The sequence below is a fragment of the Solemya velum gill symbiont genome (genome assembly GCF_002020255.1).
GTDB lineage: Bacteria > Pseudomonadota > Gammaproteobacteria > Chromatiales > Chromatiaceae.
The window spans coordinates 1-93,843 of sequence record NZ_MPQG01000010.1 but is presented as its reverse complement, the minus strand read 5'-3'; the positions used below and the strand labels follow the sequence as shown (position 1 = coordinate 93,843).

93 protein-coding genes and 1 tRNA gene are annotated in these 93,843 nt (G+C 49.8%); 49 read left to right on the top strand and 45 right to left on the bottom strand.

Features of this window, described 5'->3' with window-relative positions; all coding sequences use genetic code 11:
- Nucleotides 1-213 precede the first annotated feature (213 nt).
- Both BOW06_RS08400 and ispB read right to left on the bottom strand, forming a co-directional pair.
- Nucleotides 214-290, bottom strand: a tRNA-Pro gene (locus tag BOW06_RS08400).
- Between the two features lie 5 nt (nucleotides 291-295).
- Nucleotides 296-1,258: an octaprenyl diphosphate synthase gene (gene ispB / locus BOW06_RS08395; protein ID WP_043117918.1), complete on the bottom strand. Its 963-nt coding sequence runs from the start codon at nucleotides 1,256-1,258 to the stop codon at nucleotides 296-298.
- Nucleotides 1,259-1,425: 167 nt separating this feature from the next.
- On the opposite strand from ispB, the gene BOW06_RS08390 reads away from it, so the two are divergent.
- The 3 genes from BOW06_RS08390 to BOW06_RS08380 are packed head-to-tail and all read left to right on the top strand — an operon-like array spanning nucleotide 1,426 to nucleotide 3,589.
- A complete protein-coding gene (locus BOW06_RS08390) occupies nucleotides 1,426-2,826 on the top strand; it encodes a sodium-dependent transporter (protein WP_043117916.1) in 1,401 nt (466 codons plus the stop codon).
- Nucleotides 2,827-3,261 (top strand): type II toxin-antitoxin system RatA family toxin, encoded by a 435-nt coding sequence (locus tag BOW06_RS08385; RefSeq protein WP_043117390.1) that lies wholly within the window; start codon nucleotides 2,827-2,829, stop codon nucleotides 3,259-3,261.
- Nucleotides 3,251-3,589: an RnfH family protein gene (locus tag BOW06_RS08380; protein ID WP_043117388.1), complete on the top strand. Its 339-nt coding sequence runs from the start codon at nucleotides 3,251-3,253 to the stop codon at nucleotides 3,587-3,589. Before BOW06_RS08385 ends, BOW06_RS08380 begins: the two co-directional genes overlap by 11 nt.
- Here the strand turns inward: BOW06_RS08380 and BOW06_RS08375 are convergent, their stop codons facing one another.
- Nucleotides 3,590-4,075: an outer membrane protein assembly factor BamE gene (locus BOW06_RS08375; RefSeq protein ID WP_078454636.1), complete on the bottom strand. Its 486-nt coding sequence runs from the start codon at nucleotides 4,073-4,075 to the stop codon at nucleotides 3,590-3,592.
- Nucleotides 4,076-4,165: 90 nt separating this feature from the next.
- On the opposite strand from BOW06_RS08375, the gene fur reads away from it, so the two are divergent.
- On the top strand, nucleotides 4,166-4,588 hold the full coding sequence (gene fur, locus BOW06_RS08370; RefSeq protein ID WP_043117385.1) for a ferric iron uptake transcriptional regulator: 423 nt from the start codon (nucleotides 4,166-4,168) through the stop codon (nucleotides 4,586-4,588).
- Here the strand turns inward: fur and recN are convergent.
- Together recN and BOW06_RS08360 are read right to left on the bottom strand one after the other, a co-directional pair.
- A complete protein-coding gene (recN, locus tag BOW06_RS08365) occupies nucleotides 4,576-6,249 on the bottom strand; it encodes a DNA repair protein RecN (protein WP_043117384.1) in 1,674 nt (557 codons plus the stop codon). The two genes, fur and recN, sit on opposite strands and share 13 nt — an antisense overlap.
- Before the next feature lie 15 nt (nucleotides 6,250-6,264).
- On the bottom strand, nucleotides 6,265-7,146 hold the full coding sequence (locus BOW06_RS08360) for an NAD(+) kinase (RefSeq protein ID WP_043117382.1): 882 nt from the start codon (nucleotides 7,144-7,146) through the stop codon (nucleotides 6,265-6,267).
- Between the two features lie 189 nt (nucleotides 7,147-7,335).
- Here BOW06_RS08360 and BOW06_RS08355 point away from each other — a divergent pair, with 189 nt between their 5' ends.
- The gene (locus BOW06_RS08355) at nucleotides 7,336-8,520 is read left to right on the top strand and encodes an O-succinylhomoserine sulfhydrylase (RefSeq protein ID WP_043117381.1); all 1,185 of its coding nucleotides are present in this window, start codon (nucleotides 7,336-7,338) and stop codon (nucleotides 8,518-8,520) included.
- A gap of 152 nt (nucleotides 8,521-8,672) precedes the next feature.
- On the opposite strand, the gene aroG is transcribed toward BOW06_RS08355, so the two are convergent.
- A complete protein-coding gene (aroG, locus tag BOW06_RS08350) occupies nucleotides 8,673-9,731 on the bottom strand; it encodes a 3-deoxy-7-phosphoheptulonate synthase AroG (RefSeq protein ID WP_078454635.1) in 1,059 nt (352 codons plus the stop codon).
- Nucleotides 9,732-9,922: 191 nt separating this feature from the next.
- On the opposite strand from aroG, the gene BOW06_RS08345 reads away from it, so the two are divergent.
- The 10 genes from BOW06_RS08345 (at nucleotide 9,923) to BOW06_RS08300 (ending at nucleotide 18,978) form a co-directional block, all read left to right on the top strand.
- Nucleotides 9,923-10,663 carry a Crp/Fnr family transcriptional regulator gene (locus BOW06_RS08345; protein WP_052132212.1) on the top strand — a complete coding sequence of 247 codons (741 nt, stop codon included), beginning with the start codon at nucleotides 9,923-9,925 and terminating at the stop codon, nucleotides 10,661-10,663.
- 134 nt (nucleotides 10,664-10,797) lie between these two features.
- Nucleotides 10,798-11,994 carry an NnrS family protein gene (locus tag BOW06_RS08340; RefSeq protein ID WP_179115411.1) on the top strand — a complete coding sequence of 399 codons (1,197 nt, stop codon included), beginning with the start codon at nucleotides 10,798-10,800 and terminating at the stop codon, nucleotides 11,992-11,994.
- Between the two features lie 104 nt (nucleotides 11,995-12,098).
- Nucleotides 12,099-12,530: a c-type cytochrome gene (locus BOW06_RS08335; protein WP_043117378.1), complete on the top strand. Its 432-nt coding sequence runs from the start codon at nucleotides 12,099-12,101 to the stop codon at nucleotides 12,528-12,530.
- Between the two features lie 17 nt (nucleotides 12,531-12,547).
- Entirely contained in the window at nucleotides 12,548-13,948 is a 1,401-nt protein-coding gene (locus BOW06_RS08330) for a cbb3-type cytochrome c oxidase subunit I (RefSeq protein ID WP_043117376.1), read from the top strand.
- Nucleotides 13,949-14,076: 128 nt separating this feature from the next.
- Nucleotides 14,077-14,670, top strand: a complete 594-nt coding sequence (locus BOW06_RS08325; RefSeq protein ID WP_043117375.1) for a cytochrome c oxidase subunit 3 family protein — start codon at nucleotides 14,077-14,079, stop codon at nucleotides 14,668-14,670.
- Complete coding sequence (locus BOW06_RS08320; RefSeq protein WP_144077458.1) at nucleotides 14,631-14,954, top strand: cytochrome C oxidase subunit IV family protein; 324 nt, start codon at nucleotides 14,631-14,633, stop codon at nucleotides 14,952-14,954. The genes BOW06_RS08325 and BOW06_RS08320 overlap by 40 nt, the downstream gene beginning before the upstream one ends.
- Before the next feature lie 3 nt (nucleotides 14,955-14,957).
- Nucleotides 14,958-15,770 (top strand): CbbQ/NirQ/NorQ/GpvN family protein, encoded by an 813-nt coding sequence (locus tag BOW06_RS08315; protein ID WP_078454633.1) that lies wholly within the window; start codon nucleotides 14,958-14,960, stop codon nucleotides 15,768-15,770.
- Entirely contained in the window at nucleotides 15,751-16,173 is a 423-nt protein-coding gene (locus tag BOW06_RS08310; protein WP_043117373.1) for a magnetosome magnetite crystal formation protein family, read from the top strand. The genes BOW06_RS08315 and BOW06_RS08310 overlap by 20 nt, the downstream gene beginning before the upstream one ends.
- Entirely contained in the window at nucleotides 16,170-17,144 is a 975-nt protein-coding gene (locus BOW06_RS08305) for a 4Fe-4S binding protein (protein WP_078454632.1), read from the top strand. The genes BOW06_RS08310 and BOW06_RS08305 overlap by 4 nt, the downstream gene beginning before the upstream one ends.
- The gene (locus tag BOW06_RS08300; protein WP_306292326.1) at nucleotides 17,107-18,978 is read left to right on the top strand and encodes a nitric oxide reductase activation protein NorD; all 1,872 of its coding nucleotides are present in this window, start codon (nucleotides 17,107-17,109) and stop codon (nucleotides 18,976-18,978) included. The genes BOW06_RS08305 and BOW06_RS08300 overlap by 38 nt, the downstream gene beginning before the upstream one ends.
- Here BOW06_RS08300 and BOW06_RS13255 read toward each other — a convergent pair whose 3' ends face one another.
- On the bottom strand, nucleotides 18,979-19,101 hold the full coding sequence (locus BOW06_RS13255) for a hypothetical protein (protein ID WP_256858098.1): 123 nt from the start codon (nucleotides 19,099-19,101) through the stop codon (nucleotides 18,979-18,981).
- A gap of 196 nt (nucleotides 19,102-19,297) precedes the next feature.
- Here BOW06_RS13255 and BOW06_RS08295 point away from each other — a divergent pair, with 196 nt between their 5' ends.
- Nucleotides 19,298-21,934 carry a cation-translocating P-type ATPase gene (locus tag BOW06_RS08295; RefSeq protein WP_078454631.1) on the top strand — a complete coding sequence of 879 codons (2,637 nt, stop codon included), beginning with the start codon at nucleotides 19,298-19,300 and terminating at the stop codon, nucleotides 21,932-21,934.
- A gap of 21 nt (nucleotides 21,935-21,955) precedes the next feature.
- On the opposite strand, the gene BOW06_RS08290 is transcribed toward BOW06_RS08295, so the two are convergent.
- The 11 genes from BOW06_RS08290 to aroQ all read right to left on the bottom strand — a co-directional run bounded on the left by BOW06_RS08290 (nucleotide 21,956) and on the right by aroQ (nucleotide 30,511).
- Entirely contained in the window at nucleotides 21,956-22,189 is a 234-nt protein-coding gene (locus BOW06_RS08290; protein ID WP_043117370.1) for a FeoC-like transcriptional regulator, read from the bottom strand.
- Nucleotides 22,186-24,528: a Fe(2+) transporter permease subunit FeoB gene (feoB, locus tag BOW06_RS08285; RefSeq protein ID WP_052132208.1), complete on the bottom strand. Its 2,343-nt coding sequence runs from the start codon at nucleotides 24,526-24,528 to the stop codon at nucleotides 22,186-22,188. Before feoB ends, BOW06_RS08290 begins: the two co-directional genes overlap by 4 nt.
- A complete protein-coding gene (locus BOW06_RS08280; RefSeq protein WP_043117368.1) occupies nucleotides 24,528-24,758 on the bottom strand; it encodes a FeoA family protein in 231 nt (76 codons plus the stop codon). Before BOW06_RS08280 ends, feoB begins: the two co-directional genes overlap by 1 nt.
- A gap of 117 nt (nucleotides 24,759-24,875) precedes the next feature.
- Nucleotides 24,876-25,460 (bottom strand): carboxymuconolactone decarboxylase family protein, encoded by a 585-nt coding sequence (locus tag BOW06_RS08275; RefSeq protein WP_052132207.1) that lies wholly within the window; start codon nucleotides 25,458-25,460, stop codon nucleotides 24,876-24,878.
- 108 nt (nucleotides 25,461-25,568) lie between these two features.
- The gene (locus BOW06_RS08270; protein ID WP_043117366.1) at nucleotides 25,569-25,853 is read right to left on the bottom strand and encodes a hypothetical protein; all 285 of its coding nucleotides are present in this window, start codon (nucleotides 25,851-25,853) and stop codon (nucleotides 25,569-25,571) included.
- Nucleotides 25,854-25,915: 62 nt separating this feature from the next.
- A complete protein-coding gene (locus BOW06_RS08265) occupies nucleotides 25,916-26,695 on the bottom strand; it encodes a mechanosensitive ion channel family protein (RefSeq protein ID WP_052132270.1) in 780 nt (259 codons plus the stop codon).
- A 173-nt stretch (nucleotides 26,696-26,868) separates the two neighbouring features.
- Nucleotides 26,869-27,213 carry a helix-turn-helix domain-containing protein gene (locus BOW06_RS08260; RefSeq protein WP_043117364.1) on the bottom strand — a complete coding sequence of 115 codons (345 nt, stop codon included), beginning with the start codon at nucleotides 27,211-27,213 and terminating at the stop codon, nucleotides 26,869-26,871.
- Nucleotides 27,214-27,325: 112 nt separating this feature from the next.
- Nucleotides 27,326-28,213, bottom strand: a complete 888-nt coding sequence (gene prmA, locus BOW06_RS08255; RefSeq protein ID WP_078453105.1) for a 50S ribosomal protein L11 methyltransferase — start codon at nucleotides 28,211-28,213, stop codon at nucleotides 27,326-27,328.
- 24 nt (nucleotides 28,214-28,237) lie between these two features.
- Nucleotides 28,238-29,578 (bottom strand): acetyl-CoA carboxylase biotin carboxylase subunit, encoded by a 1,341-nt coding sequence (gene accC / locus BOW06_RS08250; RefSeq protein WP_043117361.1) that lies wholly within the window; start codon nucleotides 29,576-29,578, stop codon nucleotides 28,238-28,240.
- Between the two features lie 12 nt (nucleotides 29,579-29,590).
- Complete coding sequence (accB, locus tag BOW06_RS08245; protein ID WP_043117360.1) at nucleotides 29,591-30,046, bottom strand: acetyl-CoA carboxylase biotin carboxyl carrier protein; 456 nt, start codon at nucleotides 30,044-30,046, stop codon at nucleotides 29,591-29,593.
- 24 nt (nucleotides 30,047-30,070) lie between these two features.
- Nucleotides 30,071-30,511, bottom strand: coding sequence for a type II 3-dehydroquinate dehydratase (aroQ, locus tag BOW06_RS08240; RefSeq protein WP_043117358.1), 441 nt, complete (start codon nucleotides 30,509-30,511; stop codon nucleotides 30,071-30,073).
- 335 nt (nucleotides 30,512-30,846) lie between these two features.
- On the opposite strand from aroQ, the gene BOW06_RS08235 reads away from it, so the two are divergent.
- On the top strand, nucleotides 30,847-31,152 hold the full coding sequence (locus BOW06_RS08235; RefSeq protein WP_043117357.1) for a hypothetical protein: 306 nt from the start codon (nucleotides 30,847-30,849) through the stop codon (nucleotides 31,150-31,152).
- 93 nt (nucleotides 31,153-31,245) lie between these two features.
- Here the strand turns inward: BOW06_RS08235 and fabA are convergent, their stop codons facing one another.
- Nucleotides 31,246-31,761 (bottom strand): 3-hydroxyacyl-[acyl-carrier-protein] dehydratase FabA, encoded by a 516-nt coding sequence (gene fabA / locus BOW06_RS08230; RefSeq protein WP_043117356.1) that lies wholly within the window; start codon nucleotides 31,759-31,761, stop codon nucleotides 31,246-31,248.
- Nucleotides 31,762-31,784: 23 nt separating this feature from the next.
- On the bottom strand, nucleotides 31,785-33,503 hold the full coding sequence (locus tag BOW06_RS08225; protein WP_043117354.1) for a proline--tRNA ligase: 1,719 nt from the start codon (nucleotides 33,501-33,503) through the stop codon (nucleotides 31,785-31,787).
- Nucleotides 33,504-33,626: 123 nt separating this feature from the next.
- Between BOW06_RS08225 and BOW06_RS08220 the strand changes: the two genes are divergently transcribed.
- The 4 genes from BOW06_RS08220 (at nucleotide 33,627) to BOW06_RS08205 (ending at nucleotide 38,705) form a co-directional block, all read left to right on the top strand.
- Nucleotides 33,627-34,112: an asparaginase domain-containing protein gene (locus tag BOW06_RS08220; RefSeq protein ID WP_043117353.1), complete on the top strand. Its 486-nt coding sequence runs from the start codon at nucleotides 33,627-33,629 to the stop codon at nucleotides 34,110-34,112.
- 168 nt (nucleotides 34,113-34,280) lie between these two features.
- On the top strand, nucleotides 34,281-35,846 hold the full coding sequence (locus BOW06_RS08215) for an inorganic phosphate transporter (protein ID WP_043117351.1): 1,566 nt from the start codon (nucleotides 34,281-34,283) through the stop codon (nucleotides 35,844-35,846).
- Complete coding sequence (locus tag BOW06_RS08210; protein WP_162181102.1) at nucleotides 35,843-36,880, top strand: substrate-binding domain-containing protein; 1,038 nt, start codon at nucleotides 35,843-35,845, stop codon at nucleotides 36,878-36,880. The genes BOW06_RS08215 and BOW06_RS08210 overlap by 4 nt, the downstream gene beginning before the upstream one ends.
- Nucleotides 36,831-38,705 carry a Na/Pi cotransporter family protein gene (locus tag BOW06_RS08205; RefSeq protein ID WP_143555824.1) on the top strand — a complete coding sequence of 625 codons (1,875 nt, stop codon included), beginning with the start codon at nucleotides 36,831-36,833 and terminating at the stop codon, nucleotides 38,703-38,705. The genes BOW06_RS08210 and BOW06_RS08205 overlap by 50 nt, the downstream gene beginning before the upstream one ends.
- A gap of 103 nt (nucleotides 38,706-38,808) precedes the next feature.
- Here BOW06_RS08205 and BOW06_RS08200 read toward each other — a convergent pair whose 3' ends face one another.
- The 4 genes from BOW06_RS08200 to BOW06_RS08185 form a co-directional block, all read right to left on the bottom strand.
- The gene (locus BOW06_RS08200; protein WP_043117350.1) at nucleotides 38,809-39,504 is read right to left on the bottom strand and encodes a TSCPD domain-containing protein; all 696 of its coding nucleotides are present in this window, start codon (nucleotides 39,502-39,504) and stop codon (nucleotides 38,809-38,811) included.
- 11 nt (nucleotides 39,505-39,515) lie between these two features.
- Entirely contained in the window at nucleotides 39,516-41,681 is a 2,166-nt protein-coding gene (locus tag BOW06_RS08195; protein ID WP_043117348.1) for an adenosylcobalamin-dependent ribonucleoside-diphosphate reductase, read from the bottom strand.
- A gap of 352 nt (nucleotides 41,682-42,033) precedes the next feature.
- Nucleotides 42,034-42,627, bottom strand: a complete 594-nt coding sequence (locus BOW06_RS08190; RefSeq protein WP_052132204.1) for a CBS domain-containing protein — start codon at nucleotides 42,625-42,627, stop codon at nucleotides 42,034-42,036.
- Nucleotides 42,628-42,831: 204 nt separating this feature from the next.
- On the bottom strand, nucleotides 42,832-43,389 hold the full coding sequence (locus BOW06_RS08185) for a hypothetical protein (RefSeq protein ID WP_052132203.1): 558 nt from the start codon (nucleotides 43,387-43,389) through the stop codon (nucleotides 42,832-42,834).
- Between the two features lie 489 nt (nucleotides 43,390-43,878).
- Between BOW06_RS08185 and BOW06_RS08180 the strand changes: the two genes are divergently transcribed.
- On the top strand, nucleotides 43,879-45,207 hold the full coding sequence (locus tag BOW06_RS08180) for a cytochrome-c peroxidase (protein ID WP_043117347.1): 1,329 nt from the start codon (nucleotides 43,879-43,881) through the stop codon (nucleotides 45,205-45,207).
- 126 nt (nucleotides 45,208-45,333) lie between these two features.
- Here the strand turns inward: BOW06_RS08180 and BOW06_RS08175 are convergent, their stop codons facing one another.
- Nucleotides 45,334-47,307 carry a putative bifunctional diguanylate cyclase/phosphodiesterase gene (locus BOW06_RS08175; protein ID WP_078455140.1) on the bottom strand — a complete coding sequence of 658 codons (1,974 nt, stop codon included), beginning with the start codon at nucleotides 47,305-47,307 and terminating at the stop codon, nucleotides 45,334-45,336.
- Between the two features lie 214 nt (nucleotides 47,308-47,521).
- Nucleotides 47,522-48,190 (bottom strand): c-type cytochrome, encoded by a 669-nt coding sequence (locus tag BOW06_RS08170; RefSeq protein ID WP_043117346.1) that lies wholly within the window; start codon nucleotides 48,188-48,190, stop codon nucleotides 47,522-47,524.
- Nucleotides 48,191-48,379: 189 nt separating this feature from the next.
- Here BOW06_RS08170 and BOW06_RS08165 point away from each other — a divergent pair, with 189 nt between their 5' ends.
- Nucleotides 48,380-49,042 carry a c-type cytochrome gene (locus BOW06_RS08165; RefSeq protein ID WP_043117344.1) on the top strand — a complete coding sequence of 221 codons (663 nt, stop codon included), beginning with the start codon at nucleotides 48,380-48,382 and terminating at the stop codon, nucleotides 49,040-49,042.
- A gap of 127 nt (nucleotides 49,043-49,169) precedes the next feature.
- Nucleotides 49,170-49,661: a DUF302 domain-containing protein gene (locus tag BOW06_RS08160; RefSeq protein ID WP_052132201.1), complete on the top strand. Its 492-nt coding sequence runs from the start codon at nucleotides 49,170-49,172 to the stop codon at nucleotides 49,659-49,661.
- Between the two features lie 79 nt (nucleotides 49,662-49,740).
- On the opposite strand, the gene BOW06_RS08155 is transcribed toward BOW06_RS08160, so the two are convergent.
- Together BOW06_RS08155 and BOW06_RS08150 are read right to left on the bottom strand one after the other, a co-directional pair.
- Nucleotides 49,741-50,259: a tetratricopeptide repeat protein gene (locus BOW06_RS08155; RefSeq protein WP_078453101.1), complete on the bottom strand. Its 519-nt coding sequence runs from the start codon at nucleotides 50,257-50,259 to the stop codon at nucleotides 49,741-49,743.
- A gap of 81 nt (nucleotides 50,260-50,340) precedes the next feature.
- A complete protein-coding gene (locus BOW06_RS08150) occupies nucleotides 50,341-51,735 on the bottom strand; it encodes a multiheme c-type cytochrome (protein WP_078454629.1) in 1,395 nt (464 codons plus the stop codon).
- A gap of 375 nt (nucleotides 51,736-52,110) precedes the next feature.
- On the opposite strand from BOW06_RS08150, the gene BOW06_RS13090 reads away from it, so the two are divergent.
- The 7 genes from BOW06_RS13090 to BOW06_RS08120 all read left to right on the top strand — a co-directional run bounded on the left by BOW06_RS13090 (nucleotide 52,111) and on the right by BOW06_RS08120 (nucleotide 59,746).
- Nucleotides 52,111-52,263 carry a hypothetical protein gene (locus BOW06_RS13090; protein WP_155276160.1) on the top strand — a complete coding sequence of 51 codons (153 nt, stop codon included), beginning with the start codon at nucleotides 52,111-52,113 and terminating at the stop codon, nucleotides 52,261-52,263.
- Between the two features lie 10 nt (nucleotides 52,264-52,273).
- Entirely contained in the window at nucleotides 52,274-52,792 is a 519-nt protein-coding gene (locus tag BOW06_RS08145) for a cupredoxin domain-containing protein (protein WP_043117341.1), read from the top strand.
- The gene (locus BOW06_RS08140; RefSeq protein WP_078454628.1) at nucleotides 52,792-54,405 is read left to right on the top strand and encodes a b(o/a)3-type cytochrome-c oxidase subunit 1; all 1,614 of its coding nucleotides are present in this window, start codon (nucleotides 52,792-52,794) and stop codon (nucleotides 54,403-54,405) included. The genes BOW06_RS08145 and BOW06_RS08140 overlap by 1 nt, the downstream gene beginning before the upstream one ends.
- Nucleotides 54,406-54,515: 110 nt before the next feature.
- Nucleotides 54,516-55,070, top strand: coding sequence for a c-type cytochrome (locus tag BOW06_RS08135; RefSeq protein WP_162181101.1), 555 nt, complete (start codon nucleotides 54,516-54,518; stop codon nucleotides 55,068-55,070).
- A 77-nt stretch (nucleotides 55,071-55,147) separates the two neighbouring features.
- Nucleotides 55,148-57,622 carry a heavy metal translocating P-type ATPase gene (locus BOW06_RS08130; protein ID WP_078454627.1) on the top strand — a complete coding sequence of 825 codons (2,475 nt, stop codon included), beginning with the start codon at nucleotides 55,148-55,150 and terminating at the stop codon, nucleotides 57,620-57,622.
- Nucleotides 57,623-57,872: 250 nt separating this feature from the next.
- On the top strand, nucleotides 57,873-58,451 hold the full coding sequence (locus BOW06_RS08125) for a c-type cytochrome (RefSeq protein WP_078453096.1): 579 nt from the start codon (nucleotides 57,873-57,875) through the stop codon (nucleotides 58,449-58,451).
- A 14-nt stretch (nucleotides 58,452-58,465) separates the two neighbouring features.
- Nucleotides 58,466-59,746: an NAD(P)/FAD-dependent oxidoreductase gene (locus BOW06_RS08120; RefSeq protein WP_043117338.1), complete on the top strand. Its 1,281-nt coding sequence runs from the start codon at nucleotides 58,466-58,468 to the stop codon at nucleotides 59,744-59,746.
- 68 nt (nucleotides 59,747-59,814) lie between these two features.
- Here the strand turns inward: BOW06_RS08120 and BOW06_RS08115 are convergent, their stop codons facing one another.
- Nucleotides 59,815-60,264: a hypothetical protein gene (locus tag BOW06_RS08115; protein WP_043117336.1), complete on the bottom strand. Its 450-nt coding sequence runs from the start codon at nucleotides 60,262-60,264 to the stop codon at nucleotides 59,815-59,817.
- A gap of 195 nt (nucleotides 60,265-60,459) precedes the next feature.
- Here BOW06_RS08115 and BOW06_RS08110 point away from each other — a divergent pair, with 195 nt between their 5' ends.
- The 4 genes from BOW06_RS08110 (at nucleotide 60,460) to BOW06_RS08095 (ending at nucleotide 63,489) form a co-directional block, all read left to right on the top strand.
- Nucleotides 60,460-61,227 carry an alpha/beta fold hydrolase gene (locus BOW06_RS08110; protein WP_078454626.1) on the top strand — a complete coding sequence of 256 codons (768 nt, stop codon included), beginning with the start codon at nucleotides 60,460-60,462 and terminating at the stop codon, nucleotides 61,225-61,227.
- A 64-nt stretch (nucleotides 61,228-61,291) separates the two neighbouring features.
- Nucleotides 61,292-61,906, top strand: coding sequence for a LysE family translocator (locus BOW06_RS08105; RefSeq protein WP_078454625.1), 615 nt, complete (start codon nucleotides 61,292-61,294; stop codon nucleotides 61,904-61,906).
- Nucleotides 61,907-62,519: 613 nt separating this feature from the next.
- On the top strand, nucleotides 62,520-63,044 hold the full coding sequence (locus BOW06_RS08100) for a DUF411 domain-containing protein (RefSeq protein ID WP_305953070.1): 525 nt from the start codon (nucleotides 62,520-62,522) through the stop codon (nucleotides 63,042-63,044).
- A 16-nt stretch (nucleotides 63,045-63,060) separates the two neighbouring features.
- The gene (locus BOW06_RS08095) at nucleotides 63,061-63,489 is read left to right on the top strand and encodes a c-type cytochrome (protein ID WP_230209675.1); all 429 of its coding nucleotides are present in this window, start codon (nucleotides 63,061-63,063) and stop codon (nucleotides 63,487-63,489) included.
- Between the two features lie 21 nt (nucleotides 63,490-63,510).
- On the opposite strand, the gene BOW06_RS08090 is transcribed toward BOW06_RS08095, so the two are convergent.
- The 5 genes from BOW06_RS08090 to BOW06_RS08070 all read right to left on the bottom strand — a co-directional run bounded on the left by BOW06_RS08090 (nucleotide 63,511) and on the right by BOW06_RS08070 (nucleotide 68,304).
- The gene (locus tag BOW06_RS08090; RefSeq protein WP_078455018.1) at nucleotides 63,511-63,888 is read right to left on the bottom strand and encodes a hypothetical protein; all 378 of its coding nucleotides are present in this window, start codon (nucleotides 63,886-63,888) and stop codon (nucleotides 63,511-63,513) included.
- A gap of 225 nt (nucleotides 63,889-64,113) precedes the next feature.
- Nucleotides 64,114-64,542 carry an SRPBCC family protein gene (locus tag BOW06_RS08085; RefSeq protein WP_043117330.1) on the bottom strand — a complete coding sequence of 143 codons (429 nt, stop codon included), beginning with the start codon at nucleotides 64,540-64,542 and terminating at the stop codon, nucleotides 64,114-64,116.
- Between the two features lie 123 nt (nucleotides 64,543-64,665).
- A complete protein-coding gene (locus tag BOW06_RS08080; RefSeq protein ID WP_043117328.1) occupies nucleotides 64,666-65,289 on the bottom strand; it encodes a DUF502 domain-containing protein in 624 nt (207 codons plus the stop codon).
- A 60-nt stretch (nucleotides 65,290-65,349) separates the two neighbouring features.
- The gene (locus BOW06_RS08075; RefSeq protein WP_230209674.1) at nucleotides 65,350-66,774 is read right to left on the bottom strand and encodes a cation:proton antiporter; all 1,425 of its coding nucleotides are present in this window, start codon (nucleotides 66,772-66,774) and stop codon (nucleotides 65,350-65,352) included.
- Nucleotides 66,775-66,882: 108 nt separating this feature from the next.
- Nucleotides 66,883-68,304, bottom strand: a complete 1,422-nt coding sequence (locus BOW06_RS08070; protein WP_179115148.1) for an aminotransferase-like domain-containing protein — start codon at nucleotides 68,302-68,304, stop codon at nucleotides 66,883-66,885.
- A gap of 120 nt (nucleotides 68,305-68,424) precedes the next feature.
- On the opposite strand from BOW06_RS08070, the gene BOW06_RS08065 reads away from it, so the two are divergent.
- Entirely contained in the window at nucleotides 68,425-68,658 is a 234-nt protein-coding gene (locus BOW06_RS08065; protein WP_043117325.1) for a DUF1127 domain-containing protein, read from the top strand.
- A gap of 78 nt (nucleotides 68,659-68,736) precedes the next feature.
- Here BOW06_RS08065 and BOW06_RS08060 read toward each other — a convergent pair whose 3' ends face one another.
- Nucleotides 68,737-69,933, bottom strand: coding sequence for a YbfB/YjiJ family MFS transporter (locus BOW06_RS08060; RefSeq protein WP_078453089.1), 1,197 nt, complete (start codon nucleotides 69,931-69,933; stop codon nucleotides 68,737-68,739).
- A 219-nt stretch (nucleotides 69,934-70,152) separates the two neighbouring features.
- On the opposite strand from BOW06_RS08060, the gene BOW06_RS08055 reads away from it, so the two are divergent.
- From BOW06_RS08055 to fcl, 3 genes are all read left to right on the top strand, one after another.
- Nucleotides 70,153-70,674, top strand: a complete 522-nt coding sequence (locus BOW06_RS08055; RefSeq protein WP_144077457.1) for a DUF937 domain-containing protein — start codon at nucleotides 70,153-70,155, stop codon at nucleotides 70,672-70,674.
- Nucleotides 70,675-70,769: 95 nt separating this feature from the next.
- Nucleotides 70,770-71,846, top strand: coding sequence for a GDP-mannose 4,6-dehydratase (gmd, locus tag BOW06_RS08050; protein ID WP_078454623.1), 1,077 nt, complete (start codon nucleotides 70,770-70,772; stop codon nucleotides 71,844-71,846).
- 59 nt (nucleotides 71,847-71,905) lie between these two features.
- Nucleotides 71,906-72,880: a GDP-L-fucose synthase gene (gene fcl / locus BOW06_RS08045; RefSeq protein WP_078453086.1), complete on the top strand. Its 975-nt coding sequence runs from the start codon at nucleotides 71,906-71,908 to the stop codon at nucleotides 72,878-72,880.
- 308 nt (nucleotides 72,881-73,188) lie between these two features.
- Here fcl and BOW06_RS08040 read toward each other — a convergent pair whose 3' ends face one another.
- Nucleotides 73,189-74,670 carry a sulfotransferase domain-containing protein gene (locus tag BOW06_RS08040; RefSeq protein WP_078453085.1) on the bottom strand — a complete coding sequence of 494 codons (1,482 nt, stop codon included), beginning with the start codon at nucleotides 74,668-74,670 and terminating at the stop codon, nucleotides 73,189-73,191.
- Nucleotides 74,671-74,903: 233 nt separating this feature from the next.
- A complete protein-coding gene (gene ppdK / locus BOW06_RS08035) occupies nucleotides 74,904-77,681 on the bottom strand; it encodes a pyruvate, phosphate dikinase (protein ID WP_043117320.1) in 2,778 nt (925 codons plus the stop codon).
- A gap of 253 nt (nucleotides 77,682-77,934) precedes the next feature.
- Here ppdK and BOW06_RS08030 point away from each other — a divergent pair, with 253 nt between their 5' ends.
- The 4 genes from BOW06_RS08030 to BOW06_RS08015 are packed head-to-tail and all read left to right on the top strand — an operon-like array spanning nucleotide 77,935 to nucleotide 81,815.
- On the top strand, nucleotides 77,935-78,993 hold the full coding sequence (locus BOW06_RS08030; protein WP_078453084.1) for an ornithine cyclodeaminase family protein: 1,059 nt from the start codon (nucleotides 77,935-77,937) through the stop codon (nucleotides 78,991-78,993).
- Nucleotides 78,994-79,037: 44 nt separating this feature from the next.
- Complete coding sequence (locus BOW06_RS08025) at nucleotides 79,038-79,325, top strand: (2Fe-2S)-binding protein (protein ID WP_043117317.1); 288 nt, start codon at nucleotides 79,038-79,040, stop codon at nucleotides 79,323-79,325.
- A complete protein-coding gene (locus tag BOW06_RS08020; protein WP_043117314.1) occupies nucleotides 79,322-80,716 on the top strand; it encodes an FAD/NAD(P)-dependent oxidoreductase in 1,395 nt (464 codons plus the stop codon). The genes BOW06_RS08025 and BOW06_RS08020 overlap by 4 nt, the downstream gene beginning before the upstream one ends.
- Nucleotides 80,706-81,815, top strand: a complete 1,110-nt coding sequence (locus BOW06_RS08015) for an NAD(P)/FAD-dependent oxidoreductase (RefSeq protein WP_078453083.1) — start codon at nucleotides 80,706-80,708, stop codon at nucleotides 81,813-81,815. The genes BOW06_RS08020 and BOW06_RS08015 overlap by 11 nt, the downstream gene beginning before the upstream one ends.
- A 24-nt stretch (nucleotides 81,816-81,839) precedes the next feature.
- Here BOW06_RS08015 and BOW06_RS08010 read toward each other — a convergent pair whose 3' ends face one another.
- From BOW06_RS08010 to BOW06_RS07980, 7 genes are all read right to left on the bottom strand, one after another.
- Nucleotides 81,840-82,196: a RidA family protein gene (locus BOW06_RS08010; protein ID WP_078454622.1), complete on the bottom strand. Its 357-nt coding sequence runs from the start codon at nucleotides 82,194-82,196 to the stop codon at nucleotides 81,840-81,842.
- A gap of 11 nt (nucleotides 82,197-82,207) precedes the next feature.
- Nucleotides 82,208-83,422: a glycosyltransferase family 4 protein gene (locus tag BOW06_RS08005; protein WP_078453082.1), complete on the bottom strand. Its 1,215-nt coding sequence runs from the start codon at nucleotides 83,420-83,422 to the stop codon at nucleotides 82,208-82,210.
- 31 nt (nucleotides 83,423-83,453) lie between these two features.
- Entirely contained in the window at nucleotides 83,454-84,194 is a 741-nt protein-coding gene (locus BOW06_RS08000) for a PIG-L family deacetylase (RefSeq protein WP_078453081.1), read from the bottom strand.
- 18 nt (nucleotides 84,195-84,212) lie between these two features.
- Nucleotides 84,213-85,205 carry a GNAT family N-acetyltransferase gene (locus BOW06_RS07995; protein WP_043117308.1) on the bottom strand — a complete coding sequence of 331 codons (993 nt, stop codon included), beginning with the start codon at nucleotides 85,203-85,205 and terminating at the stop codon, nucleotides 84,213-84,215.
- Nucleotides 85,205-86,137, bottom strand: a complete 933-nt coding sequence (locus BOW06_RS07990; protein ID WP_043117306.1) for an HD domain-containing protein — start codon at nucleotides 86,135-86,137, stop codon at nucleotides 85,205-85,207. The genes BOW06_RS07995 and BOW06_RS07990 overlap by 1 nt, the downstream gene beginning before the upstream one ends.
- 129 nt (nucleotides 86,138-86,266) lie before the next feature.
- Nucleotides 86,267-87,496: an MORN repeat-containing protein gene (locus tag BOW06_RS07985; RefSeq protein ID WP_078456008.1), complete on the bottom strand. Its 1,230-nt coding sequence runs from the start codon at nucleotides 87,494-87,496 to the stop codon at nucleotides 86,267-86,269.
- Nucleotides 87,497-87,546: 50 nt separating this feature from the next.
- Nucleotides 87,547-88,338: an ion transporter gene (locus BOW06_RS07980; RefSeq protein WP_078453079.1), complete on the bottom strand. Its 792-nt coding sequence runs from the start codon at nucleotides 88,336-88,338 to the stop codon at nucleotides 87,547-87,549.
- A gap of 288 nt (nucleotides 88,339-88,626) precedes the next feature.
- On the opposite strand from BOW06_RS07980, the gene BOW06_RS07975 reads away from it, so the two are divergent.
- The 3 genes from BOW06_RS07975 (at nucleotide 88,627) to BOW06_RS07965 (ending at nucleotide 92,433) form a co-directional block, all read left to right on the top strand.
- On the top strand, nucleotides 88,627-89,700 hold the full coding sequence (locus BOW06_RS07975; protein WP_043117304.1) for a TauD/TfdA family dioxygenase: 1,074 nt from the start codon (nucleotides 88,627-88,629) through the stop codon (nucleotides 89,698-89,700).
- A gap of 18 nt (nucleotides 89,701-89,718) precedes the next feature.
- Nucleotides 89,719-91,305: a class I adenylate-forming enzyme family protein gene (locus BOW06_RS07970; protein ID WP_078453078.1), complete on the top strand. Its 1,587-nt coding sequence runs from the start codon at nucleotides 89,719-89,721 to the stop codon at nucleotides 91,303-91,305.
- 240 nt (nucleotides 91,306-91,545) lie between these two features.
- Nucleotides 91,546-92,433 (top strand): DMT family transporter, encoded by an 888-nt coding sequence (locus tag BOW06_RS07965; RefSeq protein WP_078454620.1) that lies wholly within the window; start codon nucleotides 91,546-91,548, stop codon nucleotides 92,431-92,433.
- Nucleotides 92,434-92,499: 66 nt separating this feature from the next.
- Here BOW06_RS07965 and BOW06_RS07960 read toward each other — a convergent pair whose 3' ends face one another.
- On the bottom strand, nucleotides 92,500-92,682 hold the full coding sequence (locus BOW06_RS07960) for a YgaP family membrane protein (RefSeq protein WP_043117301.1): 183 nt from the start codon (nucleotides 92,680-92,682) through the stop codon (nucleotides 92,500-92,502).
- Nucleotides 92,683-92,851: 169 nt separating this feature from the next.
- Here BOW06_RS07960 and BOW06_RS13250 point away from each other — a divergent pair, with 169 nt between their 5' ends.
- The 3 genes from BOW06_RS13250 (at nucleotide 92,852) to BOW06_RS07950 (ending at nucleotide 93,778) form a co-directional block, all read left to right on the top strand.
- Nucleotides 92,852-93,103, top strand: coding sequence for an SAM-dependent methyltransferase (locus BOW06_RS13250; protein WP_230208745.1), 252 nt, complete (start codon nucleotides 92,852-92,854; stop codon nucleotides 93,101-93,103).
- Nucleotides 93,104-93,142: 39 nt separating this feature from the next.
- Nucleotides 93,143-93,247: a TrmO family methyltransferase domain-containing protein gene (locus BOW06_RS13245; RefSeq protein WP_230208744.1), complete on the top strand. Its 105-nt coding sequence runs from the start codon at nucleotides 93,143-93,145 to the stop codon at nucleotides 93,245-93,247.
- A gap of 174 nt (nucleotides 93,248-93,421) precedes the next feature.
- Nucleotides 93,422-93,778 carry a metal-dependent hydrolase gene (locus tag BOW06_RS07950; protein ID WP_043117299.1) on the top strand — a complete coding sequence of 119 codons (357 nt, stop codon included), beginning with the start codon at nucleotides 93,422-93,424 and terminating at the stop codon, nucleotides 93,776-93,778.
- Nucleotides 93,779-93,843 lie beyond the last annotated feature (65 nt).

The following is a 93,843-nucleotide window of genomic DNA, read 5'->3' as shown; positions in this document are numbered from 1 at the left end:
TGCTCCTCTAACTTTGGTCGGTGAGAGAAGCTACCTATGCTACCGCAGCTTGCCCTCTAACCAACTCTGTTGAGTTGCACTTGGAAATTGAATTCACGTTCTAAATCAATACATAACTAAAGGGTTATGCCTATCATTCATGTATCCGTCATGTATCCGTATATGAAAAAACCGCCTCCCCCGATGGGTGAGGGAGCCGGTTTTTTTCATTTTTGGTCGGGGTGAGAGGATTTGAACCTCCGACCGCTCCGTCCCGAACGGAGTACTCTACCAAGCTGAGCTACACCCCGAAATGTTAGAAAGCCCGTGCGACCGCAAAATCAGCGAGATCCGACAGTGCATCACGGTATTCAGATGCAGGTAATGCCCCTAATGCCTGTTTGGCTTTTTCTGCATGCTCTTTTGCACGGTTGGTTGTGTATTCGATGGCATCGCTTTGATTGATTGCTGCCATGACGCGCTCGATTTTATCACGCCCGCCCTCTTCGATGGCAGAGCGGATCAGGTTTCTGGATTTTGGATTTCCGCTCTCCATGGCACGAAGCAGTGGCAGGGTTGGCTTACCTTCTTCGAGGTCGTCACCGATATTTTTGCCGATATCCTGGCCGCTATAGTCGAGAGCGTCATCGATAATCTGGAAGGCGATACCAAGTTGCATGCCGTAGTTGGCAAGGGCCGATTCGATATTTGAGTCGCTCTGCGTAATCACCGCTGCAAGCCTGGTGCCGGCCTCGAACAGGGTGGCAGTTTTTCGGACGATGACGTCGATATACTGCTCTTCGCTAATATCCGGATCGTTACAGTTAAGCAGTTGCAGCACCTCGCCCTCGGCAATCTGGTTGGTTGCATGCGAGAGGACATCCATAACCCGCATCTCCCCGACGGAGACCATCATCTCGAATGCGCGCGAGTAGAGAAAGTCGCCTACCAGCACACTTGCCGGGTTGCCCCATACATGATTGGCTGTATCACGGTCACGACGCTGATCCGAGCTATCGACAACATCATCGTGCAGCAGGGTTGCGGTATGGATAAATTCAATGATGGCAGCGATGTCGAGATGCTTGGCGCCCTCGTAACCAACGGCCTTTGCTGCCAGAAGCACAAGTAACGGACGCAGGCGTTTGCCACCGCTATTGACGATGTACTGACCGATCTGGTTGATCAGGGTGACGTCTGAGTAGAGCTGCAAAAGAATCAGGTCATCTACCAGGTGGAGGTCACGGCTAACGAGGGTACGGGCTGTTTCTACTGTCATACTGCGCTGTTTTTTCGACTGGAAGGGCAATCCTATGGAAGCCTGACTCCTTGGTCAAGACAAAGATGTGTCTCGTTCAATTTTCAGGATTTGAGAGACTTGGCCAGATGGGGGACAATAGCCTTTTATTTGTACTATAGAATTTGGCTGCCGAGCGGGAGAATCTGATGAGTGAGTCAACCTCAATCCATGGACAATGGTCCTCGCGACTGGTGTTTGTACTGGCGGCGACCGGTTCGGCTGTCGGATTGGGAAATATCTGGAAATTTCCCTATATCACTGGCGAATATGGCGGCGGAGCATTCGTACTCGTCTACCTGGGTTGTATTCTCCTGGTTGGCCTGCCGGTCATGATTGCCGAGATTCTTCTCGGTCGTCGTGGGCGTCAGAGCCCGATCAACACCATGCGTATGCTTGCCTCTGCCCAGGGAGTCTCTCCCGCGTGGTCATGGCTTGGCTGGGCCGGTGTGATTACCGGTTTTCTGATTCTCTCTTTCTATAGCGTCATAGCCGGTTGGGCAATCTCCTATGCCTGGGAGACTTTTTCAGGGACTTTTTCGGGAGCCAGCGCCGAGGAGGTTGGCGATGTCTTTGGCACACTGGTCTCTTCACCCGGGCAACTGCTTTTCTATCACACCCTGTTTATGCTGCTGACCATGTATGTGGTTGGGCGCGGAGTCAAGCAGGGGCTTGAGAAAGCTGTCACTATCCTGATGCCCATACTTGCGATTCTGCTTGCCATCATGGTTGGCTATGCCCTTGCGCAGGGTGCTGCCGCTGAGGGTCTCAGGTTTTTGTTCCAGCCTGATTTCAATGCTGTTTTCCAAAAATGTACTGAAGAGTCCGGTACGCAGGTTTGCACCTTTACCCGTGAACCTCTGCTTGTTGCGCTTGGTCATGCTTTTTTCACCCTCAGCCTGGGTATGGGAGCGATCATGGTTTACGGTTCTTACATGCCGTCCAATGTTTCGATAACACGTGCAGCATTGATGGTTGTGGCTGCAGATACTGTCATTGCACTGTTCGCGGGTATGGCAATTTTCCCACTGGTATTCGCCAACGGTCTTGAACCTGGTTCCGGCCCGGGCCTGATATTCCAGACACTGCCGATTGCCTTCGGTCAGATGCCAGGTGGGTTGCTCATCGGAGGACTGTTTTTTGTGCTGCTGGTGTTCGCCGCCTGGACTTCATCGATTTCACTAATCGAGCCTGCGGCCGCCTACCTGGTGGAAAACAAGGGAATGTCACGCCCATTGGCAGCATCCACAGTTGGTGGAATTTGCTGGGTACTGGGTATAGGCACAGTACTCTCTTTCAATCTGTGGTCTGACTACAAATTGTTCGACAGGACTTTCTTTGATCTTCTCGATTACCTGACCGCCAATATCCTGTTGCCACTGGGTGGATTGTTTATCGCAATCTTTGTCGGTTGGATCAGCAAGCGCCACCTGTCAGAATCAGAGTTGTCATTATCACCCGGACTATTTAAGGCATGGTGGTTTGTTCTCCGCTTTCTCGCACCGCTGGGGATTTTCGTTATCTTTCTCAATGCCATCGGAGTTGTATAGGTGGCAGTGGTAGAGAAAAGCGCCCTGGTACAGCACTCGGCGGGTGAGATGTACCGCCTGGTAAATGATGTGGAGCAATACCAGAATTTCCTGCCATGGTGCAAATCGTCACGCCTGGTATCGCTTGAAGGCGATACAATGATTGGTGAATTGGTTGTAGCAAAGTCGGGTGTCACGCAGAGTTTCAGTACCCGCAATACCCTCACTGAAAACAGACGGGTTGAACTGCAGCTTGACAAAGGGCCATTCAAAAGGCTCACAGGTCAGTGGGAATTCACGCCACTGCGTGAGGATGCCTGCAAGGTGTCATTAAGACTTGAGTTTGAATTCAGCGGCCGACTCATGAACGCAGCTTTTGGAGCTGTATTTTCGCAAATTGCCAATACCATGGTGGATTCTTTCTGCAAAAGGGCTGACGAGATTTATGCAAACTGAACAGATACATGTAGAAGTCGCCTATGCATTGCCACAGCGACAGTTGATTCTCGATTTTGATGCTGATGCCGGGATTACCGTGAAACAGGCGATTGTCGATTCGGGGATTCTCGCTGAATTTCCCGAGATTGATATTGAAACGGTTAAGGTCGGTGTTTTCGGCAAGCTGGCGAAGATGGATGCCGTGCTCAATAATGGAGACAGGGTCGAAATTTATCGCCCACTGATCGCTGATCCCAAAGAGGCTCGCAAGAAACGTGCGGCCGAGGGCAAGAAACTCACAAACCGGGCCAAGAGTGCCCCGGCTGGTGCTAAAAAAGAGGCCTGATTATTCGCTTCTGGCTTCGTCGGCGATGCCGATTTTTTTCAGGGTGCGCTTGAAGATGCCTTCACCCCGGTAATCGGGTACTGTTACGACAACACGCTTCGCTTCCTGCTCACTGCGCTCGTCTGCCTCGTAATCGCCTTCGACGCGGTCGACGAGATCATCGGTGAAGTAAATCGACAGGGTTTTCAGAACAGGTTCCTCGCCTGGAACATCAATTGAGTAGATATAATCCCAGCGCTCCTGGTGGAATACATCAACCAGTGAAGGTGAGCCTAGCGAGATACGTACTTCATCCTTGGACATGCCAGGTGATAGCTCCTCCAGCGCGTCTTCCGTCAGAATATTGCCTTGCTGGATTGTCGCCTTGTGGACAAGTGCCCAATTGGAGATGGAATCGGGTACTATAGAGGTGATTTTTTCAGTGGTACTGCAGCCCGAGGCGAGCAGACCGGTGAAAATGGCTGATAGTGTTAGAATCTTGTTCATTGGTGATACTTGCAATTAGCGTGTCCGGGACAGAATCAGGCCATACTATAACCTAAAAAAGCGATTATTTGACAGCAGTGACGGAAAATAATGGACGATCAGAACATTCGTGATGCAGGACTCAAGGTCACCACGCCGAGAGTCAAAATCCTTGAAATCCTCGAAAGCAGTGATTTGCGCCATATGAGCGCAGAAGATGTCTACAAGGCACTGCTGGAGCGGGAAGAGGAGATTGGCCTGGCCACAATCTACCGGGTATTGACCCAGTTTGAGGGTGCGGGACTGGTTCAGCGCCACAATTTTGAAGGTGGGCAGGCTGTTTTCGAACTGGACCACGGTGGCCATCACGACCATATCGTGTGTATGGATTGCGGTCATGTCGAGGAGTTTGTCGATGAGGGGATCGAGCAGGCACAACACCGGGTGGCTGAAGAAAAAGGTTTTGAATTGTCAGATCATTCCCTGATTCTCTACGCAAGATGCACCAAAAAAGAGTGCATTCATCGCAGCTGATTGCCCCGGCTGACCATCTCGGCCGCATGATCAAGGGTTCGCTCGGTCATCTCCACACCACCTAGCATGCGTGCAATCTCCTGCACTCGCTGCTCTTCATCCAGCGCAACGACAGTTGAGCTTGTGCCACTTTTGCTGCTCTCTTTTTCGACTCGCAGGTGTTGATGTGCCTGTGATGCCACCTGTGGCAGATGGGTAACGCACAGAATCTGTCGCTTTGATGCGATTTGCCGCAACAGCTGACCGACCACCTCGGCGGTTGCGCCGCCAATGCCGACATCCACTTCATCAAATATCAGCGTTTCAATTTTACCGATGCCAGCGGTGACAACCTGGATGGCAAGGCTGATGCGTGACAGTTCGCCGCCAGAGGCAACCTTAGATATCGGTTGAGGTGCCATGCCGGGATTTGCCGAGACCAGGAATTCGACTGTCTCCTGACCGTATCTTAGTGGCTCTTCGCTCTTGGCCGGATGCAGTGCCACCTGGAACTCACCATGCGGCATTGATAATTGCTGAATCTGTTCTGTCACATCCTGCTGCAGTTTTTTTGCAGCCTTTTGGCGTGATTTAGCAAGTTTTTGTGCAGCTGATTTCCATGTTTGTTCTGCCTTGTCAAGTTGCTGCTGCAGGGCCTCGAGTGTCTCGTCGGCATTTTCGAGGCTGGCAAGTTGTGTTTTCAGACCCTCTTGCAGGCCAGCCAGTTGGTCAGGATCGCATTGGTATTTTTTTGCCAGCGAATGATAGTTTCCGAGACGCTCATCAACCTCTGCAAGCAGCTGGGGGTCAAGCTCCACCGTGCCGGCATAGCCTTGCAGTCCGCTCGACGCCTCCTGGATCTCGATCAATGCGGATTTGATCATCGCATGGCTTTCGGCAAGCGACGGGTCGAGTTCAACCAGTTCCCCGAGTCGGTTGTCGGCATTTTGCAGTCGCTCCTCAGCCCCGGAACCGGCATAGAGCTGCTGCGTGATCTCATCAGCAGTCCTGATGAGTGTTTGTGCATTGGCGAGGCGTTTCTGCTGCTGTTCAAGTTCGTGCCATTCACCGTCAATGGGGGAGAGGCCATCGAGCTCCTGCAACTGAAACTGCAGCAGTCGCAGTTGATCACGATGTTCATTCTGCTGGTCGCTCAGTTCCTGCAGCTTATCTTTTGTTGTCAGCCACTCCTGCCAGGCAGACTCAACTGCCTTGCAGAGTTTGTCATGCGCAGCAAATCCGTCGAGCAGCTGGCGCTGATGTTGCCTGGATCCGAGTGACTGGTGTGCGTGCTGGCCATGGATATCGATAAGACGGCTGCCAAAATCATCGAGCAGGGCAAGTGTTACCATCGAACCATTGATGTAGGCCTTGGAGCGTCCGTTGCTGTTGAGTACGCGCCTGATGATGCATTCACCTTCATCAGTCGGGATCTCCTGCTGTTCGAGCCAGGTTGCCATTTCCACATCCGGCAGGGTGAATTGGGCTGTAATTTCAGCGCGTTCGCACTGGCTGCGAATCAGAGAACTGTCGGCCTTGTCACCGAGCACCAGTCCGAGTGCATCGACCAGAATCGATTTACCGGCACCGGTTTCACCGGTGAGGGTCGTCATGCCGTTGCTGAAATCAATTTCCAGTGACTCGATCGTCACGAAGTTGTGAATCTGGAGCGCAGTCAGCATCCTGTAGGTTTCCGGTCAGGTACGATTATGGCCCCAGCCGAGTTTCTCGCGCAGGATCTGGAAATGATCATGACCACTCGGATGGATGAGGCGTACAGGATGGCTTGCACGGCTGATTGCCAGGACCTGGTTTTCTCTAATGCTCAGGTGTGTCTGCCCGTCACAGGTGATGCAGACATGCTCGCTGGGCGTGCGACCACAACTGCGGATCTCGATCAGGCTGGTGTCAGCTACCACGATCGGCCGGTTACTCAGTGTATGCGGGAATATAGGCACCAGTAGAATGGCGCCCATAGATGGCATGATGAGTGGGCCACCACCTGACAGGGCATAGGCGGTTGAGCCTGTCGGCGTCGATATGATAATGCCGTCGGATCGTTGGGTCTCAACAAAATTATTGTCGATGCGAAGTTCAAACTCGATAATGCGCGCGGTGTTCCACTTGTGGAAAACGACATCATTGAGCGCCTGTGCCGAGTCGAGGACTGTACCATCCTGGTCACGAATTTCTGCCTGCAGTAGAAAACGCAGGTCTTCCTCGTAACTGCCGGCAAGTATTCTGTCGAGACTGTCGAGCATCTCCTGCGGGGAGATATCGGCAAGAAAACCGAGACGCCCGCGGTTAATACCAACTATAGGTACATCGTAGGGTGCCAGGGTACGGCTGCTGTGCAGCAGGGTGCCATCGCCACCAACCACGATGACAAGGTTGGCAGTTTCTGCAAGCTGGTTGAGTGGCATCTGCCTGCTTTCCGGCAGGAATTCGGCCATTCTCTCGTCGACGAGCAACTCGATGCCGGCTGCCTGCAGGTGGGCATGCAGCGGCTGCAGCAATTCACCGAGGGTCGGGTCGCCTCTTTTGCCGGTAATGCCAATGCAGGGGAAGATGCTGCTCAAGTGATCGCGCCTGTTCGTCTATATTAATAGTGAAAATTAACATGTGTGGCATTATTGCGCTACACTTGGATTTCCGATTGATGGCGCCGATTTGTCTCAGATTGCGGGCGCTTGATAAATTCAGCTAAAACGAGGGTTATGCTTTTTTTTGAGTAAACCCTTGTTGTACAGATTGAGGGTTATTAGAAAATGCATGATGAACATGAGTGGGATGTATCAACTATAGCAATCCGAACCGGCCACCAGCGCACGGCGGAGAGTGAACACTCGGAACCAATCTACCCGACTTCCAGCTTTGTATTCGACACGGCTGCCGAAGCCGCAGCGCGCTTTTCAGGCGACATGCCAGGTAATGTCTATTCACGCTTTACCAATCCCACCGTAAAAACATTTGAAGCGCGTCTTGCAGCGATGGAAGGCGGAGACTCCTGTGTGGCCACGGCTTCCGGCATGGCCGCGATTCTCGCCACCTGTATGGGCCTGCTGGAGCAGGGCGATCACATCGTCAGTTCACGTGCAATCTTCGGCTCGACGGTCATGCTGTTCAACAAGTACCTGTCACGCTTCGGTATTACGACCAGCTACGCAGAACTTTCTGATCTCGATTCATGGAAGGATGCGATTACCCCCGAGACACGCATGCTGTTTCTCGAGACGCCTTCCAATCCGTTAACCGAGGTGGGCGACATCGAGGCGCTGGCGCAGCTTGCGCACGATAACGATGCAATCCTGGTTGTCGATAACTGCTTCTGTACCCCGGTTGTACAACAGCCGCTGAAACTGGGTGCGGATATCGTGGTGCACTCTGCTACCAAGTATATCGACGGGCAGGGACGTTGTGTTGGCGGCGCTGTTGTTGGTGACAGTAAACGTGTTGGTGAAGAGGTGTTTGGTGTTCTGCGCACAGGTGGTCCGGCCATGAGTCCGTTCAATGCCTGGGTCTTCCTGAAGGGCCTCGAAACCCTTGAATTGCGTATGCAGCGCCACTGTGACAATGCCGCCAGTCTGGCAACCTGGCTCGAGCAACAGGATGCAGTTGAAGAGGTCTATTTTCCGGGACTTGAATCACACCGCCAGTTTGCGTTGATTCAGAAGCAGCAGCGTATGCCCGGCGGTATCGTCTCTTTCATTCTCAAGGGGGGCAGGGAGAAGGCGTGGCAACTGATTGACTCAGTCACCCTGATGTCGATTACAGCCAACCTCGGGGATACCAAGAGCACCATAACCCACCCGGCAACGACAACCCATGCGCGCCTGACTCCGGAGGAGAAGGAAGCGGCTGGTATTGCTGAGGGCCTGGTGCGTATTTCGGTTGGACTGGAAAACGTGGATGATCTGCTTGCCGACCTGGAGCGTGCTTTTTCGGGGCTCTGATCCAGACAGCGTTTTCGTCATCTCTGGCCACAATTATCGTCACCCCGGGTTTGACCCGGGATCCATCAGGAACAGCACACAAAAAAATGCCGGCTCAAGGCCGGCATGACAATTTTTTTGGGGTGAGTGTGCGCTATTGCACACTCATTACATCAAACATTGCGACGTTCCCGCACAGCCTCGGCAAGTGTATATAGCAGCGGCTTGGTATCATCCCATGCGAGACATGCATCCGTGATGCTCTGCCCGTAAATCAATTCAACATCCGGCTTGTGATCTTGTCTGCCACCGACAAGATGGCTCTCGATCATTGCGCCGATTATCCGCTTGTCACCACGAGAAACCTGCCCGGCCACATCGTTGCCGACATCAACCTGGCGCTCATGCTGTTTCTTGCTGTTGGCGTGGCTGAAATCAACCATCAGGTTAGGCGTGAGACCCGCTTTCTCGAGATCCTGTGCTGCTTCCTCGATACTCTCGGCATCATAGTTTGGACGAGAGCCGCCGCGCAGGATGACGTGGCAATCTTCGTTGCCGCTGGTCGAGAAGATCGCTGAATGTCCCTCTTTGGTGAGTGACATGAAGCTGTGCGGATTACTTGCAGAACGGATTGCATCAATGGCGATCTGCAGGCGGCCATCTGTACCGTTTTTGAAACCGACAGGGCAGGAGAGTCCTGAAGCGAGTTCACGATGTCCCTGGCTTTCAGTGGTTCTCGCACCGATAGCGCCCCATGCGATGAGGTCGGCGATGTACTGCGGGCTGATCAGGTCAAGAAATTCGGTCGCAGTCGGCATGCCCATATTGTTCAGGTTGAGCAGCAGTTCGCGTGCTACATGCAGACCCTTGTTGATATGGAAGGAGTCATCAAGAAAAGGATCATTGATCAGACCTTTCCAGCCAACTGTTGTACGCGGTTTTTCAAAGTAGACGCGCATGATGATCAGCAGGTCATCCTTGAGCTCCTCTTGCAATGGAGCCAGCTTTTCAGCGTACTCGAGGGCCGCCTTGGTGTCATGCACCGAGCATGGGCCAACAATGATAACCATGCGGTCATCCTTGTGAGCAAGAATATTGTGAATTGCCTGGCGTGTTTCGAACACGGTTCTGGAGGCCTCTTCACTAATCGGGAAAGCCGCGCGCACTTTTTCAGGTGCAGCAACTTCCTTGATTTTGACGATGCGCAGATCGTCAGTAGCGTAACTTGTCATGTAACTTCTGCCCGGTGGTAATATCAGCTTTATCGCGGTGCATTATACAAAAAAACGGGCGCCCGTATTCTTCTTGTCGCATGTAAGAGCAAGAAAAATAGTTGTTTTGCATAGAAATTGCCGGATTGAGTGGGCCCACCTGTCGGCTTTGCTACTATAATGCTTTCATTGAATGGGGCATGGATTGATACATGACGATAGAAGCTGAGCTAAGGAATGGGCATCTGTTTGCCCAACTGGATGAAGAACAACTTGCGAGAGTGAGTCAGCATGCAGTCAGGAAAACTCTGGATACGGGAGAGTTCCTGTTTGACCAGGGAGATAATGCCGATCGTTTCTACTATGTTGTCAGTGGCCAGATCAAACTCTTCAGGGCTACGCCTACAGGCAGTGAGAAAATCATCGAGGTGATCACTCCGGGCAGTACATTTGCGGAAGCCTTGATGTTTCTTGAGCGGCCCCTGTTTCCTGTCGGTGCACAGGCGCTGACACCTGCCGAGGTCATCAGCATTAATTCAGTCAATTTTGCTGCGATGCTGAAGGAGTCGGTTGATACCTGTTTTCTGTTGCTGGGTGACATGAGCCAGCGCTTGCGTGGCCTGTTGCGTGAAATCGATGAACTCAGCCAGTACAGCGCCATCAGTCGTGTTGCCGCCTACCTGCTGCAGTCGGCTCCGCAGAAGAGTGACACTTTTGAATTGCCCGTACCGAAGCAGGTGCTGGCTTCGCGCTTGTCGGTCAAGCCTGAAACCCTTTCGCGCATCATGAAGCAACTGGTTCAAAATGAAATAATCCAGGTCAAGGGTAGCAAAATTGAAATTATTGACCGCAGCAACCTGAAAAAAACAGCTGATGCCTGTGCGGTTCAGCAGGATCAGTTGCAGGCGACCTTTCACTACCCGCACGATCCCCGCATTAGCGAATCTGAGTAGGCGCGAAAATCCGGCTTGATCAATATCAAGCACAATCCGGTGAATGTGTGTTCTTGTATAGAGCATTGCGGAACCGCTCAGCCCGGTTTTGTATAAAGCCGGAAATGCCGCTTTTCACGGTAATGGAAAACAATATGCTACAAATTGATGAGAGAAAGCCGGTGCCGCAATTCGCACTTTTTGAGCTCGGCTTCAGGCCTTTTTTTACCCTGGCAGGCCTGTATGGTGTTATTGCCATGTTGCTGTGGATGCTGCTCTTTCTTTTTGCTGCACAGATTCCGACGGCAACGCTGGTGCCAATGGACTGGCATGCTCACGAGATGATCTTTGGTTATGCAATGGCCGTGGTGGCAGGGTTTCTGCTCACAGCTGTGAGCAACTGGACGGGTGTTCCAACCTGGAAAGGCTGGAGACTGGCACTGCTTGTCTCCTTGTGGGTAGTCGCAAGAGTTGCGTTGCTGCTTCCAATAGAGAATGCCTTGCTGCTTGCAGCAGTGGCTGACCTGCTTTTCGGAATCGGACTGATTGTTGGTGTCAGCCTGCCGGTGCTACGTGTGAAAATGTGGAAACAGGCAGGCATCCTGGTGAAGCTGGTGTTGATGTTTGTCGCCAACCTGCTTTTTTACGCAGGTGCGTTGGGTTACATGGAGTTGAGCACCCATATCGGTCTCTATCTCGGCATTTATATGATTCTGGCGCTGCTCTTCATGATGATGCGCCGGGTGCTGCCCTTTTTTATCGAGCGGGGTGCAGGGGATGGTTTCAAGCCACGCAACAGGAAATGGCTCGATATCAGCAGTATTGTTCTTTTTGCACTGTGGGTGCTTGCCGATCTGTTTATGAACTCCAGGGAGTTGCTCGCCGGGTTTTCGCTTCTGCTGTTCGTTCTGCACCTGGTGCGCCTGCGTGACTGGCATACACCTGCTATCTGGAAGGCTCCGCTGTTGTGGTCTCTTTATACTGCATATATCGCCCTGGCTATCGCCTTTCTGCTCAAGGCCCTCTCTGCATGGTCATTGTTATCACCTTCGCTCGCCCTGCATGCTTTTGCTGTCGGTGGAATTGGCGTGATGACTCTCGGCATGATGTCGCGTGTGACTCTCGGTTATACCGGCAGGGATATATTCACACCGCCCAGGGGAGTGGTGATCGTTTTCATTCTGTTGCTGCTAGGTTTTCTGTTTCGTGTCGTGATGCCAATTGTCGCAGCGCGGGATTACATGCTGTGGATCGGCGTGTCACAAGTTCTGTGGATGGCCTCTTTCGCTGGCTTCTCCATCATCTATCTACCTCAACTGGTGCGTGCGCGTATTGATGGCCGTCCGGGCTGATGACATCAGAGTGATCAATTCCTCTTCTTGACACTTGTCAAGGATGCCCCTTCTGTGAGGCATACACTTGCAGACAGTATTCTTGATATCTGAAGGGGGTATCTATGTCACAGAGTTTCACAAAGGCGATGGCCCGTAATATTTTTTACGGGGGGAGCCTGTTTTTTATCCTGGTGTTCCTGGGGTTGTCTTACGATACCAACTCGGCATTGCCGGAGCGGGACAATCGCGGTGCAATCACTGAAACAGTCGCACATGGCAAACGCCTGTGGGAAGAGAACAACTGCATCGGTTGCCACACGCTGCTGGGAGAGGGTGCCTACTTTGCCCCTGAGCTTGGCAACGTCTACAAAAGGCTTGGCGGAAAGGCGGGCATTATCGGTTTTATCAAGAGCCGACCTGCAGAGGGTATTCCCGGCCGTCGCAGCATGCCCCAGTTTAATTTCAGCGATGAAGAACTCGATGCACTTGCAGAGTTCCTGAAGTATTCGTCAGAAATTAACACGGCTGGCTGGCCACCGAATATCCAAGGCTGAGGAGAGGAGACAGACTAATGAATTATCAATCCCAATCCGTAGCAAAACTATATTTTATTGCTGCTATCGGCCTTTTTGTCGGACAGATTCTGTTCGGAGTAATCCTGGGCCTTCAATATGTCATAGGTGATTTTCTGTTTCCGGAAATCCCGTTTAATGTGGCACGCATGGTGCACACTAACCTGCTGATCGTATGGCTGTTGTTCGGTTTCATGGGTGCAGCCTATTTTCTTGTGCCGGAAGAGGCAGAACGTGAGCTTCACAGTCCGTTGCTTGCCAAGGTGATGTTCTGGATATTCCTGGTTGCAGGCGCACTGACGATCCTCGGTTACCTTCTGGTTCCCTATGCAGGTCTGGCACAAATGACTGGTAACGATCTGTTACCGACCATGGGCCGAGAGTTTCTCGAGCAGCCGACTATCACCAAGATAGGCATCGTCATAGTGGCGCTGGCATTTCTTTACAACATCGGTATGACAATCCTCAAGGGACGCAAGACTGCGATCAGCCTTGTTCTTCTGATTGGATTGTTGGGTCTGGCTTTGTTGTTCCTGTTCGCTTTCTACAATCCTGACAACCTGGTTAAGGACAAGTTCTACTGGTGGTGGGTTGTTCATCTGTGGGTAGAGGGTGTATGGGAGCTGATTCTCGGATCGATTCTCGCTTTCGTACTGATCAAAACAACCGGTGTCGATCGCGAAGTGATCGAGAAGTGGCTCTACGTCATTATCGCCATGACCTTGATCACAGGCATTATCGGTACAGGTCACCACTATTACTGGATAGGTACACCTGAGTATTGGCAGTGGTGGGGTTCAATCTTCTCCGCGATGGAACCGATACCTTTCTTCATGATGACTGTATTTGCATTCAACATGGTGAATCGTCGTCGGCGAAATCACCCCAACAAGGCTGCCTTGCTGTGGGCACTTGGCACAGCTGTAATGGCTTTCCTTGGCGCAGGTGTATGGGGATTTCTTCACACCCTCGCACCAGTCAACTACTATACGCACGGTTCGCAAATCACCGCAGCGCATGGTCACATGGCCTTCTATGGCGCCTATGTCATGATCGTACTGGCAATGATCAGCTACGCGATGCCACTCATGCGTGGTCGCAAGGTGGCAGGCAGCAATCGTTCGCAGACCGTGGAGATGTGGTCGTTCTGGTTGATGACTGTCTCAATGGTGTTTATCACACTGTTCCTGACAGCAGCGGGCGTTCTGCAAACTTACCTGCAACGCTATTCGGATGAACCGCTTCCGTTCATGGTGGTTCAGGACAAGATCGAGATCTTCTACTGGCTACGTGAAGTTGCCGGTGTAGTCTTCCTGATCGGTCTGATCCTCTACGTCATCAGTTTCTTTGTCGGCAACTCCGATCCGGAAGCGGGGGGCGGTGTGGAAGAGTCCGCGTAGTTATATGCGCTGAACGGCATCCCCGCAAATGCGGGGATGCTTTTTTATGTCGATGCAGGCGAATGTGCGGCTTTTTCTTGTGACTGCTTCTCCCCGGCGAATACGCCACTACTCGATTCAAGAATAGTATGAATACACAGGCTGCAATCAATGGCATTCAGTCACATCATAAATATCCGCCGGGTGACCTGGCTATCTGGATATTTATTCTTGCCGAGTTGCTTGTCTTTGCGGTTTTCTTTGCCGCGTACGCATTTGCGCGTATGAACAATGTTGAGCTCTTCAATCAATACCAGCTCACGCTGGATCGAAATTCAGCGTTGATCAATACTGTTGCACTACTGACTTCAAGTTACTTTGTGGTGCAGGGCGTTATGCGTATCCGTGAGGGAGATAACCGTGCTTGTGCCGCATGGATATGGGCAGCAGTCGGGATGGGCATGCTCTTCATTGTCGTCAAGATGGCTGAATTCTCCCACCATTTTTCACAAGGTGTTTCGCTCAGCACAAACAGCTTCTACATGTTCTACCTGTCACTGACATTTTTTCATTTCATGCACGTCTTGATGGGCATGATTATTCTTGCCGTGGTCGCATGGAAGGCACGCCAGGGACTCTACAGCAGGGATGAACACACAGGTGTAGAGACTGGTGCCAGTTACTGGCACATGGTCGACCTGGTATGGCTGATTCTTTTCCCGCTGGTCTACGTGATGCGATGAAAGAGTCTGTGTCAACAAACCTCCTCACGAGTCGCAGCGCACTGCTTGTCTACCTTGTTCTCGTTACACTGACGGTGTTGACATGGTTGATAGGAATGAGTGGGGTAGAAGCCCTGTGGGTTTCACTACTGGTGTTCGCGATGGTGCTCTTCAAGGTGCATCTGATCGGTGACTATTTCATGCAACTGAAGCAAGTCAGGGGTATCTGGGGCCTGGTGATTGTTATCTGGCTCTCAATTACTGCTATTCTCGTGTCAGCAGCTTATATTTTCTCGGCAAGTTAAATAATGAATACAAACGATAGAAATCTATACACACAGGATGAAGTGCCGTGGTACAGGCCCCAGGGTGATGAGCTCTCCCTGTTTGAACATGCATGGAATCACAATCTTCCGGTAATGATCAAGGGACCGACCGGTTGTGGCAAGACGCGCTTTGTACAGCATATGGCGGCTAAACTCGGGCGTCCGCTCTATACGGTTGCCTGTCATGACGATCTGACTGCTGCAGACCTGGTTGGGCGCCACCTGATTGGTGAGCAGGGAACCTACTGGTGTGACGGACCACTGACCCGCGCAGTGCGCGAGGGCGCTATCTGTTACCTTGATGAGGTTGTCGAGGCACGCAAGGATACAACCGTGGTTCTGCATCCTCTTACTGATGACAGGCGTATTCTTCCGATTGAGCGTACCGGTGAGACTTTGAAAGCACCGCCCGGGTTCATGCTTGTGGTCTCCTATAACCCGGGTTATCAGAATCTTCTCAAGGGCATGAAGCCCTCAACGCGGCAGCGTTTCATAGCCATGAGCTTTGATTTTCCCGAGCCTGAACTGGAAGCCGAGATTCTTATCGGTGAGGCCGGTATTGATGCCGAGCTGGCTGAGCGGCTTGTGAAGCTTGCAATTGCACTGCGCGCACTGAAGGATCATGATCTCGAGGAGGGGGCATCAACGCGTCTGCTGGTTTACGCTGCAACCCTGATACGCGGCGGTTATGATATTCGCGAAGCCTGTCGGGCAGCGCTGGTAGAACCACTGACAGACGATACAGATACGATCGAGGCATTGATGGAGGTTGTGCATGCAACCATCGGAGATTAATTCAGATACGGATGTACCTGGTTTTTCTCTCGCAGTTGCTGCAGAGGGGCTCTATCTCCTCAACCTGCTGCTACTGCCCGGTGCTGCCTTTCTGATTCTCCTGCTGCTCTATTTTCTCAAGGTCGACAAAGCGCCTCCACTGGCTGCAGCACACCTGTCACAGACAATGAATGCATCCCTGTGGGCCGGTGTGCTTCTGATTCTTGTCGTTGGCCTGATTCTTCTGCTGGGTGGCTTTGACGGCCCCTGGACGTGGGTCGTGCTGATTACCTATTTTACTATCTGTCATGCAAGCCTGGTGATACTGGGTATTCTTGGCCTTGCCCAGGCAATGGCAGGGCGTTGCTGGCGTTATCCGCTGGTTGGCAAAACATTGCCTGACGGTTGCCACGCATTGAGATGAGCATACCTCGCACTTCACTTCAGCAAAAACGCGCCTGGTTTCAGATGGGTTTCTTTATTCTCTTCGTGATAGCACCTCCGCTTGACCTGTTCAGACTTGATCTCAATCTTGGGCATTTCATCCTTTTCGGTTTTCACTGGACCCTGGGAATTGATGCATTTATTGCCGGTGAGGCAAGCAGCCTCGATGCTGCGATTAACCTGATTATCAGGGGCTTCTTCCCGATCTTGCTGATTGGCGGCTTGCTGATCTGGTCAGCGTGGCGCTGGGGGCGACTCTACTGCGGTTGGTTGTGTCCGCACTTTTCGGTTGTTGAAGTGATCAATCGTTTAATGTTGCGTGCCAGCGGAAAGCCCAGCATCTGGGAACGTAAAACCCTGCCTGAGAAACAGCCAGATGGGAGCAAACTGAAACCGAATCCCGTTTACTGGATTCCGACTGCTGTTGCAATTATCGGTTTTGCATTCCTGTGGGCGCTGACCTTGCTCACCTACCTGCTTCCACCGGGAGAAATCTATTCCAATCTTTTTACTGGTAACCTGACTCGAAACCAGTCGATTTTTCTGGGTGTCGGCACGCTCCTTCTGTCGATTGAATTTGGTTTTGCCCGTCATCTCTTTTGTCGTTTTGGTTGTGCAGTGGGTCTGTTTCAGAGCCTTGCCTGGATGGCGAATGACAAGGCGATGGTGGTCGGTTTTGATATACAGCGCGCAACTGACTGTAACAGCTGTAACAACGCCTGCGACAATGCATGCCCCATGCGGCTACGCCCGAGAACACTGAAACGGAAGATGTTTACCTGCACCGAGTGTGGCGAATGTATTTCTGCCTGTACAAAGGTTGAGGACAGAGATCATAAACAGAGCTTGTTGCGATGGGTGGAAGGAGAGGATGCCAAAGTGGTCGTAACAGGCCGCAGTTCCGATTCTCAACGTGAAGGGCAGGCAGGCAAGCCTGCAGGTCGACGCTAACATGGAAGAGCAGGTAGGAGCTTTCTGGCACCGTTTTATCACCCGCATGGCTGATGATCATTTTCCGGACGCCGCAGTTTGCCTGGACGAGGTGCGAGAGACAGTTGGCATCCTGTTTCGTGCGCTTGGCGGAGACGGTGGTTTACGGATAGAAGCCGTTGACGCTACTGCGATCAGCATGCGCAGAAAGCTGTTGCAGCGCATTGCAGGGTCGCATAACAAGGTCGAGCTTGCATGGCGAGATGAGCGTTCATTACGCCTGCCTTTATCACTTGACTGGTTCCCGCACAGGAGCCTCAATCGTGACCTCTACCTGTGGCTGTCGGCGCTTGCCGTGAGCGATCATCCGCATCGACAGGAGTGGTACGTACACAACCAGGAGTTAACCCGAAATACACTGCAACAGTTTCCCGGTATGCGGGCTCGATACAAGAGGCTGGTCGAGGCACACCTTGAGCAGAGGCCTACGCGCGGTAGATTGAATCATGCCGAGGCAGAAGCCGAGCAGCTGTTACGCCAGGCGTTAACCAATCCCGGCTCGGTCACCCGGTTGCCCGATATTAATCGTGATCCATACCCGATTCCCCTTTGGTTGCATCCGGCGCCACCTGGAACACAGCTGCAGCCAGAAGATGATGTCGATGAGAATAATAACGATCACGGTGGAGTAAGCCATACGCCGGAAAATGCGAAACGTAAACAGGCGCAACGCGTTGACTCACCGGAAAGTGATCGCGGTCTCATCACTGTCCGCATGGAGAACATCTTTACCTGGGGTGAGTTTGTCAATGTAGACCGTGGCCAGGAGGATGACGAAGATCTCGGGCGTGCCGAGGCGATTGCAGATGACCTCGACAAACTGGCCGTGGCACGTAACCGCAGGAGTTCGGCGGCATCGCTTAAATTTGATCTGGATCTGCCGTCTGAGGCGGATGATGATCTTGTTCTTGATGAGGGACTTTTATTACCTGAATGGGACTGGAAACGTCAGGAACTTTTGCCTGATGCCTGCAGGATTATTCATCTTGTTGCCGATGCCCCGGGCTCATTGGAACTACCACAGCACCTGGTCAAGACTGCCAGACGTCTGCGTCACCAGTTTCAGACACTGGCACCTTCACGTGTATGGCACAGGGCGCAGGCAGATGGACAGGAGATCGATCTTGATGCCTATTTGCGTTTTGCCGCGGACAGGGAGTCCGGACATGGTGACACGGCACATGGACTTTATCGTGAACTGCGCAGTGGTGGCCGCGACCTTGCCTGTTTTCTTCTCGCTGACCTGTCGCTGTCTACCGATACCTGGATCAATGATCAGCATCGTGTTATCGATGTCATCAGGGACGCTTTATTCCTGTTTGCAGAGTCACTTGCGGCAACCGGGGACCGTTTCGGAATCTATGGCTTCTCCTCGCGCAAACGAAACCCGGTTCGTTTGCACCAATTGAAGGAGTTCGACGAAAAATACAGCGGTGAGATCAGGGGGCGTATCGGGATGATCAAGCCGGGATACTATACTCGCCTGGGTGCAGGTATTCGTTATGCAACCCGGCAGTTGGAAAACCAGCCGGCCAACCGTCGCCTGCTGTTGATTCTTACCGACGGAAAACCCAATGACATCGACAAGTACGAGGGCAGGCATGGCATTGAAGATACACGCCATGCTGTACAGGCAGCGAGAAAGCTTGGTATGCAGCCTTTCTGCGTGACCATTGATACCAAGGGTAGTGAGTATCTACCGCATCTTTTTGGCAGCAACAATTTCGTTGTCATACATGACCCGGGTGAATTGCCGAACAGGCTGCCACTGCTCTATGCACGTTTGACAGCCTGATCAAGTAAGGTTGCCAATATTGCCATGGCTGTTACCTATAGCTATCAGTTTAATGGAAACAGCTACACCAATGACCAACTGCTTATTCCGGGTGGAGATCTTGAGCATCATCTGCTCAGACATAAGAATCGACTCCACAGTGTGAGGGAGAGTAACACCCCCGTCACCGTGATAGTCAATATGGAAGATCCATTAAGCTCGGTTCTGATATTTTCCTATTCAGATCTTATCCGCTGATCCAGTCCCTATTAGCAGGATTATAGGAGAGCTGGTATTTAAGTTAAGATGGAGTCTCTGTTAGCACATGGCTGCAGCCTGAATGGACACGACTCCACAGAACGCGTTATTTCATACATTATCAGCCGAGCAAGTTGCATCACTCCTCGAGGTGGACCTGCGTGACGGTCTTTCTGATCAGCAGGTAGCCCAACGGTCGGCGATTTACGGCGCCAATGAGCTTCGCGAGAAACGCCGCACCACCCTTGCAGAGAAGTTTATTGCTCAGTTCAAGGATGCGATGATCCTGATCCTGCTGGCTGCCGCAGTGATTGCTGGTGCCATTGGTGAAATCAGTGACACTGTTGTTATTCTCATCATTGTCATACTCAATGCAACCATAGGTTTGATTCAGGAGTATCGCGCCGAAAGAGCAGTGGATGCCCTAAAACGAATGACTGAGCCGGAAGCGCGTATACGCCGGGGTGGTCATCTGCAGTCAATCCCCTCCACACAACTTGTTCCGGGAGACGTCGTTTCCATAGAGGCTGGTAATGTCGTGACTGCCGATCTGCGCCTTTTCGAGGTGGCAGATTGTGAACTTGATGAGGCCGCGCTGACCGGAGAATCTTTCACGGTTACAAAGCAGGAAGAGCAGTTGGATGATGCAGAGCTGCCTGTCGGTGACCGCAGTAATATGGCTTTCAAAGGCACCAATGTGACACGCGGAAGAGCACTGGGAGTAGTCGTCGCGACAGGTCACCAGACGGAACTTGGCAAGATAGCTGATCTGCTGAAAACCTCGGGTACAGTGCTGACCCCGCTGCAGCATCGGCTCGAACGATTTGGCGGTAAACTCGCCGTTGCTATCCTAATTATCGCAGCAGTGGTTTTTTTTGCCGGACTTGCGCGCGGTGAGGAAGTGATGCTGATGCTGCTCACGGCAATCAGTCTTGCTGTTGCCGCGATACCCGAAGCTCTGCCTGCGGTAGTCACCATTTCACTGGCCATGGGTGCCCAGAAGATGGGTAAACACAACGCCCTGATGCGTCGTTTGCCGACAGTAGAGTCGCTCGGTTCTGTTACCTACATCTGCTCAGACAAGACAGGCACACTCACCAGCAATCGTATGCGTGTTGAGCGTATCGATGCAGACGGGACAAGTATTAACAGTCTCAGCGAGATCGATATCGGCTCTGAGCCGTGGCAATGGCTTGGAAGGTTGCTCGCGCTCAGCACCGACGTGACTCTTGATGAACACGACGAGCCGCTTGGTGATCCAACAGACGTCGCTCTTTACCTTGGTGCTCTTGATGGTGGCATCAGGAAGCATGATATAGAGACGGATTTCCCACGTATCGCCGAACTGGCATTCGATACCAGCCGTCGAGCGATGACCACCCTGCACACTATCGGCGATGAAGTGGTGGCCTTCACAAAGGGTGCACCTGAAGCAGTCATTCCATGCTGTACGAAACAACTTCACTCTACTGGTGACGAGGCGATTGATCAGCAGGAGATTCTGCAACAGGCCGAGGAGATGGCAACCGAGGGATACAGGGTGCTGGCACTGGCGATGCGCAGGTTTCCTCATCTGCCGGATTGTATTACGCAAGAGTGTATCGAGACCGAGCTTGTTCTCTTGGGTCTTGTTGGTCTGATTGATCCACCGCGTACGGAAGTGCCTGCGGCTATCAGCGCGTGTAAAACAGCAGGTATCAAGCCGGTAATGATCACAGGTGATCATCCGGCAACTGCCAGTGCAATTGCACGCCGCCTCGACATCGCCAGTGATATCGAAGTGATGAAAGGATCAGATATTGCTGCACTGTCAGAGGAGGAGTTTGCTGACAGGGTTGAGGAGATATCCGTCTATGCAAGAGTATCTCCGGAGCAGAAAATAGCCATCGTCAAGGCGTTGCAGAAACATGGTGAGTTTGTCGCCATGACCGGTGATGGCGTCAATGATGCACCGGCGTTGAAACGTGCAACCATAGGTATTGGCATGGGTAAGAAGGGTACCGATGTTGCTCGTGAAGCGAGTGACATGGTGCTGTTGGATGACAACTTCGCCACCATTGTTCATGCTGTCAGTGAAGGTCGCCGTATCTTTGATAATATTCGCAAGTTCATCAAGTACACCATGACGAGTAACGCCGGTGAGGTCTGGGTACTATTCCTTGCGCCATTCATCGGTCTGCCGTTGCCGCTTCTGCCAGTGCAGATTCTCTGGATCAACCTGGTGACGGATGGTCTGCCCGGACTCGCACTCTCAGCCGAGCACAGGGAAAAGGGCATTATGAGCAGGCCGCCACGCAGGCCGGAGGAGACGATCTTCTCTCATGGTATGTGGCAGCATGTCGTGTGGGTAGGGTTGTTTATTGCCGCCTTGTCGCTGGGTGCACAAGCCTGGGCTTTTCATGGTGGTTCAGACAACTGGCAGACAATCGTCTTTACCGTGCTGACTTTTTCACAACTTATGCATGTGCTGGCGATTCGTTCCGAGCAGGAATCACTGTTTTCTATCGGGCTTTTTTCAAATCCTGCACTGATAGGTGCAATTTTGCTGACGGTCTCGCTACAGATGATGATTATCTATGTTCCATTTTTCAATGAGATATTTCATACTAGCCCGCTGTCTGCGCATGATTTGCTTCTGTGTATGTTGTTACCGTTGGTGGTGTTCGTGGCTGTCGAGATGGAAAAATATGCTGTACGCCAGGGATGGATATACAACTAATTGATGGTTTCGCTGTAGAGCTCAAATAGCTTTCTGCCCATTCCAGGTATAAATCTCGGTTGTCGCTGCATCGCAGGAGTTGCAACTGCTTCCGCAGGCGCTGGTGAGCATCTCTTTTCTGATCTTTCCTTTTTTGATCCAGAGATCCAGCATAGGGCGCACAGATTCGGGATCGCTGTCGAAATGCAAGGCGATATCCCCGAGTGTGACACGGCCACGCTCTTTTACATATTCACGTACCTCGGAGAGGATCATCCGCTGCTACCATCCACAACTGCAGCAGACGCAGGTACTTTTCTGCCCCAGTAACGCAGCCCGATGATCAGCAGTAAAAACAGCATCCACATCAGAGAGAGTGTGATGATGGAGAGCTGGGGGTGGTCTGCATAAGTAGCCAGTTGATAGTAACTGCTGGCAGTCAGGTAAGCGACAGAGGTTGTCCAGAATGCGACAAAGGCTGCCCATTTACGACCGGCTTCACGCTTGATAGCACCGATAGTTGCGACGCATGGGAAGTAGAGCAGAATAAACAGCAGGTAGGCGAATGCACCGGCCTGCCCGTCAAAACGCTGATTCATTGCACCAAATACACTCTCCCTGACACCCTGGCTGGCAGCTGCCTCACCGTGATCATCGAGATTACCAATATCGAGCCCCAGCGGATCTGCTACCGAAGCAGCAAGACCGGCAAGATTGTCCGGAACAGTTGCGGCTGCATCGTTGACTGATTGCCAAAAATCAAATTCGGTTTCAGGCATGCCCTTTTGGCCAATTTGCGTGTAGAGCGTGTCGAGTGTGCCGACGACGACTTCCTTGGCAAGGACACCTGAGAGGATGCCGACAATGGCAGGCCAGTTGTCATCCTGGATGCCCATTGGTGCAAACAGGGGTGTGATTTGCTTGCTCGCTTCACTGAGCACAGACTCTTCACTGTTTTCGTTACCGAAGCTGCCGTCAGTACCGATCGAGTTGAGCAGGTTCAGCGCCAACACCATGACGATGATGACCTGGCCTGCTTCCCTGATAAACAGGCTCACACGATCCCATGCACGCAGCAGAACACCTTTCATTGACGGCATGTGATAGGAGGGTAACTCCATCATAAAGCCGCTGCTTTCACCTGGCAGCAGGGTCTTTTTCATCAACAAGCCGGTAAGAATCGCAACCGCGATTCCGGCAATATAGAGTAGGAAAACGATATCCTGACCTGAATGTGGAAAGAATGCCGCCGCAAAGAGTGCATAGACAGGCAGGCGTGCACCGCAAGACATGAAAGGATTCATGAGAATGGTCAACTTGCGTTCACGTTCGTGTTCAAGTGTACGGGTTGCCATGATCGCAGGCACGTTGCATCCAAAACCGACAATCAGGGGTACAAATGCCTTGCCGGGTAATCCGATTGCACGCATGGCGCGATCCATGACAAAAGCGGCACGTGACATGTAACCGGAATCTTCAAGTAGTGACAGGAACAGGTAGAGCGAGGCGATGATCGGAATAAATGTTGAAACAATCTGGATGCCACCACCGATTCCGTCAGCCAGCGCGACGCGCAGCCATGCAGGGCTACCGAGTGATGTCAGCAGTTCGCCAAGTCCGTCAACAAAGATTGCACCTGCAATGCCGTCAAAAAAGTCGATAAAAGCACCACCAAAATTGATGGTGAAGAGAAACATCAGGTACATGATGACCAGGAACAGTGGAATGCCGCTCCACTTTCCGAGTACGAACTGATCGATACGGTCACTCATGGTGCGCGTGATGCGTGAGCGATGTTTGAGGACACTGCGAGCGAGGGTATGCGCATGTCCAAAGCGACTGTCAGCAATCAGGACATCTGCATCCTCGTCGTTACGCACCAGGATTTGCTGTTGCAGGTGAGTCGCTTGCTCTCGGGTCGCATCGCTGACACTGGCGGTTGCATGGGCGTCATTTTCAAGTAGCTTGATTGCCAGCCAGCGCCTGTTAGCTGCGTGTTCGTGTTCGATCATCCCGGAGAGTTCGCTGGCAGCGGACTCAATGGTTTCATCAAAGGCAAGTGAGTAACCGCCTGTTACCTTGTTGTCCACAACATCCAGCATGCGCGCCTTGAGTTCACTGATCCCTTCACCACTGGTGGCGACGATCGGAACCACAGGGCAACCGAGTTCCCGACTCAGCATGGTGATGTCGATATCGATACCGCGTTTGCGCGCAATATCCATCATATTGAGAGAGACGATTAGCGGAACACCCATCTCCAGCAACTGCACAGTCATATAGAGATTGCGTTCCAGGTTTGAGGCATCGATGACATTAACGATGAGATCGGCATCCCGTGACAACAGGTAGTCGCGCGTTACCTGTTCATCCAGTGAGTTGGCATCGAGTGAGTAGATACCTGGCAGATCGATAGCGGTGACCTGGCGGTCATCTATCTGGAAGTGTCCCTCTTTGCGATCAACGGTGACACCCGGCCAGTTGCCGGTTTTCTGGCGAATCCCGGTAAAGCTGTTGAACAGGGCTGACTTGCCGCAATTGGGATTACCCGCGATTGCGATGCGCAGATTGCCTTTAATACTCTCTGACGCCTTGCCGGTGTCGTGGCAAGGCATTAGTCGAGGAGCTCAACAGAGAGCTTGCTGGCTATACCGCTTCCAAGTGCCACGCGATTCTGTTCACGGGCAACGACAACGCCGTGGTCGCGATGGTTGATGACTTCGAATTCACTGCCCAGGCTGATGCCGAGCGCCAACAGGCGCCGGGTAAGCTGGCGACCACCCTGAATAGCATTCAGCCTGACCTTGTGGCCGACCGGAATACTGTTGAGCGGTTGTGACGTCATCAGGTGTTATCACGCAGTAAATAGGAATGATTCCTATTTTAGTATCTTCTAATGCTTTGTCAACCAATTTGTGCTCTTCCTGGCAGAGCACGGGTGACGATGAGAAGTGAAATTCGGTCAGGCAAACAGCTTCTCGACCTTGTCGACGATGCGGTTCTTGGATGCAGCTGCTTTCATGAAAATGACCACCGCCTCAAGTTCGCCCACCATTGCACGCGGGTTGATTTCCCTCGATTCACAACTGTTGACGACCTGGGTGCCGCAAAAGTCTATGAGGAATTCGTCATCTCGTGCAATACCGATGGCCAACGCAATCAGGTAGGGGAGATCCGGATCATTACTCTGGAAGGAGATCAGTTTGGCGAAACGCTGCCATGCCTTGATCCAGTAGTTCTTCTCCGAACTACCGATAACCCGGGTGTCGATCCTCAGGAAAAGAATCATCGAGTTGATGTGTTGGCAGATGGTATCCTTGCTGACCTTATCGATTTTACACAGGGCAGCAAGGTGGTGATCGATACAGTGGTCACACTGGTAATAGAGAGCCAGTCCCAGTGCGACATACTCTTTCTGCTTCGGAGTCAGGTATGTCTCCCACTTCTCTTCACCATCTGTGCCCTGGAATACCATCATGTGCATCAGGTTCATGACGTCCGAGATGTGGCGGGGAAAGGTATTGTCCTTAAAGATTTGACTGCTCATCTTTCTCTGTTCCGGGGTGGGGAAATTAAATACGCTATCAGCGTGGAGTACCTTATTATACTTGGGTTGTCTTGCATTTGTGTTAAGCCACTGCAAGAGGGAGTATGTTTAATGGAGTTTCTTGCGTTGCCTGATGATTCTGACGAAGGGGTAGAACATTGACAGCAGCAGGATCAGCATGGCGATGCTGATCATTTCCTTGTTAAACAGAAGGATGACGACAGCAAACGCAATCACCATAGAGAGTGTTGAATCGAGAATGGCTGCATGTATCAGCTGTTTGCGGACACTCTCGGCCTCTTCTCCAGTGATGAACAGAAAGAGTACAGGCAGCAGGTAGTGCAGGGGCGCATAGAAAGCAGCGATGATAATCCAGGTGATAATGTCGTTCATGAATCACACAAGTTACCGGCCTGGTCTTCGGTATGAAAACCAGGCTCGAACTTCTTATCTCTTCAAGCGGCATTAAGCGTGTGCATATGGACTTCCTGCTGCGGGAAGGGGATGCTGATACCGGCTTCATCAAATTTCAGTTTGACGTTCTCTTGCAGATCCCAGTAGACACCCCAGTAGTCTTCTTTTTTCGTCCATGGACGGACAATAAAGTTGACGCTACTGTCGGCCAGTTCCGAAACGGCAACTACAGGTGCGGGATCTTTCAGTATGCGCTCATCACTGGCGAGGATCTCCTCGAGCAGGCTCTTGGCCTTCCTGATGTCATCCTGGTAACCGATGCCAAACACCATGTCGACACGACGCGTTGGCTTTGCTGAGAAATTGGTAATGGTGCCGCTGGTGATGGATGAGTTGGGCACAATGACAAGCTTGTTGTCGGGCGTCTTGAGGTGGGTCGTAAAGATACTCACTTCCTCGACAGTTCCCGATGTGCCCGCAATTTCAACAAAGTCACCAACCTTGAAAGTGCGGAACATGATGATCATCACACCCGAAGCGAAATTTGATAGTGAATCCTTGAGTGCAAGACCAATGGCCAGGCCAGCGGCTGCGAAGATGGCTGCAATCGAAGTGGTTTCAACGCCGAGCTGCGTCAGGGCAGCAATGATGACAAAGGCGAGCAGTAGCCAGTGCACGATATTGCCAAGAAATTTGACCAGAGTTTGTTCGACTCCGCGGCTTGTCATGGTTTTCTTTATCAGCGTGGATATCCGTGTTACCAGCCACTTACCGATAATGTAGATGGCGAGAGCAGACAGGATGGAGATGCCATACTCCATGATTGTGTTGGTGATCAGGGTGGGGTCAATCTGGCCGAGCCACTGTAGTATTTTTTCCACGGATAGTTACCTCTTTCTCTGGAATTCTCAGGGAATAACAAGATACTGCCACAAGGGCGCTCAGGTCAATTGTGTAATGTGGGTAGAGGGAAATCTTGCCGTGGATTACAGACTCAGGCCTGTTGTGCTTTTTTCATGCAATTGCCAAGCCTGCCGAAGTAGTCATTAGCACGCTCAGTCGGACGAATAAAACGTGTACGACGATCTTTTTCGTCCATATTAAGCGATATCATCTCTTTCTGGCGCAGTGACTTGATGCGACGGAAAACCGTGCTCTCCGAGATGCCTGGTAGCATCTTCATTGCCTCGAGTACGGTGATTTCGCGTCCTTTGTGCCATGCGATAGCAAAGATGTTCAGGACACGCTCTTCGACAGCATCAAGAGCGGGAAAATCTGATGTCTCTTTAACCGCTTGTGCCAACTGAAGAAATTTCAGATATGACTGCTTTCTGTCCATACCTTAAATATAGTCTATTTTTTATTGATAATTCGCAATTTTGATAAAAGAGGGGTGTGGGGCAGTGCGCACATGCTTTGCAAGTGGGGTTAATTAAGAAATAGTTTATTAATCAACGCTTTGTGCCAGTGATTAATACCCAGTCATCCAGATTTTGTGTCGCTTCCAGGCGAAAGTAGGGATCAAAAGCAGCGCGTACATCCTCTGCCTGGTCGGCAAGTATGCCGGAGAGTGCAATACGGCCACCCTGACGAGGTAGTGATGCCAATTGTGTGGAGAGGTCAATCAGGACGCTGGCAAGTATATTTGCCATGACGATATCGGCTGACTTTTGGGGAGGGGTATCGCTGTTTTGCAGCACAAGGCGGTCAAGCACACCGTTCTCTTCTGCATTCTGTTCACTCGCAATCAGCGCCTGGGGGTCGTGATCGATACCAGTTGCCTGGCGTGCCCCGAGCAGCAATGCGGCGATTGCCAGTATTCCCGAACCGCAGCCGAAATCGATAACATCCTTGCCTGGTAGATCCGCCTGGTCTAGCCATTCGAGACACAGGGCAGTCGTCGGGTGCGTGCCTGTACCGAATGCGAGACCCGGATCAAGTGTCATTACGACGGGATCAGTTGCTTCATCCGGAAGCTGCAGCCCGCGTGGGACTACCCACAGGCGTTCGCCAAATCGCATTGGTTTGAAGTCATCAAGCCAGGCGCGTTCCCACTCCTGCTCTTCGAGAACCTCGATTACTGGTGTCGCATTGATGTTGAGTTGATCGAGAGCGGTTTCGAGTGCGCTACGTAACTGTTGCCGGTCAGTTTCGCTTTCAAACAGTGCTGTTACGACTGTCTCACTCCAGATGCGCTCTTCACCGGGAGCCGGTTCGAGTTGCGGTTCGTCACCGGCATCCGTGAGTGTGATGGAGATGGCACCGATTGTTTCCAGCAGCAGCTCAACTGCTTGAGCTGCTGCCTTTTCAACCGGAATGTGGACCTGGACCCAGGGCATTTTCTGTGACTTGCCCGGTGACCGTCAGAGTCCGAGTTTCTTTTCAAGATAGTGAATGTTGGCTCCGCCTTCTTTGAAAGCTGAGTCACGCATAATATCCCGCTGCAGTGGGATATTGGTCTTGATGCCATCGATGACCATCTCGGCGAGTGCCGTATGCATACGAGCAATGGCAGACTGTCGGTCTTCACCATGAGTAATGAGCTTGCCGATCATTGAATCATAGTAGGGTGGAACCTTGTAACCATTGTAGATATGCGTATCGACACGTACACCTGGGCCGCCTGGAACATGCAGCTGGGTAATAGTGCCAGGGCTGGGCATGAAAGTCTTGGCATCCTCGGCGTTGATGCGGCACTCGACCGCATGACCACGCATTTTGATCTGCTTCTGTTTATACGACAGCTTCTCGCCGCTTGCGATCAGCAGCTGTTCCTTGACGATATCCACACCGGTTACCATTTCGGTTACCGGATGCTCGACCTGTACACGGGTATTCATCTCGATGAAGTAGAATTCGTCGTTCTCGAACAGAAATTCGAATGTACCGGCACCACGATATCCAATGGTCTGGCAGGCCTCAGCGCAGCGTTCACCAATCTCTTTGCGTTGTTTGTCCGTAATGCCAGGTGCAGGCGCTTCCTCGACAACTTTTTGATGTCTGCGCTGCATTGAACAGTCGCGCTCACCGAGGTGAATGGCGTTGCCGTGTGTATCTGAGAGTACCTGGAACTCGACATGGCGGGGATTCTCGAGGAACTTCTCCATGTAGACGGTATCGTTGCCAAAGGCCGTGTGTGCCTCGGTCTTGGTCAGAGAAATGGAGTTGAGCAGTGAGCCCTCGGAGTGAACCACACGCATTCCGCGACCACCACCACCGCCAGCAGCCTTGATGATGACCGGATAACCGATTTCACGCGCCATCTTGATGGTACGCTCGTCGTCCTTAGTCAGTGGGCCGTCGGAACCGGGAACGCAGGGAACGCCGGCCTCCTTCATCGCCTCGATGGCAGTGATCTTGTCACCCATCATGCGGATGGTGTCAGATTTTGGACCAATGAATACGAAGCCCGAGTCTTCAACCCTTTCTGCAAAGTCAGCATTCTCGGAGAGAAAACCGTAGCCGGGATGGATGGCAACAGCATCTGTTACTTCAGCAGCACTGATGATATTTGGAATCTGCAGGTAGCTGTCGGTGGATGAGGCCGGTCCTATACAGACGGACTCATCGGCGAGGCGTACATGCTTGAGATCGCGGTCGGCTTCAGAATGTACGGCAACCGTCTTGATGCCCAGTTCACGACAGGCGCGCTGGATGCGAAGGGCGATCTCGCCGCGGTTTGCGATAAGAACCTTTTCAATCATGGGATATTGGCCTTATTCGATGATAAACAGCGGTTCGTTGTATTCAACCGGCTGACCATTGTCGACAAGTACCTTTTTAACAACGCCAGTCTTGTCGGATTCAATCTGGTTGAGGATTTTCATCGCCTCAATGATACACAGGGTATCGCCGGCCGAGACGCTCTGGCCCTCTTCAACAAAAGCAGCTGCTGTCGGTGATGATGAGCGGTAAAAAGTGCCAACCATTGGCGACTTGATGATGTGGCCTGCTGGCTCTTCAGCTGCCGCAGCAGGAGCTTCTGCCGGTGCTGCAGGTGCAGCAGCGGGCATCGCCTGGGGCATGGCTGCCATTACCTGCTGTGGCATGGGTGCCGGTATCGAGCTGGACCTGCTGATGCGAACCGATTCTTCACCTTCATGAATCTCGATCTCTGCAACGTCCGACTCCTCGAGCAGTTCGATTAATTTTTTTACTTTGCGAATATCCATTATGACTCTCGGAAAACTTTAAATTCAGGGGTTAATGCGTTTTTGTGCTGCAGCCAGTGCTAACTCGTAGCCCTGGCTGCCAAGCCCGGTAATGACACCGACAGCAATATCTGAAAGATAGGATTGCTGGCGGAATGCCTCGCGGCTGTGCACGTTGGAAAGATGTATCTCGATGAAAGGGATGTCTACCCCAAGCAACGCGTCACGCAAGGCGATACTGGTATGCGTGAATGCGCCGGGGTTGATAATAATGAAATCAGTACTGTCTTCACGCGCTTCATGCACACGTTGCAGTAACTCGACCTCGGAATTTGACTGCAAGAAATCGACCTGGTCGGCTGATTCTCTGGCAAGATCCGTCAGGCGCTTTTCAATATCTGCCAGTGTTTCAGAGCCATATATGTCGGGCTCGCGCTTTCCCAGCAGATTGAGATTTGGGCCATTTAGAACCAGGATTTTTGCCATATTTTTTGTTCCTGACAGCTTCCATCGGGGTATAATCAGATTTAAGCAAGTGTCGCTAATTAGAGGCTAAATGTCCAGTTAATTCGCTCAAAATCGCTTATATTGGTCTTATCTACGTATTTTCCCTAATGTGCAGTGTATTTGTAAATTAAAGGTATGAAAAATAGGGTTATTTCCTCTATTTTTGCCTGTTGTCAGGCAAATTTGCAGATACGTCTCAGGCAGAGTTGGCATCCTGCTGAATTCGTGTTAATTTTCACCAGACCATAAGAAGAGGCCGGTATCCCAATTGGCCAGTTAGAAATAGAAAAACACACATCGAGGAGTGGAGAATTATGCTCAAGACTATTGCAAGCGCTTTAGTAATTTCCGTTGCCCTGTCAGGGGCTGCATTTGCAGCAGACAAGGCTGCAGCTGATGCTGCGATTGCTGAAGCCCAGGCTGCCTATGACAAGGCTAACAAGAAAGGTATTGCATGGCGCGATACAGCCAAGATGATCAAAAAGGCCAAGGCGGCTGTTGAGAAGGGTGATTTTGATAAGGCCGTGAAAACTGCTGGCAAGGCAAAATTCGAAGGCGAGATGGCCTACGAGCAAGGCATGCAGCAGATGACAGCGGGTAACTGGAGTTACCTCGACTGATCTGATCAGTCTCGCTAGTTAATAAAAAAAGCCCGCAGATGCGGGCTTTCTTATTGTGTGCAATTTGTCCGATCCGGCAGGTGCCGGCTTGGTTCAAAAGTTCTCGGTCGATGTGAAGAGGCCCACGCGCAGGTTCTTTGCAGTGTATATCTCTCGCCCATCAACTTCCATCGAGCCATCTGCAATACCAAGTACAAGCTTCTGCGCGAGAACACGCCTGACATTGATACGGTAGGTGACTTTCTTGGCAGTTGGCAGAACCTGGCCGGTAAATTTCACTTCACCGACACCAAGCGCACGTCCGCGACCCGGGTGTCCACTCCAGCCGAGGAAGAATCCCACCAGCTGCCACATGGCATCCAGTCCGAGGCAGCCGGGCATAACCGGATCGCTCGGGAAGTGACAGGCAAAGAACCACTGTTCAGGGTCAACATCAAGTTCGGCAATGATTTCTCCTTTACCATAGGTGCCGCCGGAGTCACTGATCTTGACGATACGATCCATCATCAGCATATTGCCGACTGGCAGGCGCGCGTTGCCATCACCAAAAAGTTCGCCGTAACCACATTTCAGCAGTTCTTCTTTTTCATAGCTGGAAGCTTGTTTCATCAGTGTTCCTTGGTTGTTCAGTTTCAGTTATTGAGTTTCTGTTGCAGGAAAGAAACGAGTTCATCGCGAGGAATCATCTCGTTATCGCTTTCACGGCGGTCACGGTATTCAATCATGCCTTCCTTGAGTGAGCGTTCGCCGATGACGATGCGATGCGGTATTCCGATCAGTTCCATATCTGCAAACATGACGCCGGGGCGCATGTCACGGTCATCGAACAATACCTCGATTCCGGCATCAGTCAACTGTGTGTAGAGTTGTTCGGCAGCCTCGCGAACCATCTCCGATTTTTTCAGATTCATTGGTACTATCGCCAGCTGGAAAGGTGCGATAGCAGTTGGCCAGGTGATGCCCTTGTCATCGTGGTGCTGTTCAATTGCTGCACCGACTACGCGTGTCACACCAATACCATAACAGCCCATGGTCATGGTTGCGGCCTTGCCGTTTTCATCCAGCACCTGTGCCTTGAGTGCCTCAGAGTACTTGGTGCCGAGTTGGAAGATATGTCCAACTTCGATACCGCGTGCGATTGTCAGAGTGCCTTCGCCATCAGGGCTTGGATCGCCCTCCACAACATTACGTATATCGGCAACCTGTGGCAGTGGCATGTCTCTTTCCCAATTGATGCCGAAATAGTGTTTGCCATCCTGGTTGGCGCCGGCGCTGAAATCGCTGCAGTGAGCAACGCTACGGTCAACGACACAGGGGATTGGTAGGTTCAACGGGCCAAGTGAGCCGGTGCCTGCACCGATAGCATTTCGAATCTGTTCTTCAGTTGCAAAACAGAGAGGAGAGGCGATGCCGGGCAGCTTTTCTGCCTTGATCTCGTTGAGACTGTGATCGCCACGCACGATCAGTGCGACCAGGTCTGCTTCATTCTCTTCGGATGCTTCAACGATGAGGGTCTTGACGGTGCGCTCAATCGGCTGGTCAAACTGCTCGACAAGTTCGTCAATAGTTTTTGCGTCCGGCGTGTCAACCAGGCGCAGTTCTTCGCTTGCCGCAGCAGTTGCATCTGTTACCGGAATTGCCTCAGCCAGCTCCACGTTTGCCGCATAACTACTTTTTGTCGAGAAGGCGATGGCATCCTCACCTGAATCCGCCAGCACGTGGAATTCATGCGATGCACTACCGCCAATTGAACCTGTATCTGCATGCACTGGCCGGAATTCGAGGCCACAGCGGCTGAAGATATTGCTGTAGGCCTGGTACATGTCATCGTAGGTTTTCTGCAGCGACTCCTGATCGAGATGGAAGGAGTAGGAGTCTTTCATGATGAATTCGCGAGAGCGCATTACACCGAAACGTGGCCGGGTCTCATCACGGAACTTGGTCTGTACCTGGTAGTAATTGACCGGAAGCTGCCGATAGCTGCGCAGTTCATTGCGCGCAATATCGGTAATGATCTCCTCGTGTGTCGGTCCGAAACAGAACTCGCGGTTGTGGCGGTCGTGAAAACGCAGCAGTTCGGGGCCGTACTGTTCCCAACGCCCTGATTCCTGCCACAGCTCTGCAGGCTGTACTGCGGGCATCATCAGTTCGAGCGCGCCTGATTTATTCATCTCGTCGCGTACGATAGCCTCGACTTTGCGCAAAACACGCAGTCCCAGCGGCAGCCAGCTGTAGAGACCGGCGGCAAGTTTACGGATCATACCTGCGCGCAGCATCAGCTGATGGCTTGGAATCTCCGCATCGGACGGTGTTTCCTTGACAGTATTGAGAGGAAATTGTGATGTGCGCATGGAATTTATCGTTGGCGAAAAGAATCTATTTTATCGGTATGTGGCCGGTAGCGGAAGGGCTCTCTCGACTTACAGTGCGGTTCTTCCTATTATTGGCCTGTGAATTGAAAGGAAAAACTGCAGATGCGCATACTTTTGACCGGCGGGACTATCGATAAGGTCTATCTCGAAGCTGATGGTAAACTCTGGTTCAAGGATTCGATTATCGAGGAAATGCTGAAGCAGGGGCGGTGTACGGCAGAAACCACCGTCGAGATCCTGATGCAGAAAGACAGTCTCGATTTTACTGATGCAGACCGCCAAGTGGTTTCAGACGCCTGTCGCCGGGCACAAGAAGAGCAGCTGATCATAACTCACGGCACCGACACCATGACCCGGACCGCAGCGGATCTTGCTTCCCTGGAGCTGGCAAAGACCATTGTTCTGACCGGTTCAATGATTCCTCATCGCGTGGGCAGTTCGGATGCACTTTTTAACCTCGGTTGTGCCGTTGCTGCTGTGCAATTACTGCCTTACGGCGTTTACATTGCTATCAATGGCGAGGTGTTTGAATGGGACAAGGTAGAAAAGAATCGTAAGCTTGGTCGTTTTGAGCGAACAGGGGCATAAAGAGGGAGTCACTGCAAGATTTTCGGACCCTGTTTTTCTACTCCAAGAGGCCATTCCGTAGATGCCTGCCTGATTTGATGATAACCATGATTTATGTGACAGAATTGTGACGGATTTGTTAAAATTATAATGTTCGCAATCCAAATTTCACCCCCTTAAGGATCGACCATGGAATTACAGAATTTATCTCAAATTGAGAAGGCGACCCGTTTCGGGCGTCCGGAGCTTTTCAGGTTGGGTGTTGCCCTTCTTTTTATCGTCGGAATCATGCTGTTTTCAGGCTTCAGCCTGCAAGGTCTGGATGGCGGATACATGCTTGTTGCTGCAGCCATGATTGGTGGCTACATGGCGATGAATATCGGTGCCAATGATGTTGCCAATAATGTCGGGCCTGCAGTTGGTTCAAAGGCGCTGACACTTGCCGGTGCGATACTCATCGCGGCCATCTTTGAAGCTTCCGGTGCATTGATTGCAGGCGGTGACGTGGTCAGTACGATCAAGAAAGGGATCATTGATCCAGCCATGATTGCAGACAGTGATACCTTCATCTGGCTGATGATGGCGGCACTTCTGGCAGGTGCAATATGGCTGAATATTGCTACGGCACTCGGTGCACCAGTATCGACGACACACTCCATCGTTGGTGGTGTACTCGGAGCCGGAATTGCTGCCGGTGGGCTTGGTATTGCCGACTGGGGAAAGATGGGACAGATTGCAGCCAGTTGGGTGATTTCACCGGTTCTTGGCGGCATGATCGCAGCCAGCTTTCTCTACCTGATCAAGCGCAGCATCACCTACCAGGAGGATATGATTACTGCTGGGAAACGAATGGTACCACTACTCGTCAGTGTAATGGCATGGGCCTTCTCTACTTACCTGGTACTCAAGGGGCTGAAAAAACTCTGGAAAGTCGATTTTCCTATGGCTCTGCTGATTGGACTCGCTGTTGCAGTTGTTATTTTCCTCATCATCAGACCGATGATCGCAAAAGCGGCAAACAAGATGGCGAATGAGAAAGGGAGCATCAATCGTCTCTTTACCGTACCGCTGATTTTTGCAGCAGCACTGCTCAGCTTTGCGCATGGTGCGAATGACGTGGCTAATGCTGTTGGCCCTCTAGCTGCTATTAATGATGCAATCCTGCATGGCGGAATCGCCAAGAAGGCGGAGATTCCAATTTGGGTCATGATGGTTGGTGCAATTGGTATCGCGATCGGCCTTGCTCTCTATGGTCCCAAGCTGATCAAGACTGTCGGTAGCGAGATAACTGAGCTCGACCAGATGCGCGCCTTCTGTATCGCCATGGCCGCTGCAATAACTGTCATTATCGCCTCCCAGTTGGGTTTGCCTGTTTCATCAACGCATATCGCGGTTGGTGCAGTTTTCGGAGTTGGATTTCTGCGAGAGTTCCTCAAGCATACCTATTTGAAAATGGTCGAAGAGATCAAGGATCATCATCACGGCAGGGACGAAGCCGAGGTCGAGGCCTTCCTGTTGAGATTCCAGAAGGCAACGATCAGAAGAAAAGCCGAGATGCTGCAGCAGTTGAAAGAGCATTCAGCATCTGCTGATCTGAGCAAGAAGGAGCGCAAGGGACTAAAGAAAGTTTACAAAACCGAGCTTGTCAAACGTTCTGCATTGATGAAGATTGTTGCAGCATGGGTGATTACCGTGCCTGTATCAGGCATTCTCGCAGCCATGCTCTTCTTCATGATCAGGGGCCTGATGTTGTGATAAAACCCTGGCAACTACTGACAGGATTACTTCTTTCTGCGGGCATCATGGGGTCAACGCCTGCTGTACAGCAGCGTGACTACATCATGATTGTCGGTTCTTCGACAGCATTTCCGATTGTCTCTGCGGTAGTGGAACGATTCGTACGCAAGACAGGTGCACGCTCACCCGTTGTTGAGGCGATGGGGACCGGTGGTGGTTTCCGTTTTTTCTGTGATGGTGCCGGTCTGGAAACGCCTGATATTGCGATGGCGTCAAGAAAGCTGAATGAAGAAGAGCTCAAGCAGTGCGAGAGTAATGGGATAGATGATCCCGTACAGGTAAAAATCGGCTATGACGGTATTGTGTTCGTGAGCACAAATGATGCAGAGACTTTCGATTTTTCTTCAAGGGATCTCTACCTCGCCCTGGCGAGGGAGATACCTGATCCTTCCGGCAGAGCCGAACTGGTCAGTAATCCTTACAGTAACTGGAACGAAATCAGCGAATCACTGCCCGCAATGCCCATCAAGATACTCGGCCCACCTCTCAGTTCCGGAACGCGTGACATCCTGGTTGAGAAACTGATGGAGCAGGCCTGTGCCGATCACGCCATGCTGCGTGACATGAGAGGAAAGGATTCAGAGGCATACAATGAACACTGTTACACCTTCAGGGAAGATGGCGCCTATATCAATGCGGGCGAGAATGATGCGCGAATCGTACGCAAGTTGTCTCATGATCCGGGTGCAATCGGCATCCTCGGGTACAACTTTCTGGAGCGTAATGGCGATCTCCTGAATGCGGCATCGATCGACTCGATTGCCCCTGAATTCGAAATGATCGAGAACAGCAGTTATCCCCTGTCGAGACCGCTCTATCTCTATATCAAGAGAGAACACTATCCACTCGTAAACGGGCTCAGCGAGTTCCTGTCTGAATTCACTTCCGATGCAGCATGGGGTGATGAAGGTTACCTGGTTGATAAGGGCTTGATTCCACTCAGTGCAGAAGAGAGTTCAAGATGGAGGGAGAGAGCTCTTCCAGGCATATAACCGGGCGGGAGACTACACACTTCAATTTATGCAAGAGACCAGCACAAGCGTAGAATTCGGGGTAATGATTGTCGGCCTGGCCGGTGGCCTGGCGCTGTTTCTCTATGGCATGCGCAAAATGACCGAGGCGCTCAAGCTGGTTGCAGGCGATCGTGTCAAAAACATCCTCTCAAAGCTGACTACCAACCGGGTTACAGGTGCCCTGGCAGGTGCGGGTGTCACCGCAATTATCCAGTCATCATCAATTACTACAGTCCTGGTGGTCGGTTTTATTACCGCAGGTGTAATGAATTTTACCCAGTCGATGGGAATCATTCTTGGAGCCAATGTCGGCACCACGATCACGGCGCAGATTATCGCTTTTAAAATCACCAAATCAGCCATGCTGCTGATTGCGATCGGTTTTTTTACCGAGGTGCTGGCAACCAATCAGCGTGTCAGGCAGATCGGCATCATGCTGATGGGATTGGGTATGCTCTTTTTCGGTATGGAGCTGATGAGCCAGGCAACCAACCCGTTGAGGTCCCTGGAACCCTTCATGGATCTTATGCGAGGAATGGAAAATCCGTTGTTGGGTATCCTCATGGGAGCGGCTTTTACAGCCTTGATACAGAGCTCCTCGGCGACCACTGGTATCGTGATCATCATGGCAAGTCAGGGTTTTGTGACACTCGAGGCCGGGATTGCGCTGGTGATGGGTTCAAATATTGGTACCTGTGTGACAGCCTATATCTCTGCAATAGGCAAACCTCGAGAGGCGATGCAGGCAGCAGTCGCCCATATTCTGTTTAACGTACTGGGAGTTTTGTTGTTCATTGCCTTTATCCCCTGGTTGGCGGAAGTGGTGAGATATGTTTCGCCCGTGTCGTTAGGCCTTGATGGAGTCGACCGTCTTGCAGCAGATACGCCACGCCAGATTGCCAATGCACATACTGTATTCAATGTACTCAATCTTCTGATCTTTCTTGGCTTTACCAATACCCTGTCTGCCATCGTGCTGCGTATTGTTCCGTCAAAACCGGTGATCGAGGAAAAGATTATTGAGCCGAAATATATCGACGACTACTACCTTGACCAGCCTGCGCTGGCGCTTGATCGTGTGCGTCTTGAGATCACCCGCATGGGTAAACATGCGCTCTCCATGCTGAGGGACAGTATGCCGATCCTGACCGTTGGTACACGTGAACGAATTCACTCGCTTCAACAGCGCGACGAGGAGATCGATATTCTGCACAGTGCGATCATTGTCTATCTGCACGATCTTTCATCGGGCGATCTCGTAGATCCGTTGCCGCAACGTCTCTACCAGTATGTCACCCTGGCAAATCACATTGAAAATATTGCTGATACAGTAGAGAAGGGAATTGTCTCTGACAGCTACAAGCGACTTGATTACAAACTGGTGTTCAGCGAGGGCACGGAAGAGTTGATCAAGGCGATCTATAAAGAGACTTATCTGGTCGGCCAAGCTGCACTGGAGGCGATAGGGAATAATGATCGTGACAAGGCGCAGGAGATACTTGATTCGAAGGCGCATTTTGCTGGGCTTGTAGAGCGTGCCCGTTCGCATCTATATAGCCGTCTTACACAGGAATCACCGGAACACCTTGTTGTTTACAAAATTGAATCCAATGCGATTGAACACTACCGTCATATCCACAAGCTGTTCATGCGCGTGTGCGAGATGATTATTTTGCAGTCGGAGCCGGAGAGTGATCAAGAATTGCAGCAGGAAGTGCCTCAGGAAGGGCATGATGAAGAGCCGCAGGAAGCACAGGAGCAGCCTGAACAGCAGGAACAGAACAGCAAAGAGCGTTCTGAATAACTGCCGGTAGTCTCACGGCCGTTAGGGCCTGATCACTCGGCAGCTCATCCGGATCAATACAAAAATGTTTTTCCTGCAGTGATGCGCAATCTTGTGCTTCAGATTACCCGCATTTTGACTCACCGCAGTTCAGGCACGTGAGGCAGTTGTCCATATTAATGACTGCCTTGGTGTGACACTTTTTGCACAGTTGCGCACTGTCAGGAAAAGATTGATCCTGACCGGTATTCTCTTCAACGGCTCTATCTTGTTCAAACTCTGCACGTTTCTCATCAAGAATTTTCTGTTGATGTTCATCCGGCTTGTCAGGTTTGAGCATGCCGATCATCTGCAGGTGGTCGCAAACGACCTCACCTATTTCCGCAACCAGTGAGGACATGTACTTGCCACCCTTTTTAAAGTAGCCGCCGTTGGGATCAAACACGGAACGTAACTCTTCAACCAGAAAGGTAACGTCGCCACCCTTGCGGAAGACAGCCGACATGATCAGGGTCAGTGCGACAATCCACTGGTAGTGATCCATGTTCTTGGAGTTGATGAAAATCTCGAAGGGGCGACGCATCTCATGCTCGGTACCCTCGTTGAGAACGATGTCGTTGATTGTTACGTAGAGTGCGTGATCCGAGAGAGGGGTTTTTATCTTGTAGGTAGAGCCAAACAGCATGCCCGGGCGAGCAACCTTCTCGTGCATCTGTATGACATTGCTTTCCGGCTTCTCTTTGACAGCGACTGTTTCCGCTGGTACTTCGTCAGCTTCAACTTCGTATGCGGTGATTTTTGAATCAATTTTGATGGTCATCTTGCCTGCCTCTAGAGCTTGCCGTAGTAGCCCTCTTTAAGGGCATCAAAAAGGTTGGCAGCCGTATGGATTTCTCCATCATATTCAATCTCTTCATTACCTTTTGCGGTAATTTTCGTACCGTCATCGAGAGTGAATGTGTAGCTGGTGTTTTCAAGGTCCTGTTCCTTGACCAGAACGCCCTGGAAGGCTTCCGGATTAAAGCGGAACGTTGTGCAGCCCTTGAGTCCCTTTTCGTAGGCGTAGAGGTAGATATCCTTGAACTCCTCGTAGTCATACTCCGTGGGAACGTTAATGGTTTTCGAGATGGATGAATCGATCCACTCCTGGGCAGCAGCCTGAACTTCGACATGCTGCCTGGGGCTGATTTCGTCTGCACTGACGAAGTAATCGGGAAGCTGCTGTTTCGGATCTTTGCTGCCCGGTATCGCATCCGGGTTCACATGTTCACGGTAAGCCAGCAGTTCATAACTCAGGACGTCGACCTTCTCCTTGCTCTTTTTCCCTTCACGAATGATATTGCGTGAATAGTGATGGGCAAAACTGGGCTCGATGCCATTACTGGCATTGTTGGCAAGTGACAAAGAGATGGTGCCAGTCGGTGCAATTGAGCTGTGGTGTGTGAAGCGACAGCCGTGTTTGCTGATCTCATCAACCAGTTGCGGCTCGACCTCGGCCAGTTTCTGCATATAGCGGCTGTAACGGGCATGCAGCACCTTGCCGCTGATTTCATCACCGGCCTTCCAGTGGTCACGGCGCATCTCGGGCCTTTCGGTCAGCATCTTCTCGGTCACCTGGAAGGTCTCATCCATAATGGGCGCGGCACCCTTCTCCTTTGCCAGGTCGATACCTGCACGCCAGCCAGTGACCGCCAGTTCACGCGTGACGCGGCGGGTAAACTCGAGCGAGTCACTATCGCCATATTTCATTTGCAGCATGGTCATGGCAGAGCCAAGTCCCAGGTAACCCATGCCATGGCGGCGCTTGTTCCTGATTTCGTCGCCCTGCTTGTCGAGCGGCAGGCCATTGATCTCGACAACATTGTCGAGCATACGGGTAAACACGGAAACGACTTCCCTGAATTTCTCCCAGTCAAAGAAGGCCTCATTGGTGAAAGGATTCTCTACAAAACGCGTCAGGTTAACTGAACCGAGCAGGCATGCGCCATGAGGGGGAAGGGGTTGTTCACCACATGGATTGGTTGCACGCACGGTCTCACAAAACCAATTGTTGTTCATCTCATTGACCTTGTCGATGAGAATGAAGCCGGGCTCTGCATAGTCGTAGGTGCTCGACATGATAACGTCCCAAAGTCGACGAGCACGGATAGTCCTGCTGATCTTGCATGCCACCAGGCCGCTTTCGTTGCTGATATATCCCTCGCTGGTTGGCCATTCGCGCCACACCACCTGGCTGGTGTCTTGCAGATCAATTTTGTCTGATGAGACCTCTTCCCGGGTCAGCGGGAATGCCAGTTCCCAATCTTCATTGCGCATTACGGCCTGCATAAATTCGCTGGTAATCAGCAGTGACAGGTTGAATTGTCGCAGGCGTCCATCCTCGCGCTTGGCACGGATGAAATCCATCACGTCGGGGTGACCGATATCGAAGGTCGCCATCTGTGCGCCGCGTCTGCCACCGGCGGAAGAGACTGTGAAACACATCTTGTCGTAGATATCCATAAACGACAGTGGGCCCGAGGTACGTGCACCGGCGCCGCTGACGTAGGCGCCACGTGGTCGCAGGGTTGAGAATTCGTAGCCGATACCGCAGCCTGCTTTCAGCGTCAGGCCTGCATCATGCACCTTGTCGAGGATGTCGCCCATTGAGTCGCCGATAGTGTCTGAGACGGTGCAATTGATCGTCGAAGTTGAGGGGCGATGTGCAGCTGAACCGGCATTAGAGATAATACGACCAGCCGGGATAGCACCATTTTTAAGTGCCCAGAGAAATTTTTCAGTATATTCGGCGTGTTTCTCACTATCAGTCTCAATCTCCGCCAGGGCAGATGCCACGCGACGGAATGTGGCGTCGATATCCGCGTCTACCGGTGTTCCATCTTTCTGCTTGAGGCGGTACTTGGAGTTCCAGATATCTGCCGATGCATCCTGCATTGCGATTTCTGCAGGGACTTCTGTGGTAGTCAACTCTTCGGATTTGAGATTGAGGTTTTTCATTCTGACTCAGGCTTCCAGGTGGTCAATTAACCAGCCAACTGCTTATCGACGCAATGGTCTGGTATGAAACAAGAAATTTACCAAGCTCTACATGTTGCGTGAAGAAATAATTATAAATACAACATGTTGTGTTTGTTAGTTATAAATGTGGTTCAAGATGCAGTGTTTGTCAAGCCTTGATTGGAAGGCCTCATTTATCAATCACTTGTGTAGCCGTAATGTGGGAGTGGAGGTGTAATGTTGGTAGCGATTTGGAGCAAATCGATGTGTTCGGGGGGGGGCACCAGGCGGTATGTACCTAGTGAATTTCCCCCGAAATCTGGGGCTGTTTTCTTATGGTCCAGGGGATGGGTTAGCTGCGACCACTCTGCAGGTTGGCAATATTGCCGCCAGCAACATCGGAGGTATCGATTTCGATGCCCGTCTGGCGAGCGATTGAGGTCGTGGAGAGGACGCCGCGAATCACCTGGCGGCCATTCTCATCGGTTTCAGAAACGAGTGCGTGCTGACGTCCCATGCGTTTCAGGGTGGCAATGATATCTCCAACCGAGGCGCCGCGTACGTCTTCCATGCTGAGGACCTCGACCTTGAACTGAGGTGTCATGAGATCACGAACCATGATCTCGTCGCGATTTCCTCCGGCGTTGGAGAGGTGGTTCATGACACGTTCACCCTCGACATCCCTGCTGGTGATGATACCCATAATATGGTGATGCTGGTTGACAACGAACAGCAGGCGAACATTACTGGCGATCATGCGTTCTGTCGCTTCCTTGAGGAGTGCGCACGGGTTGACTGTCTGTGCCGAGGCCTTCGTCAGGTCTGTCATGACATCTGTTGCGGGATCGGACAGGGAGATGTTGTCACGAAGTGAATAGACAGGCTTCAGATAGGTGGTTTCGCTATCGAGGAGCTGTTTCTCCAGGACTCTGTTTGTAGTGTTCATAACTGCTCCTCCTTGTGATCACCATGAATCCAGGTGGTCATTGTTATAAATCATGCAGTTTCCTGCTTTGATAATGCTGACAAGATACTGCGTGATGCAGGCTGAGGTCAATCATAAAACCATGGTATTTCCCCAGATATAAACTGTCGTGGGGCAGGTATAAAATGTAATGGGGGGCAGGGCACCATCAGGTGCCGCCGCGAGTTATTTTTCTGTCAGTGTTTCCAGGTCTTCTCCGCCAATTGCCCTGTGGCAGGCAATACACCCTGCAGAAGCATTTTTTCCAATACGTCCTGCGAGTAATGTGCCTTTGGGATTATTGTCGAGGTTGCCTGCAGCTGTGTATTTGGCCCAGAACCAGTCGAGGTTGTCGCTATCGTAGCCTGCCTCACGTTTAACCATGACTGTCACAGCTTTCAGGTTTGAGACGGGGTCACTGTATATCGATTTGACGGAGATATTCGCACCGCCGTGATTACGTTTTACGATGACGCGGGATGCTTTTCCATCTACCACTATCTCTTTGTCCAGGACTTGCTGAATTGCACCATGCGGCTGATTTCCAGCAAATGGGAAGACATTGATGGCATCTCTGCCGACGAGTTGGTTCTCTTCCAGTGAATCCCACAGTTTCTCCGCATAAGAGACATCGTCCGGGCCACCGAAAAAAGCAGGTGCAGTCTCTTGTGCCACCGACGATTGACCAAGCATCAGAATGGATGCTGCCAACAGGGAGTGGTTCCAATTGATTATATTATTCATCTTTTCATCCTCTATCTGGTCTTCTTGCCAAAGAGGAGACACTGATAGAGAGGTTTGGCGTTCATAAAAACAATTGATAATCTTGATGCAGACTAAAGAGAGATTGTCCATATTGATTGGGTAGCTGGACCGTATCGGCAGGCGAAATAGCACTGGCGAAACAAATTTATAGGCGCATATATAATTTATAAAATACAGTATGTTGCGTGACCATTATTGAATTTTCTTGAGAAAGTATTGAGCTTGCTTTATTCTTGATTGGGCATTGTGAATTGGTCTGTAATTCTTTTCACAAGGTTCAGCCTGTTCGAAAGCTGGGTTCGCAAAGCCACCGGCCTAACAGGTGCCTGTATGGTGCCAGAATGCGTTCAACGCCCTGTTAACATGCTTGCAAATAAAATAAAAATTATAGAACTATCGAGTTGTAGATAACTGTTTGTAACGGGTTGCATCAAACGGTTACCAAGTAATAATACAAAGGGGAACACAATGAAAAAACTGGCCTTTTTGGCTCTCGCGCTGCCGCTTACGGCGACAGCTGTTGAATTTGTCGACAACAGTACGCCAGACATAGCAAAAGTTGAACTTGGAAAACTGCTTTTCCATGACAAAATCCTGAGTGGAAATAAGAACATATCCTGCGCAACCTGCCACCATGCCTTGGCTGATACAGGCGATGGTCTGTCACTGCCAATTGGTGAAGGTGGTGTAGGTCTTGGTGTGACTAGGGATACTGGTACAGGTGCTGACGCAGTTCATGAGCGCGTACCACGTAATGCGCCACCAGTCTTCATGCTCGGCAGTACCGAGGTCACACGCATCTTCCATGATGGTCGTATAGAGGGTGATCCAACCTATCCAAGTGGGTTTAAGTCCCCTGCAGGTGGTGACTTGCCAAATAATCTCGAAAATATTGTTGCTGTCCAGGCGATGTTCCCTGTCACAAGTAGTGCGGAGATGGCTGGACAATCAGGTGAGAATCCTGTTGCTGATGCAACTAGCGTTGGTAACCTGGCAGGCCCCGGAGGAGTTTGGGAACTGTTGGCAGATCGTCTCCGGGCAATTCCTGAATATGAGGCTCGTTTCAACGCTGTGTTTGGTATTAGTGCAGCTGACATCACCTATGCGCATGCTGCAAATGCGATTGCTGCATTTGAAATTGACGCATGGCGAGCTGATAATAGCCCGTGGGATGCCTACAAGGCGGGTAACTACCAGGCATTCAGTAAGGATGAGCAGAAAGGTAAAAAGCTCTTCTTCGGCAAGGCGGGTTGTTCAGAATGTCATAGCGGCGAAATCTTCTCTGATATGGAGTTCCATGCTATTGCAATGCCACAGATTGGTCCCGGAAAGGGCCATGGGATAGGTGATATTGATGGTAATGGTGTTGGCCGTGAGGATTTCGGTCGTGGTGGTGAAACAGGTGTACAGAATGATATGTACGCCTTCCGTACGCCAATCCTGCGTAATGTTGCACTGACGGCACCATATGGGCATGCAGGTGCTTACGACACACTGGAAGAAGTGGTCAGACATCATCTTGATCCTGTTGCTTCTCTGTGGGCTTATGACTGTCACAGCCAGCCGGTCATGCCTTCAAGAGCTGACCTTGATGCTATTGACTGTGTTGTCATGGATAGTTCGGAATTGGTGCAGAAAATTGCAGATGCGGCTAGTGATTATGAGCCTGTATCACTGAGTGACAAGCAGGTTGACCAGCTAGTTGCTTTCCTGCACACACTGACTGACAAGGGCAACATTGACTTGCGCAGCGACGTGCCTCGTTCAGTGCCAAGTGGTTTGACATTGGCTGAGTAAGCACAACAGCACCTGTCCCAGACTACTTGCCTGGTACAGGTTGTTCACAGCAATACTACAATTAAAAAAGCCAGGGATTGCCCTGGCTTTTTTGTGAATCGCTGTTTTTCATCTCTTTTGGCTGGATTAATTGGGTGTATTCATGTTCCAGGAAGGCTCTGAACGCATCAGCTTCTGATACTCATTTGCCGGTATCGGCCTGCTGAACAGGAAGCCTTGCAGCAGGTCACACCCCATGTCGGTCAGAAGCTCTTTCTGTTTCTCTGTTTCAACTCCCTCGGCGACGACCTTGAATCCAAGTTCCTGTGCAAGCTGCATGATCATCTGCACAATCGCCTTGTCACGGTTGGCTTCATCCATGTTGCTGACAAATGCCCGGTCAATCTTGATTGCATCGATAGGGAGCTGTTTCAGGTAGGAGAGCGAAGAGTAACCTGTGCCAAAGTCATCGATGGTCAATGTAACACCTATCGATTTCAGTGCCAGCATACTCATGACGAGTTGATCAGGGTGCGCGGTGGATGCCTCCTCGGTGATCTCCAGCTCAAGCATTTCTGCTGGCACATTATATTTTTCAAGAGCGTATTGGACATGCTCTGAAAAGTTGCTCAATTGGAAGTGCTGTGCGGAGATATTGACTGCTACAGGTATCGTCATGCCTTCATCCAGCCACTCCCTGATCTGCTTGCAGGCGTGATTCATGACCCATTCGCCCACGGGGACGATCAAGCCGCATGCTTCAGCGACAGGGATAAACACCCCGGGGGAGACCATCTCATCATCGTGATGCCACCGAAGCAGTGCTTCTGCGCAATGAATCTTGCCTGTTGCCACCTCGATTTTTGGCTGGAAATAGAGCTCAAGTTCCACGTTGTTTTCAAGAGAGTGTCGCAGGCCCGCCTCGGTAGAGAGCCACATTTCAGTCTCGGTATTCATGCGTGGTTGATAACAGACGACGTCATTGCCTCCTGACTGGAGTGCTTCACGTAAGGCCGTGTCTGCTTTTCTCAGCAGGCCGCTGACTGTATTGTCGTCATCAGGGCAGCAGGAGATACCGATGCTGCATGTGACATTTAGCTGATGGACTCCGAATAACATCGGTGTCGTGGCGATATCCAGAAGTGCATACGCCAGGTTATTTGCCTTGCCTGTTTGCTGGTTCTCATCAAGCAGGAGAAGCCAGACACCGGGGGCGAACTCGTAGAGAGAGTCATCCGGAGCACCTTCCTTTTCCAGTTTCTCCTCTAACCATGTTGTCACAGATACCGCGAGCTGGTCTGCCATCAGGTGGCCAAAGGTGCTCGTGATCAATGCCAGACGATCGAGTCCGATAAGGAGTATGGTTTTTTTACTATTACCATCCTTGAGCAGATCGTCATAAAGCTTCTCTTCCAGGTTTCTGCGATTGGGGAGTCCGGTGAGGTGATCATGATAGGCACGCCAGTAGATCTCATCCTGGTCCCTGAAGCGCGCATACAGCATGATCATGAAAAAGGTTGCAATCGCAATTACGACAAGACTGAAGGTGATAGCTAATTGATTCAACCGGCTTAGATCATCCAGCGTGGTAGTCGCGCCCTCACCAGCCATGTTACGAATATTTCTGCTCCACTCGGATAGTATCCGATCGGACTTTTGTGCACTTTCCTGGGCGTTGGCGAGGTGAACGCGTAATTGGTCCCAGTCACGTTCGGCACCAAGGGATATCTCTGCGTGGAAAGCATCCTGGTGTGATTGAAATTCCCCTGAAGCGGATATTAATGCTTTGGCCTCAAAATCAGGAAAACCAAGAGACTCCAGTTCCTGCAGGTTGGTATGGAAGCCATCCTCAAGCTGGGTGTTGCCTGTTATGGCCGATGGTTCAAGCGTTGCGTAATAGGTGTAGAGATTAATCAGGCGAGCATTCATTTCGTGCCTGATGTCATCAGTTGCACGCAGTTTGGGGATTTGAGTTTCGATCAGTTTTGAAGCATTGCTGGAGACTCTCGTGGTAGAGTCGTGCCCCATTTTGATAACGAATGCAGCAATCAGAACGATGGCTACGACAGGTAGAAACATTCGTAACGAAAAGACTTTTGATCGTGAAGATCTGTGCGGCATTAAATGTCGCCTCCTGATAATACTGTATCCAGTTTACTCAATTAGTGATTCCCATGCTATCTCTGTCACCCGATATTTATTCCTGTTTTGTGTTTGGTTCGTGGAGTAATTGATTGATGAGCCAGTAGAATAATGTATTTCTGTATTAATGCTTGGGTATCCGGAAATTCCGGGAATGGCTGGCAGATTGAAAAATGTGGCATTCAGATAGGTGTCAGTCATCAGCGATTGAGAGGTAGGCAAAGATATCCCTGATATCCTCACGTGAAAATTCGGCCAGCAGTTCACTGTCGGGTTCATCTTCATCGTGAATCAGGGTTCCGTCCAGGTATTTATCAACCTGTCTCCACAGGTAGTTGGTGTATTGACCGGCAAGCATGGGAACATTATCTTTTGGTTTGCCGACACCCTCCTTGCCATGGCAGGAACGGCACTCCTTTTTGTAAAGCACCTTGCCTTTTTCGATATCTCCTTCTGCACGGGCAATCTGCATAAGTCTCTTGGTTTGAAGCAGGCGCTGGTAAGCATCGAAGTCGGGAGCGGTTTCATCAACAGGTGGCAGTTTTGTCGGTAATACGATCTTGCTCAGATAAACAGAGATATCCTCTATATCCGAGTCTGGCAGCTCGCGCTTGTCGACATGCTCGACCATGGGCATATTCGGTCGAGAGCGATCCTGGAAGCGTTTTAGCTGTTTATACGTGTAACCGGCAGGCTGCCCGGCTATTCGTGGGTATTCGCCATTTTTCCCACCCTGGCCATATTCTCCATGACATGCTGCGCAGACTTCATTGATCTCTTCGCCATTCTCAAGATCAACAGCGCCAGCCCGGGAAGAGAGGAAGGCAATAATCAATGCTGCAAAGAGAGTCAGAACTTGCATGATGTTACCGGTTCTCCGTGGTTAGATGATGCCGATTGGTTTTTCATCGTGATGGCTGATCGTTCGCGCATGCATCTCCCCGTCAGGTGCTATTGTGATAAGTCACTATAATATACAGATACGTCCTTGTCGTTAGTCATATTGCCCGGATTCCACCAGGGAATCTGGCAGCAGTTACAGGTGAAAATTATGAAAAGCCTTATCCAGTCTATTGTGTTGCTTGTTGTTGTGGCTCTGAATCTTCCTGATGTCATGGCCAATCCCCCTGCGGCATACGAGGGTCAGCGCCTGTATGTTTCCTATTGCCAGTTGTGCCATGGAGTTGATGGTAAAGGCGAAGGTCCACTTGCGAAGGTAATGGAGATCAGTCCTGCAGACCTGACAACGACTGTACGCTCCAGAAGCGAAACAATTCTGACCAAGATCATTACTGGTGAAGGTCGCCAGACCATTACAGGTCGTGATCGCCATAACCTGCTGAATGAAGCCATGCCGGAATGGAAAGAGGTTTTCGATGAATCTCAGGTTAAGGCGTTGATTGCATATTTACGCTTTCTGAGCCGCGCCAAACATGATTTGATGGGCGATCCTGAGGTCGGCATGCAGCTCTACCAGAAGTATTGTTACGTATGCCATGGTGAAGAGGGGGAGGGCGATGGCATCATGACTCGACTGATGGGTATAGAGCCAATGGACTTTACCAATCCTAATGAGATAAACCGCATGGATAATCGTGAACTCATTAGCAGTATTCTGCAGGGGCAGGGTAAATTCATGCCTGCCTGGCGTGGTATATTGAGCAGGAATGATGTTGAAGCGCTAGTCAGTTACATCCGGCTGTTATCGCATTGAAAAATGCATAAACTTCCATGTTAAAGGCTCTTTGACATCAATATTGCCATGTCCTACACTGGCTTTAATACCCTGTTTTTATCAATATAATTAAGAATTAACTCAATTCTTCGGTTGGAGATATTTTATGAAAAATCAGAAAGGTGGTGCGTTTGTTGCTTTTATTGTTGCGCTTGCCATTGGCGTAACTGGAACCCTGTTTGTTATTAAAACACAGGCAAAAAATTTGCTGGTAACAGAGATCGAGAGCCCGCTGGGTTTTCAGGAAACAATTGACCACATGAAGGCCAAAGCAAAATCTCTGGGCTGGAAGGTACCGTCCAAGTGGGAAGCCAATTTCCAGAAAAACTTCAAAAAAATTGTCAAGATTGATGTGGGACCTGTCGTGGCAATCAAGATGTGCCAGGTAGACGTTGCTGCGAACCTGCTTAAAAAGGACGAGAATAAATACCTCGCAACCATGATGCCCTGTACCTTTGCCATCTATCAGAAAGCAGATGGTAAAACCTACGTTTCAATGATGAATCTTGAAACAGTCGGAAATATGATTGGTGGGGATGTTGCCATGGCTATGAGGCAGGTCATGCCTGATATGAAGCAGATGGTTTCATTTGAGTGATAGTCATCTAAAGGCATAAAAAAAGCCCTGCGCATGCGCAGGGCTTTTTAGTTTTCAGTGAAAGAACTTCCCGGCTTGTCTACTTCTCTCCTGCGGGCGCAGGAACCACGTTTGCATGTGGGTCATTTCCATTCTTATGTTCTTGTGCTGAAGATGCTTCTGCCATCCGTTCCATTTTGGCATCGATATATTTTGTGATGTCTTTCGCGTTTTTCATGTTTGGGTCAAGTTCGATTGCGCGTTCGACCATCTCCTTTGCCATCGCATGATATCCCTTGTGCAGGTAAGCAATACTGAGGGCAGCAAAGTATTTTGCATTTTCCGAATCCCTGGTGATCGCCTCCTGGTATGCAGCGATGGCATCATCTCCACGATTCTGAACCATCAGTAGTGCACCAAGCCTGCCGTAAGCCTCGGGGGAGTCAGGATCCGCTTCGATAGCTTTTTTGAAACTGACTTCTGCATCCTCAACCTTGTTTTCAGACCAGAGCCTGTTCCCTTCTGCTATCAATTTGGAAGCATCCTCAGATGCCAGGGAGGCAGATGCAAGAAGCAACAACAGGGATGTGATAGTCGTTAATAAAACGGTTTTCTTCATTTTTCCACCTGTGGGTGTGGTATGGAGTGAAAAAAAACCCGGGCAATCGCCAGATTGCCCGGGAAAATTACTCCTCGTTGATTATTTTTTATTCAGATACCACTTGTGGTTTTCTGAGTTCAATACTTCATCCAGCTTGGCCTGAAGTGCCTTTGCAGCTTTCTTCTTGGCCTTGTCTTTGGACGCCTTGCCTTCCTTGATCAATTTCTCGACCTCAGGAACCATCTTGGTATAGAAGTGTAGAGCAAGGTGGTAGGTACCATGCCAGTGCGTATAGTCAGGCGCCATCATTGATGCTGCCATACGAGCACGGCGGCCTTCATGATGCCACAGCTCGAACCAGATCCAATCCAGCTTGTTGGAGAACTTGGCAGGCTTCAGCAGAGGCTTGGCTGCACCATAGAGCGCTTTACCAGGCTTTGCATACTTCTCATTGTAGAGTTCAATGAGGCTGTCGTACTGAATGTAGAAATTATTAACATACTCTTCTGTATGACATGCTGAACAGACATCCTGCATGTTCTTGCGACGCTCATCCCATTTCAGGTTTTGCGACTCAAGACCCATCTTGGCATCCATGACTTCTGGACGAACCGAGATAGGTGGACGGTTGGTCCAACTGATACACTCACCGACGTTATGCGTGGATTCCTGTTTGCGGGTTGCGCCCATGTGACAGGTTGCACAGGTAGGAGCAGCAGTGTAATCAACACCGACGACCCACTTGGCGCTATCCAGGTTCATCTCGTCTTCATAAGCTTTAAAAGCGATACCGTGCTTGGACTCCTCGTAGATCTCCTTCTGAGGATGATCCGGGCCGAGGTGACACTTGCCGCAGTTATCTGGTTTACGTGCCTGTTCTGTAGAGAACTGGTGGCGAGAGTGACACGCGCTACAGGTGCCTTCTGAACCATCGGGGTTGATACGACCGATGCCTGTGTTAGGCCATGTAGCCGGATCAAGCGCACCGTCTTCCAGGACGACAACTTTTGAACCGTGGCACTGCCAGCAACCATTGACTGCCGCAGCAGAGTTACCATTGGGGAAACCCGGGGTGACCATGCCACGATTGCCTTCAACTACTTCAGCGAGCAGGTTATCAAGCGAATCGATGATGTGACCGGCCTTCGCATGGCGCGAGGTGGTCATTTCGTGTGCTGCCTTTTCGTGGCAGTTTGCACAGTCTTTCGGTGAAACGATGATAGAAATGTTTTTCTTTACTTTCTTGTCATCATGGACGTATGCATCCACGTCACCTTTATCGGCCTGGTGGCATTCATAACAGCCTACGTTGGCGCCGTAGTGTTTACTGCGACCCCACTGCTGAACGATTCCCGGGTTATTTTTCTGGTGACACTTGACACACTCTTTTGTCTCTGCAGACATCTCTTTAGGAGCTTCTTTAACTGATGCCATGGAGCTATTGGCAAACAGAAAAGCAAGACCGAAAAGAGCGACACTTATTAATTTTTTCATTTTAGTACACTCCTCGAAACTTTCTTATGGGCGAATTGAAAAAACGCAAATTAATACTAGTTCAGTGGGGCTGCAAGAAAATTGATATTGATCAATAATTCTACTTCAAAATCAGGAAGATCAAATATATCTTGCCGATAAAAGCGCTACCGTCCAAATAATTGTCCTGAAAAAAATCTCTCGTTGTGGTACCACTTGCAGTGAAAAGATATGTCTGGAATACTTTCTCAAACAGAAATGAAAATCAATAACAACAATAATTGAGGATGCTGAGGAAGCAAGCAAAGATTTACCCAATATATAACCCATTTTCCAGGACTGCCTGCTTTATGTAGACGGTACACCTGTCCACTTGTTTTGTTTGAGGTGAGAAGAATGAGTCAACTTACTCCTGAGGAAGAAGAGAAGATCCTGCATGGTTCTCCAAAAGGAACCTATGCACTTCTCCTTGTATTTGCGCTGATTATGGCTTTTGGATGGGCCATGATGTTTTTCGGTCGGTTCCTGATGCATGGCCCGGTGAGCTGAGGAGAGAATGATGCAAGATCCATTAAAAACTTTATGTGAAGATCCGCTCGAGCGACGCTGGGTGTGGATGTCACTTTTTCTCGCGGTGCTTGTCGGTTTTGTTCTTGGCCTCTATGCGCTCTCCAGTAATATTCATCCTCCCAGTAACGTGGAAACGATAGATTCAACGCGTTTGCATCTTACTGAAGAGTTTGCCGAAGATAACCTGGGCGTGAAACAGAACGAGGACGGTAGTCTGACTGTGACCATGGTTGCAGCCCGCTACGGATTCTTTCCGCCGGAAATCGAGGTGCCGACTGACACCCCGGTGAAATTCCGCATGGCGAGTGCAGATGTCCTGCACGGGGTTCATGCTCCATACACCAACGCGGCTACAATGATCGTTCCCGGTTACGTATCCGAATTTACGACCAGTTTTCCTACAGCTGGCAAGTATTCTTTTCTTTGTAACGAGTATTGCGGTCTGGGCCATGACAGTATGTGGTCACGTCTGACCGTGGTTGATAAATCAGCTGGAGGAGCAAAATAATGAATGATTACAAAGCTCCCGGCCTGGCATTAGCGAACATGTGGGTAGGCTTCATTGCATTTGCAGCCGCTGTCCTGCTTGGCGTTTACCAGGTCGTTGAACGCATTGACCTGGTTCCTGCACTTAAATCACCGGAACTCTATTTCGGCTCTGTCTCAACCCACGGTGTGTTGATGGGTTTTGTCCTGACGACCTTCCTGATCATGGGGTATGGCTATTACACGGCAACCACCAGCCTCAAGCAGCCTTTATGGAACAAGCCGCTGGCCTGGTTCGGTTTCTATCTCGCAGTCATCGGTGTACTGATGGCCGCCGCGCCATTGCTGACAGGCAATGCATTTGTACTCTTTACCTTCTATCCACCACTGGTAGCCCACCCTACATTCTATATTGGTGCAGTACTGCTGGTTGTTGGGTCCTGGGTATGGTGCCTCGAGATGATCATGTCGACCATGAAGTGGAAGAAAGCCAATCCTGGCGAGACGATTCCTCTTGCCATGTATGGTACGACTGCCAATGCAATCATGTGGCTTTTTACCAGCCTGGGTGTTGCAGCTGAAGTGCTGTTCCAGTTACTTCCATGGTCTCTCGGACTGATCGATGTCGGTCTGGCACGTACGCTGTTTTCCTGGACACTGCATGCAATCGTCTACTTCTGGTTGTTTCCGGCATACATTGCTTTCTACACGCTGATGCCGAAGCAGGCTGGTGGCAAGCTCCTGAGTGATCAGATGGGGCGCCTGGCATTTATCATGCTGCTGGTGATCTCGGTACCTATCGGTTTCCATCATCTCTACATGGACCCGTTCCAGGCAGCAGGCTGGAAATTTCTGCACATGACGGGAACCATGCTGGTTGCAGTACCAACCCTGATTACTGGATTTACCATCATCGCATCGATGGAGATCGCAGGACGTCTGCGTGGTGGCAAGGGACTGTTTGGATGGATAGGAAAACTGCCGTGGAATAACCCGATGGTGCTGGCAACCGGTCTTGCCATGCTGATGCTGACATTCGGTGGCTTCGGTGGCGTTATCAATGCAAGTTACTCAATGAATGTCATGATACATAACACCCAGTGGGTCACCGGGCACTTCCACCTGATCTTTGGTGGTACGACTGTCATCATGTACTTCGCTATCGCATATTACCTGTGGCCGAAGATGACAGGAAAAGAGCTGCACTCCAACGGTATGGCTTTGAAACAATTGTGGCTCTGGTTTATCGGTATGCTGGTCCTGACACTGCCGTGGCACCAGTTGGGTCTCGATGGTCAACCACGCCGGATATCTTCAACTCCCTACGATGCGGAGCTTGTCGAGAAGTGGATCATACCTGAAATGGCAATGATCGTCGGTGGTGTGATCCTCTTGATATCTGCCTTGATGCTGGTCTACAACCTTTACAGGACGCATGGTAACCAGGTTGCAGTAGCAGTACCTGAAGTGGAATATGCAGAGCCGGTTCATTCTATTGCGCGTATGCCGCACCTGATGAACAGCTTTGGTTTCTGGGTTGGACTGATCATTGTCTACCTGGTCGCCAGCTATGGCTATCCGATTGCACAATTCTTCCTGATGGAAACCTTCGGCGCAGTACCATGGAGCATTTAACGATGATGATTAGAATTACTACAGTAATAGCAATGGTTCTGTCTGCATCTATAGTGTCGGCCGAGCCTTCCTCGAATGTTGCATATGACGTTCCCACACTGAAATTTCTTATGAACGCAGACCCTGCACGGGGCGAAGCGCTTGCAAAGAAGGAGAAGTGTTCAAAGTGTCATGGTGACAATGGTGTCTCTGATGACGGTGAGGACAACAATATCGCAGGCCTGATGCCTTCATACGCCTTCAAGCAGTTGATCGATTTCAGGGACAAGAAGCGTGATGACCGTGACATGTACAAGAAGGTCAAGGAGATGGACGATCAGCAGCTGGCAGACCTGGCTGTCTGGTTCGGCATGCAAGAAGCAGGCAACGGCACGGAAGGCAAGCAGATGTCGGAGGATGTGCGCAAGCTGGTTGTTAACGGCGATCCGGAGCGTTTGCTGAAAGCATGTGCTGCCTGCCACGGTAGCCGTGGTAACGGTGGTCAGTTTGACCACCCGCGTATCAATAACCAGTACAAGGAATACCTGGTTACGGCTATGACAGCATTCAAGGAAGATGATCGAGAGAACGATGTCTACTCACGTATGCGCTACGTTAGCAAGGCGCTGACAGAAGAAGAGATCGAGGCACTGGCAGACTATTACGCACTGCCTGACCCCGAGTAACTGACTCAAAACCCCGATCATGTGAATGATCGGGGTTTTCGTTACTCCGCCTGATTCTTCTATCATACAATACTCACATGGGCGGAGCTGACATCAAACCACCTTCCGAGGTAGAGGAGACCTGTTTTCACTGCGGGTTGCCTGTTCCTGATTTCGATGACCCAATCAACCTGGATGTTCTGGATGTCGAGAGGCATTTCTGCTGCCATGGGTGCGAGGCTGTTTGCAGCGCAATTGTTGGTGCCGGACTCGAGGATTATTACAAACACCGAACCACGCATTCCGCAACAGCCGATATTGATATTGTTCCTGATTTTCTCAAGCAGTCTGATCTATATGACCGCCCCGAGATACAGAAGAATTTTGTTCTCGAGGAAGGTGCGTGGCGTGAGGCGTCACTGCTGCTGGAGAATATCAGGTGTCCAGCTTGCTTGTGGCTGAATGAACGACATTTACGCAGTCTTGATGGTGTCATGGATGTTCATATCGATGATGTGACACAGCGTGCGCGCGTGAAGTGGGATCCGCAAAAGATTCGCCTCAGTGAGATACTCACAGCGATTACCAGTATTGGCTATATCGCACATCCATATGATGCAACGCGATCAAAGCAACTGCAGAAAGTACGTAACCGGCGCAGTACCGAGCGCCTTATTTTTGCAGGTGTTATCGGTATGCTGGTGATGCAGTTTTCGTTCGCCACTTACTTGTTGCCGGCAGAGCCGGGTGCATCTCTACCTATGTGGGTTGTCCTCGGGCGTTGGACCGGGCTGTTCCTGACTGCATGTATTCTGATCTATTCAGGTCAGGAATTCTTTGCCGGCGTCTGGAGCGATATTAAAAACCGGCGCCTTGGAATGGACGTCCCGGTTGTGCTGGGGCTTCTGTTCGCCTGGTTCGGCAGCCTCAATGCGACCATCACCAGCCAGGGTGAGGTTTACCTGGATTCGATCGCAATGTTTGTCTTCTTCCTGCTGCTCGCGCGCAGACTTGAGCTCAAGGGTAAGTTGAAGGCCGCAGGCAGATTGGAAGAGTTGGCAAGGGTGACACCCAGAACAGCTTCAAGGATCGATTCCAGTGGCGAAAGGCATCGCGTAGCAGTTGAGGATTTGCAGGTCGGAGACCTGGTGCACCTGCTTCCGGGTGAAACGGTACAGGTCGATGGTGAAGTCGTCAGGGGTGAGAGCAGTTTCGATGAATCACTGCTCACGGGTGAGTCTTTGCCTGTTCTGCATGAGGTTGGAGATGCACTGCTTGCCGGTTCTGTTAATGGAGAGCAATCCATCGACATGCGGGTGACACACACTGTGCAGGCATCTGCCGTGAGTGAAATCCGCAAGCTGATCGACAGGGGGCTTGCGCAGCGCCCCGGATATGCCGAGTTGGCGGACAGGATTGCAACCTGGTTCGTTGCCGTGATTCTTGTGCTTGCAGCGACTACGGCCACTTACTGGTTCATGCACCAGCCAGATCAATGGCTGGCAACAACTGTTGCTGTACTGATTGTTACCTGCCCATGCGCGCTCGCACTGGCGACTCCAATGTCACTCTCGGTCAGTGCCGGGAAATTTGTTGGACTGGGTATGCTGCCGTTACGCATGAAAGCATTGGATGCACTGGCAAAGAGCAAACTTTTTGTTTTCGACAAGACTGGCACATTGACACACGGCAAGCCGGAACTGGCCGAGATTGTTACTTATGCGGGTGTCGAGCGGGATGATGCCATGGGCCGCGCATCGCTGCTCTCGGCAGATTCTGAACACCCGGTTGCAAAGGCGTTACGGGCTTTTCCTCACGATAAAGCGGATACCGGAGAGTTGTTTAACCTGCCCGGCGCAGGCACCAGAGCGCGTATAAATGGTGAAGAGTGGTTTCTTGGCAAGGCTGAATATATTGAAGAATCAACACCGCTGACAGCTGAGCAAAGAGAGAGGGTTGAGTCCTTTCGCCAGCAGGGATATCTCGTCTCTGTTCTCGCTTCCGGCAGTGGTGTGGTTGCTATTTTCACTTTCCATGATCCCTTGCGTTCCGGGGTTGAGGAACTTCTCTCAGGCCTGAAAGAGACTGGCGTTGAAGAGTTTGTCATTCTCAGTGGAGATTCACAGCAGAATGTTGAACGGGTTGCGAACAAGTTGGGCATTACCAGCTTCCATGCCAATCTCTCTCCGCGTGAGAAGTTCGACTGGGTGCAATCCCGTCAGAAGGAGGGCAGGCAAATCGCCATGTTTGGTGATGGCATTAATGATGCCCCGACGCTTGCGCTTGCAGATGTCTCTCTCTCTTTTGCCGATGCGACTGATCTTGCGAATAACAGTAGTGATTTCCTTTTGCTTAATGATGAGCCAGAGGTGCTTGTAAAGGCACGTCGTCTTGCGAAAAGAACTCATACAAACCTGATGCAGAATTTTGCCTGGGCAGCAGGATACAATTTTATTGCGGTTCCTTTTGCTGCTGTCGGGCTGATACCGCCGTGGGGTGCAGCAATTGGAATGTCGCTGAGCTCACTGGTCGTGGTAGTCAATGCGTTACGTTTGCAGAGAGTCGACGACTGAATCGGTTCTTGTGATGAGATGAAGTAGAATTAAGTAACTTCATTCTAAAATACTAATATTTAAAATGGTTTTGACGCTACAGTTTTAAACCCTTAAAGTCATGAGGCAATGCATAATAATGTCGCGGTCAGCAAAGGCTGTGGCGATAAATAATAATACGGAGAATGGAGTCTTTCCCGGATATCCAGTCTGGGAGAGCGGCCTTAAATAAGCCAACACACCTGAAAAGAAAAAACAGGAGAGGAATCATATGTCTTTAAAAAGAATTATCTCAATTACATTGAGCACGGGGTTGGTGCTTGGGGCGGCGAGTGTATCTGCCGAACCAACAGGCCAGATGCTGGCCGACACATGTGCTGGCTGTCATGGTACAGATGGTGTAAGTACCGGACCAGCAGCACCGCATCTCGCAGGTATGTCGTCTGTATACCTGGTTGATTCAATGAATCAGTTCAAGAGTGGTGAGCGCGCCAGTACGATCATGGGCCGTATCGCAAAAGGTTATACAGAAGAGCAGTATGCTGCCATGGGTGAAGTTTTTGCAGCACAGGATATTCCATCCGCCGATCAGAAAACTGATGCGGACAAAGTAGCAGCCGGTGCCAAAGTCTATGAGGACAGCTGTGAAAAGTGTCATGACGAGAAAGGTGCACTTGCAGATGACGATTCTGGCATTCTTGCCGGTCAGTGGCTCCCATACCTGCAATACTCAATGGAAGACTTCAAGAGTGGCGCACGTGAAATGCCAAAGAAAATGGCTAAAAAAGTCAAGAAGCTCGATGATGCGCAAATCGAAGCAACTCTTCACTTCTTTGCAAGCCAGAAATAAGGGGGTATCTGATAATGAAGAAATTTACACGTCGTAACTTTGTCAAGGTTGTAGGTGGTACAGCTGCAGTTTCTGCTGTAGGAGCACCAGTTTTCTCCATCGCTTCAGGTACAAAGAAGGTTGTTGTTATTGGTGGTGGTACTGCCGGTGCAACAGCAGCAAAATATATCAAGCGTGGTGACAGCTCAATTGATGTCACTATCATTGAACCAAACAAGCACTATCACACCTGTTACCTCAGTAACGAGGTGCTCAGTGGTCACCGCACCATGGAAAGCATCCGTTTTGGCTATGATGGCCTGAAAGGTCACGGTATCAACATCGTACATGACATGGTGTCAGGCATCGATGCTGGTGCGAAGAAAGTCATGACCGCTGGCGGCCAGTCTTTTGACTATGACCGTTGTATCGTAGCTCCAGGTATCTCCCTGCGTTACGACACCATCGGTGGCTACAGTGAAGAAGCAGCCCAGATGATGCCACATGCGTGGAAAGCCGGTGAGCAGACTCAGATCCTGCGTGACCAGGTTCACGCGATGAAGGATGGTGGTACAGTGATTATTGCACCACCGCCAAATCCGTTCCGTTGTCCTCCTGGACCATACGAGCGTGCTTGCCAGATTGGCATGTATCTGAAGGCTAACAAGCCAAAGTCCAAGATAGTGATCCTTGATGCGAAGAAGAAATTCTCCAAGATGAAGCTCTTCATGCAAGCCTTCGACAGGCACTACAAGGGCATTATCGAGTGGCACAGTGTTGAAGAGACAGGTGGCGTTGCAAGCGTTGATGCAAAAGCCGGTACTATCACTACTGGAAAGGGCGACACCATGAAGGGTGATGTGGTTAACATCATTCCGGCACAGCATGCTGGATCTATCGCCAAGACTGCTGGTCTGACGAATGACAGCGGCTGGTGCCCTGTTGATCACGCAACCTTTGAGTCTACTATCCATAAGGGTATTCACGTTATCGGTGATGCGGCAATTCAGAAGCCACTGCCAAAATCTGGCTACGCGGCAAGTTCTGAAGCCAAGGTCACTGCAGCAGCAGTTGTTAACCTGCTTAACGGCAATCAGCCTGGTGATCCAAGCTGGGTTAACACTTGTTACAGTATCGTTGGTCCGGATGACGCGATCTCTGTTGCAATGGTTTACAACCTGGTTGACGGTAAAGTTGCCAAGATCAAGGGGTCTGGTGGTCTGACGCCAATGGACAGCTCTGCGACTGACCGTGCACGTGAAGTACAGTATGCCTATAGCTGGTTTAACAATATCACTAGTGATATTTTCATGTAATAGGTGTTACTTGCGTAACAAAAAAGCCCGCAACTGCGGGCTTTTTTTATGGGCGAAGCGACAGGGTGTTACTTGTTGTCTGCAATCAATTCATTGAGAGCTTCGTAATCAATTGGTTCATCCTGTGAATGCAATATTTCCCCCATTTTGATCAGCTTGATTGCGGGCGTTAATTGCATCCCCCCGAATGTCGGTGAGATGCGGTCATCGTTATCAATCACGATCGGTATCAGTAGTTTTCGTTGAATAATCGCGACATTCGGTGGCCGGTCAACTTGCGTTGCAATCGCAATAATATCGATCTCATCATCAAGGACGTGCTGATGCAGGTTGTAGAGCGCTCCAATCGAGACAGGGTTGCTCATCGAGAAAAAGAAGAGCAGTGTCAGAGGTGTCTCATTGTCCAGTTCAATTGTTTCGCCCTCATAGGTTGACATCTGCAGGGCAGGATAGGGCGTTGTATTGCTGCAGGAGAGAAGCAAGAGGGCAGCCAGGAGAATGGAGATGCAACGAATCATGGGCTTTAGATCAATATCAGGTAATCATTAGCCGATAATATAGTCAGACCGGTGAAAAATATACTATCAGGTTAATGTTCTATACTTGTATCAAGAATTTGTGGAAGCGTCATCCACGCTCTTAGCTACACCCGCGATAACAACTAAGAAAAGAGACCGGCCGGGGAAGCCGGTTATTCAGAGGAGAACTCAATTATGGCTATTGGTCACACTATTATCGGTTCGGGCCCTGAAACAGTTTTTGTACTTCACGGCTGGTTTGGAGACTACTCAGTCTGGGAGCCAACATTTCCGGCGCTCGACAAAGAGACATTCACCTATGTTTTTATTGACTACCGGGGCTATGGTAAATCAGCCGATATCGACGGCAGTTATACGACGAGTGAAATTGCCAGTGATACCATCGAACTCATCGATTCACTCTACTGCGACAGCTTCCACCTGGTTGGTCACTCAATGGGAGGCATGGCAATGCAGCGGGTGATGCTCGATATTGATGATCGTGAGAGGGTGAAAAGCGCTGTTGGAATAGACCCTGTGCCAGCTTGTGGCGCACAACTTGACGAGCAGACATGGCCAATGTTCGAAGGTGCGATTGAGAGCGATGAGAACCGTTATAACATCCTTGATTTCACAACCGGTAACAGAAACTCTTCAGCATGGTTGAATTACATGGTTGAACGTTCTCGCAATACTACGACTGTGCCTGCTTTCACGGGCTACCTGAATGCGTGGGTTAAGGAGAGCTTTTCTGACGAGGTGGTCGGTTTGGAAACGCCAACCCTGGTTTGCCTTGGTGAACATGACCAAGCCTTTACGAAAGAGGCGATGGAGGCAACCTATCTTGCGTGGCTACCGAATTCAGAACTGGAATTCATTGCAAATGCAGGACATTATCCAATGCAGGAGGCCCCGGTGAATCTTGCCACTATCATGAATGCATTTATGAAAAAACATATCTGATCCGGTAACCTGTAATAGTGGAAGTGTTCCCATAAATAGTTTTTAGCATCAGGCCAGAGGCTCTATGACAATCATCAGCACATTGGGGCTGGCGCTCGCCATGTTTCTATTAGCCATCACGCCTGGACCGGGAGTATTTGCAACAGTCTCCAAAGCGCTTGCCTCGGGATTCAGACACACGTTGCCCGTCATCATGGGTATTGTTGTCGGTGACCTGGTTTTTCTTCTGTTTGCGATTTATGGTCTTGCGGCTATTGCAGAAACATTCAACGCACTATTCACAGTGATTAAATACCTGGGTGCAGCCTATTTGATCTGGCTGGGTGTCAGGTTGTGGCATGCCCGTATATCGTTGACAGATATCACCGAAGCAAATTATCAATCCGGTAAACAGAGCTTCCTTGGCGGCTTGTCGATAACGCTCGGTAACCCGAAAGTGATTCTCTTCTACCTGGGCTTTCTGCCCACCTTCGTTAACCTGGGTACACTTGCGACTATTGATGTGGCTATTGTTGCATTGGTTGTCTCTTTTATGCTCGGTTCGGTGATGCTCTTCTATGCCTTCACAGCATCTCGTGCGAGACTGCTTTTCAAAAGTGAAACTGCGCAGAGCAGAATGAATAAAACAGCCGGTTGCGCAATGATAACCACGGGCGCTATTTTGTTGACTAAAACCTGACAGAAAGGGACAAGGCAATACAGATTTCACCAGTAGCTGCCAGAAATTATGTTCAGTCAGCTTGACGCCAATTCTCTCCCTGCTATCCTGATAGGCACATGAACAGGTTAACGACTAAGAGTCTACCCATCATCCTGGCCATTCTGGTCGGGCTTTATCCCGTGTTATTGACTGCTGCAAGCAACGCGCATTGTGCAGAAATGAACATGGAGATGTCAGATGGCACAATGCACGCCATGCATCACTCAGCTAGTGATCAACCAAGCGTGGAGCAGGGAGATTGTTGTCAGAAGCAGCACACATGTGGAATAGACTCTTCCTGTTCTTCCGGCAATTGTGCCAATCTCACCTGTATGGAAAATTTATTTACGCATACAGATCAACATAACAAGTCGAATTATCTCGCTATTGTCTCTTCGGCAATTCCCATTGCTCCCCCGTTTGTTTTCTTTCGACCTCCGATAACCTGAATCTGATTCCAGGCTTGGTTAATACCACCTGTTTACAGGTTGAACAGAGATTGAGAATGTTAATTCCAATCGTCTGATCAATCGATATGAATATCAGAAATCATGTATGAGCATGATCTCGTCAGCATCGAGAGGTTGTCGATATGAGTATGCAAGGCAGAACAAATAGCATTCAAGATAAAGAGTCAAAAACTGGGAAGCGTCAGTCATTAAGGAAAGTATTTTTATTCACGATTTTCGTTGGGATGATAGGCGGAGCAGCAGCGCTACTCGTTAATGTTTCAACTCAGCCAGTGGAAGCGGCTGAAGTGATTGTCTATAAAAGCCCCACATGTGGCTGTTGTAACGAATGGGTCGATCATCTGCGTTCAAATGGGTTCACGGTGAGCACAAGAGACCGATCCAATATGCAGCCAATTAAACAGGAATTTGGTGTGCAAGCGGGACTGCAGTCATGTCACACAGCCACTGTAGATGGTTATTTTATCGAGGGACACGTGCCTGCAAAAGACATCAAGCGCCTGTTATCTGAAAAACCCGAAATTTCAGGATTAACAGTTCCCGGTATGCCGATGGGGTCACCTGGAATGGAGGGTCACAGGAAGGACAGCTATGCCGTATTGGAAGTTGATCCGGATAACAACACATCTGTCTACGCACAGTATTGAGGTAAGTGGAATGAGAATGATTCGATACACTTTACTGGGGGCGACAATTTTACTTCTGCTAACGGACAGTATTGCCGCAGGACGCTGGTATACCGATGACCAGGTTAAGAATGGAGAGAAGCTGTTTTCAGAGAACTGCGCAAGCTGTCATGGGCAAAATGCAGAGGCAACACAAAACTGGAAGCAGCCTGGCGTCGATGGCAAGTATCCTCCACCGCCGTTAAATGGATCTGCCCATGCCTGGCACCATCCAATGAATATATTACGACGACAGATTCGTATTGGGGGAATTCCGCTTGGTGGCAGTATGCCACCCTTTAAGGATAAGTTGTCAGCAAAAGAAATAGATGACGTGATCACATTTTTCCAGAGTAAGTGGTCTGACAATATCTATCAGCAATGGGAAGAGAGGGAGGCAATGATGAGCAAAGCCCAGGGCAATTAAGCTGGATACTGCAAGTGTTGGTCAGGAATAGCCTGGGGTGAGGGTGACGGCTCTGGCAGCCTTTTTTGGAGTAATGATGGGCGAGTGAGTTCGCTGATCATTACTCAGATCAGGCAGAAAGTTTTTCTCCTCATTGATCAATGCCCGTTCTGTTATCGTTTGAATCAGGTGTGTGACATGGCTGCAAAAGCTGTGTAGTTCAGGAACACCATTAACTGTAGGTATTGCGTGATTGGCGTCTGAAATCACATTGTTGAGAAATTCAATATCCTCTTCACTGATCTTGTTTCCATGTATAACAGACTCCTTGATCTCCAGTAACCTTGGGAGTCGGCTACGCCGGAATTGAGTGACCAGGACAGTCAATACACCTATATTGTTTGATTCAACAGTGTTCACATCCACCTCCTCCAGTTTGTTGAACTGTCCTTTGGTTCCAGCTCAAGCAAGCGGCTTATTCTTGTTTTTTCCACTTGTCTGACAGTTTCGCTCTGCCTTGATATTAGAGAGCTTCCGTCATATTTTTTTGTAATGCTGTCAAGAATAGCCCATTTGAACCAGGTTTGCAGTCGTGCGGCGCACAATGATCACCTTGCAGGCACAGCTGGATGCATTTCAGACAGGTTACTGCTTGAATGAGTTGGCTAACTCTTCGAGAAGTGCGACATAGATGCCATGGCAGAATTCGACGGCATCTTCTTTGTTCGAGTCCCATGACGATGTCCACTCGACATGAGTTCCCTTCTCATCTGCTGTCGGAGACAGGGTTACAAGACCGTAGTAATTTGTTACTTCATCCCGGGAAACAGGTGATGGTCCGTCGTCGATTGAATATTTCAGGCAAGCACTGTCGTGATCGATCTCTACCAGGGTTTCATGAAAGGCATCATTCAGGATTCTTTTAGCACCTGCTTCACTGCCATCAATATCTCCAACCATATCCAGCTTGGTAATAACATTTGGCGCCCATGACATGTCATGGAAGTTGCCCAATTTTTCCCAGACCTCGTTAACAGGAGCGTCGATGTCGATAGACTGGAATGTTGATGGCATGGTTATCTCCTGGCAAATAATCGTTAATTAAAACAGTGGCTTATGATTTTGTTTTCCCTTCTTGAATCAACAGGTGCTAGTCGGTAGATCATCACAACCAGTTAAGTAACTATAGCTCAGAATTTACTTTCCCACTCCCTCTTCAGTCTCATGCGGTGTATTGACGGCTCCCGTAACACCGGCAGTCAGGGCAAAACGCATTGCTTCCTCCATGTTGAGATCCAGTGGGCGGATCGAATTCCTGGGAACAAGTACCGCGTAACCTCCGATCATGTAGCTCATGGGCAGGTAGACAAGTACGTGGTCATCCTGGCGTAAGCCTTCCGGTATGTGATCGGGATTGTCCTGGGTGACAAATCCGATGATCTGCATATCCGTATCGCCAATAGTAATAGCGACGACCTGCTCAAACTCATCCTTCTCTTTTGGTGAGAAATAGTCGAAAAAGTCACGGATTGAACGATAGATCGACTTGATTACAGGCATGCGGTAGAGAATCTGTTCGCTCATCGCAAACAGGCGCCGAACGACATACGCATGCATCAGCAGGCCTACGGCGAAAAACAGAAACAGTCCTGCAATGACTCCCATGCCAGGCCAATAGAGACCGGATGGAAGTGCCAATTTAATCAGGTCGCCCAGAACTGTCTCAACCGACACAATCAGCCAGTAGAGCAGGTAGAGAGTCAGTGTGACCGGAATAATGGTTATAAAACCGGTTAATATATTACGGCTTAAAAATTTCACGAGGGAAAATCCTGTTTTCTGAAAAAATTGGTTATCTTTGAGTATATGCTTCCAACTTCCCTACTTGCAAAGCTTTGAATAAACCTTGCCCTTGTCATCTGGCCCTGTTTCGCAATTCGCCATTGCTATCTTGAGCAGTGGGGGTGTGATCAATGTGGAAAAGATCACCATCAGTACCACGGCGGAGAAGAGGGTGCTGTCAATAACGCCCAGGGTCTTGCCGATGGATGCGAATACAAGACCTACCTCGCCACGTGGCATCATGCCGATGCCGACGGCAATTTTATTTAATTTGCCAAAAGCACCAAGACCGGCAGCCAGTTTTCCGATCACGGCGACAATAATCAAGGCGCCTGCAAAGAGGAGGACATTCCAGTCCAGGAAGGTCTCCAGTTTTACCTGTATTCCCATGAGAACAAAGAATATCGGAACCAGGATTGCCTCGATCGGGGCGAACAGCTCCTGGATAGAGTATTTCTGCTCTTCCTCTTTTCCCCACTCGGTAAATTGCGAATCGAGCAGGAGTAAACCGGCCGCAAAAGCACCAATAATTGTTGCCAGGCCGGCAAGATTGGCAAACCATGCCAATGTCATGACAAACACGAAAGAGATGAAGAGCTTGGCTTCCATCTCGTCTAGTTTGCGCAGCAGACGAATCAATACCCTGATGATGTAGGGCCCAAGCATCAGGACGACGGTAATAAAGAGAAAAGCCTGGAATACAGTTTCTGAAATACTGCGGAAATCCATGTTGCCGGTGACGACGATGCCGGAAACGATGGAGAGCATCACCAGTCCCAGCAGGTCGTCCATGACAGCCGCTCCGAGTATTACATGTGATTCCCTGCAGGTGGTTTTATTCAGGTCCTGCAGCACGCGAGCAGTAATCCCGATACTGGTTGCACCAAGTGTTGCACCTAGAAACATGTGATGTGAATGTGATGTGCTGGGCAGTAACCACCAGCTCACCATGAAGCCGAGTGCGAAGGGAACGACCACGCCGATGATGGCAACACGAATAGAGTCCCAGTCAACCTGCTTCAGTTCTGCGATACAGGTATTCAGTCCGACGTGGAAAAGCAGAAAGATAACCCCGTAACGGGAGAAGACATCGACTGCCTGTGCAATGGCAAGGTACTCACTTCCATTGGGTCCGGTGATGATTCTCAATACATCAGCTGCATTTTTATTGTCGACAGCACGGCTGACACACTCATCAACCGGCATGCCGGCCATGACAAGTTGTGCGATCTCAGTACATCCTATTCCTTCACGCAGGATGATGATCAGGTCATAACCGAACAGGTAGAGAAGGTTTCCCAGCAGAACACCCATAAGGAGTTCACCAAGAACGGAGGTTTGTTTTAATGCGCGGGCAGCATAGCGGCCAACCAGTGCAGCCACCAGTATAAGGGTGACGCCAAAAATGACCGGGGCTATCGGGTCATTATGTGAAACCATTGGTTCTATGATGCCTGTATCCACGTATTCCACCTACAGGTATGAGAAACAGAATAAACAGGTTAGATCTGATTATCTCATTTTTAATCACGTATATGAAATATGTTACCTGATGGACAGGAGGCCAGGCGATTATTTTCCCAACGCCAGTTTCTTTACCAGCTTGCCAAGTGTGATGAAAGTATCCTCCTTCACAGTGTCCTGATCGTAACCGCAATTGATACGGATACAGTTCCGGTAATGCCTTAATGAAGAGAAGAGTACCCCCGGGGTGACACTGATATTCTTTTTCAGTGCCTCGTCGAACAGATCACGTCCACTCACATTCGAAGGGAGTTCCACCCACAGAATAAAACCACCGGCAGGATTCGTCACTTTTGTTTCTGACGGGAAGTGCTGGCAGATCATGTGACGCACCCAGCCGACTTCTCTTTTTAATGCTGCGCGTAGACGTTTGAGGCTGCGCTCATACTCTCCGCTCTTGAGAAATTCTGCTACGGCGAGTTGCGTTAGTGTTGGCGTTGCACTGTTAAATGCCTGTTTGCGTTCCAGTACCTCTTTGTAATATCGCCCCGGAACGACCCAGCCGACACGATACCCTGGTGCAATATTCTTTGAATAGCAGCCACAGCTGATGACGATGCCTTTGGTGTCAAACCGTTTGCACGGGCTTGGGCGTCGGTCACCAAAGTGCAGGTCTCCATAGATATCATCTTCAAGTAGTGGTACTGACCGAGCAGTCAGCATCTCGACGAGACGTTGTTTATTCTCGTCAGGCATTGTAAAACCCAGCGGGTTCTGGAAGTTGGGAACGGTAATGACCGCCTTGACGTCACTGGTTTCCATAATCTGGTCGAGTGCATCCAGGTCCATGCCTGTTTCCGGGTCTGTTGGCACTTCAACCGCCATCAAGCCCAACTGCTGCATTAACTTGAGAACTGAAAAGTAGGTTGGTGATTCAACCGCCACCACATCGCCCGGTCGTGTCACGGTCTGCAGGCCCAGTGCGAGTGCCTCGGTCGCACCGGTCGTGATGATGATCTGGTCTACATCCACTTTTGTATTCATACGCGTGTAGGCCAGTGCAATCTGCTCGCGCAACTCGCGCACACCGGGAGGGAATGCATAACTGACAACGCGTTCCGGTTCCTCGGTCATGATGCGCCTTGTCGCACGCAAGAGGCCTTTCACCGGCAACAGGCTGGTCGAGGGCACGGCCGCACCCAGCGGAACGATGTCGGAGCGCCCGGCGAGGGAGAAGATGGTGTTGTACAGGTCCCGAAACGGAATGCAGCAGGGTTCTGCCGCCGTGGTCTTCATTTCCGGGGCCTGTGGTGTGTCAACTGCATGCTCGGTTACATAAAAGCCCGATTGCGGCCTCGCTTCAAGAACGCCCTGGTGTTCGAGATTGATATAGGCCTGGGAAACAGTGCTGATACTAACACCTGCATCCTGGCTCATTTTGCGCAGTGAAGGCACCTTGTCGCCAGGCGACAGTGCTCCACTGGTGATCATATGGGCAATTGTCTCGGAAACCTGTTCGTGCCGGAGCATAACAACCTCGCAAACTGTTACGGTTAAATTCCTGTAATTTGTATCTGTCACCATAACAGTTGTGGCGCTAAACTGCTACACATCAACAAACAGCCCTGAAACTGAAACGGAGGGAACGTCATGACAACACAGCAACTCATCCATAACCAGACACTCGGTTTCCTCGAGTGGATTGATTCACTTGTAGGCGAGAACAAGGTTCTGCCAGCACTCGTTATGACATTAGAGACCTGGTATCAGCGTGGAAAGCAACGCAGCCAACTGGGCCAATTAACTCCTGATCATTTGGATGATATTGGTATTTCAGAGCAGCAGGCCCGTGATGAGGCTGGTAAGCACTTCTGGCAGGATTGATTGTCCTGAGGGAGAGTCGAACAGCATTGAATCATGCTCCGGTGCATCCGGTGAACTGTGTTTGGCTTCAGTCACCAATTACAGCGAGCCCGTACCGGAGTTCTTCATTTCATTCTGATCGATCGCTTTCAGCCTGAACATCAGCAGGGTGCCGAATGCCATGATGATGGCTGCCATGTAGAGACCATCGCTATAGTTTCCACTATATTCCGCAAGTAAACCTGTCACTGCAGGTGCGAGGATTTGAGCCACGCCATAAGATATGGTCATCTTGCCCATCATCTTTGCCGGCCGGGTAGGGTAATAGCGCCCCGCCATACTAAGTACCAGGCTGACAATCCCGATAAATGTCCCACCGAATAAAGCAGATCCGAGCAATACAACGTAGAGATTTGCTTCAACAACCGATATCAGGATGCCTACTATCTGCAGCGTGAATGCAGCAATCAAGGCATTGAAATTACCAACTTTTCTGGCGACCATGTCCCAGAACATACATGCAGGTGCTGCAGCTAACCCCAGGATCAGGAAAGCCCACGAGCCATTTCCCTCGAGGCCGGGCAACTGCTCTACGATTGCAACGATAAAGGTCGCACTCACCACGTAACCGACACCGGCACAGAAATATGCCAGCATAAACAGGCGCAAAAAAGTTTTTCCTGGTGGGCGATCAACCATCTCCTTGCCGGTACGCGTTACTGTTGTTTTCTCTGGCCTGGGCAGCCATCTCCAGGCTGGAATGAGAATCAAGGCACCAATGAGAGTCAGAAATATCCACTGTTCACTCCAGACCAAGTGGCTGCTCATTATTTCGACCAGGAATGCACATAAAGCGATACCCAGTCCTATTCCGGCAAAGTGGATGCCTAGCTCACTGCGATGTTCATGGCGGATCAGCCAGTTCATGATCAGGCCGGAACCAGCCAGCAATCCGGCGGCACTACTCAGGCCTGCAAAGAACCTGGAGAGGGACCATAACCAGAAATTGTCTGTGATTCCCATGACGAAAGTCGATACGACAGCAACCACCAGGCCAAGACGGTAGAGGCGGTCTTTCAGAACCAGGTCGCTGATTAATGATGCCCAGATTGCACCACTGAGGTAGCCGATGTAATTGATGGCCGCAAGCCATCCCGCTTCGGAAACGCCCAAACCAGCCTGTTGCTGCATCAAGGGCAGTAGAGGAGTGTAGGCAAAGCGTGCTATTCCCACCATCAGGATGAGACTAAGAATTCCGGCGCTTAACACTTTCAGGCGTTCAATTTGCGAGGTCATATCTCATCTGTTGCTTCAGCCAATGGCTCTGACTATAACCTGTTTGGGATGCGAGGGATCATCTCTCTTCAGCCAAATGTACTTTATCTCGTCACAATATGCGTCTTGATCTCGCGGTAGTGAATATTTGCCCAGATTTTCCGAATTGAGTGGTATTCTCATATGATTGCAGTACAGATAACAGTTTCTTTAGAATCAAATTCAGTTCGGAGTAAATCAATGAATCTGCTAGAAACAATTTTAAGTGCACAAAATGGAGATGTTGTGCGACAGGTAGCGAACAACTTCCAGCTTGATGAAGGCCAGGCAAAGTCAGCCATGGGTGCGTTGCTTCCTGCTTTGACACAGGGAATTAGCAAAAACGCGAGTGGCTCCCAGGGGCTTGGCGATCTTATTGGTGCACTGACCGGAGGCAATCACAGCAAGTACATTGACCAGCCCGAGGTGTTGGCTGAGTCTGGAACTGTTGAGGAAGGGAATAAAATTCTGGGACATATCCTTGGTAGCAAGGATGTCAGTCGCCAGGTTGCATCGCGTGCAGCTGAAAGCAGTGGAGTTGATAGCGGTATTTTAAAGCAGATGCTGCCAATGCTAGCCAGCGTAGCCATGGGGGCAATGGCAAAGAAAGGGTTGGGAAATGCATCAGCTGGGCAACCTGAAGGGCTTGGCGGAATGCTGACCGGAATCCTCGATGCAGATAAGGACGGTTCTGCGCTGGACGATATCATGGGTATGGCATAAAAATTCATGCGTTGAGTTATCACGCCGAATGCTTAACAGAATATCAGCAGGCTCGTCGATGAATCAGGGCCATACCTGATCAAGGAATTATGTAAATGAAAACAGCTCTTATCACGGGAGTTACAGGTCAGGATGGTGCATATCTCTCAGAATTCCTGTTGGAGAAGGGGTACGAGGTTCATGGCATCAAGCGCCGAACTTCCCTGATCAATACCGATCGTATTGATCACCTCTACCAGGATCCACATGAAGATCATCTGCATTTCTTTCTTCATCATGGAGACATGACTGATTCATCCAGCCTGGTTCGGATTATTCAACAAGTACAACCGGATGAGATTTATAACCTTGCTGCGCAGTCACATGTGGCAGTTTCATTCGAAGAGCCGGAATATACAGCAAACTCTGATGCAATAGGTCCGCTGCGAATACTAGAGGCGATTCGTATTCTTGGCCTTGAAGAGAAAACCCGTTTTTACCAGGCTTCAACTTCAGAGCTCTACGGTAAAGCGGTAGAAATGCCTCAGAATGAAAACACACCATTTCATCCCCGCTCCCCATATGCAGTAGCCAAGCTTTATGCATACTGGATTACGGTTAACTACCGTGAAGTTTACGGTATGTATGCATGTAACGGCATCCTTTTCAATCATGAGTCGCCAATGCGTGGTGAGACTTTTGTTACGCGAAAAATTACCCGTGCACTGGCCCGTATCAAATTGGGTTTGCAGTCCTGCCTCTACCTCGGAAACCTTGATGCAAAACGGGACTGGGGACACGCTCGCGACTATATTGAAATGCAATGGCTCATGTTGCAGCAGGATGAGCCTGAGGATTTTTGCATTGCGACCGGTATGCAGTATTCAGTGCGTGACTTCGTTAACTTTGCATGCAAAGAGTTGGAGATTGCGATCAAATGGTCTGGTTCCGGGGTGAATGAGAAGGGTATCGATAGTGAATCCGGAGAAGCTATTATCGCTGTAGACCCACGCTATTTTCGTCCCACAGAAGTTGACTCACTGCTGGGAGATGCCACGAAGGCGAGGGAGAAGTTGGGATGGACGCCCAAAATAACATTTGAGGAGATGGTCAAGGAGATGGTAAGCACTGACATAAAGGAGGCGCAGCGTGAACAGCTTTGCAAGCAAATCGGGACCGAACTGCCCGGTTAGACAGGCGAGTTGATGTCTCCTCTTAATTATTGTCAGCATGATGGGATTAGAAACCTCATATGAATAAAACAAGAGTCTATGTTGCTGGTCATACAGGCATGGTTGGTTCGGCAATCGTACGTGCGCTGAAGTCGACAGGTGGTTGTGAGATTGTTACTCGCGATCACTCCGAACTGGATTTGACCAATCAGAAGGAAGTCGAGGAGTTCTTTCAGGATCAGGAAATAGACCAGGTCTACCTTGCTGCAGCGAAAGTCGGGGGTATTTATGCAAATGACACATATCCTGCTGATTTTATCTTTGACAATTTAATGATCGAATGCAATGTCATTCATGCCGCAAGTAACAATGATGTACAGAAGCTGCTATTTCTGGGATCAAGTTGTATCTATCCACGCCTGGCACCACAGCCGATGGATGAAACGTGCCTGCTTACTGGTGAACTGGAGCCTACAAACGAGCCTTATGCGATTGCAAAGATCGCCGGTATCAAGCTATGCGAGAGCTATAATCGCCAGTACGGGCGAGATTACCGCAGTGTCATGCCGACGAATTTATATGGACAGAATGACAATTTCCATCCGCAAAACAGTCATGTTGCTCCAGCCTTGATGCGTCGTATACATGAAGCAAAGCTATCAGGTGACAATGAAGTTGTTATCTGGGGAACAGGGACCCCAATGCGTGAATTCCTGCACGTGGATGATATGGCAGATGCCAGTGTTTTTATCATGAATCTTGATAGTAGCGAGTATCTCGCCAACACCAGTCCGATGATGTCACATATCAATATCGGTACCGGCATTGATTGCACTATCCTTGAGTTGGCACAGACAATGGCAGAAGTGATCGGCTATGAAGGACGCCTGGTATTTGATGAAAGCAAACCGGATGGCACGCCCCGTAAGCTACTGGATGTGGGTAGAATACAGCGTATGGGCTGGAGAGCGAGTATCGATCTGAAAGAGGGGCTTTCGATGACCTATCGCTGGTATCTGGGTCATCAGGCAGGCATGAACAAGGTGACAATGTAAGATTTATAAAATCCCGGCACACTATTTAGTGTTGTTCCTTTATGCCCCATAAAGGAAATAAGGAGTTAACACTTTGTGCTCCAATCAAGTGCATCAAGATTGGCCTGTTCGCATTCAACTGCATTGCCAATCGTGAGAAACCGGAATAATTTCGTTTGCCACCAAAATGGTTTTCAACAATTCCGCATTCCAGTTCCTGAGCCAGTCCAAGCATTAGCAAGTCAACGATTGCATCCCTGTTGCGATGGTACGCTTCCTCCTGGGGCAGATTGATATGCTGGATTGGTTCACCTGTTTTGGAAAGTCCGTCACAAAAGTTGAATATTTCCCTGCCATTCGTCTGAGCTCCAGCATGTGGGCAACTTGATATCCTCTTTATGCGGTACGTTCGGAGCATCAAGTGCATGGGGGAACGCCAATTGTGCATCAGAGATAACAGCATGAGCCCGATCTTTACGATAAAAGGTACATTCAAGGACATCGGGTACTTCAAAACCCTTATGCATCCTCACTGGACAGCAGTTGTTCGGGTGCATATGTACAACCTCAAAATTATCTGTCAGTCTCCTGAAAGCCTGCTGCATATATGTAAATATTGCGGATGCGAAAAGTCGTGTTAATCCGTGGAACTCTATAACCACTATTCTGAATCTTCGTAAGGTGTCTGCAGGAGTATCCAGTAATACCTGGTACTCAGCGCCCTCAATATCCATCTGTAAAACCAGGTCATCACCTGCCTCCGGTATCTCCTGATTAACCCAGTCATACAACCGAATTGTCTGACTGTCATTTGTTAATCCCAGGTGTCGCTTCTTGAAGTGAAACAAGGGGTTTTCAACAGGTGCTGCTTCTACTGAATAATCGGTCATGAAGGACTTGATTCCGCGTTCGGCAAGATCCTCTTCAAACTGGCAGATATCTGATACACCCGGAGAAAAACAGGCCTGGATCAAATCCAAATCGTCAGGAACAAGGTAACCGCCATCGTTGTCTTCGCCAATTCGAATCAGTGGAGTTGTTATCGCGACCGGCCTGATCATTCTAAAGAAGTCTTTCAGGTTGTCAGTAGATGTGATTCCTCCAAGCAGATACTCCTTGTTGTTATGACTCACAACAGGCAACTGCTGATGAGTCAATTTTTCACTAACCAGTGGGTAGCCGAGTTGTTTCATCATTGCAGCATTTTCGTGGTTGAACTGATGACGCTGCTTCGAAGTAAATATCCTGCTTTTATGGCTGTGTTGTGCGCGTATCCATTTTCCATCCTTTGCTGCAATCTGATCGCGGCTTGGAACGGTTTCAGACAATATGGGCAGATTAAGAAAGGTGCTCAACTGCTTTAATAATGACGGCAAGTCTGTGGTGATTTCCTCAAAACGGAGAAAAAGGGTGTTTGGCCGGTTCCACGGGTGCCAGGCTTCCAGGTGACGTGACCAAGTTAAAGAAAAAGGTTGTTTTCCGATGATGATATCGGATAAATCTACATTGTTGTCAAGCCAGTCATGCAGGCTGAGTGTTGCATCGTAACCGTTACGAACAAGGTAGATAGTCGGATTATTATCAGGTGGCACTTCATGGGTTTTGATTACTGGGAATTTTGTACCGGGAGGGAATTGGATTTTCCCATCAATATGTTCAATATGACCAACCTGTTTCTGCAGGTATTCATTTGTACCCAGGTCATTAGGATAAATGCTTGCTGATCTGAGTCCAAAACAGTGAAATAGAATAGTTCGCAGGTAGGTATTTCCGCTACGGGGATATGAGGCAAGCCAGATTGGTTTCTGCATATGTGGAATGGTTATCTGTTACCGAACCAATAGTGATGAGTCGATTCTATACTACTGTGGACAGTTGCGGGTATGAAGATGGGATTGTCGGGGGAGACTGACGCCTGAATTCGGGGCTATGAGAATTACTGTTAGATCACTATTACTGCTGTGAAACAGGAACAGGCTTGCAACAAGATCGTTGCAAGCCTGTTCAATTTCTGTAATTCACATTCCGTCAGATAGGAATCCGTTTATTCTTCACCCGACAATGCAGCCTGGGCCGCTGCAAGGCGAGCAACTGGTACTCTTGGTGCCGAGCAGGAGATATAGTCCAGACCAATGTTATGGCAAAAATTGATCGATGCAGGGTGCCCACCATGCTCGCCACAAATGCCAACAAGGAGGTCAGGCCTTGTCTTTTTGCCCCAGTCGACAGCCAGTGCCATGAGTTTTCCAACACCTTTCTCATCGAGTACTTCGAATGGATTGTCCTGGAGAATTCCTGATTCGTTGTACATTGGAAGGAACTTATTCTCAGCATCTTCGCGTGAGAATGAAAAAGTGGCCTGTGTCAGGTCATTGGTTCCAAATGAGAAGAACTCAGCCTCTTCTGCCAGGCTATCTGCACGCATGCAGGACCTGACAACCTCGATCATGGTGCCGAACTGGAATCCTGGTGTCTGGCCAAGACGCTCTTTGAGTTCGGCCTTGATGTCATCCACCAGTCGTTTTACAGAGAGAAGTTCCTGTGCCGTACAGACCTGTGGGACCTTGATTTTCGGATGTACCTCGATCCCTTTCTTTTCACACTCAGCCGCAGCTTCGAGGATGGCGCGGATCTGCATTGAGTAGATTTCCGGAAATGTGATTCCAAGGCGTACGCCACGATGCCCCAGCATGGGGTTGGTTTCGTACAAGGAGCGCACCTTCTTCAGCATGGACTCCTTCTTGCTGATAGCTTCTTCAACCATGTGAGCATCGGCTAGTGAATGAACTGGTTCGGCTTCATCATTTGTAGCAAGAGGATCGACCAGCAGTGACATGGTTCCTACCAGAACATCCATCCCTACAACTGTTTGTTTGAGCTGTTTTAGCTGTTCCAGTTCCCTGACAAGCTGGTTTTCGGAGGGAAGGAACTCATGAATAGGCGGATCCAGCAGGCGAATCGTGACAGGGTAGGGCGACATTACTTCGAAAAGCTCTTTAAAATCACTCCGCTGCATCGGCAGAAGCTTCTCCAGGGCGACTTGCCGCTCTTCCAGAGTTTCTGCAACGATCATTTCGATCACAACAGGAAGTCGGCTTGGGTCATTAAACATGCGTTCTGTACGGCACAGCCCGATTCCCCTGGCGCCATATTTCAGTGCGTCCCGTCCATCAAGCGCCGTGTCTGCATTTGCCATGACTGTCAGGCGTGCTATTTCATCAGCCCATTTCAGCAAGATGCTGAGTTCTGCTGTCACTTCTGCTTCAATGGTTGCAACCTCTCCGAGATAGACTTTACCGGTGCTGCCATCGAGGGTGATCATGTCTCCTTCATGGATGGTGGTGTCGCCAACAGAGGCGATGCGCAGATTGACATCAACCTCGATGCCCTCTGCTCCAGCAACACAGGGTTTTCCCATCCCGCGTGCGACAACAGCAGCATGTGAGGTTTTACCTCCACGACTTGTGAGAATACCCTGGGATGCAAAGAAGCCGTGAATATCTTCCGGCTTGGTTTCCTCACGCAATAAAATCACGCGCTCACCTGATTTCCCTCTGACTTCTGCGCGGTCAGCATCGAACACCGCGATACCTGTAGCGGCGCCCGGGGAGGCGGGTAAACCCTGCGCAAGTGAAACAGCTTGTGCTTCGGGATCGAGTCGTGGGTAAAGCATCTGTTCAAGCAGGTCGGGTTCAATGCGTAGAAGTGCCTGCTTCTTGTCGATCAGTTTCTCCTGTTCCATTTCAACCGACGTCCTGACCATGGCAACGGCATTCATTTTGCCGTTACGTGTCTGCAGGCAATAGAGAGTGCCGCGCTCAATGGTGAATTCGAAGTCCTGAACTTCACAGTAATGCTCTTCGAGCTTCTGGCGTAACTCTTCCAGCTGACGTGCCATTTCAGGCATTTCGCCGGCAAGCTTGTCGATCGGTTTTGGTGTACGAATACCGGCGACAACATCTTCGCCCTGGGCATTGATCAGGTATTCACCAAACAGCTTGTTTTCACCGGTGCCGGGATTACGGGTAAAGGCAACGCCGGTGGCCGAGTCGTCGCCCCTGTTGCCAAATACCATGGTGCAGATATTGACGGCTGTGCCATGGGCCATGTCTGGTGTGATGTGGAATTCGCGGCGATAATCAACTGCGCGTTTCCCCATCCATGAGTTAAAGACGGCCTTGACAGCGATCTCCAACTGCTCGTAAGGATCCTCGGGAAAAGGTCGCCCGGTCTGCTCGGAAACCACGTGTAAGAAGCGTTCACTGATCTCTTTCAGATTATCGGCTGACAGACCGACATCCTCAGAAACATTGGCCTTTTCTTTAACGGCATCGAACTCTTTGTCAAACTCTTCGTCATCAATATCAAGAGCAACTTTGCCAAACAGCTGAATGAAGCGGCGATAGGAGTCATAACCAAAACGCTCGTCACCGGTCTGCCTGATCTCGCCCTGCAGCGTCTCCGAGTTGAGGCCCAGGTTGAGTATCGTATCCATCATGCCGGGCATGGACATTGCCGAACCGGAGCGAACCGATACCAGTAGCGGGTCTTCAGGGTCGCCAAATTTTTTGCCGGTCAGTGATTCAACCTCCTGCATCTGCTGGCGTACCTGGTCCATTAAATCTGAAGGTAAGGCGTCATCGTCGGAATCAAGGTAATCAAGGCAGGCTTCCGTGGTAATGACGAATCCTGGTGGTACATTCAGTCCGAGTTGTGTCATCTCGCAGAGATTGGCGCCCTTGCCACCCAGAAGTTTCTTGTCTTTGCCATCGCCTTCGTTAAAACCGAAGGCCCAGATTTTGTCAATTACTGTGTCATTCATGAATGTTGATCTCTCTAGTTTTTTAAACGCCAATCTTTTTAATGCTACATCAACACATCACTTTCGGTATTGACATTTGACTTATATTTACTCTTTTCTTGCACTGTCGGGATGAAATTTTTCTTACATCAGGATGCATCGAAATTTCCCTGCGGGAGATTCGATTTGACACTAGAAAAGCCTTGATTAAATAATGTTCAGATAATGCTGCGATATTCGGTACGTGGCAAAAAAACAGGGGGAGTTTCGATCAATGAACGAGCATAGAATCAGTTTTACCTATTTGTCCCAGGAAGACCTTCTGGAGGCAGGCTGTTTTGATATGCGCATGGCTATCGAAACAGCGGAAAAGACCCTTATCTCCTATGAAGAAGGTGGCGTCCTGTTTCCTGAGAAAGTGGTGCAGATTTTCAACCAGTCAAGCCAGGATCGAATCAACTGTCTACCCGCGACACTGCTGGACGAAAAGGTCTGTGGCGTGAAATGGGTTTCAGTGTTTCCAAACAATCCGGTAAAACACGACAAACAGAACCTTTCAGCTATTTTCCTTCTCTCCGAGATCAAACACGGATTTCCCATTGCGGTAGTTGAGGGCACCCTTGCCTCGAACATGCGAGTTGCGGCCATGGGCGCCATTGCTGCCAAGCACCTGGCTGTTGAGAATTCCGAGGTGATTGGTTTTATTGGATCCGGCGAGCAGGCCAAAATGCACCTTATTGGCATGAAGACTGTGCGTCCATCACTCAAGCAGTGCCGTGTCGCATCCAAGCTGCCGGAAGAGGAAGATGCATTTATAGACGAGCTGTCACACCTGTTTCCGGATATGGAATTTATTGCTGCGCGTACGAATGGAAAGAAGGCCATGGAGGGGGCAGATATCCTGGTTACAGCAACCAGCGCACAGGCACCACTGCTACACGCCAGCTGGGTCAAGCCGGGTGCCTTTTACAGCCATATTGGCGGCTGGGAAGATGAATATGACGTCGCACTGCAGAGTGATAAAATTGTCTGCGACGACTGGGAGACAGTCACCCATAGAACGCAGACGCTGAGCCGCATGTACAAGGAAGGCTATATCGACAGCCACAGAATCCATGCTGATTTGCATGAGCTGGTCAGCGGTCACAAGGTTGGGCGCGAAAATGATCAGGAACGTATCTATTTTAATGCTGTTGGCCTGGCCTATATCGATGTGGCTATTGGACTCTCTATGTATAATAGGGCTATGTCAGCTGGCATCGGAACGGCCCTGGACCTGCAAAAATCCATGATTTTCGAGCATGCAGACATAGCCAAACAAATTCGTCTGTAGATTGATACCGGGCGCCAACTGCGCCCCTCAAATGGTTCGACATCATGTTCAAACGCCTTGAGGAGAACCCCACCGAGACCGTCATGGTCGAGATAGAAGGCACGAGTGTGCGGGTACCGGCTGGGGAGAGTGTCGCAGCAGTCGCACTTGCCCACGGACTGATCCATACCCGCACAACAACTATCTCCGGCAAGCCGCGTGCTCCTTATTGCATGATGGGGGTATGCTTCGACTGCCTGGTCGAAATCGATGGTAAACCAAACCGCCAGGCCTGCATGATAAAGGTAGCTGAAGGCATGCGTATCCGTCGCCAACACGGGGCCGGTGAATGAAATCACATTACCCCCTGGTCATTATCGGCGCTGGTCCGGCCGGACTGGCTGCGGCCACAACAGCTTCTGAACATGGCATAGAAACTGCCTTGCTGGATGAGCAGCCTGCACCCGGAGGCCAGATTTACCGAAATATCGAGTCCATGCCGACGCAACGTGCGGAACTGCTCGGTAGTGAGTATCAGCGTGGTGAAAAGCTGGTGCAACTGATGCGCTCATCGAACACGCACTATTTTAGTGATGCCTCTGTGTGGTCCCTTAATGGCCAGCTTGAACTGGGCGTTCTTCACCAGGGCAGGGCGCACTTGATCCATGCTGACCAGGTCATCATTGCAGGTGGTGCTCAGGAGAGACCGGTTCCATTTCCGGGATGGACATTGCCGGGTGTGATGAATGCCGGTGCCGGACAGATCCTTTTGAAGCAGTCGGGCCTGGTGCCCTCTGATGGTGTGGTTCTGGCAGGTTCAGGTCCACTTCTGTTACTGCTTGCATGGCAATACCTGAATGCAGGTGTAGATGTGAAGGCGGTACTGGATGTACAGCCAATGAGTAACTGGTTACGTGCAGCACCCTATTTACCTAAAGCGCTGCTGGCACACCACTATATTACCAAGGGGCTGCGTTATAAACGTGACCTCAAGGCAGCAGGTGTACTGACCCGGCATGGTGTTAAGGATTTGCGTGCAATTGGAGGTGGACACGTACAGGCAGTGGATTATATCCACCGAAACAAACTCTACTCGATCAAAACACCCTTGCTGTTAACTCATTTTGGCGTCATTCCACAAACCCATCTGAGTCGTGCTGCGAGTTGTGCGCACGAGTGGAACACCGCGCAGCAATGCTGGCGTCCCGTCAATGATGTGTGGGGCGCAACAGATATCAAGGGTATCAGCGTGGCTGGAGACAATGCTGGTATCGGTGGTGCACGTACAGCCGAACATAACGGTCGGCTGGCGGCATTCAATGCCATTCATCAGATGGGCCATATAAGCCAAGGCGAACGAGATAAGAAGGCAAAGAAAGATCTGCGCTGGATGAAGGACGAGCTCCTGATCCGCCCATTTCTGGATGCTATGTTCCGTCCGCCAAGCATAATGCTCACGCACCCCACAGATGAAGAGATCCTGTGCCGTTGTGAAGAGGTGACAGCAGGTGATATTCGCAAGGTGCTTGAAGAGGGACATCAAACCCCCAATGCAGTGAAATTCCATACCCGTTGCGGAATGGGGCCCTGCCAGGGACGCCAGTGTGCTGATTCGGTCGCACAGTTGATCGCTTACGAGACCGGCACCAATCCACGCGATATCGAGCCCTACCGGGTACGTCCGCCGGTCAAGCCGATCACTATCGGGCAATTGGCGGGCATGGAGCAGAATAGTGAAGAGTGATGTCCTGATTATTGGCGGGGGCCTGATGGGTGCCTGCACAGCACTCTATCTCGCAAAGCGTGGCGTCAAGAGTATCGTGCTGGACAAGGATCACTCCGGCCGTCATGCCTCCGGCGTCAATGCCGGAGGCCTGCGCAAACTCAACCGTAACCCGGCTGAGATACCGCTCACGGTAGAGGCATCAAGAATCTGGTCGCATATACAGGAACTGGTGGACAGCGATTGTGATGTTAAGTTGTCCGGCCAGGTACGGGTGGCAGAAAGTGATGCAGATATGGAACTGCTGGAGACACGAGCTGCTTTAGTGCGTGAGCTGGGTTATGAGCACGAACAGATGATTAATCGTGACAAGCTTTATGAGCTTGTCCCCGCGCTCGCCCCGCATTGCCTTGGTGCACTCTGGTGTGAAGATGACGGGTTTGCCAGGCCCTACCACGCGACTACCGCGTTCCGCCGCAAGGCCGAATCACTTGGTGCAGATTTCCACAGTCATACCGCACTTAATGCGCTTGAACGCGAGGGTGATAACTGGCTTGCTTCGACGCACATGGGGGAGATTCGGGCCCCCGTCGTAGTGAATGCCTCTGGTGCCTGGGGTGCCAGGCTGGCCAGTACTATCGGTGATCAGATTCCTGTCAAACCTGGTGCTCCGACTCTGATGGTCACTGAACGCCTGCCTCACTTTATTGATCCGGTTGTGGGTGCAGCATCACGCAAGCTCTCATTCAAACAGATGCAGAATGGCACCGTCATTATTGGCGGTGCACATATGGCCAGGCTGGATATGGTCAATGAACGCTCAGAGATTGATTACAGGACGATGGCCGAAAGTGCACGAACTGTGACAACGCTATTCCCGCAAATGGCAGATGCACGAATTGTACGTTTCTGGGCTGGTATCGAGGGATTTACACCGGATCATATTCCGGTAATCGGACCATCTATCAATGCGCCGGGGCTTTTTCACGCGTTCGGCTTCTCTGCCCACGGTTTCCAGTTATCACCTGTGGTGGGGCGCATCCTCAGTGAACTGATTCTGGATGGGCAAAGCAGCCTTCCCATCGAGCCATTTCGAGCCGACAGGTTTCCGACCGGGTAGTTAGGGCGGATTCAGCTACGAAAGCTACTTTTCAGCTGCAACAACAGATATCTCTACCAGTAGAATATCACGTGCCATGGATGCTTCAACACATGCACGTGCCGGGGCATGGCCCTCGGGAATCCAGTTGTCCCAGACCTCATTCATTGCAGCGAAATCTTGCATGTCCTTGATATAGATAGTTGCGGAGAGAATATGCTCCTTGTCGCTGCCAGCCTGTTCAAGAAGAGTATCCACTTTCTCCAGCATGCTCTCGGTTTGTTCCTTGATACCCTGGGTGGCATCTTTACAAACCTGGCCGCATAAATAGATCGTTCCATTATGTTTAACAATTCGGCACATACGTGGGCCGGTTTCGAAGCGTTCAATCGTTTTGTTCATAAGGTCACCAATTAACTATCTTGTACGATATGTGCCAGGAATCTCTCAAGCTCAACGACCTCCCTGGCCTGTCGATCTTTAAGGAGCCTGACCCTTTCAGCTATTCTTGTTTTCCATTCTTCACGGTTTTTTATCATGTCTGAAATCGCGTCAGCCCACTCCTGGGGAGTTGCGAAGTATGGCATCTGTAATGCCGCATTGCCTACGCCTTCAATAACACCGGGTATATCAGTCGTGACGACAAGGCAATTTTCAAGCAGTGCTTCTGCAGCGGTCATTCCATAGCCTTCAATCCGTGTCGGATGGAGTAGTACCCTGGTATTGCGATAGATTTCAGACATGTTACTAACGTAATCCAGCACCTCGATATTCCCATTCATCTTTCCGTGGTAGAAACCGGATGAAACAGGACGAAGATAGGGCTCCAATTGCAGCATGGCTGAATTGTAACCACCTCCTAATATCCGTATTTTATCGTTTCGAAAATGAAAATTCGCTAATGCGAGAAAAAGAGCTCCCCCTTTCATGGGCAGGGGATTGACGATTGTAAAATCCACAGGATTCAAATCGAGTTCGGGTTCTTCGTCTGTCTGTTTGACCAGTGGGTGGAAGATGATATTTTTCATCTCTCCTTCCGGGTCATAGAACTCCCGTGCCCATGCACTGTTGTAGATGGTGAAGTCTGTTCCTATCTGGAACGGGGAGGCAAATACTCCAAACTCCCTGGCTTTGGATATATGGATGCGTTCATGATGCGTGTCTGCGAGTGATTGCTCCCAGTCTTCACATTTATCGTAGCTTTCCATCAGCTTTGAAAATGACTCTCCTGGTACATCATGCAAGATGCTGCCTACCGGGCATTTTTCCCTGAGCTTATCAACCAGTTCTCTTGTTTCATCAAAGTAGGTAATCGGTGAATTCAGAATCAAGAGGTCACAGTTTGATCTATTCACCCACGACAGAATAGTTGCGAAAATATCCTGGTAGTGCTCCTCGAACCAGTGCCCCAATGTCGTGTAATCAATGTGCGGGCTGTCTCCATAATATTCGATGTCGTAGTGGTCATCTTTAGGTTGAGAGAAAGTTTCAGAACCGGGTGACAAGGTCCATAGAGAGAGGTCGAATTGATCCAGGGCCTCGATCATTCTTTTCAGATAGATTTCGCCGCCACCACCTATCGGAGGGTAAAAGAGAGTGATGAAGCCTATTTTTATTCGTCTTTTCATCTTGGGAGAAATATGCCGCTCATGTAGAAACTCACTTGGTCACCGATGAAGGTATTTTTTTGATATAGGTACTGTTCACCATATTTGTCAGGCTATTTGTCTCTTTAGCTAGTTGGGGCTCAGGCAACAGATACATCTCCTCATCCCACTTCCAGTCGTCTGCCCATGTCCAGCAACCACTTCGTTGGTATATATCCACAACCTGGTTCGTGAAGTCAGAATCGACAGGCTTTCTTTCTGGTGGCAAAGAGCTGCTTTCAGTATATAGCTGTGCAAGTGGTTCTGCCTGTTCCGAGATATAAGGAGATACCCTGAGAGTTAGTTGCAATGAGTCGCGTATATCACTCAGGGCTCTATAGACCTGAACATGATCTGCATGACCATATTCACCCCAGGGGTTATGCGTATAGACAATAGACTTTTCCGGGATGAGACTCTCCAGTTGCGTTTTAATCGAATGATAGTTTCGCTCATAGAGCCGGAGTGTCTCTCTGCTAGCAGCGTCCCGGTCCAGGTACAGCCCGAATTCGGACAATTTCGGGTGCCTCCAATGCATGGGGTCGTAGGTTCCAGCCTCCGGTATCGCAAGTGTGACATTGTCATAGGGGAGTTGGCCGATTGCATGCGTACGCTTGTTGCCGATACCGGGCGCATCGGCACAGTCATTAAAAACGAATATGACTTTATCCACCTCTTTAAGTATCGAGGCGAACCAAAGGACTTCGTCGTCCGGGTGTGCAACCACGCAAATGACATGCTCACTACTATTCATTCCCGCTACTCTTTCCGGTTAATCTGTTCGGACCATGAATTCATACATGGGGCTCTTGTCACAGCGGAAGTTTTTCTTATAGGCCTCGTCACCAATCGTAAAATCAAATATTTTCCCGCCACCTGAAACCCAGTCACCCATTGCGAGATCAAGTATGAGCGTACCGGGAGAGTGGGCTGCGTAATTATGATAATCGCATGCCAGGACCAGGTAATAAAACTGCATTTCATCAACTATCCCGAAACAGACAGCTACTGTATCGCCTCCACAGCTAAGACGGTATGTTCTTGTGAATGATGCAGCTTCCCCGGATGAGGCGATCTCACTATAAAATCTCAGTGTTTCCGGTCGCTGAATCGGATCGTCTGGAAAACGGTCTTCCCGATGCCTGCGTGCCCATTCGATCGCCCCAGCAGCATGTGATGTGGGGACAATCTCCAGGCGAACATGACCTCGATCCTCAAGGCGTCTGAGTTTTCTATCCAGCTGGCTGCGTCTCGCCTTGCCGAAGTTTCGATCACGCCATGGGCTAAAGGGCAGGGACGGGGTGACCTGGTGCCTGCCATAGTCAAGTTTGACGGGAGATTGGCGTATCAAGAGTTTCCATAATGGCAACTCTTCTTCTCGCACCGGTTGTATATGAAGGAGCTTGTGTGGCCCTAATAGCTTGATCAGATCACCCGGGAGAGAAGAGAGTGCTTCCCGGTTGGCAAGTAAACCTGTATGCACCACCGGGCATGCATAGTCCGTCACATCCGAATAGGCGGATTCGATAATGCATCCATTTTCTGACAACCTTTTTACTAACGGAACAACCAGTTGAAGCTCTCCGGTACTCTTTGAGTGGCCCAGGATCACCATCGCCGTACTCTCAGGATGTGCCACAAGATAGCGGTAGTATGAAGACAGCCATTCAGGGTGTTGAAAAGGAGTTGCCTGTGCGTTCCTGAGTAAGCCCCGGTATTCCCTGGAATTGAAAGTGAATTGATCTGACAGGCTTAATTCGAGCATTAATTTCCCGTTGATTGCCCGGGTGTATCGAGGCTGTTGCCGTGAAGCCCCTTGATTGCCTGCTGGAGTATGTCTTCGCTTCTTATTAATGTATCTCGTCTGCCGGGATGGCTTTGAGCCAGAACTTCTTCTTCACGGCCATGCATTGGATTCGTATTGATTTCAAAAACCTGGATTTGTCCATCATATATCGAAAAATCGGCGCGGCCATAATCGATTCGTGCGATCGAAAAGACTTCCCGCAGGATTTCGTCATACTGGTTTTGCATAACAAAATTCCTTTCCATAGACAGCAACTCCTCCCTGTCTGGATGATTCTCCAATTTCTCTGCATCAAAGCCGTCCTTGACGATCCACTGATCGTCGAAGCCCGTATGGTGGCTGATAATTTTTCCTCCGATGCAATAGGATGAGAAGCGGCGCCATGTTTCTGGAAGGAACTCTTCTCCGCAATATTCGATTACCAGTTTGCCGATCAGTGGTATACCTTTTGACTCCATGAGTTCAAGCTCTTCATCCAACTCCTCCTGGTCCTGGATCAGAAATATTCCATCGGACAAATGGTTATGCTCATTGCGGATGAATACCGGAAACCGACGCGGCTGAGGGTTTGAATCAGCTCTGTAAACAGAAAATCGGTTTATCCCGGCTTCCTGTAACCTGCGGAGCACTTCATATCGGCTGCGCACTAATGCCGGATTATTCAATACCCGGTCACCTCTGAGTTGCAGTTGTTTTGCGATGAACGCCGCGCCTTGCAAGGTTGTGGGGAAAAGTCGCTCATGATCTGTGAATATCCAGGTTCCTTGTGGTAAGTCCGTCTGTGCAAACAAATTCTCATAGTTCCAGTGTTTACAGAGCTCAGCACCCTGTCTATCGATTAGATTGGTCACTGTATAGCCGTGCAATTTGGTCGTGACGAAATGTATCATTTGACAATTTTCATGAGCGATATAGGTGTGGTTTCCAGTTAAGGGACCAAGTAGTTACAACACGATTATTTTCATAAACAGGTTTGCTTGTACATATCTTATCGTATACGGACTAGCATTCCGCACAAGCTAATCAATTTTCTCACCATTTCTCCATTCTCCATACTCTACGTCGCCGTCATTCCAGATCTTCTTTCCACGCCCGTGTTGATTTCCTTCCTTCCATTCACCTACATATTTGTTGCCACTTGACCATGTGTAAGTGCCATGGCCATGTTCTTTGTCATTAAGCCACTCTCCCACATAGTTAGTTCCATCTGTCCAGGTCTTTGTCCCGTGGCCGGTTATATCACCCTTTAAAAAATCACCTTCGTATATTGTGCCGCTTGGCCAGGTATATGTGCCGTGGCCAGTCTTTTCACCATTCACCCAATCACCTGCATATTGATAGCCATCCGGCCATGTGTAGACACCATAGCCATGTTTCTCGTCATTTAGCCAGTCACCTACATACTTATCTCCGTCTGCCCAGGTTTTCGTACCATGTCCAGAGTGATCGTTTCTTACCCAGTCGCCTGAATATTCATCGCCCTCTATCCATGTATATACCCCCTGACCGTATAGTTCTCCATCAAGCCAGTCTCCGACATATTTGTCTCCATCTGTATATGTTTTCGTACCATGGCCAGTGATTTTGTCTTCTAAAAACTTACCGATGTATATGGTTCCGTCAGACCAGGTAAAAGTGCCTTGACCAGTTCTTTTGTCATTAACCCAGTCACCAACATATTTATTCCCATTTGCCCAAAGAAAGGAGCCTTGTCCATGTCTCATTCCGTTACGCCATTGGCCGGCATACTCATCACTGTTGCTCCAGACAAAGACACCATGACCATCAACACAATCACCAGTGCAATCTGAATGAAGCAATATTGTGAGGGAAAAATAGCCAACGACCACCACGATTAATGAGGAGTTGATAATCGGCCAGATACCACCCTTTCTCTTCTCTTCTGTCATCACCAGGTGCTGAGAATTATTTTCAACTCCCTTCTTGAGTTTCTCGAAGTCCTCTTTATTAAATTCAATATTATCCTGATCGGCCATTTTTACCTGGTATTCAACATGACCGAAATTCGATTTGAAGCCTAATAATCCGCCAGTCACGACAAAGATTACAGCCAGAAGGAACTCGCCAAACATAAACGAAAGTACACCAATAACGGCAATTGCCATGCCAAAATAGCCAGCAATCCTATCGAATATGGTTGGGTTTATTTTCGTAACAGACTCGATCTCCGAGATGAGATACTTTTCACCGGATTTTTCAAACGATGTGTTTTTACGACTTAATTTCATGATGTCACCTAATGGTTTTACATAGACCCCTGCCAGACTTGAACTGACAGTTATCTCTTTACGTCCTTAATCAAGATGTCAAGGTGCTCTCTCAAGGCTGCAATATCTTTTTGTATGACGTAAATATGTTCATCGACATCACTCTCCTTCGCCTTTTTGATTTGATCCTGTTCTTTAATTGTTGCCATCGCATCAACGATAATTCCAATGAAGAGGTTTAATACAGTGAAAGTCGTCACTGTTATAAATGGAATAAAGAAAATCCATGCGTAAGGGAATACTTCCATGACCGGCCTGACTATTCCCATTGACCAGGATTCCAAAGTCATAACCTGGAACAGGGTGTACATGGATTGTCCAATATTGCCAAACCAGTCAGGGAATGTGTCACCAAACAGCGTTGTGCAAATAACAGCGCCGATATAGAAAACAATGACAAGTAATACGCCGACTGACCCGACACCTGGTATTGCGAGCAACATGCCCGATACGACACGCCTGATTGAATCGACGGTAGTAACCAGGCGCAACACCCTGAAAATACGGAATGCTCGGAGGATCGCCAGGCCACCTGTGGTAGGAACCAGGGCTATCGCAACGATGATGAAGTCAAAGTTGTTCCAGCCATCTTTGAAGAAAGAGAGGCGGTAGGCATAGAGCTTCATTACTATTTCAATAACGAAAATAGCGAGGCATGCCATATCCAGCACATCCAGTAGCCGGATGGTTGATTCGCTGAGTCCTTTTGAGGTCTGATAGCCTAGAATGATGCCGTTAAAAATGATGACTGCAATGATGAAATTGTGGAACCATTTATGCTCAAGAATTCGTGTAATAGCCATAAGTCAATGAAAAAAACAGGATTGAAGTATTAGTACATATGATTTTACTTCTATTTGTCCGGTAAATAATAATATTTAGTTATAGGGCTCATATGGGAAAACAGAGTCTGGTAGAAATGGACTCCAGGATAGGTATTCAGGAACAGCAGTTCGCTATGAGGGGGCTGTATACGGTAGTTTGAGGAATCTGCATGATGACGGTAAAATATAAAGATATGTTTTCAGTGTGTAATTATTTAGAAAACAGAAATATAACTACCTTGTCATCATCTCGTGAGAAATAGATCAATGCACTCTTTCAATTGTGCTGCGGCATGGACAGTGTCCCAGTTAGAAGAAGATACATCCTGGATTCATGTGCTTAGTGAACCACATCAAAATGAACTCAAGAATGCCTTGCTGCAATTCAAAGAGAGCGTCGCAACGAACGGATTGGCCCAAAAAGTGCGAGAAGGTACATTGTTACCCTCGAAGGATAATTTTATCTTGCCCACTTTAGGTCCGTTACTCGAGCAAGCACAATTAGACCTGGAGGAAGGTTGTGGAGTTGTACTATTTCAGAATTTCCCACTTGATTGCAGTGAAGATGATTCCCGCCTTATGTATGGCGGTATGCTTTCCTACATCGGCACACCCCAACCACAAACAGTAATGGGGGAGCTACTACAGCCTATACAGGATGAAGGTCAGGCTAATTTATATGAACGTCGTGGAAGCAAGCACCATCTTGGTCTTCCAGTTCATAATGACGGCTGCGATGTTGTCGGATTCTTATGCAGAAGAACACCTCTATCGGGTGGGGAGACAATCCTGGCCAGTGCCGTAGCGATACATAATGAAATGCTGCGTACCTGTCCTGATCAGCTCACTATTCTTTACCAGGATTTTGCTAACGCCTGGCAGGATTATATGTACCCGGAAGGGCGCAATACAGAAGCGACTACGTTACCCAGAACCTGGTCTGCTCCGGTTTTTAGCGAGAGAGACGGCGAAATCTGTTGCCGGTATTCACGCTTTTACACTGATCGGGCACAAAATTTTCCAGGCGTCGCTCAAATGTCTGAGAGTCAGATTGATGCACTCGATACGTTTGATCGATATATCAATGATAAGGAGAACTGGCAATATCGCAGGCACTTTCAAGAGGGTGATGTGATGTTCGTGAATAACCATGTTCTCTTGCACTCTCGTACAGAGTTCATTAATGGTGAAGAGTTACATAATCAAAGGCAATTATATCGAGCATGGATGGCAGTACCGAATTCACGCCCCCTGGCGGAGTCAATGAAAGTGTTTTTCGGGAATGTCGAGCCCGGGTCACAGAGGGGAGGCGTCAAAAAAGAATTCATGACTGTTTCTTAATATATTTGGAATGGATGGATGAATATGCCGGAGAATAAAAGTGATTCCTTTGATCTATCTGATTTACCAGGTAGGGCAGTCCGAAATACACCAAAGAAAACCGCATTTGCTTTTAATGACAGGCAACATACATACCAGGATGTTGCTACGACAGTCAGTCAGTTAACGCTTCAATACAGGCGTTACTTCAAGTCAAATGAACTTGTTGCACTATGGCTACCAAACTGCCCGGAATTACTTTACGCCTATATTTCAGGATTCCAAGCAGGCGTGATCTCCATGCCTCTTCACCATGATTATAAATTTCCGGAGGTTAAATCGATACTCAGGAAATCTGCTTGCCGGCATTTGATTGTTCTCAACAATCAATTAGATGATGAGATTCTGAATGAATTGGATGATGTTGAGCTGGACCAGGTGTGGGGTATTGAGAATGGAGTGCTACACCCAATGCTGCCAGGGATGAAAGAATCTCGCGCTAATATCAGTCATGTGAATCGTCCAGTCGGTCCGGAATCTATTGGACTCGTATTACATACCTCGGGATCAACAGGACAATCGAAAGGTGTGATGATCTCGCGATCATCCTTAATGCATATCATTCAAGGGCGTATCGAGTGCGCAGAAATTGATGAGCATAGTGTGGCCATAGTGGCATCTTCACTTGTGCATAGTGTTGGCCTGTATCAAGCGCTCGCCTTTCTCAGTACAGGTTCAAGTTTCGTACTCATGCAATCGTATGAAGTCAGTTGTCTCTCGCATACAATCAATAATATACAGCCAACACACTTGATCATGGTTGTATCTGCATTTGAAAAACTTCTCATGCACCCCTTGATAAAGGCTTCCAGTTTTAAAAATATCAAGTTCTCATCTGTAGGTGCAGACAGGGTGACGAGTACCGTGCAGGAAAAATACTATTCAATTACGGGCAAAACGCTTTCTGCCAGTTATGGAATGACCGAGTTGAGCTGGATGATAATTCACAACTCTCCTGACCCTGATATTAGTGAAGCACTGGGAAGACCAGCACCGGGAGTGGAGATTAAACTGCTAGATCAGGAAGGTAATGAAGTGAAAGAAGGAGAGGTTGGAGAGATCTATGCCCGAAGTCCAAAGCAAATGGAAGGCTATCTGAATGATCCGGACATGACGCAGAGGAGCGTTTTGGATGGCTGGGTCAAGAGTGGGGATTTAGCACTTAAAGATGTCAATGGTATTTATTGGTTTATTGGAAGAGAAAAGGACTTAATCGTTTTACACTCAGGTGATACTGTTTCACCTGTCGAGATTGAACAAGAGATATTGAAAGTCCCGGGTGTCCGTGGCTGTGTTGTTATAGGTATGCGTGTACAGGATGAATACACTCATAGTTTGTCAGAAGTACCATGGGCGTTTATTACTCATAATGCTGCTGTTCCAGAAAGTGACGAAATACTGAGGCACCTGGGAAAGAGGATCAGTGACTATAAGTTACCGAGGAAACTGATTTTCCTGGATCACTTGCCAGAAGGTATGAGTGGTAAAGTGATTCGAGAAAAAATACGTGATAAATGGAGCGGCTCTTCTAATAATTCGCCAGAGTTACATGACCTGGTCGGCTGATCCTGAACTGGAACACTGATAAAAGAGTGTTGATTTCAAGAGAAACAGAGTTACACTGAGACCCATGATTTCGATAAAAGCACAAAACCTGGTTATTCACGTGGGCCGCGCTATGCGCTGGCTTACTGGTGGCTGTGTGCTTTCATAGATCGATTTAACACCCCGATTCTGGGAAAGGCCGCAGCTTTCAGTAGCTGCGGCCTTTTTTATTTTTGGCCTTTCGAAAATCAGGAGGAAGAGATGTCTGTGCCGGCCGCATACCTGGGGATGGTATTAATCTGGACAACAACGCCATTGGCAATTAAATGGAGCAGCGAGGGCATCGGGCCCTGGCTTGGAGTAAGTACACGTATGTTGCTTGGCGTATTTGTTTGCCTGGTACTGGTGGCGCTGATGAGCCGTCGTATGCGCTGGTATGCAGCTGCGCGAAAAACCTATCTTGCGGCAGGACTGGGAATCTGGGGGGCGATGAGCTCGGTCTATTGGGGCGCACAATTTATCCCTTCCGGCATGGTTTCGGTCGTCTTTGGGCTGACACCGGTAGTGACAGGTTTGTTTGCAGCCCTGATTCTCCATGAAAGGGGGTTAACACTGTTCAGGGGGACAGGCATGTTGCTTGGCATTTCCGGATTGTGGCTGGTTTTCGAACAGAGTCTGCGGCTTGGGAATCAACAATATATTGGCCTGCTTGCGGTGGGAGTATCGGTGGTAATCCATTCTCTGAGTGCTGTGTGGATCAAGCGTATTGATGCAGGGCTGCATCCACTGGAAACCACCACGGGTGCATTACTGGTGGCCGTACCTCTTTTCTGGGTCAGTTACGGATTCAACGATGCAGATGCGGATGTGCAGATCAGTGAACGCGCCTTGTGGTCAATACTCTACCTCGGAGCTGTGGCTACGGCATTTGGCTTTGTTTTGTACTACTACGTATTACGGGAGATTTCTGCAACAGCAATCGGATTGGCAACCATGGTTACACCGGTACTGGCACTGCTTCTTGGTGCTTGGCTTAACCATGAAAGAATCAGTGCGATAGAAATGCTTGGTACAGGGGTAATACTGGCCGGTCTGGCCAGTTATCAATGGGGGGATCAGCTAATGCGTAAAAAAACTCTGGTACGTTAAAGAAAAGCCTTCCCGGCTTCCGGGAAGGCTATTTCATATCCAGTAGATTCAAAACCAGCTTCGTTACTACTTCCTGCAAGTATTAATCCCAAGGATTGCGTAAGCCGGACAGAACTTGAACAGGGCAGTGGCCAGGGGAATAACACCTATCCATGCCCAGACAGGCCCGCCCGTTACGGCCCAGGCGATCAAGGCGATACCGACTAATGCACGAAGAACACGATCAACACTTCCAACATTTATTTTCATGGAATCTCTCCTGTAATGGATTAGTGAACCACTAACGTGGCTATGTTAAGAGTGTATCGTTAATTGTATAAACCTTTCGATTTGAAATCCGTGCAAAATAAGCGGTTACAGGTACGTAAAATAAACTTGCTAAGATGGTGTGGAGTTATTGCTTAAGCAGGAGGAGAAAATGAAAGCCCTTTCGTTCACGCTGGTAGTCATGATGGTGCTAGCCTTTTCGCTTTCACAGCAGCAGCTGGTCGCCGAACCACAATCCAACACTGCTATTCAATATCAAGTGCAACCAATTGGCTGGGTGCGTAAATCGAATGGTACGACAACCCTGGAAATCAACAAGGAATACCAGGATGCGCTACTCGGCGTCGACGAGTTGAAATCGATCTGGGTGCTCTGGTGGTTTGACCGAAATGACAATCCTTAGCAGCGTTCGATTCTCCAGGCACATCCGTTCGGCGACCCGGTGAATCCATTGAAGGGTGTATTTGCAACGCGAGCTCCGGTTCGCCCCAACCTGATCGCCCTGACTCGCTGTAACATATTGTCAGTAAAGGGGAATATTGTTTAGATAGACCATATCGATGCATTCGCTGACACCCCGATTCTCGACATCAAACGTTATGTCAGTGGCTATTGATCCCCATTGAAACTGGTCAAGGCAATTTACAGGGTTTAAATGCTGGAACATGTGTAACAATCAATGGCTTGATTCAAAATGCGTTTGATTTACTCGGGAGAATGAATGGACCCTCTCACACAGGGAGGCCTTGGTGCCAGCCTGGCTCAATCTGTTAGTACCAAAGCCTCTGCAAAAATCGCTGCAATTGTCGGTTTTTTGGCAGGGATGGCCGCTGATCTTGATTTCCTGATTCACTCAGAAACAGACTCTTTGCTGTTTCTTGAATATCATCGTCAATTTACTCATTCCCTTGTTTTTATCCCTATTGGCGCACTGATCGTTGCGATTTTGATGCACCTGGTCGTTACGCGGCGTAAAGGGATTCGTTTCAGCCTTGTTTATCGATTCAGCCTGTTTGGCTACGCTACTCACGCCTTTATCGATGCCTGTGACCTGCCCCCAACAAGTGGTCCAGTTTGAATGTTAGTTCATCGCCGGTTTCAGCTCCAGTGGAATGATGGATTCAGGAGCTGGAGGGCGATAGC

Excerpts from the sequence above, each read along its gene's own strand:
- ispB (WP_043117918.1), bottom strand. The coding sequence starts at position 1,258 with ATGACAGTAGAAACAGCCCGTACCCTCGTTAGCCGTGACCTCCACCTG.
- BOW06_RS08390 (WP_043117916.1), top strand. The coding sequence starts at position 1,426 with ATGAGTGAGTCAACCTCAATCCATGGACAATGGTCCTCGCGACTGGTG.
- BOW06_RS08380 (WP_043117388.1), top strand. The coding sequence starts at position 3,251 with ATGCAAACTGAACAGATACATGTAGAAGTCGCCTATGCATTGCCACAG.
- BOW06_RS08375 (WP_078454636.1), bottom strand. The coding sequence starts at position 4,075 with ATGAACAAGATTCTAACACTATCAGCCATTTTCACCGGTCTGCTCGCC.
- fur (WP_043117385.1), top strand. The coding sequence starts at position 4,166 with ATGGACGATCAGAACATTCGTGATGCAGGACTCAAGGTCACCACGCCG.
- recN (WP_043117384.1), bottom strand. The coding sequence starts at position 6,249 with ATGCTGACTGCGCTCCAGATTCACAACTTCGTGACGATCGAGTCACTG.
- BOW06_RS08355 (WP_043117381.1), top strand. The coding sequence starts at position 7,336 with ATGCATGATGAACATGAGTGGGATGTATCAACTATAGCAATCCGAACC.
- aroG (WP_078454635.1), bottom strand. The coding sequence starts at position 9,731 with ATGACAAGTTACGCTACTGACGATCTGCGCATCGTCAAAATCAAGGAA.
- BOW06_RS08345 (WP_052132212.1), top strand. The coding sequence starts at position 9,923 with ATGACGATAGAAGCTGAGCTAAGGAATGGGCATCTGTTTGCCCAACTG.
- BOW06_RS08340 (WP_179115411.1), top strand. The coding sequence starts at position 10,798 with ATGCTACAAATTGATGAGAGAAAGCCGGTGCCGCAATTCGCACTTTTT.
- BOW06_RS08335 (WP_043117378.1), top strand. The coding sequence starts at position 12,099 with ATGTCACAGAGTTTCACAAAGGCGATGGCCCGTAATATTTTTTACGGG.
- BOW06_RS08330 (WP_043117376.1), top strand. The coding sequence starts at position 12,548 with ATGAATTATCAATCCCAATCCGTAGCAAAACTATATTTTATTGCTGCT.
- BOW06_RS08325 (WP_043117375.1), top strand. The coding sequence starts at position 14,077 with ATGAATACACAGGCTGCAATCAATGGCATTCAGTCACATCATAAATAT.
- BOW06_RS08320 (WP_144077458.1), top strand. The coding sequence starts at position 14,631 with ATGGCTGATTCTTTTCCCGCTGGTCTACGTGATGCGATGAAAGAGTCT.
- BOW06_RS08315 (WP_078454633.1), top strand. The coding sequence starts at position 14,958 with ATGAATACAAACGATAGAAATCTATACACACAGGATGAAGTGCCGTGG.
- BOW06_RS08310 (WP_043117373.1), top strand. The coding sequence starts at position 15,751 with ATGCAACCATCGGAGATTAATTCAGATACGGATGTACCTGGTTTTTCT.
- BOW06_RS08305 (WP_078454632.1), top strand. The coding sequence starts at position 16,170 with ATGAGCATACCTCGCACTTCACTTCAGCAAAAACGCGCCTGGTTTCAG.
- BOW06_RS13255 (WP_256858098.1), bottom strand. The coding sequence starts at position 19,101 with ATGTCTGAGCAGATGATGCTCAAGATCTCCACCCGGAATAAGCAGTTG.
- BOW06_RS08295 (WP_078454631.1), top strand. The coding sequence starts at position 19,298 with ATGGACACGACTCCACAGAACGCGTTATTTCATACATTATCAGCCGAG.
- BOW06_RS08290 (WP_043117370.1), bottom strand. The coding sequence starts at position 22,189 with ATGATCCTCTCCGAGGTACGTGAATATGTAAAAGAGCGTGGCCGTGTC.
- feoB (WP_052132208.1), bottom strand. The coding sequence starts at position 24,528 with ATGCCTTGCCACGACACCGGCAAGGCGTCAGAGAGTATTAAAGGCAAT.
- BOW06_RS08280 (WP_043117368.1), bottom strand. The coding sequence starts at position 24,758 with ATGACGTCACAACCGCTCAACAGTATTCCGGTCGGCCACAAGGTCAGG.
- BOW06_RS08275 (WP_052132207.1), bottom strand. The coding sequence starts at position 25,460 with ATGAGCAGTCAAATCTTTAAGGACAATACCTTTCCCCGCCACATCTCG.
- BOW06_RS08270 (WP_043117366.1), bottom strand. The coding sequence starts at position 25,853 with ATGAACGACATTATCACCTGGATTATCATCGCTGCTTTCTATGCGCCC.
- BOW06_RS08265 (WP_052132270.1), bottom strand. The coding sequence starts at position 26,695 with ATGGAGTATGGCATCTCCATCCTGTCTGCTCTCGCCATCTACATTATC.
- BOW06_RS08260 (WP_043117364.1), bottom strand. The coding sequence starts at position 27,213 with ATGGACAGAAAGCAGTCATATCTGAAATTTCTTCAGTTGGCACAAGCG.
- prmA (WP_078453105.1), bottom strand. The coding sequence starts at position 28,213 with ATGCCCTGGGTCCAGGTCCACATTCCGGTTGAAAAGGCAGCAGCTCAA.
- accC (WP_043117361.1), bottom strand. The coding sequence starts at position 29,578 with ATGATTGAAAAGGTTCTTATCGCAAACCGCGGCGAGATCGCCCTTCGC.
- accB (WP_043117360.1), bottom strand. The coding sequence starts at position 30,046 with ATGGATATTCGCAAAGTAAAAAAATTAATCGAACTGCTCGAGGAGTCG.
- aroQ (WP_043117358.1), bottom strand. The coding sequence starts at position 30,511 with ATGGCAAAAATCCTGGTTCTAAATGGCCCAAATCTCAATCTGCTGGGA.
- BOW06_RS08235 (WP_043117357.1), top strand. The coding sequence starts at position 30,847 with ATGCTCAAGACTATTGCAAGCGCTTTAGTAATTTCCGTTGCCCTGTCA.
- fabA (WP_043117356.1), bottom strand. The coding sequence starts at position 31,761 with ATGAAACAAGCTTCCAGCTATGAAAAAGAAGAACTGCTGAAATGTGGT.
- BOW06_RS08225 (WP_043117354.1), bottom strand. The coding sequence starts at position 33,503 with ATGCGCACATCACAATTTCCTCTCAATACTGTCAAGGAAACACCGTCC.
- BOW06_RS08220 (WP_043117353.1), top strand. The coding sequence starts at position 33,627 with ATGCGCATACTTTTGACCGGCGGGACTATCGATAAGGTCTATCTCGAA.
- BOW06_RS08215 (WP_043117351.1), top strand. The coding sequence starts at position 34,281 with ATGGAATTACAGAATTTATCTCAAATTGAGAAGGCGACCCGTTTCGGG.
- BOW06_RS08200 (WP_043117350.1), bottom strand. The coding sequence starts at position 39,504 with ATGACCATCAAAATTGATTCAAAAATCACCGCATACGAAGTTGAAGCT.
- BOW06_RS08195 (WP_043117348.1), bottom strand. The coding sequence starts at position 41,681 with ATGAAAAACCTCAATCTCAAATCCGAAGAGTTGACTACCACAGAAGTC.
- BOW06_RS08190 (WP_052132204.1), bottom strand. The coding sequence starts at position 42,627 with ATGAACACTACAAACAGAGTCCTGGAGAAACAGCTCCTCGATAGCGAA.
- BOW06_RS08185 (WP_052132203.1), bottom strand. The coding sequence starts at position 43,389 with ATGAATAATATAATCAATTGGAACCACTCCCTGTTGGCAGCATCCATT.
- BOW06_RS08180 (WP_043117347.1), top strand. The coding sequence starts at position 43,879 with ATGAAAAAACTGGCCTTTTTGGCTCTCGCGCTGCCGCTTACGGCGACA.
- BOW06_RS08175 (WP_078455140.1), bottom strand. The coding sequence starts at position 47,307 with ATGCCGCACAGATCTTCACGATCAAAAGTCTTTTCGTTACGAATGTTT.
- BOW06_RS08170 (WP_043117346.1), bottom strand. The coding sequence starts at position 48,190 with ATGCAAGTTCTGACTCTCTTTGCAGCATTGATTATTGCCTTCCTCTCT.
- BOW06_RS08165 (WP_043117344.1), top strand. The coding sequence starts at position 48,380 with ATGAAAAGCCTTATCCAGTCTATTGTGTTGCTTGTTGTTGTGGCTCTG.
- BOW06_RS08160 (WP_052132201.1), top strand. The coding sequence starts at position 49,170 with ATGAAAAATCAGAAAGGTGGTGCGTTTGTTGCTTTTATTGTTGCGCTT.
- BOW06_RS08155 (WP_078453101.1), bottom strand. The coding sequence starts at position 50,259 with ATGAAGAAAACCGTTTTATTAACGACTATCACATCCCTGTTGTTGCTT.
- BOW06_RS08150 (WP_078454629.1), bottom strand. The coding sequence starts at position 51,735 with ATGAAAAAATTAATAAGTGTCGCTCTTTTCGGTCTTGCTTTTCTGTTT.
- BOW06_RS13090 (WP_155276160.1), top strand. The coding sequence starts at position 52,111 with ATGAGTCAACTTACTCCTGAGGAAGAAGAGAAGATCCTGCATGGTTCT.
- BOW06_RS08145 (WP_043117341.1), top strand. The coding sequence starts at position 52,274 with ATGCAAGATCCATTAAAAACTTTATGTGAAGATCCGCTCGAGCGACGC.
- BOW06_RS08140 (WP_078454628.1), top strand. The coding sequence starts at position 52,792 with ATGAATGATTACAAAGCTCCCGGCCTGGCATTAGCGAACATGTGGGTA.
- BOW06_RS08135 (WP_162181101.1), top strand. The coding sequence starts at position 54,516 with ATGAACGCAGACCCTGCACGGGGCGAAGCGCTTGCAAAGAAGGAGAAG.
- BOW06_RS08130 (WP_078454627.1), top strand. The coding sequence starts at position 55,148 with ATGGGCGGAGCTGACATCAAACCACCTTCCGAGGTAGAGGAGACCTGT.
- BOW06_RS08125 (WP_078453096.1), top strand. The coding sequence starts at position 57,873 with ATGTCTTTAAAAAGAATTATCTCAATTACATTGAGCACGGGGTTGGTG.
- BOW06_RS08120 (WP_043117338.1), top strand. The coding sequence starts at position 58,466 with ATGAAGAAATTTACACGTCGTAACTTTGTCAAGGTTGTAGGTGGTACA.
- BOW06_RS08115 (WP_043117336.1), bottom strand. The coding sequence starts at position 60,264 with ATGATTCGTTGCATCTCCATTCTCCTGGCTGCCCTCTTGCTTCTCTCC.
- BOW06_RS08110 (WP_078454626.1), top strand. The coding sequence starts at position 60,460 with ATGGCTATTGGTCACACTATTATCGGTTCGGGCCCTGAAACAGTTTTT.
- BOW06_RS08105 (WP_078454625.1), top strand. The coding sequence starts at position 61,292 with ATGACAATCATCAGCACATTGGGGCTGGCGCTCGCCATGTTTCTATTA.
- BOW06_RS08100 (WP_305953070.1), top strand. The coding sequence starts at position 62,520 with ATGAGTATGCAAGGCAGAACAAATAGCATTCAAGATAAAGAGTCAAAA.
- BOW06_RS08095 (WP_230209675.1), top strand. The coding sequence starts at position 63,061 with ATGATTCGATACACTTTACTGGGGGCGACAATTTTACTTCTGCTAACG.
- BOW06_RS08085 (WP_043117330.1), bottom strand. The coding sequence starts at position 64,542 with ATGCCATCAACATTCCAGTCTATCGACATCGACGCTCCTGTTAACGAG.
- BOW06_RS08070 (WP_179115148.1), bottom strand. The coding sequence starts at position 68,304 with ATGCTCCGGCACGAACAGGTTTCCGAGACAATTGCCCATATGATCACC.
- BOW06_RS08065 (WP_043117325.1), top strand. The coding sequence starts at position 68,425 with ATGACAACACAGCAACTCATCCATAACCAGACACTCGGTTTCCTCGAG.
- BOW06_RS08060 (WP_078453089.1), bottom strand. The coding sequence starts at position 69,933 with ATGACCTCGCAAATTGAACGCCTGAAAGTGTTAAGCGCCGGAATTCTT.
- BOW06_RS08055 (WP_144077457.1), top strand. The coding sequence starts at position 70,153 with ATGAATCTGCTAGAAACAATTTTAAGTGCACAAAATGGAGATGTTGTG.
- gmd (WP_078454623.1), top strand. The coding sequence starts at position 70,770 with ATGAAAACAGCTCTTATCACGGGAGTTACAGGTCAGGATGGTGCATAT.
- fcl (WP_078453086.1), top strand. The coding sequence starts at position 71,906 with ATGAATAAAACAAGAGTCTATGTTGCTGGTCATACAGGCATGGTTGGT.
- BOW06_RS08040 (WP_078453085.1), bottom strand. The coding sequence starts at position 74,670 with ATGCAGAAACCAATCTGGCTTGCCTCATATCCCCGTAGCGGAAATACC.
- ppdK (WP_043117320.1), bottom strand. The coding sequence starts at position 77,681 with ATGAATGACACAGTAATTGACAAAATCTGGGCCTTCGGTTTTAACGAA.
- BOW06_RS08030 (WP_078453084.1), top strand. The coding sequence starts at position 77,935 with ATGAACGAGCATAGAATCAGTTTTACCTATTTGTCCCAGGAAGACCTT.
- BOW06_RS08025 (WP_043117317.1), top strand. The coding sequence starts at position 79,038 with ATGTTCAAACGCCTTGAGGAGAACCCCACCGAGACCGTCATGGTCGAG.
- BOW06_RS08020 (WP_043117314.1), top strand. The coding sequence starts at position 79,322 with ATGAAATCACATTACCCCCTGGTCATTATCGGCGCTGGTCCGGCCGGA.
- BOW06_RS08010 (WP_078454622.1), bottom strand. The coding sequence starts at position 82,196 with ATGAACAAAACGATTGAACGCTTCGAAACCGGCCCACGTATGTGCCGA.
- BOW06_RS08005 (WP_078453082.1), bottom strand. The coding sequence starts at position 83,422 with ATGAAAAGACGAATAAAAATAGGCTTCATCACTCTCTTTTACCCTCCG.
- BOW06_RS08000 (WP_078453081.1), bottom strand. The coding sequence starts at position 84,194 with ATGAATAGTAGTGAGCATGTCATTTGCGTGGTTGCACACCCGGACGAC.
- BOW06_RS07995 (WP_043117308.1), bottom strand. The coding sequence starts at position 85,205 with ATGCTCGAATTAAGCCTGTCAGATCAATTCACTTTCAATTCCAGGGAA.
- BOW06_RS07990 (WP_043117306.1), bottom strand. The coding sequence starts at position 86,137 with ATGATACATTTCGTCACGACCAAATTGCACGGCTATACAGTGACCAAT.
- BOW06_RS07985 (WP_078456008.1), bottom strand. The coding sequence starts at position 87,496 with ATGAAATTAAGTCGTAAAAACACATCGTTTGAAAAATCCGGTGAAAAG.
- BOW06_RS07980 (WP_078453079.1), bottom strand. The coding sequence starts at position 88,338 with ATGGCTATTACACGAATTCTTGAGCATAAATGGTTCCACAATTTCATC.
- BOW06_RS07975 (WP_043117304.1), top strand. The coding sequence starts at position 88,627 with ATGCACTCTTTCAATTGTGCTGCGGCATGGACAGTGTCCCAGTTAGAA.
- BOW06_RS07970 (WP_078453078.1), top strand. The coding sequence starts at position 89,719 with ATGAATATGCCGGAGAATAAAAGTGATTCCTTTGATCTATCTGATTTA.
- BOW06_RS07965 (WP_078454620.1), top strand. The coding sequence starts at position 91,546 with ATGTCTGTGCCGGCCGCATACCTGGGGATGGTATTAATCTGGACAACA.
- BOW06_RS07960 (WP_043117301.1), bottom strand. The coding sequence starts at position 92,682 with ATGAAAATAAATGTTGGAAGTGTTGATCGTGTTCTTCGTGCATTAGTC.
- BOW06_RS13250 (WP_230208745.1), top strand. The coding sequence starts at position 92,852 with ATGAAAGCCCTTTCGTTCACGCTGGTAGTCATGATGGTGCTAGCCTTT.
- BOW06_RS07950 (WP_043117299.1), top strand. The coding sequence starts at position 93,422 with ATGGACCCTCTCACACAGGGAGGCCTTGGTGCCAGCCTGGCTCAATCT.